Origin of the sequence: Dyella ginsengisoli (assembly GCF_044904665.1) — a bacterium.
GTDB lineage: Bacteria > Pseudomonadota > Gammaproteobacteria > Xanthomonadales > Rhodanobacteraceae > Dyella_A > Dyella_A ginsengisoli.
Genome location: NZ_JADIKM010000001.1, coordinates 448,427 through 561,254, shown reverse-complemented (window position 1 = coordinate 561,254; position 112,828 = coordinate 448,427). Strand labels below are relative to the sequence as shown.

The following is a 112,828-nucleotide window of genomic DNA, read 5'->3' as shown; positions in this document are numbered from 1 at the left end:
GAGGTGATGGTGGCGTCGTCGACCACCAGTTCGGCTTCGCGCATCAGCTGATCGCGGTTCTTCACGTGGCCGGGGAAGCGCACCAGGGTGTGCACCATCCAGAATTCGGTGACGGTAAGCGGGATCTCTTCACCATTCCAGGTGATCCGCATGCGCTCGGATTCGAGCTTGAGCGGACCGTGCTCGATCACCGTCTCGCTGGCCGCCGGCGCCTGCATCGAGGCGATCCGGCGGAACAGGGCGGCGATGCGTGCAGCGAGCTGGTGCAGGCTGGTGTCCTTGCTGAGGTAGTCATCGGCACCCAGCCGCAGGCCGGAAATCACGTCGAAATCCGAATCGCGCGCGGTAAGGAAGATGATCGGCAGCGTCGGCGACTTCGCGCGCAGCTCGCGGCACAGGTCGAAGCCGCCTTCGGGCTCGTCGCCCAGGCCGATGTCGATGATGACCAGCTCCGGCAGGCGCATGGCGAAGGCCGCCGAGGCCTCGTGCCGCGAACCGTAGCCGCGGGTGTCGTAGCCGAAACGGTTCAGCGCCTCGACGTAGTTGGCGCGGATCAGCGGTTCGTCTTCGACGATGGCGATGCTGCGGCCCATGAGAACTCCCCTGTAGGATGCGGTTCGTGATGGTACGCAGCGTGCATGGCGGCGTGCATCATGCGCAAGACGCATCCAGTGGTCTGCCATGCCTTCGCCACAGATCGGGACCGGTTTTGCCGCTTCCGGCCTATTTGCCCGGAGCAGTCACCGGCTGCACGTCACCGACGGTTACGCGACCGACCCACCCCTCCAGAAGGTGGTCGGCATAGCGGTCGAGCTTGACCAGGACCTGATCCACCGGCTGCGCCGTGGGGCAGAGCACGGTGATCGTCTTGTCCTTCAACGGATGCAGTGGCGGTACCTTGCCGCCAGTGATCCCGTCGATACACACCTTCTCGTCGAAACCTTCCTGGCCGGTCAGGTCGGATCGTGCGTGACGATAGTGCCGCTCGGCCCTGCGCGCAGCCGTGGCATCGCCATAGACCGGCATCATCGCCTCGAGCAGATGCCGGGCCTGCGCCTGCTCCTGCACCGAGGCCTGGCTCTCGGCCGAACGGTAGACCGCGAGATAGAAGGGCGTGTCCCGCTCGCTGGCGAGTTGCAGATAGGCCAGCCCCAGCGGGCGGTTGGGCTGACCGGAATCGCCCTTGAAGTAACCGATCCCGAGCAGGAACTGCGCACGCTTGTTGCCCCACCGGGCGGCGTCGTCGAGCATCTCCCTCGCCCTGGCGAACTTCCTCCCGGCCAGATCCCTCACGCCAACGCAGTAGTAGTACTCGCCCGGCACGTAACGCTCCAGACCCTGCGGGCAGTTCGTCCTGGCCACTTCAGCCAGCGGCATCCTGGAGTCCGCAGGCGAACGGCCCGGATCGGCGGCGGATGCCGCCGCCGCGTTGGAAACAAGCCATGCCGCGGACACGGCCAGCGCAAAGACGCAGATTCGACTCGCCATCATCCAGTACCCCTTTCCTTGGGTTTCGCCCTCCAAGGTCACCATGCACCAGGACGCCATTGCCCGCAACTCGCCATGTTTTCAGCATCACCGCATCAGACCGGCCGGTTGAGATGCATCCAGGCCCTTGAGGGAGCACCAACATGAAGAAGCTCGACGCCGCACATGACGACAACGAACTGCAGGGCTTCGAGCCGCTGCGTGTGGTCCTGGCCATCGGTGGGCTCATGCTCGGACTGTTGATGGCCCTGCACTGAGGAGGCCCGTCATGCCCTGTTTCGATCAATGGTTCGACAGCTCCGCCACGTACTGCATGCCACCCCCGGCCGCACAAGGACGCGCGATGGAAAACCACCCGCAGGACCCCGACCCGGATTGGCAGCCGTTGTAGATAGACCGTTTTTCCCCGACCTTAATGGCCGTTCCTTCTCCCCTCCGCGCGAGGGGAGTCTTTTTTCGGGTCGCAAGAAAATTCTGAACGAGCGGGAACCATCCCCGCCGGGCGGGGTTCCAATCTCCTGAGTGGCGTCGCGCCATTGCCGTGGAAACCCGTCGCATGGCGCCTGTACGGTGCAGCGGCGGGGCGGCGCCCACTCTGGTGATCTCCCTGACGCGTCCGACGACGCTTGTCCCGGTGCCACGCGGCGCCGGGACTTCTTTTTGCGCTTTCCGACGACGATCAGCCGATGGCGTGGCGCATGGCGGCGATCGCCGCGGCGTAGTCCGGCGCGTTGAAGATCGCCGAGCCGGCGACGAAGGTGTCGGCCCCGGCCGCGGCGATGGCGCCGATGTTGTCGGCGCTCACGCCACCGTCCACTTCCAGCCGGATCGCACGGCCGCTGTCGTCGATGCGGCGGCGCACCTCGCGCAGCTTGTCCAGCGCCGAAGGAATGAACTTCTGCCCCCCGAAACCGGGATTCACCGACATCAGCAGCACGAAGTCGAGCTTGTCCAGCACGTGGTCGAGCCAGTTCAGCGGCGTGGCCGGATTGAAGACCAGGCCAGCCTGGCAGCCGGCCTCCTTGATCAGGCCGAGGGTGCGGTCGACGTGCTCGCTGGCTTCCGGATGGAAGCTGATGGAGTTGGCGCCGGCCTTGGCGAAATCCGGCACGATGCGGTCTACCGGCTTGACCATCAGATGCACGTCGATGTGCGCGGTGATGCCGTAGTCGCGCAGCGCCTTGAGCACCATCGGGCCCATGGTGAGGTTGGGCACGTAATGGTTGTCCATCACATCGAAGTGCACCCAGTCGCCACCGGCGGCGAGCACCTTGGCGGTGTCCTCGCCGAGCCGGGCGAAATCGGCCGAGAGGATGGACGGAGCGATGATCGGGGACTGCTTGCTCATGGATCGACCTCTGTTGGAGCGCACTGTGTGCGCGACCGGTTGTCGGCGTTGGCGCCATGCAGGCTTTTCGCGCACTTCGGCGCGCTCCAACACGGCTTTTATTTGAAGCCCTTCTCGGCCTTGATGCGCTCGTAGGCCGCGTTGATCTCGCTGGCCCGCGCCTCGGCGCGCTTGCGCATGTCCTCGGGCAGGTCGCCAAGACGGTCGGGGTGATGCTCGGAGATCAGCTTGCGGTAGGCGCGCTTGATCGTGCGCTCGTCCGCGTCGCGCTGTACGCCGAGCACCGCGTAGGGATCGGGGCCGCCGGTGGAGCGGTGCGGCGGTACGTAGCCGCCGCCGTTGCCGGCGCCGCCGCGCGGACCGCTGCCGGCGTTCCAGGCGTAGCCCTTCATCGCCATCAGCGCCATCAGCTCCATGTCGCTCACGCGCATGGCGAAGGCGAGCTGGCGCAGGATCGCCATCTTCTCCGGCGGCGGGTTGCCCTCGGCCAGCACGGTCTCGATCACCACGTCGAGCACCGGGAAGGCATGGTCGCGGCGCAGGCCGACCCAGTCGCGCAGTTCGCCGATGGTCGGCGAGACGTCGAATTCAGCGGTCTTGCCGCGGTTGAAGCTGGCGATCGCCTCCTGCCGCTGGGCGGGCTCCAGGCCCATGCGGGTCATCAGGCGCTCGGCGATGGCGATCTCCGCCTCGGAGACGCGGCCGTCGCTCTTGGCCACCGCGCCGAGCAGCGCGAACAGCGGACGGATGAAGCCGCCGGCCTCCGGCACCGCGCTGCGGCGCTGGCTGTAGCGCATGTTGTCCAGCACGAAGCCGATCAGCGCGCCGACGATGGCGCCCGGCAGGCCGTGGCCGAAGAACAGGCCGACGAGGGCGAACCAGAGGGTGTAGGTGTAGCTCATGGCTGCGACGCCGCCACCGGCGTCTGCGCGCTGTACCACTGGGCCAGCTGGTCGAGCTCGGCGTCGCTGACCGGGCCGATCGCGGCCTTCATCAACGCCACGTCGCGACGACCGTCGCGGTACTGTTTCAGCGCTTCACGCAGGTAGTCGAGTTTCTGCCCGGCGAGGTTGGGCGCGCCGGGAATCTGCGCCCTGCCGCGCTCGCCATGGCAGGCGGCGCAAAGCCCGAGGCGGGCGGGCGGAGCGGGCATCTCGGCCCGAAGGGGCGCAACAGCGGTCAGGCACAACGCCGCGATCAGGACGGTTCGCATCGGCAACACACGGGATGGAAGACGCACCAGTCTACCAGCGCCCCCGCCACCGGCGGCCCGGTCGGGTGTCGCGCCGTTACACTATGCCGCGCCCGCCCTACCCGGAACCGACCCGTGCCCACCACCCTGTCCCAATCGAACCTGCCCGGCCTGGAGCTGATCCACCGCGGCAAGGTGCGCGATGTGTACGCGCTGCCAGGCAACCGTTTGCTGATCGTGGCCACCGATCGCCTGTCCGCGTTTGACGTGGTGCTGCCCGATCCGATCCCCGGCAAGGGCGAGATGCTCACCCAGATCTCCAACTTCTGGTTCGCCAAGACCGCGCACCTGGTGCCCAACCACCTGCTCGACGTGCCGCTGGCCGACGTGCTGCCGCCGGGCACCGACCTGGCGCTGTACGCCAGGCGCGCCGTGGTGACGCGCCGCCTGAAGCCGGTGCCGGTGGAGGCAATCGCCCGCGGCTACCTGATCGGCTCCGGCTGGAAGGACTACCAGGCCACCGGCGCCGTGTGCGGCATCGCGCTGCCGGCGGGACTCCAGCAGGCACAGCAGCTGCCCGAGCCGATCTTCACCCCGTCGACCAAGGCCGCCGTGGGCGACCACGACGAGAACGTCAGCTTCGACGCGGTGGTGAAGCTGGCCGGCCGCGAGCTGGCCGACAAAGTGCGCGACGCCACGCTGGCGATCTACCGCTGGGCCGCCGCGTTTGCCGCCGAGCGCGGCATCATCCTGGCCGACACCAAGCTGGAGTTCGGCACCGACGAGGACGGGACGCTGTACGTGATGGACGAGATGCTCACCCCCGACTCCTCGCGCTACTGGCCGGCCGACCAGTACCGGGTGGGGATCAGCCCGCCCAGCTACGACAAGCAGTTCGTGCGCGACTACCTGGAGTCGATCGGCTGGAACAAGACACCGCCGGGTCCGCGCATTCCGGCCGAGGTGATCGCCGGCACCGAGGCGAAGTACGCCGAGGCGCTGCAGCGGCTGGCCGGCATCACCCTCGCCTGACCCGGCAACCCGCGGAGACAACGCCATGCGCACCATGCAGGACTGGCTGGACAGCTACAGCGCCGATCACCAGAACCCGATCAACCAGCGCCTGCACTGGCTTTGCGTACCGCCGATCGTGTGGAGCGTGATCGCGCTGCTGTGGACCATTCCGGTGCCAGCGCGCTTCCTGCAGCCGGGCGCGTGGGCGGTGCTGGCGATGGTCCTGGCGTTCGCCTGGTACTGGAAGCGCTCGCACCGGCTCGGTGGCGCGCTGCTGCTGGCCTTCGCCGCGCTGGCGCTGCTCACCGGCCTCCTCTTCAACCGGCTCGGCGCGGCCAACCTGCGCTGGTCCGCACTGGCGGTGTTCGTGGTGGCATGGATCGGCCAGTTCGTCGGGCACCAGTTCGAAGGGCGCCGGCCGAGCTTTCTCACCGATCTCTCCTACCTGCTGGTCGGCCCTGCCTGGCTGATGGAAAAGCTGCTGCGCCGACTCGGCTTCAAGGCTTCTGCATGACCACCCTGCTCACCGTGCTCAGCACCCTCCTGTGGTGGGTGCTGTACAGCTCGATCTTCGCCCTGTTCTTTTCGCTGATCGCCTGGCCGCTGCTGCGCTGGAACGAGCGCACCAGCGTGGTGTTCAACCGCGTGTACCTCGCCTGCCTGCTGTGGACCATGGCCGGCATGGCGATGGTGGGCGCGGTGGCCGCGCACGAAGGCCACGTGCGTCCGCCTTACGGCGCGCTGCTGGCCAGCAATGCGCTGCGCGGCGTGCTGGTGGTGGACATGCTGGTCGGCGTGGCGCTGCTGTGGCGGCTGATCCCGCGCGTGGATGCCCGCCGCATCCGCCCCACCAGCGCCTGCCTGGCCGTGGCCGCGGTGATGGCGATTGCCTTCGGCATCGCCACCAGCCTGGCGTGACAACGGCGCGTCGGCTCAGCCGGTCGCCTGCCGCTCCAGCCAGCGCCAGCCGTAGAACGCCGGCACACCCAGCGCGATGATCAGCAGGCTCATGCCCGCGTCGCGCGGCGCGTGGATCGAGGTGGCGATGATCACCCCCAACACCGTCACCACGAACACCAGCGGCAGCACCGGGTAGAACGGCACGCGATAGGGCGAGGGCTCCTGCGCGAGATGGCGGCGATACCAGAACAGCGTGGCGATGCCGAACGCATGCGCCAGCCACTCGCCGACCGTGGTGTAGTCCAGCAGCTGACCGAAGCTGCCCGACAGGGTGAGCACGATCGCCCACGCGCCCAGCGTCGCGAGCGCCACCTGCGGCGCACGGCTGGTGGGATCGATCCGCCCCACCGCGCTGAAGAACATGCCGTCGCTGCCCATGGTCTGCAGCACGCGCGCGCCGCCGGCGATGGCGATGGCGCAGTAGCCGAAGGTGGAGCAGGCGATACCCAGCGCCATGATCGTCGCGCCGCTCGGGCCCAGCAGGTCGCGCAGCAGGTCCGCCGCCGGCGCCGAGCTGGCGGCCAGGCCGGCGTGGCCGAGCCCGGCGAGGTAGGCGAAGTTGACCAGCAGGTAACTGCCCACCACGCCGGCCATGCCCAGCCCGAGCGCGCGTGGCAGCGTGCGCTGCGGATCGCGCACTTCCCCGGCCAGGTCGTTGAGGTAGTGGAATCCGCCGTAGGCGAACAGCACCGGCAGCAGTGCGCCGAGGAAGTCGCCCGGCGACGCCACGTGCACCGGATCGGCCGCGAGCGCGCTGCCGAGATGGCCGCGCGCCAGGATCAGCCCGACCACCACCAGCAGTGCGATGGCCGCCAGCTTGAGCACGGTGAAGATGTTCTGCACCCAGGCGCCGGCGCGGATGCCGAACAGGTTGATGCCCACGATGAAGGCGATCGATCCCACCGCGACCGGCTTGACGAAACCGGGGGGAAAACCCAACGCCGCGCAGAAATAGTCGGCGAAGGTGGTCGCCACCGCCGCCACGCTGCCGGGATAGTTGATCAGCGCCATGGTCCAGCCGAACAGGAACGCCGGCAGCTTGCCGAACGCCTCGCGCAGGTAGACGTAGGTGCCGCCCGCCTGCGGCCGGCGCGCGCCCAGCTCGGCGTAGCAGAGCACCCCGGCCAGCGTGAGCAGGCCGCCGATCGCCCACAGCAGCAGCACCTGCCAGCCGGCCGAGGTGCGTTCGGCCACGGTGGCCGGATTGCGGAAGATGCCGGCACCGATCACGCCGCCGATCACGATCGCGGCGGCGTCCCAGGTGCCTAGGCGGCGAAGATAGGTTGGCGAAGCGGATGCAGTCGTCATGGCGTCGCGGCGTCACTGGCGAGGAAGATCAACCCATAGCGTGACACGACGACCGCCCGCTGTGCCGGCCTCGGCGGCAGTGCATGTGTCGAACCACACACATCGGGACGACGCCGGCAACACTCGAAGCTCGCACGACAAGACGGCGCGACGCACTTCGCCGGTGGCCATGGCCCCTCTCCCGCTTCGTCGGCCGTTTAGAATCGCGCTCTTGTCCCACCGGCCCGCACGATGTCGCCACACCCGATGCCCATGCATGACATGACGCTCTACCGTCCGGGCCCGGCCTGGCTCCGGGCGATTGACGGCCTGGCCGGAGCATCGGCATGAGCAGGCCCGCGGTATCGAGCGCAAACACCTCGTCGGCGCTGATGCGTTGGCTGTCATGGGGCGCGGCCGCGGCGATGCTGTCGGTGGCGGCCTGGCTGATGCACCGCTACCTGTTGCAGATCAGCTGGCGCGCGTTTGCCGCCGCATGGTCGCAGCTACCGGCCAGCCGCATCGCCGGCTCGATCCTGGCGACCGGGGTGAGCTTCGCCATGCTCGCCGTGTTCGAAATGCAGGCTGTCGCGCTGACCGTGCCCGGACGTGTCCCACGGAGCCGCGCGGCTTTCGCCGGCATGGTCGCCAATGCGCTGGCCAATACCCTGGGCTTTCACGCGCTGACCGCGAGCGCGACACGCTTTCGCATCTACCGGGCGAGCGGGCTCAGTGCCGGCGACACCGCCCGCATCGTCGGCGTGGCCGGGCTCGGGGTGGGATTGGGCTTCGCCGTGGTGATCACCGGCGCGCTGTGCTGGGAGCCGGCGATCACCCAGGGCTGGGGGCGCATTCCCGGTTTGGGCCTGCTGGGCGCGCTGGGGACGCTGTTGTTCTGGCTGGGCAGGCAACCGCGTTCGCTGCGGATTTTCCGCTGGACGCTGGTGTTTCCCGATGCCCGTACGGCGGCCCGGCAGATGCTGATCGGCGCGTTGGAGATGAGTGCGGCGATCGCGGCGCTCTACATCCTGCTGCCGGCATCCATCGCACCACCGTTCGTCGACTTCCTGCCGATCTACGTCGGCGCCGTGCTGGCCGGCCTGATCAGCCATGCGCCGGGCGGACTGGGCGTGTTCGAGACGATCATGCTGGCCTCGTTCACCCAGGCCCAGCGCGCGGATCTGCTGGCGGCGATCCTCTGCTACCGCCTCACCTACAGCCTGCTTCCCTTTGTGCTGGGCAGCCTGGCGCTGGGCATCTTCGAAGCACGGCAGCGCTGGCTCGGCCGTGCGGGCAAGGGCGACTCGGCTCAGTTCGACGGTGGATAAAGCTTGATCAGGCGCTGCTGGCGCAGATGATGCCGCGCCAGCGCCAGCGCACCGATCGGCCGGAAGCCGCGCCGGCGGTTGGCCGCACCGAGCTCGAACAACGTTCGCTGCTTGGCGAAGACCATCGCGTAGACCTGCCGCACGCTGTATTTCGGATCCCACGCGTGCACCGCCTCGGAGCCGGCGCCGTTGACTTCCATGATGGTGAAGCGACCCGCACGCAGATCCTGCAACGTCGCGAAGCGTACGTCGAAACGACCGACGTGGAATTCAGGCATGTCGTGCGCAACCGCCTCGATGGCGGCCAGCAGCTCGGGCGTGGCCAGCGCCGAGCCGTCCTCGTAACGGCCACCGACACGGGTCGATCCGATCAGCGAGAGGCGGACCACTTCGCCAGCGGCCGGAACGCGCGCGGGGTCGAAGTCGCACTGGTGTTCGCGCGGGCGGTCGAACGCCCGCCGCAGCCGATCGTCCTCGGCCACCAGCTCGTCCAGCGTGTGGATGCCGTCGCCGATCACCTGGGGATAGTGGCGCAGCAGGATGCTCAGCAGCTGGCCCCCTGCCTGGCCGGGATGGCGGATGTAGAACAGGCCTGCCTCGCCCGGCTCGTCGAGATAGCGCTGCAGCATCAGCGTTTCGCCCGCGGGATAGCGGGCCAGGTAGTCCGCCAGGGCCGATGCATCGTCGAGGCGCCGCACGCCGAACCCGCACCAGCCCAGATCCGGCTTGGCCACCACCGGGAAGGTGAGGCCTGCGGCGGCCATCGCTGCCAACGCGGCCGGGACGGCCAGCGCGCCGCGTGCGGTGAGCAGCACGAACGGCGCGACGCGAGCACGGGCATGCGGGCCCATCGCGGCGAAGTATTCCGACTTGGTATCACCGACCAGGCCGCCGGCCGTGATCGCAGGATTGGCGGCCGAAGGCAGCGTGAGGCTGCGGTAGCGCAAGCCGAGCCACGCCCACTGCAGCACCATCGGCACCAGGTTGAGCCACTTCGGAATGCGCTCGATGGTGCCCGGACGTGGGGCGGCGGCCGGTGGAAGCAGCGGCGGTCCCTGGGTGGCCAACATCGGCTCAGCCATGACTGATCACCTCGTACTGGATCGGCTTGAAGGCAAAATTGTTGGACTGTCCGGCCGAGCACGCGGTGAGGCCGATCAACAGATCCATCTGCGCCTCGAACACGGTGTAGTCGCCGGCGCGGCTCAGTGGAGGTTCCACGGTGATTGCGCCCGTGGCCGGATCCACCGGCACGTTCATGAACACGTTGAAGGCGGTCGGTATCGCATCCGGCTGCACACCGTACGGCGCCAGCGCCGCGGCCAGATTGCCGAAGCAGCCGCGGTGCGGTTTGTCATCGCCGTAGAGGATGCGAAACATCTCGGCCGAGCACGGCGACAGCAGGAAATCGTGGCGCCCCACGGTGTCCTCGCCGATGCGCAGCATCACGCTGGAGCGGTTCGAGTAGATCGGATCGCCGGTGGAAAGGTAGATGCGGCTGGCGTAGTCGATGCTGCGGCCGGACGATATCGCCTCGCCGGTGTCGTGCCGGTTGAACGCCACCAGGTCAGCCACCTGCTCGCCCTGCGGATCGATCACCCGCAGGGACTCGCCCTTGCGCAGCTCGAACGCCACGCCGCTGCGGGGAGGGATGGTCTGGATCATGCGCGATCACCGTGGCCGACGGGAGCAAACGGGCAGACCCAGTCGGCATCCACCCGGCGCCCACTGTACTGGCGCGCCTCCGAGCTGCGCCCGTGCAAGGCGAGCATCGGGTTGGGCGAACCGGCATACGCCACATCGCGCTGCAGAATCGCCGCGCGCAGCTTGTCGTAGCGGCCGTTCGCGCGCAGTTGCTCGAACTGGCTGTGCAGGTTGAACACCAGCACGGGGCACTGGAACCGGCGGGCCGGACGGCTGGCCTCCGGATGCAGACCCACCACGTAGAATGCCTTCCCGCCCACACTCATGCTGAAGCTCGGCGACGCCGGATCGCCACTCACCCGCGGATCCCAACCGTAACGACGGCGATCGATCGCGTGGATCGCCGCCAGGCGCTCCCACAGAGCGCGCTCGAATGCCGGTTCGTCCAGCAATGGCGATGTCGGAAACAGCACCGCGACACTGATGAACGAGGAACCGTCCGCGGGCTCGGACAGCGCCTGCAGGTGGCCGGTGATCGCGAGGTCGTCATCAACGCAGCACAGGTCGCGCGCTCGCACCACGAGCAACTGACCGCGCGAGCGCGATGCCTTGGCGCCAAGGCATGGAAAGGGCGCCGCATCGACGAAAGCCACGAAGGCGGCCTCGACGGCCGCGGGCGCCGACATGGTCTGATCGCTCTGCACAGCACCCACATCCCGGGCTGGCTGTGTTCGCACCTGAACCTGCATGAGTTCTCCGTCGGACGGCCGTGGCAAATCGCATCACCACGCGTACATGACCCTGTCCACCAAACGGTACGGATCTCTGTGACGGCTGGATGTGAAAGCCGATGCCACGAGCTGAATGATCGCTGCCGGCGCATGGCTAGAATGGACGCGTGCTCCCTTCGCATAGCCCTGTGTCCGTCTCCACACGCAAAATCCTCCACATCGACATGGACGCGTTCTACGCGTCGGTCGAGCAGCGCGACAATCCGGCGCTGCGCGGCAAGCCGGTGGTGGTCGCGTGGCGCGGCGCGCGCTCGGTGGTGTGCGCGGCCAGTTACGAGGCGCGCCCGTTCGGCGTGCGCTCGGCAATGCCGGCGGTGCGCGCCGAGCGGTTGTGTCCGCAGGCGATCTTCGTGCCGCCGGACTTCACGCGCTACAAGGCGGTGTCGCGGCAGATCCGCGAGATCTTCGCCCGCCATACCGACCTGATCGAGCCGCTCTCGCTGGACGAGGCCTACCTCGACGTCACCACCACCAAGAGCGGCCTCGGTTCGGCCACCGCCACCGCCGAAGCGATCCGCGCGGCGATCCGCGAGGAAACCGGGCTCACCGCCTCGGCCGGCGTCGCCCCGAACAAGTTCCTCGCCAAGATCGCCTCCGACCACCGCAAGCCCGACGGCCTGTTCGTGGTGCGACCGCATCAGGTGGACGCGTTCCTGCTGCCGCTCAAGGTCGGGCGCCTGCCCGGCGTGGGCAAGGTGATGGAAGCGAAGCTGACCGAGCTCGGCATCACCACCGTGGCGCAACTGCGCACCCTGCCCCTGGCCGAGATGGAGCAGCGCTTCGGCCGCTGGGGTCGCCGGTTGCACGAGCTGTCGCTGGGCATCGACCACCATCCGGTGCAGCCGGAGCGCCCCAGCGTGCAGGTGTCGGCGGAAGACACGTTCGAGCACGACCTGCGGCTGGACGAACTCGAACCGCACATCCGTCGGCTGGCCGAGAAGACCTGGGCCGGCCACCAGCGCGAGGCAGGCCGCGTGGCGCGCACGATCGTGCTCAAGCTCAAGACCGCCGACTTCCAGACGCTGACCCGCAGCCTCACGCCGGCCAGCCGACCGGGTTCGGCGCAGGAACTGGCGGACATCGCCTGCGCGTTGCGCAGCCGCGTGGAGCGTCCGGCCGACAGCCGCTACCGGCTCGTGGGCGTGGGACTGTCCGGCTTCGTCGATGCCGACGAGTACACCGCCCAGACCGATCTGTTCGGGCCGGTACCCGGCGGATGAGCGGGACAACGGGGTCTTCGCCTGGAAACGCTTGCTATTGAATAGCGCGCTATGTATATTTCGCACCCATGACGACCCGCCGCAAAGCCGAAACCACCCCCGCGCCGCTCCGGCTGGACCAGCAGGTGTGCTTCTCGCTGTATTCGGCGCAGCTGGCGATGACCAAGGTCTACCGCAAGCTGCTCGCGGACCTCGAGCTCACCTATCCGCAATACCTGGTGATGCTGGTGCTGTGGGAAGGCGACAGCCTGACCGTCTCGCAGATCGGCGAACGGCTGTTCCTCGACTCGGCCACGCTGACGCCGCTGCTCAAGCGGCTGGAGGCAGCGGGACTGGTGACGCGACAGCGGGCGGTCGAGGACGAACGGCAGGTCGTCATTTCGCTCACTGCCGAGGGTCGCGCGCTGCGCCGCAAGGCAGGGGCGATACCCGAAGCCATTTTCTGCGCCAGCGGCTGCGAGCTGGACGAGTTGCTGGAGCTCAAGTCCCGGCTCGACGGACTACGCGAACGGCTGTCGCAGCATCAGTGAAGCGCCGTCGCATTTTTTTATTATTTACTAAATAGTGCGCTATTTGTTAATGCGCTATTTTAATCAACCAAGCCGATCAACCAAGGAGACACCCATGTCCATCGAAAACGTTCTGTATCGCGCCCATGCCCAAGCCACCGGCGGCCGCGACGGCCGCGCCGTTTCCTCCGACAACGTGCTCGACGTGAAGCTGACCACGCCGAAGGAACTCGGCGGTGCCGGCGGCACCGGCACCAACCCGGAGCAGCTGTTCGCCGCCGGCTACTCGGCGTGCTTTCTCGGCGCGATGAAGTTCGTCGCCGCACAGCAGAAGATCGCCCTGCCCGCCGACACCCGCATCGAGGGCAGCGTCGGCATCGGCCCGATCCCGGCCGGCTTCGGCATCGAGGTGGCGCTGACGATCACCGTGCCGGGAATGGAGCGCGCCGCCGCGGAGGCGCTGGTCGCCAAGGCGCATGAGGTCTGCCCGTACTCGAACGCCACCCGCGGCAACATCGACGTCACCCTCACGGTCGCCTGACCAGCCGCTGCCGCCACGGTCCCGCCGTGGCGGCAGCGCCCTACACTTGCCGGCATGGCAACCGCCGGCACCCGAGAAACTCCCCATCCGCACGACATCGCCCTGCCCGAATCCGGGCAGTGGTGCCTGTACCTGATCGAGTGCACCAACGGCGCCTGGTATGCCGGGATCACCAACTGCCTGGCCGCGCGTTATGCGGCCCACGCCACCGGTCGCGGCGCCCGATACACCCGCGCCAACCCGCCCCGCCGGCTGCTCGGCTGGCGCCCCTACCCCGACCGCGCCAGCGCCTCACGGGCCGAAGCGGCGATCAAAAAGCTCGACAAAGCCGGAAAACTCCCGTTTCTGCTCGCCGAAGCAGACGCCGGGAAAAAATCCTAGAAGCCACTCAAGCCTTTCATTGTCTTGATTTTTATCTTGAAAAGCGCCGGCTTTCTGAACACGTCGAAAAATAAATGAGGCATTGCACGTTGCAGACGTGTACGCTGGCGGGGTAGTGCTTGAGGCCAGAGTTCGGTTGCACTGCGTCATCTTGCGGCGAGTCTGCCTCACTCCACGCCGTATACATCCATGTGTCAAAGGTCAAAGCGTCATGTCAAATCGTCAGAGCGGTACCGTCAAGTGGTTCAACGATGCCAAGGGCTTCGGTTTCATCAGCCCGGAAAGTGGTGACGACCTGTTCGTCCACTTCCGCGCCATCCAGGGCACCGGCTTCAAGTCGCTGCAGGAAGGCCAGAAGGTCACCTTCATCGTGACCAAGGGCCCGAAGGGCCTGCAGGCGGACGAAGTCCAGGCTGCGTAAGCCACTATCCCGGTTCGCCGGGAAGTGAAAAAGCCCGCGCTTGCGCGGGCTTTTTCTTTGTGGAGAGCCGGAGGCGCCGCGAACATCAGCCGCGGCGCCTCGCCGGATCACTTCTTCCGGGGGATGTACAGGTCGGTGATGGTGCCTTCGTAGACTTCGGCCGCCATGCCCACCGACTCACCCAGCGTGGGATGCGGGTGAATGGTCAGGCCGATGTCGGCGGCTTCAGCGCCCATCTCGATCGCCAATGCGATCTCGCTGATCAGGTCGCCCGCGTGCGTGCCGACGATGCCGCCACCAACCACGCGATGGGTCGTCTCGTCGAACAGCAGCTTGGTGAAGCCTTCGGTACGGTCGTTGCCGATGGCGCGGCCGCTGGCCGCCCAGGGAAACTTGCCCACGCCGATCTTCAGGCCCTTTTCCTTGGCCTCGCGCTCGGTGACGCCGACCCACGCGATCTCCGGATCGGTGTAGGCCACGGACGGAATCACCCGCGCATCGAAATGGCTCTTCTGCCCGGCGGCGACCTCGGCGGCAACCTTGCCTTCGTGCGTGGCCTTGTGCGCGAGCATCGGCTGGCCGACCAGGTCACCGATGGCGAAGATGTGCGGCACGTTGGTGCGCATCTGGGTATCGACGTTGATGAAGCCGCGCTCGGTCACCGCCACGCCGGCCTTGTCCGCCCCGATCCTGGCGCCGTTGGGCGCGCGGCCGACCGATACCAGTACGCGGTCGAACACGGTGTCAGTGGGAATGCTGTCACCCTCGTAGCTGACCTCGATGCCCTGCTTGGAGGCCTTGGCCGAAGTCACCTTGGTCTTGAGGTGGATGCCCTTGAGCTTCTTGCCCAGGCGTTGCGCCAGCGGCTTGATCAGGTCGGCATCGGCGCCGGGGATGATCTGGTCCATGAACTCGACCACGGTCACCGCGCTGCCGAGCGCGGAATACACCGTGGCCATCTCCAGGCCGATGATGCCGCCGCCGACCACCAGCAGCTTCTTCGGTACGTCCTTCAGTTCCAGCGCGCGGGTGGAATCGAGCACGCGCTCGTCGTCCCACGGAAACATGCCCAGCTTCACCGACTGCGAGCCGGCAGCGATGATCGCCTGCTCGAAGCGGATCAGCTTCGTACCTTCGGACGTCTGCACTTCCATCTCGTTGGGCGACACGAACGCGCCCGCGCCCTGCACCGTGCGCACCTTGCGTTGCTTGGCCATGCCGGACAGGCCACCGGTGAGCTTGCCGACCACCTTGGACTTGAAGTCGCGCAGCTTGTCGATGTCGATGCTCGGCTTGCCGAAGCTCACGCCGTGGGCAGCCATCGCCTCCGCCTCGTCGATCACCGCAGCCGCGTGCAGCAGCGCCTTGGAGGGAATGCAGCCCACGTTGAGGCAGACGCCGCCGAGCGTGTCGTAGCGCTCGACCAGCACCGTATCCAGGCCGAGGTCGGCGGCGCGGAAGGCCGCCGTGTAGCCGCCCGGACCCGAGCCGAGCACCACCAGCTGACAGGTGACGTCCGCCGTGCGCCCGGACGCGCCGACCGGCTTCGGCGCAGCCGCGGGAACCGATGCTGCCGGGGCCGGCGCAGCAGCAGCGGGAGCGGGCGCAGGAGCCGGCGCAGCGGCGGCCGCCTCCCGGCTTTCCAGCACGGCGATCAGTGCGCCCTCGGACACCTCGTCGCCCACCTTCAGCTTGAGCGAAGTGATGACGCCGGCCGCGGTGGACGGAATCTCCATCGTCGCCTTGTCCGACTCCAGCGTGATCAGGCTCTGGTCCTTGACGACGGTATCGCCTTCCTTGACCAGCACCTCGATCACCGGCACGTTCTCGTGACCGCCGATGTCGGGAACCTTGATTTCGATGCTGCTTGCCATGGGGGAATCCTTGGTTTTCTTGTTCGCGCGGGCGGCCGCTGACACGGGCCACCCTGCCAGTCCCTCGGAGAGGGCGCGGCGTCAGAGCAGCAGGCGGCGGATGTCGCCCAGCTGCTGCGCGAGGAACGCGGCGAAGCGCGCGGCGAGCGCGCCGTCGATCACGCGGTGGTCGTAGGACAGCGACAGCGGCAGCATCAGCCGCGGTGCGAACTCCTTGCCGTTCCACACCGGCTTCATCGCCGCCTTGGAGACGCCGAGGATCGCCACCTCCGGCGCATTGACGATCGGCGTGAACGCCGTGCCGCCGATGCCGCCCAGCGAGGAGATCGAGAAGCAGCCACCGGACATGTCGGCCGGGCCGAGCTTCTTGTCGCGCGCCTTCTTGGAGATCTCGCCCAGCTCGCGGGCCAGGTCGAGCAGGCCCTTCTTGTCGACGTCGCGGATCACCGGCACCACCAGGCCGTCGGGTGTGTCCACCGCAATACCGACGTGGAAGTACTTCTTGAGGATCAGCTTCTCACCGGTCTCGTCGAGCGAGGCGTTGAACTGCGGGAAGGCTTTGAGCGCCGCCACCACCGCCTTCATCTGGAACACCAGCGGGGTGACCTTCAGGTCCTTGTTCTCTTCGCCGAGCTTCTTGCGGAAGGCTTCCAGCTCGGTGATGTCGGCGTCCTCGTGCTGGGTGACGTGCGGGATCATCGCCCAGTTGCGCGCGAGGTTGGCGCCGGAAATCTTCTGGATGCGCGAGAGCGGCTTCTCCTCGATCTCGCCGAACTTGGCGAAGTCGACCTTCGGCCACGGCAGCAGGTTGAGCCCGCCACCGGCCGCAACCGGCCCGCCCTGCACCGGGCGGGCGCCCGAGGCGAGCGCGTGCTTGACGTAGGCGGACACGTCCTCGCGCTGGATGCGGCCGCCGCGGCCCGAACCCTTCACCTGGCTGACGTCCACGCCCAGCTCGCGCGCGAAGGCACGGATCGCCGGGCTGGCGTAGGGCGCATCGCCGGGCATCACGATCTTGGCGTCGAACGGCGGGCGCGTTTGCGGCGGCACGTCGCCTTCGGGCACGTTGCCCGGCAGCACGCCGCCGCGGGCGAGGACCGGTGCCGGCTGGTCCGCAGCCGGCACCGGTGCGGAAGCCGCCGGAGCGGGTGCCACTGCCGGAGCGGCATCAGCGCTTTCGATCAGCGCGATCAGGCTGCCCTCAGCCACCTCGTCACCCACCTTGAGCTTGATCTCCTTGACCACGCCGGCGAATGGCGCGGGCACTTCCATCGTCGCCTTGTCCGATTCCAGCGTGACCAGGCTCTGGTCCTTGCTGACGCTGTCGCCGACCTTCACCAGGATCTCGATCACCGGCACGCTGTCGAAGCCGCCGATGTCCGGCACGCGCGCCTCGCGCACGCCAGCGGGGCCCGCGGCCGGCGCGGCAGCCGGAGCCGGCGCACTCTTCGCCGGCGCCTCGGCCTTGGCCGCTGCAGGTGCAGGTGCAGGGGTAGACGCGGGAGCGGGAGCCGTTGCCGCAGCGGCGCCCTCGGCTTCGATCATCGCGATCACCGTACCTTCGGCCACCTCGTCGCCCAGCGCTACCTTGATCTCCTTCACCACGCCGGCAAACGGCGCCGGCACTTCCATCGTCGCCTTGTCCGACTCCAGCGTGATCAGGCTCTGCTCTTTTTCGACGCGGTCGCCGACCTTGATCAAGATCTCGATCACCGGGACCTTGTCGCCGCCGATATCCGGAACGCGTGCTTCTTTGAGGTCGGCCATGGGGACTCCTGGGAATGGGGGCGGGCCGCGGGGAAAAGGGCCACGGCAAGACTTCCATCATAACCAAGGCGCGCTGGCGGCGGGACTGAAAACGTGTGCAATGACTCCGTTCGTGTACGTATGGCATGACCTTGGGCGCATGCCCGCAAGCGCACAGCCACGTACGCTGGGTTACGCAGGCGCCGCTGTCGCGACGCAGGAGGGACCCCATGCTGGCCATTCGCGATCTGTCCAAGACCTATGCCAACGGCGTGCGCGCCCTGCGCGAGGTCACGCTCGACATCCCGCACGGCATGTTCGGTCTGCTCGGGCCCAATGGCGCGGGCAAGTCCTCGCTGATGCGCACGATCGCCACGCTGCAGGACCCGGACCGCGGCAGTATCACGCTCGATGGCCAGGACCTGCTCGCCGACAAGCCCGCCACGCGGCGCCTGCTCGGCTACCTGCCGCAGGAGTTCGGCGTGTATCCGAAGGTGTCGGCCGAGGCGATGCTGGACCACTTCGCCGTGCTCAAGGGCGTCACCGCCCGCAGCGAACGGCGCGAACTGGTGCATGCCCTGCTGCGCCAGGTGAACCTGTGGGACGTGCGCAAGCGCAAGCTGGGCACGTTCTCCGGCGGCATGCGCCAGCGCTTCGGCATCGCCCAGGCGCTGATCGGCGCGCCGCGGCTGGTGATCGTGGACGAGCCCACCGCCGGCCTCGATCCGGAGGAGCGCAACCGCTTCCTCAACCTGCTGGCGGAGATCGGCGAGCGCACGGTGGTGATCCTGTCCACCCACATCGTGGAGGACGTCACCGACCTGTGTCCGCGCATGGCGATCCTCGCCCAGGGGCAGGTGCTGCTCACCGGCGAGCCGCTGCAGGCGATCGCCAGCCTGGAGGGCCGCGTGTGGAGGCGCACGATCGAGAAGTCCGAACTGGACGGCTACCGCGCCCGCATGACCATTCTCTCCACCCGCCTGATGGCCGGTCGCACGCAGATCCACGTGCTGGCCGACAGCTCGCCGGGCGAGGGCTTCGTGGCCGTCGCGCCCGACCTGGAAGACGTGTACTTCGGCCGCCTGCGGGCGCAGGCCACCGCCCGGGCCGCCTGACCGTACCGCCACGCCTTCACCCAGGAGCGCGCCCATGTTCTTCGAGATCTTCCGCTTCGAGTGGCGCCAGCAGCTGCGCTCGCCGCTGTTCTGGATCGTCGCGGCGGTGTTTGGCGCGATGGCCTTCACCCTCACCAGTACCGACGCCGTGGCGCTCGGCGGCGCCACCGGAAACGTCTGGCGCAACGCGCCGATGGTGACGGTGAAGCTGATGGCGGTGCTCACCGTGTTCAGCATCTTCCTGGTGGCGATGTTCGTCGCCGGCGCGGCCCTGCGCGACTTCGATCTGCGCACCGCCGAGCTGATGTTCACCACCCCCGTGACGCGGCGCGCGTATCTGGGCGGGCGCTTCGCCGCCAGCTACCTGGCCTGCCTGGCGATCCTCGCGGTGTGCGCACTGGGGCTGGCCGCCGGGGGCCTGATGCCGTGGCTGGATGCGGCGCGGATGGGACCGCCGCGCGTGGCCGGCTATCTGTGGTCGCTGGCGGTGATGGTGATGCCGTCGATGCTGTTCATCGCCGGGCTGCTGTTTCTCATCGCCACCACCACGCGCTCGCTGCTGGCCACCTACGTGGGCGTAGTCGTGTACTTCGTGCTGCAGGTGATCACCGGCGCGCTGACCCGCGATGTCGACAACCACTGGCTGGCGGCGCTGCTCGATCCGTTCGGCGGGCGCACGCTGGCGATCGTCACGCGCTACTGGTCGGCCGACCAGCTCAACCACGTGCTGCCGCCGCTGAGCGGCATCCTGCTGTTCAACCGCGCGCTGTGGGGCGGCGTGGGGCTGGTGCTGTTCATGGTGGCGTTCGCGCTGTTCCGGCCCGACCGCGAGGGCCTGTCGCTGCCGCAGCGCAAGGCGCGCCCCGAGCCGCCGCTGCTGCGACCGGTGTCGGCCGATGCGGTCACCGCAGCGCTCGCCACCGGCTGGCGCGCCACACTGATCCAGTTGCGCGCGCAGTGGGCGTTCGACACGCGCGCGGTGCTCACCGGCGTGCCGTTCCTGGTGATGCTGATCCTGGCGCTGGTCAACGTGGTGGCGATCCTGGCGCTGTCGGGCCAGCTCTACGGCACCGCCACCTACCCGGTCACCCACCGCATGGTGGAAACGGTGGAAGGCGGCTTCCAGGTGATGCTCTACATCATCCTCACTTTCTACGCCGGCGAGCTGGTGTGGCGCGAACGCGCCGCCGGCGTGGCCGCGGTGAGCGACGCCTTTCCCACCCCCGACGGCGTGCCGCTGGTGGCCAAGCTGCTGGCGCTGTTCACCGTGGTGGGCGTGTTCCTCATCACCGGCAGCGTCGTGGCGATCGGCTGGCAGCTTGCGCACGGCTATACCCATCTGGAGCCGGGCCTTTACCTGGCCATGCTGGCGCTGGACGCGCTGCCGTACCTGCTGCTCGCCGCGCTGGCGGTGTTCTTCCAGGTGCTGGCGAACAACCGCTTCCTCGGCTACCTGCTGACCATCGTGTGGCTGGTGGCCAGCCTGATCGGCTTCGGCCTGCTCGGGTGGGAGCATCACCTGTACAACGTCGGCACGGCGCCGGCGACGCCATATTCCGATCTCAACGGCTTCGGCCATTTCCTGCCGGCCGCGCTCTGGCTCGACGCTTACTGGGCGCTGCTGGCGGTGGCGATGATGGTGGTGGCGGCGCTGTTCTGGGTGCGCGGCAGCGTGCAGGGCTGGCGCGAGCGCAAGTGCGAGGCGCGGGCCCGCTTCACCGCACCGATGCGGCTGGCGCTGATCCTCGCGCTTGCCGGCTTCGCGCTGTGCGGTGGCTGGATCTTCTACAACACCAACGTGCTCAACACGTACCGCACCGGCGACGACGCCAACCGCCAGCGCGCCGACTACGAGAAGCAGTACGCCCGTTACGCCGGCCTGGCGCAGCCGCGCATCACCGCCGTGCAGGCCGACGTGGACATCGACCCGGCGCGCCGCCGCCTGCACCTGGTGGCGCACATGACCCTGGTGAACCGGCACGACGCGCCGATCCGCGAGCTGCATGTCAACACCGATACCGACTTCACCACCACGCTGGCGTTCGCCCCGCACGAAGCGGTGAAGCTGGACGACCGCCTCGGTTACGCGATCTACCGGCTGAAGACGCCGCTGGCACCCGGCGCCTCGATGTCGTTCGACGCCACTCTCGACTACGCGCGGAAAGGCTTCACCAACGCGCCGCAGGGCCAGTTCCTCGCCCACAACGGCACGTTCTTCAACAGCACCGTGCTGCCGCGCTTCGGCTACCAGCCGGACAACCAGCTCACCGACCGCAACACCCGCCGCAAGCTCGGCCTGAAGGAAGACGTGCCGCGCATGCCGCGCCTGGGCGACGAGGCGGCGCGCGCCAACACCTACATCAGCAATGACTCGGACTGGATCCACTTCGACACCACCATCACCACCGCCGACGACCAGATCGCGATGGCGCCGGGGTACCTGCAGGCCGAAACGCATGCCGACGGCAAGCGCACGTTCCACTACGTGATGGACCGGCCGATGCTGGACTTCTTCTCGTGGATCTCCGGCCGTTACGCGGTCAAGAAGGATCGCTGGCACGACATCGCGCTGGAGGTCTACTACAACCCCGCGCACGCCTGGAACGTGGACGACATGCTGCAGGGCGCGAAGGATGCGCTGGCCTACTACGAGGCGCAGTTCTCGCCCTACCAGTTCCGCCAGCTGCGCATCCTGGAATTTCCCAACTACGCCAGCTTCGCGCAGTCGTTCGCCAACACCATTCCGTTCTCCGAATCGGTGGGCTTCATCGCCGACCTGCGCGACCCGTCGAAGATCGACTACGCCTACTACGTCACCGCCCACGAAGTGGCGCACCAGTGGTGGGCGCACCAGGTGATCGGCGCCAACATGCAGGGCTCCACCCTGCTCAGCGAGTCGCTGGCGCAGTACTCGGCGCTGATGGTGATGAAGCACCGGTACGGCGCCGACCAGATGCGCCGCTTCCTCAAGTACGAGCTGGACAACTACCTGGCCAGCCGTGCCGGCGAGCCGGTGCGCGAGGAGCCGCTGGGCAAGGTGGAGAAAAACCAGACCTACATCCACTACCAGAAGGCGTCGCTGGTGTTCTACGCGCTGCAGGACTACGTGGGCGAGGACACCGTCAATGCCGTGCTGCGGCAGTTCCTGCACGACAAGGCGTTCCAGGCGCCTCCGTACACCACCTCGCAGGAATTCGTCGACGCCCTCCGGCGCGGCGTCGATCCGAAGTGGCACGGTCTGATCGACGACCTGTTCTGGAAGATCACCTTCTTCGACAACCGCATCACCGACGCCACCGCAACGAAACTGGCCGACGGCCGCTACCGGGTGACCCTGACCGTGCACACCGGCAAGAGCTACGTCGACGACGCCGGCAAGGAAACCGAAGCCGCGCCGGACATCCCGGTCGACATCGGCGTGTTTGCCGCTTCATCGCGCAAGGGCGTGGATGGCAAGCCGCTGTACCTGCAGAAGCGCCTGCTGCCGAAGGGCGACAGCACTGTCACCGTGGTGGTGGACGGCAGGCCGGCCGAGGCCGGCATCGATCCATACAACGAGCTGATCGACCGGATCTCCTCGGACAACCGCCGGGCGGTGAGTCTGCCGTGAGTGCAGGCGCCCCCGGGCGGCCCGGGCCATGCCGCCTCAGCTCTGCCTTTCGGCCGAGGCCGGCAGGCTGCCCTGGATCACGGTGAGTTCGCGCTGCGGGAACGGGATGGTGATGCCGGCCGCATCGAACGCCTCCTTGATCGCACGCAGCAGATCGGTCTGGGCGGCCCAGAAATCGTCCGGCGTGGACCAGGCGCGGATCACCAGATCCACCGAGCTCTCGCCCAGCGCGGTGGTCCACACGCCCGGCGCGGGATCTTTCAGGATGCGCGGGTCGGCGGCAAACAACCGCTCGATCTCGGCCATCGCCGCACCGATGTCGTCCTTGTAGCCGATGCCCACGGTGAGCTCGAAGCGGCGGGTGCCGCGCCGGTTGAAGTTGATGATCGCATCGCTGCCGACCTTGGCGTTGGGCAGCACCGCCTCGCGGCCGTCCGGCATCACCAGCTGGGTATGCATCAGGTTGATCGCGTCGACCGTGCCCATCGTGCCACCGACCTCGACAAAATCCCCGACGCGGAACGGACGGAACAGCGCCAGCAGCACGCCCCAGGCGAGGTTGCTCAGCGACCCCTGCAGCGACAGGCCGATCGCCAGCCCGCCGGCGCCCAGCGCGGCGACCAGTGGCGCCGACGGCACGCCCAGCACCTGCAGCGCGGTGACCACCAGCAGCGCGATCAGCACGCCGTACAGCAAATTGCGCAGGAAGGTGGCGAGGGTGACGTCGAAGTTGGCCCGGCCGAACGCGCGCTGCGCCACGTTGGCAAACCGCCGCGCCACCCAGATGCCGAGCAGCAGCACCGCCAGCGCACCGGCCAGGCGCAGGCCCAGCTGCACGGCCTGGTCGACGTAGCGGGACAGATCCTGCTGCGAGAGGGGAATCGCGGCGCTGGCCGCGAGGGCGCTGGCAACTGCATCGCGCATGGCGTGGTCTCCTTGAGCCGAAACCCCCGAGCCTAGGCGGGCGCGTCGCGGAAACCAAGTCGGCGCTCTCGCGATGCGTGCCGGTGCGCCCATGAAAACGCCGCCGCGTCGGGACGTGGCGGCGTGGCATGCGCGGGCCGGATCAGCGCGTGGCGAGTTTGTCCTTGGCCAGTTTCGGATCCGCATCGGGGGCGCGCTCGTGGCCGATCAAGCGCAGCGGCGAGCCGTCCGGCAGGCGGAATTCCAGCTGCTGCTGCAGCTGATCCAGGGCAGCGAGCCGGGGACACAGCGCCCGGGCACGCACCTCAAGCCGGTCGGCACGCGCGTCCACTTCCCGGTCGATGGTTTTCTCCAGCGAGTCGGCACGCGCTTCGAGCGCCGCGATGCGGGTCTGGTCGCCGCTAAGCGCCGCTTTCACCGCGCCAGCAGTCACCGTGCTGACCAGCTCGGACACGGCGCCTTCCACGCTGTCGCCCAGGGCGTCCTGCATGTCGTGCCGGCCCCACACGCCGCTGCCCAGGCCGGCATCGATGCGCGACAGCGCCTGGGCGTGATTGCGGTTGAGGCGCGCGAGCAGCCGCGCACGCTCGTCGCCATCTTCGGCGAAGGTGGTGGCGACGGTGGTAAGGGCGGAGAAGCCGATATCCAGCCCCTCGCGCGCAATGCCCGCCACTTCCGGCAGCAAGGACCGCACCGTGCCCTCGTAGTCGCGCAGGCGAGCGGCATCGGCCGCGTGCACCGTGACGGCGCGACCATCCACGCGCAGCTGGCCGTCGTGCATGAACACCTTGGCGGGCGTGCCATCGTCGCGGCTGAAAGCGATGCCAGCGTCGTTCACGCGCACGTCGTAGTCGGTGGTGAAGCTGCACCGGTCGCCGTGGATGTGCAGATCGTGCGCCTGGGCCTGGGCGCCAAAGGCGACGCCGACGGCCAGCGTCAGCAGCGAGAGTGTCTTGCGCATGTGCGTATCCCCGTGGTGACGGCCAGCCCCGGGCTGGCCTGCAGCGTCACGATGCGCCGTCGACCGCGCCCGACCATGGGCCAGGCGTCATGCCGTGCCATCAGTCATCCGGATCGTTCGTCATGCGGACGGAAGTCCGCGGCGGTATTCAGCGGGCCGCAGTCGCGAGACTGTGCATGTCCAGATGTACCGCCTGCATGCGCCCGGCCAGCCGTCCAAGCTCGGTCGCCGCCTCGGTGGGCGCCGCCTCCAGCACCTGCTCGAATTGTGCAAGCAAGGCTGCCTCGCGACGAGCCAGCAAGCGGATCCACTGGCTGTCGCTCAAGGTCATGCTGCGCACCCACCACGTGGCCGAGCGCCACGGCGCTGGAGCATTCCAGCGGCCACGGGTGGCGGGGCGCCCGCCCAGCGCGGCCAGCTGCATCTGCAGATCGAGGATCAGCAATTCCAGCGCGGCGGCGTTTTCCTGCAGCACCACGCGCAGCCCGGGCTCCACCACCTGCCGCGCCGCCTGCTGGCACAGGCGCTGCAAGTCGATGCTGCGGCGGATCAGGGCGTTGTACAGGGGCTGCGATGCCAGCGACACGGCGCGTGGCCTCTCGATGGCGGAGGAATATCGCCATGCTGGCGCCGGGCCGCTTACCCCCGGGTTAACCCGGGGGCTTCCGGCGCATCGCGCTTTAGCTGCGGTTCGCTTTCGGGCAAATCAGCGACCGTCCACCGAGAGCAGGTCCAGCGGCCGACCTGCAGCATCGCGTACGCCCTGCTGCAGGTCGGCGAGCCGGCGGATCGAGGGGCACAGCGCGTCCACCGCGGGCGCCAGCGCCTGCATGCGCCGCTCCAGCCGCGGACGCAGCGCGGTGGCGAGATCCGCGGCCTGGTCGCGCAGGCGCGCCGCCGTGTCCAGATCGCCGCTCATCGCCGCCTGCAGCGCCTGCTGGCCCAGATCGCCAGCGACGATCGGCGTGAGGTCGGCGGCGATCCGGTTGCCCAGTTGCTGGGCGGCGGCGCCCTGCCAGTCGCGCGTGCTCTGGCTGGCATCGATGCGCTGGCGCAGCTCGGCAGCATCGGCCGCGAGGCGCTGGTCCAGCTCGCTGCGCGAGGCGGCGCCGAGTCCCATGCCGGCGGCTTCCTGATGCAAAGCCTGCACGGCCAGATCCACCCCGCGTCGACCCACCGCGCGCACCTTCGGCACCAACCCACGCAGCTCGCGTTCGAACAGCGCGAGACGATCCTCGTCCTCGGCATTCAGCCGCACGGACGCGCCGTCGGCCACGAGACTGCCGTGGCTCAACACCAGCTGCCGCGGCGCCGGCGAGGGCCGGTCGAACACCAGCCGGTCCGGCTGCACGGTGACGTCGAAACTGCTGCTGGCGTGGCAGCGCGTGGCGAGCTGCTGGGCGTGCAGCGGGGCAGCAAGCAACCAAGCTGCGGACACGGCGATCAACGGAACCAGACGCATGGGCGACTCACTTCAAGGCAGTCGCCCACGGATACAGGCGCGCGTGCCAATCCCGGCTGAATCCGCGCCGATGGGTTTGCGCACCCGGAGTTCGCTCAAGCCCCGCCGAGCGGAGTGATCAGATGCAGGGCATCCCGAGCCGAATACAGGTACAGCCCGTCGTCGGGCAGCGCATCGGCGCTGTCGGTCAGCATGCCGGTGCGGTCAAACCACGGCACCGCCTCGTGCGGGCCGGGGATGTAGACGTGCCATTGGCCGACGCCGCTGCGCACCGGCTCGCCGAACTTGTGCAGGTGGTAGGACACCGGCGCGCGCACGTAGCGATCCACCGGCGCGGCGCCCGGGGCGAGTGGCTCGAAGGTCCAGTCGCGCGCCGCGCCGATCGCCGACTGGCCAGCATCGAACGCATCTCCTTCATCTGGCGATCGGTGCCGGCGATGCCCAGGTTGACCTGCTCGGCCATCACGTCCTCGACCTTTCCGGCAGGATCGATCTTGAGGACGAGGTAGACGTCGCCGCTGACCCTCGCCCGGATCGCCGCCGGGGGATAACGCGGCGGCACCGTCTTGATGCGCTCCCGGCCGAACGCCTCGCCGTCGCTGCCGAAGTGCACGCCGCGGATCGCCAGCGTGTAGTCCTTGCCACCTTGCGGCGTGGCCACCACGCGCAGATTCATCGTCGCCTGGGCCATCACGGGCTGGCCATCCTTCAGCACCGGCTGGAAGCGCCAGCGCGGCACGTTGCTACCGATCAGGTGGGCCACAGGCGCTGGCAGCTGGTCGGCGTGATCCAGCGTGAAGCCGTGCACGCTGCCATCGGGCGCCACCACGATCCGGCCGGTGACCAGCATGCTGGCTTCGGCGCGCTTCGCGGCCGCGAACGCCCCCTCGGCGTGGGCCGTGCTTCCAGAAAAGGCCGGGCCGACCAGCGCACCCAGCATCACACCGCGCAACCACCATCGCTTCATCACGCCAACCTCCGTGTGGACATTGGCGCGAGTCTAGCTCCGGCGATGGCGCAATTTCAGCGACGCTGGCGGAACTGCGCGCGCACCGCCGGCTGCCCGAGGCGCCAAACCAGCCAGATCAACATCACGATCGCAGTGGCATCGAAGGCGAGCGAGAGGTGAACGCGGCGCGACTCCTGCGCGACCAGCGCGGCGGCGCCGGCCACTGCGTGCGGCTGGCCGTGCCAGCCCAGCCACTGGCGATAGAGCAGCACGCCGCTCACCAGCAGGCCCGCGGCGAGCAGGCCGAGCGCTACGCGCAGCACCGGTCGCGCCCAGCCCTGGCGCAGGATGCCGCCGGCGCAGAACACCACCAGCATCGCCGCGGCAAGGAAGTAGGCCGCGTCCCAGGCCAGCATGGCGTGCAACGTGGCGCGTCCCTCCGCGTCCACCGGCGCCACCTGCAGCACCGACCACACGCGCTGCGCGTGCACGCCGTACTGCATGGCGCCGAACGCAGCCAGCAGCAGGATCACCCACAGCCCGAGCCGCCACGACGCGAAGCCCGGTCGCGGCGATGCGGCGTCCGCCACGCTCAGGATCCTGCCTTGAGCGCGGCGAGATCGCCCAGCACCTGGGCCGAATTCTTCTCCGGGTCGACGTCCTCGTAGACCTTGGCCACCTTGCCCTGCGGATCGATCAGGAAGGTTGTGCGGCGCGCGTAGTGAAAGCCCACCGTCGAGGCGAGCACGCCGTAGGCCTTGGACACCTTGTGCTCGCTGTCGGCCAGCAGGGGGAACGGCACGCGGTACTTCTCGGCGAACTTCGCGTGCGACTCGACGTCGTCCAGGCTCACTCCGATCACCTCGGCGCCGGCCTGGCGCAGCTTGGCGATGTCATCGCGAAAGGTGCACACCTCGGTGGTGCAGCCGGGCGTGAAATCCTTCGGGTAGAAGTACATCACCAGCCAGTGGCCGCGGTAATCGGCCGGCGTGCGCCAGTGGCCGTTCTGATCCTGCAGGCGGAAATCCGGCGCGGCCTGGCCGGGCTGTGGCGTGGCGGCGAACACAGTCGAGACCGGCCCGAACAGCAGCGAGAGCGAGAGCACGAACAACAGGGAAAGGCGACGCATCGAGGCATCTCCGGATCGTGGTGTGAGTCGCCGGAGTGTAGCGCCGCCAACGCACAAGGGCGCCGCGCGGGCGCCCTTGGCGAATTGCCGCACCGACATGTGCCGGCAGGGCCCGACTTACTCGCGGGTGATGGTGAACTTGCCCACCGAGATGCCCAGGTTCACACCCTCGCCGGTGCCGGCGAGCGCCAGCGAGGTGGTGCCCTTGGTCAGCACCTGGGCGCTGCTGCTCTTGACGATGCCGGCCTCGGCGCCAGCCTGGGCGTAGTCACCGAACACGTCGTCGATGCTGTGCACCTTGCTGATCTCGCCCTTGCCGTGGTCGATGTGGTACTTGCCGGCGGTGAGGCCACCGCCGACCACGGTGATCTTCACGCGCGAGGACTGTCCGTTGTCGCAGGTCACCATGCCGCTGCCTTCGGCGTGCTTGTACAGAATCGACCAGCCGGACAGGCTGTACGTCAGGTCGCACTTGACGGTGGCCTCGGCCGCATGAGCACCGGTGGCGCCCATCGCGCCGGCCGTGGCCAGCAGAAGGGCGGCGAGAGCGTGATTGCGCTTGATCATGGTGAACTCCTTGTGGATATGCATTTCGTGCCGGTCAATGCCGGGCCACGGTGACGACCGGATGGGCCGCACGGGGTCCGTGGTGGAGCGCAGCATCGACACGGATGCGTGAGGACTTCGTGCAGCACGGGCGAGGATTCAGTGAGTTCGCAGCCCGGGCCGGCCGGTCGCGGACGCCCGTTCACATTCGACCGCCTTGGGGACCATCATCGTGGACGTCACTTCCCGCCAGAGGATGTCGCCGTGTCACCCACTCCGCTGACCTCGCGCGTACGCACCGCCCTGCGGATGACGTGGGAGGTACTGCAGCGCACCGCGCACGGCTTTGCGCACGATGAACTGAGCACGCGCGCGGCGGCGCTCGCCTTCTACTCGGCGCTGTCGTTCGCCCCGCTGCTGGTACTGCTGCTGTGGGTGGTGACGTCGCTGGAGCCAGCCTGGCAGCGCGAGCTGGTCGCATCGCTGCAGCGCCTGGTGGGACCGCGCGCCGCCGATGCGGTCACCCTGGTGCTGGACAACGCGCGCGAGCGCCCCGGCGTGGGCAGCTGGGCCGGGCTGTTCGGGCTGGGCGTGACGCTGGTCGGCGCCTCGGCAGTGTTCGCCCAGCTGCAGGGCGCGATCAACCGCGTGTGGAACCTGGCGCCGCACCCGGGCGGCGCCATCGTCGACTGGCTGCGCGCACGCATGATGGCGCTGGGCCTGCTGCTGTCGCTGGCCTTCCTGATGGTGATCTCGTTCGCCGCCAGCGCGCTGATCGCGGTGTTCGTGCGCGGCGATACGCTGGCCTGGCAGGTGCTGGAGGCGTTGATCAGCCTGGCGCTTTTCACCGCCGTGTTCGCGGCGATCTTCAAGGTGCTGCCCGACGCGGCAATCGCCTGGCCCGACGCGATCGTCGGCGCCGCGCTGACCGCCGTGCTGTTCGCGGCGGGCAAGTTCGTGATCGGCCTGTATCTCGCCCGCAGCAACGTTGGCGGCGCCTACGGCTCGGCCGGCGGCGTGGTGGTGCTGCTTGTATGGGTCTACTACTCCGCACTGATCCTGCTGCTCGGCGCGGAGCTGACGCAGTCGGTGGCGGAGGTGCTCGGCCGACCGATCGTGCCGCGCGCCCACGCGGTGGTCCGGCGGCGCGGACCGGACACGGCGTGAACACGCACGGTGCACCGCGGCCTCACGCGCCGACGAAAACACTTGCGGACCGGTTTCCCGACATGCCCGGAGGTCGCCATGCGTTCCTTTCATCGACTCCTGCTTCCCGCCCTTGTCGCAGCCGCCCTGTTTGGCGGCAGCACTACCACACAGGCGCAGGAGCGCAGCCGTCACCAGGTGTGCGAAGACGTGCGCGTGGCCAACACCGCCAAGGACCAGCACCAGATCGCCGGCACCGCGATCGGCGCCGTGGCCGGCGGCCTGCTCGGCCATCAGGTGGGCGGCGGCAAAGGCAAGACGCTCGCCACGATCGGCGGCGCGGTAGCCGGCGGCTACGCCGGCAAGAAGGTGCAGGAGCATCATCAGGAAAAAGACGCTGGCACCCACATCGAGCGTCGCTGCCACTGGGTCGACGACTGACATCCTGGCAGGGACGGGCGCGGCGACGCCATCGCTTTCGCGGCCTGCGTGGCATGATCCCCCTCAGGTCATGGCAGGACGCGGAGGTGCCCCGATGTTCAAGTATTCACTGGTGGGCTACGACGGCTCGGACACGTCCAGGCGCGGGTTCGAGCTGGCCATGTCGCTGGCGCGCCTGAGCCACGGTCGTGTGCGGGTGGTGTCGGTGCTGCAGGTGACCGAGGGCGGCGCCGATGCGTGCGCGCTGATGATGGCCGACTCCGGCACGCGGCGCGCGCAGGAGCTGCTCGACGAATTGAAGACGATGGAGCCGGACGCCGAGGCGCTGGTGGATATCGAGCTGGCGCACGGCAGCCCCGGCGACGTGCTGATCAACCAGGTGGCCCAGCACGATTGCGACCACATCGTGATCGGCCATACCGAGCGCGGCGCGCTGGCGCGCTGGCTGCTGGGCTCGGTGTCGGGCGACGTGCTCGCCCGCGCCCACGTGCCGGTGACGGTGGTGCGCTAGGCACCACCGCCTTTATTCCCGCAGGAAATTACGCGGCGTCGCGCAGCGAGGCCATGTCGATCACGAAGCGGTACTTCACGTCGCTCTTGAGCATGCGCTCGTAGGCCTCGTTGATGTCCTGCATGCGGATCTGCTCGATGTCCGAGACGATGCCGTGCTCGGCACAGAAATCCAGCATCTCCTGCGTCTCGGCGATGCCGCCGATCAGCGAACCAGCCAGCGCGCGGCGGCCGAAGATCAGCGAACCGGCGGCCACCGTGGGCGGCGCATCGGGCACACCGACCAGGGTCATGGTGCCGTCGCGCTTGAGCATCTGCAGGTAGACATTGAGATCGTGCGGCGCCGAGACGGTGTCGAGGATGAAATCGAAGCTGCCGGCATGCTGCGTCATCTGCTCCGGATCGTTCGACAGCACCACCTCGTCGGCACCCAGGCGCAGCGCGTCCTCGCGCTTGGACGGCGAGGTGGTGAACTGCACCACCTGCGCGCCGAACGCGTGGGCGAATTTCAGCGCCATGTGGCCCAGGCCGCCGAGGCCGATCACGCCGACCTTGCTGCCCTTGCCCACCTTCCAGTGCTTGAGCGGCGAATAGGTAGTGATGCCGGCACACAGCAGCGGCGCCACGGCGGCGAGGTCAAGCTTGTCAGACACGCGCAGCACGAAGGCCTCGTCCACCACGATGTGGGTGGAGTAGCCGCCCTGGGTCGGCGTGCCGTCGACGCGGTCCTTGCTGGCGTAGGTGAAGGTGGCGCCCTTGAGGCAGAACTGCTCCAGGTCTTCCTGGCAGTTGGCGCACTCGCGGCACGAATCGACCATGCAGCCGACGCCGGCCAGGTCGCCTTGCTTGAACTTGGTCACCGCCTTGCCGGTGCGCAGGACGCGGCCGACGATCTCGTGGCCGGGAACGATCGGGTACTCACCGGCGCCCCACTCGTCGCGCACGGTGTGCAGGTCGGAGTGGCATACGCCGCAGTAGAGGATCTCGATCACCACGTCAGTGTCGCGCGGCTCGCGACGTTCGAAGCGATAGGGCGCCAGCGGAGCGCTGGCAGCGGGGGCGGCATAGCTGAAAGTAGGAATCATGGAAGCTCCGTCGATGGGGGAAGCGCTCCCCGACGCATGCGGTCAGGGCAACCTCCACGGATGGGGTCGGCCGCGGTTAATTCCAATGCACGGACGACGCCGTATGCTTGTGTCATTGATCTGTCACGTCGCCCGCCCTCCGCCGCGTGCGCATGCCCCCGACAAGGAATCCCCCGTTGAGCTACGACAGCCACACGCTGCCCTGGACGCTGGAAAGCATCGACTTCGCCCGCATCGACAAGGCACGCATCCGCCACAACGAGGATCTGTTCTTCCTGCTGTGCAGCTCGTCCTTCGTCGAGAGCGGCTCGGACCTTTACACGCACAACCTGGTCAACCACTTCGCCGGCGACGAGGCGCTGCAGACCTGGCTCAGCCAGCACTGGGAGCACGAGGAGCTGCAGCATGGCCGCGCCCTGGCCACCTACGTGCGCACTGTGTGGCCGGAGTTCGACTGGGAGGCCGGCTTCAAGGCGTTCTGGAACGAGTACGGCGCGGTGTGCACCGCCGAGCAGCTGGAGCCCTCACGCGGGCTGGAGCTGGCCGCGCGCTGCGTGGTCGAGACCGGCACGGCCAGCCTCTACCGCGCGCTCAACGAGATCACCGACGAGCCGGTGCTCAAGCAGCTCACCAACCACATCAAGAGCGACGAAGTGCGCCACTACAAGCACTTCTACCAGCACTACCGGCTATACCGCGACCGCGAGGGCTTTGGCCGCACCAAGGTGCTGCGCGCGATCCTGCGCCGGGTCAACGAGATCAAGAGCGAGGACAGCGACATCGCGCTGCGCCACGTGTTCAACCAGTGCTATCCCGGCGGCAGCGACGCGCAGTTCCGGCAGATCAGCAACCGCGCGCAGGGCCTGCTGCGGCGGAACATCCCGGCCGAGATGACGGTGAAGATGCTGCTCAAGCCGCTGGACCTGCCAATGCGCGTGCAGAACGCGCTGGAAAAGCCGCTGGCGAAAATCGCCGAGAAACTGTTCCTGCACTGAGCGCGCTGCGCGCCCCGCTCAGCCGTCCGGCTTCGACGCCGCCTCGCGCGGCTTCTCCTCGATGGTGCGGCGCTGTTCCTGCGCCGCCTTGAGCTGCTTGACGTTCACCGGGCGGATGGCGGTGATGAAACAGGGAAAATCGCGCCGGCCGGTGAGCACCTTGTCGAAGCCCACGCTCACCTCGTGGAAGTTCGAGGTGAGCCCGATCGCGTTGGTGTACTCCAGGTCGATGCAGCCGCCCACGGTTAGCAGCCAGGCCTCGTTGGGCCGCGTGTAGACCGCCAGCAGGTCCTTGCCCAGCGGCTCCCACGACCACAGGTTGCCGAAGAAGCGGAAGCTGTGCTGGTTCGGGCCGGCGGCGGCCTCGTAGTCGGCACGCCGCTGCGCCTCGCGCTCGGCGCGGGGCACGCTGGAACACGCGGCCAGCGCGGCCGCCAGGGTGAGGTATCCGATCACACGTCGCAGAACCATGCTCGCTCTCCTCTCGCCAGTGAAGCGCCGGGCAAACGTGCCCGCCTATTTCTTCGCCTTGGGCAGCGGCAGCCACTTGGCCGGATCGAAACCGCCCACTTCGTACACCAGCTCCTGGGTCTGGCCGCCGTCCTTGCGGGTGACGGTGAGGCTGATCTTCTGCGCCTTCTTCAACAGCGCGATGAACGCCTTGTCGTCGCTGATCATCAGCGCCGGCTCGCCGCTGGGCGGCGCGAACGCCTTGATGCCCATCGCCTTGCCATCGACCACCGCCGGCAGCGTGCAGGTGCCCTTGCAGACGAAGCCCTTGCCGCTGCCGAACAGGAAGGCGTTCTGGCCCCACTGCGTGTGTCGGCGCAGCACCAGGCGCACTTTCTCGGCGTCGACCGGCTGGCTGTTGAAGATCACCGCGGTGGACTGCGTGCCGCCGGCCATCGGCGACACCTGGTACAGCCACAGGCCGGCGAGGCGGTTCTTCTCGGCGTTCTCGTGGTAGCGCTTGCTGATCTCCGGCAGGCTCTGCTGCACCTCTTTCGCCGCGGCGCTGCCGGGGTAGTCGTGCACGATCTTCTCGCCGAAGGTGGTGGCCATCTCGTCGTTGTGGATGCGCACCAGTTGGCGATAGGTGTCCAGGTCCTGCGCGGCGGCCGCATCGCCCGCGGCCGCCTGTGCCGCCGGCTTCGCCGCACCGTGCGATTCGCCCCCCTGCTGCGAGCAGCCGGCGGCGAGCAGGGCGAGGCCCAGGACGGGCGCGAGGGAACGGGCGAAGGCGGGCGACATGGCGAACATCCACGGCAGGAAACAGGCGCCTAGAGTGGAACGAGCCGCGGCGACGACGCAACCGCCGCGCCGACGATGTCGCAGCTCCCGCTGCGAACGCGCTTCGCTTGGCCCGCGCGCAACGGCGGCAGGATAATCGGCATTCACGCAAGGACTTCCGATGTCAGCCTCCCCCTCGCCCCACGCCGACGCGCTGTTCCGGCATCGCGCCTTCGCCGCGTTCTGGTTTGCCCGCATCGCCTCGGGCTTCGGCTTCCAGATGCTGTCGGTGGCGGTGGGCTGGCAGATCTACGCGATCACCGGCCGCGCGCTCGACCTGGGCCTGATCGGCCTGGCGCAGTTCATCCCCTCGGTGCTGCTGGCGCTGCCTGCCGGCCACGTGGCGGACCAGTTCGAGCGCCGCCGCATCGTGCTGCTCGGCCAGGTGGTGGAGTGGGTGGCGATCGCGCTGCTGGCCGCGCTCACGCTGATGCACGACATCCACGAGGTCGGCATCCTCGCGCTGGTGTTCGTGATCGGGGTGGCCAAGGCGTTCGAATTCCCGGCGATGCAGTCGATGCTGCCGGCGCTGGTGCCCGCGGCGATCCTGCCGCGCGCGATGGCGGTGAACGCCTCGGCCGGGCAGGCGGCGATGATCATGGGGCCGGCGCTGGGTGGCTTTCTGTACGTGGCAGGACCGGGCGTGGTGTACGTAATCGCCGGCGCGCTGTACCTCGCCTCGTTGGTGCTGATGGCGAAGCTGCGCTACGAGAGCGCGCCGCCGCGGCGCGAGCCGGCCACGCTGAAGACCGTGTTCGCCGGCGTGCACTTCATCCGCCAGCGGCCGGACGTGCTGGGCGTGATCTCGCTCGATCTTTTCGCGGTGCTGCTCGGCGGCGCCACCGCGCTGCTGCCGATCTTCGCCAAGGACATCCTGCACACCGGCCCGTGGGGTCTGGGTCTGCTGCGCGCGGCACCGGCGGTGGGGGCGCTGCTGATGTCGCTGTGGCTGGCGCGCCACACCATGCAGCGGCGTGTGGGCATGACCATGTTCGCCTCGGTAGCAGGTTTCGGCGTGGCCACGCTGGTGTTCGCCGTGTCGACTTCGCTGTGGCTGTCGATGGCGGCGCTGTTCGCACTGGGCGCGTTCGACATGGTGAGCATGGTGATCCGCGGCGCGCTGGTGCAGCTGGATACGCCTGACGACATGCGCGGCCGGGTGAGCGCGGTGAACGCGATCTTCATCAACACCTCCAACCAGCTGGGCGAATTCGAGTCCGGCCTGCTCGCCGCGTGGGTGGGCGCGGTGCCGGCCACGCTGATCGGCGGCGTCGGCACGCTCGTGGTGGTGGGCCTGTGGATGGCGATGTTTCCCACCCTGCGCCGACGCCAGCGGCTGCACGACGAGCCCGAGCCGGCGACCGAAGCGGCCGTCGAGACGCTGTGACCCTGCCCTGCGGCAGTGGCAGGCGCGGCGATCGGACCGCTAGCATCGGCGGATGACCACATACTCTCCGCTCCGTGCTCTCCGCCAACTGGCCGCCGCGCTCGTCCTGGCCGCCATGTCCTCTCCCCTGCTGGCCACCGACGGCCCGCGCATCGAGGTGAGCTTTGCCGCCACCGCGCACGCCCAGCCGATCACCGGCCGCGTGTACGTGGCGGTGAGCCGCGACGACAAGGCGCCGCCGGTCGAGCAGGCCGACATCACCGGCGTGCCGCTGTTCGGGCACGACGTCAGCGCGCTCGCCCCTGGCCAGGTCGCCACCATCGACGCCGGCGACAACGGCGCCCCGCTCGCCAGCCTGCGCGACCTGCCCGCGGGCGACTACTGGATGCAGCCGTTCGTCAACGTCTACACCGAGTTCAAGCGCGCCGACGGCCACACGCTGTGGATGCACATGGACCAGTGGGAAGGCCAGGACTGGAAGCACTCACCGGGCAACCTCTACGGCAAGCCGGTGAAGGTGCACTACGACCCGGCCGCCGCCACGCCGATCCACCTGGTGGCCGACCAGGTGATCGCGCCGATCCCGTTCCCGAAGGACAGCGCGTACGTCAAGCGTTTCCGCATCCAGAGCAAGCTGCTGACGAAGTTCTGGGGCCACCCGATCTACCTCGGCGCCACCGTGCTGCTGCCCGAGGGCTACGACCAGCACCCGGACGTGCGCTACCCGGTGGTCTACGACCAGGGGCACTTCTCCACCGACGCGCCGTTCGGCTTCGAGAACGACAAGTCGAAGCTGCGCGCGTTCTGGCTGGATACCACGAAGAAGCCGCGGGTGATCCTGGTGACGCTGCAGCATCCCTCGCCGTATTACGACGACTCCTACGCGGTGAACTCGCCCAACGAGGGCCCGTTCGACGACGCCATCCACCAGGAGCTGTACCCGGAGATCGCGCGCCGCTTCCGCACCATCGAGCAGCCATGGGCGCGCATCCTCACCGGCGGTTCCACCGGCGGCTGGATCGCGGTGGCGCAGCAACTGTTCCACCCGCGTTACTACGGCGGCAGCTTCGCGATGTGCCCGGACTCGCTGGATTTCCGCCACCACCAGGTGGTGAACATCTACGACGACGCCAACGCGTACACCGTCGACAAGGGCTGGGTGAAGGTGGAGCGCGTGGACACGCGCCAGCCAGACGGCAACGTCGACGCCATGATGAAGGACGAGAACCACTACGAGCTGGCGGTGGGCGACCACTCGCGCTCCGGCGGCCAGTGGGACATCTGGGAAGCGGCCTGGGGCCCGATCGGTGCGGATGGCTATCCGCAGCGCATCTGGGACAAGCGCAGCGGCGCCATCGATCACAATGTAGCCGAGTATTGGAAGCGGCACTTCGACCTGCGTTACATGCTCGAGAAGAACTGGGCCACGCTGGGGCCGCTGGTCACCGACAAGCTGCACATCTACGTGGGCGACGCGGACACCTACAACCTCAACATGGGCGTGCGCGCGATGGACGCGTTCCTCAAGACCGCGACGAACCCGCGCTTCGAGGGTTCGATCACCTACCAGCCGATGGCGCCGCATTGCTGGGGGCCGCCCGGCGAGGAGCTCTACGGCACCATGACCCGCTTCATGCAGGCGCATGCACCCAAGGGCGACGCCGCCTGGATCTACTGAAGCGGCATCACCTTCGCCGTGGCGGCCGTTGGGCTGCCGACGGCGATCCGCAGGCAGCGGGCAGGAATGCCATCGCTGCCATCGAAGCGACGCCACGCCCGGGCACGGAACGTCCGCCAGGCCATTTCCGGACCCAAACCATGTCACGACACGCCCATCCACGCCTCCGTCTCGCGCTGGCGCTCGCCGCCGCGCTCGCCACCCAGGTCGCCAGCGCGGTGGTGAATCCGCACGCGCGCACCTGGGCCAACCCGATGGACGTGGACTACCGCTACAACTTCGAGCAGATGAACCAGGGCATCTCGTACCGCACCGGCGCGGACCCGGCGGTGGTGCGTTACGGCGATGCGTACTACCTGTTCCAGACACTCGCTGACGGCTACTGGCACTCCACCGACCTGGTCCACTGGGATTTCGTCAAACCCGACAAGTGGCCGTTCGACAGCGAAGTGGCGCCGGCCACGCTCGTCGCCGACGGCAAGTTGTTCCTGCTGCGTTCGACCACCGATCAGGAACCGCTGCTGTACTCCACCGATCCCGCGCACGGCCGCTGGAAATTCTGGACCCGGCTGATGCCGCCGCTGCCGAACGCGGTGACCTCGTCCACCGAATACAAGATCAAGCCCGGCCAGCTGCCGCCGGGGCCGTGGGATCCGGGCCTGTTCCAGGATCACGACGGCAAGGTCTACCTGTACTGGGGCTCGTCCAACGTCTACCCGATGTACGGCCAGCAGATCGACCTCAAGCTCGGCGACGAGACGCAAGGCGAAGGCAAGCGGCTGGCCTACGTGGGCGAGACGACAACCTTGCTGCGGCTGCACCCGGACCAGCACGGCTGGGAACGCTTCGGCCGCGACCACCGCGACGAGGCCACCCTGCCCTTCATGGAAGGCGCCTGGATGAACCGCCACGGCGACCGCTACTACCTGCAGTACGCCGCGCCGGGCACCGAGTACAACGCCTACGCCACCGGCGTATACGTCAGCGAGCATCCGCTGGGGCCGTTCACCTATGCGCCGTACAATCCGGTCGGCTACAAGCCGGGCGGCTTCGTCGAGGGCGCCGGCCACGGCTCCACCTTCGAGGACGCCCATGGCAACGTGTGGAACACCGGCACCAACTGGATCGGCCTGAACTGGAACTTCGAGCGGCGCATCGATCTCTACCCGGCCGGCTTCCACGACGACGGCCAGATGTGGGTCGATACCCGCTTCGGCGACTTCCCGCAGCGTATGCCCGACCACCAGCTCAAGCCCGGAGAGAGCACCTTCACGGGCTGGATGCTGCTGTCCTGGCACAAGCACGCGACCGCTTCCTCCGAGGTGTCCGGGCACGGTCCGGATCAGGTCACCGACGAAAATCCGCGCACTTTCTGGCTGGCCGCCGCCAACACGCCCGGACAGACGCTGACGCTGGATCTGGGCGGTCCGCGCACGGTCAATGCGATCCAGGTGAACTACGCCGACTACCAGTCCGAGCGCTACGGCGATGCCCCCGATCTGATCACCCAGTTCGTGCTTGAGGGCTCGACCGACGGCAGCCACTGGCAGACCCTCGCCGACCTTTCGCACGAGACGCGCGACCACGCCAATGCGTACGTCGAGCTCGACGCGCCCGCACGCCTCCGCTACGTGCGCTACGTCCACCGGCACGTGGGCGCGGAGCACCTGGCGATCTCGGACCTGCGCGTATTCGGACACCAGGACGGCCAGCCGCCGCCGGCGCCTGAGCTGCTCTCGGCCACCCGCGACAAGGACACCCGCAACGCCACCATCCGCTGGAAGCCGGTGCCCGGCGCGGTTGGCTACAACGTGCGCTGGGGCCTCAGCGCCGATCGCCTGCACGAGACCTACCAGCGTTTCGCCGACCAGCCCACCACGCTGCAGCTGCGCGCGCTGACCAAGGGTGTGCGCTACGTGGTGGCGGTGGAGGCGTTCGACGAGCGCGGGGTGTCCACGCTGTCACGCACGATCACGCTGGAGCCGTGAAGGCACCCGCGCGACGCGCGCCGAGCGAAGGCGGGCGAGGTTGCGGCAGCCGTCGCGATCCGCTCTGATGTCCCGATGATCACCCTTCACCACCTCAACAACTCGCGCTCGCAGCGCATCCTCTGGCTGCTGGAAGAACTGGGCGTTCCCTACGAGATCAAGCGCTACCAGCGCGACGCGAAAACCATGCTGGCGCCGCCGGAGCTGCGCGCGGTCCATCCGCTGGGCAAGTCGCCGCTGATCACCGACGGCGAGCTGACCGTGGCCGAGTCCGGCGCCATCGTCGAATACCTCGCCGACCGCTATGGCGAAGGCCGCCTGCTAGCCCCACACGGCACGCCCGAGCGCCTGCGTCAGAACTACTGGCTGCACTACGCCGAAGGCTCGGCGATGCCGCCGCTGCTGCTCAAGCTGGTATTCCAGCGGGTGGCCAGCAGCCCGGCACCGTTCTTCGTCAGGCCGGTGATGAAAGGCATTGCGACCAAGGTGCAGGACAGCTTCGTCGACCCGCAGATCGCGCTGCATCTGGATTATCTGGAAGGCGAACTGGGCAAGGCCGGCTGGTTCGGTGGCGATGCATTCAGCGCCGCCGACATCCAGATGAGCTTTCCGCTGGAGGCCGCCGCTTCGCGCGGTGGACTTGCCGCAGCGAGCCGGCCCCGGCTTGCCGCGTTCCTCGAACGCATCCACGCCCGCCCGGCCTACCAGCGTGCGCTCGCCGCGGGTGGGGAATACCGGCTGGCCTGAACCGCGCGGGGTGTCGACGCTGCTGTCACGCGTGGCGGTGCACCGTAGCAATCCCGTTATCTGCAGACGGCTCGAAATCCGGGCCGCGCCACCCGAGGAGTCCACTGCCATGAGCCGTAGCCGTGATATCGAACGCAGCCTGCACGAGACCACCGAGCGCGTGGGCGACCGCGTGCGCCAGGCCGCCAACGGCGCCGCAGGCACCGCCCATGACCTGATCGAACGCGGCCGCCGCGCCACCAGCCGCTTCGGCAGGCACGGCGACAGCTACCGCCGCCAGCTCACGCGCGCCGCGGAAGACTTCGCCGACGAGGCGAACTACCAGTACCGCCGCCTGCGCCGCCAGGTGAACCGCCATCCGGCCGCCACGGTCGCCATCGTGGCCGGCACCATCGGCGCGTTCCTCCTGCTGCGCAAGGCCTTCGGCGGCCGCGACGAGGACTGATCGCCTGCGGTTCCCAGGCAGCAAAAAGCCCGCCTTCCGGCGGGCTTTTTGCTGGTGCGTGACGCCGAACGATCAGACGGTCAACGGGTTCGGCTTCTCCGGATCGAGCTTGTACTCCTTGATCGCGCGGGCCACGTCCTTGGCATTGACCAGGCCGTCCTTCGCCAGCGAGGCGAGTGCGGCGTGGGCGATCCAGTAGCGGTCCACCTCGAAGAAATCGCGCAGGTGAACCCGGGTATCCGAACGGCCGAAGCCGTCGGTGCCCAGCACGGTGTAGCGCCGGCCCTCGGGGATGAACGCGCGGATCTGGTCGGCGAACTCGCGCACGTAGTCGGTGGCGGCGACCACCGGACCGGCGCGGTCCTGCAGCAGGCCGGTGACGTAGGGCACGCGCTGCTCGGCTTCCGGATGCAGGCGGTTCCAGCGCTCGGCGTCGAAGCCGTCGCGACGCAGCTCGATGAAGCTGGGGCACGACCAGACGTCGGCGCACACGCCGAAGTCCTTCTCCAGCAGCTCGGCCGCAGCGATCACCTCACGCAGGATCGTGCCCGAGCCCAGCAGCTGCACGCACGGTGCCTTCGACTTCGCCTTGCCCTTGCCGTTGCCCACCGCGCCACCGTCGCGGAACAGGTACATGCCCTTGATGATGCCTTCCTCGCACCTGGCCGGCATGTCCGGGTGCTGGTAGTTCTCGTTCATCACGGTCAGGTAGTAATAGATGTCTTCCTGTTCCTGCATCATGCGGCGGGTGCCGTCCTGCAGGATCACCGCCACCTCGTAGGAGAAGGTAGGGTCGTACGACTTCACGTTGGGGATCGCGCCGGACATCAGGTGCGAATGGCCGTCCTCATGCTGCAGGCCTTCGCCGTTGAGCGTGGTGCGACCGGCGGTGCCGCCGATCAGGAAGCCGCGCGCGCGCATGTCGCCCGCCGCCCAGCACATGTCGCCGATGCGCTGGAAGCCGAACATCGAGTAGTAGATGAAGAACGGCAGCATCGCCACGTTGGAGATGCTGTAGCTGGTCGCCGCGGCCATCCACGCGCCCATGCCGCCGGCCTCGCTGATGCCTTCCTGCAGCACCTGGCCCTTCTGGTCTTCGCGGTAATACAGCAGCTGGTCGGCATCCTGCGGGCGGTACTTCTGGCCGAACGGCGCGTAGATGCCGATCTGCCGGAACATGCCTTCCATGCCGAAAGTGCGGGCCTCGTCGGCGACGATCGGCACCACGCGCTCGCCCAGCTGCTTGTCGCGCAGCAGCAGATTCATGCCGCGCACCAGCGCCATGGTGGTGGAGATCTCGCGCTCGCCGGTGCCCTTGGTGATCTGCTCGAAGGCCGACAGGTCCGGCGCCTTGAGCTTGGTGTCGGCCTTGCGGCGCCGCTGCGGCAGCGCGCCGCCCAGCGCACGGCGGCGCTCGAGCATGTACTGCACTTCCGGCGAGTCCTTGCCGGGGTGGTAGTACGGCACGTCGGCCAGCTTGTCGTCCGGCACCGGGATGTTGAAGCGGTCGCGGAAGTGGCGCACCGCATCGGCATCGAGCTTCTTCTGCTGGTGGGTGGGGTTCTGCGATTCGCCCGCCGCGCCCATGCCGTAGCCCTTGACCGTCTTGGCCAGGATCACCGTGGGCATGCCCTTGGTGTTCACCGCCGAGTGGTAGGCGGCATACACCTTGTGCGGATCGTGGCCACCGCGGTTGAGGCGCCAGATGTCGTCGTCGGACAGGTTGGCGACCAGCTGCGCGGTCTCCGGATACTTGTTGAAGAAATGCTCGCGCGTGTACTTGCCGCCGAACGCCTTGCACGCCTGGTACTCGCCGTCGACGGTTTCCATCATCAGCTTGCGCAGCGTGCCGGAGGTGTCGCGGGCCAGGAGCGGATCCCAGTAGCTGCCCCAGACCACCTTGATTGCGTTCCAGCCGGCGCCGCGGAACACGCCCTCCAGCTCCTGGATGATCTTGCCGTTGCCGCGCACCGGGCCGTCCAGGCGCTGCAGGTTGCAGTTGATCACGAAGATCAGGTTGTCCAGCCCTTCACGGCCGGCCAGCGAGATCGCGCCCAGGCTCTCCGGCTCGTCGGTCTCGCCGTCGCCGAGGAAGCACCAGATCTTGCGGTCGCTCTTGGGGATCAGGCCGCGGTGCTCCAGGTACTTCCAGAACTGCGCCTGGTAGATCGCCTGGATCGGGCCCAGACCCATCGACACCGTCGGCACCTGCCAGTAGTCCGGCATCAGCCACGGATGCGGGTAGGACGACAGACCGCGGCCCTTGCCCACCACTTCCATGCGGAACAGGTCCATCTGCTCCTCGGCGATGCGCCCTTCAAGGAACGAGCGCGCGTACACGCCCGGGCTGGAATGGCCCTGGTGGAACACCAGGTCGCCCGGGTGATCGGCGCTGGGCGCGCGCCAGAAATGGTTGAAGCCCACGTCGTACAGCGTGGCCGACGAGGCGAAACTGGCGATGTGGCCACCGAGCTCACCGGGCTTGCGGTTGGCGCGCACCACCATCGCCATCGCGTTCCAGCGGATCAGCGTGCGGATGCGCCATTCCATGGTGGCGTCGCCCGGGCACTTGGCCTCGTTCGGCGGCGCGATGGTGTTGACGTACTCGGTGGTCGGATCGAACGGCAGGTAGCCGCCGGCGCGCCGCGTCGAGTCGACCATCTTCTCCAGCAGGTAATGCGCGCGCTCGGTGCCGTCATGGCTGATCACCGCATTGAGCGATTCGATCCACTCCCGGGTTTCGGTGGGGTCGATGTCCTGGTGGAGGATGTCGTCGAGCTGATCCATGGAGGTCTCCGCGGCGCCGGGGAGGCGCGCCTGAAAAGGGGGATGCATCGCCGGGGTGCGGTGCAGCAATGTTCGAGTTTAGCGGCCGTGCGCGGCGGCCGCCAAATGGACGTCCATGCGCGAGCGCATGGCGCCGGTACGCCGTCCCTGGCAGCGCGGACCGGCCGCGCCGCCGCGCCGATCAGCCGCGCCGCTCGCCCTGGGCGGCACGAATCTGAGCATCCACGGCCGCCACCGCGGTCATGTTGACCACGCGGCGGGCGGTGGACGCCGGGGTGAGGATGTGCGCGGCCTTGTCCACGCCCATCAGGATCGGGCCGATCGCCACGCCGTCGGTCATCACCCGCACCATGTTGTAGGTGATGTTGGCGGCATCCAGGTTCGGCATCACGAAGAGGTTGGCGCGACCGCTCAGCGTGGTGTGCGGGAACATGCGCTGGCGCAGCGCCTCGTCCCACGCGGTGTCGGCCTGCATCTCACCGTCCACTTCCAGCTTCGGATAGCGCGCCTTGAGGATCTGGTAGACCTTGCGCATCTTCGCCGCGCTGGCGTTCTCGTGGCTGCCGTAGTTGGAGTGCGACAGCAGCGCCACCTTTGGCTCGATGCCGAACAGCTTGAGGCGGTAGCTGGCCTGCAGCGTGGCCTCGGCGATCTGCTCGGCACTCGGATCGACCTGCACATGGGTGTCGACGAAGAACCAGGCGCCGCGATCGTTGATCACCGCGGTCATCGCCGAGGTGCACTGCACGCCCGGGTCGAGGTCGAACACGCTGCGCAGATAGCCGAGCTTCTTGTGGAAGCGCCCGACCAGTCCGCAGATCAGCGCGTCCGCCTCGCCGCGCTCGACCATCAGCGCGGCGATCAGGGTGGAGCGCGAACGCAGCAGGTTCTTCGCCGCCGCCGGCGACACGCCGCGCCGCTCGGTCAGCGCGTGGTACTGCTGCCAGTAGTCGTTGAAGCGCGGATCGTCGTTGATGTTGGTGAGCTCGAAATCCACGCCCTCGCGCAGGCGCAGGCCCAGGCGCTGGATGCGGGTGTGGATCACGTCCGGGCGGCCGATCAGGATCGGGAACGCGAGGCGCTCGTCGACCACCGTCTGCACCGCGCGCAGCACCACCTCTTCCTCGCCCTCGGCGTAGGCCACGCGCTTGCGGTCGGCGCGCGCGCGCTCGTACACCGGCTTCATGATCAGGCTGGTGCGGTAGATGAACTGGCCGAGCTTCTCGCGGTAGGCGTCCATGTCGGCGATCGGCCGCATCGCCACGCCCGAATCCATCGCCGCCTGCGCCACCGCGGGCGCCAGCATCACCAGCAGGCGCGGGTCGAACGGACGCGGGATCAGGTACTCCGCACCGAACGAGGGGATGTCCTCGCCGTAGGCGGCGCCGAGATCGGCCGCCTCCTCGCGCGCCAGCTGCGCGATGGCGCGCACGCAGGCCAGCTTCATCGCCTCGTTGATGCCGGTAGCGCCCACGTCCAGCGCACCGCGGAAGATGTACGGGAAGCACAGCGCGTTGTTGACCTGGTTCGGGTAGTCCGAGCGGCCGGTGGCGATGATGCAGTCCGGGCGCACCGCCTTGGCGTCGGCCGGGGAGATCTCCGGGTTCGGATTGGCCAGCGCCAGGATCACCGGCTTGTCGGCCATCGCCGCGACCATCTCCGGCTTGAGGATGCCGCCGGCGGACAGGCCCAGGAACACGTCCGCACCGGCCACGATCTCGGCCAGCGTGCGCTTGTCGGTGTCGCGCGCGTAGCGCGCCTTGTCCGGGTCCAGGTGGTCGCGACCGGTGTAGATCACGCCCTCGCGGTCGTAGGCGAGGATGTTCTCGGGCTTGAGGCCCAGCGCCACCAGCATGTCCAGGCAGGCGATGCCGGCCGCACCGGCGCCGGCGGTGGCGAGCTTGACGTCCTCGATCTTCTTGCCGACCACTTCGAGCGCATTGAGCACGGCGGCGCCGACGATGATCGCGGTGCCGTGCTGGTCGTCGTGGAACACCGGGATCTTCATCCGCTCGCGCAGCTTGCGCTCGACGATGAAGCACTCCGGCGCCTTGATGTCCTCGAGGTTGATGCCGCCGAAGGTCGGCTCCATCGCGGCGATGATGTCGACCAGCTTGTCCGGATCGCGCTCGTTCAACTCGATGTCGAACACGTCGATGCCGGCGAACTTCTGGAACAGCACGCCCTTGCCTTCCATCACCGGCTTGCCGGCCAGCGGACCGATGTCGCCCAGGCCCAGCACCGCGGTGCCGTTGGTGATCACCGCCACCAGGTTGCCGCGTGCGGTCAGCTCGCTGGCGGCGTTCGGATCGTCCACGATGGCCTCGCAGGCGTAGGCCACGCCGGGCGAGTAGGCCAGCGCCAGGTCGCGCTGGGTGACCATCGGCTTGGTGGCGGTGACCTTGATTTTGCCGGGCGGGCACAGCCGGTGGTATTCGAGCGCGGCGTGCTTGAGTTCCTCGGGGGGATTGGACATGGGGCGAGTCGATGATCCGGGTGCGAAGACGCCAAATGGTAGCACCGCGACCCGCTCCACCCGCTGTGCAACGCCGCACTTTGGCGGCCCTTCACAGGCCCAGCGACAGCTCCTCGGCCTGCACCCGCCCCATGTGGATGCGGTTGGCGAACAGCGAGAACGCCAGCTTGCCGGCCAGCCCGTGCACGTGCTGCATCCACGGCGGCAGCCAGCGCGGCGGAACGATCGCGCCGGAGGCGAAATGCGGCTCCAGCGCGATCACGTCGTGCAGCGCCAGCTTGCCGGCGAACAGGTGGCGCAGCAGGTCCATGCGCCGCTGTTTCAGCGCCCATCGGAAAAACGTGTGCACGGCCAGCAGGCCGGCGAGATACACGTTGTCCTTGGCAAACACGGCGCCGCCGGTCAGCGGCACGCCGCGGAACACGCGCTGCGCCGAGTGGAAGCTGTCGGCCACGCTCTGCCCGCGTTCGAGGAAGAAGCGGTACACCTCGACGAAGTCGGCTCCGCGCAGCGCCATGTCGATCGCCAGGATGCGCAGGCTGATGCGCTTGAGGCGGGAGATGTCGATCGCGCCGGACATCAGCTCGGCGAACACGGCCAGCCCCTCCTGCGTGGCGGTGACCCGCGGCGAGGTGCGGGCCAGCGAGGCCAGCAGCGGCTGCGCGCGGCCGTTGAGCGCGGTGAGCGAATGCACGAAGGCTTCATGCGCCAGCAACTGGTGGCGGTCGTAATCGCTGAAGGCGGTGCCGCCGCGCAGGCGGATGCGGGTGGCGCCGGCGGCGGCCTTGGCGGTGAGCTCGGGGTCGACCTCCACCGAAATCATGCCGGGGCCGAAGAACGCGTCCAGCGTCTGCGCCAGATCGGCGCGCAGGGTCTCGGCCGGGATGTCGGCGGTGACGTCGTCGGCCAGCAGATCGGCGCCCAGCTCGTCGGCCAGCTCGACGAAGTAGCGTGCCGCGTCCAAGTTGCTCTTGCTGCTGCCGGGAATCAGGTCGCCGGGATGGCCATACAGCACGATCGATGGCGCGGTGACGCCCGCCGTGCCCACCGCCTCCAGCATCTCCGCGGCGATGCGCCACGACTCGGCGGTGCGGCACAGGTAGTCGCCGAGCGGATCGTCGTGCCCAGCCTCGCGCTCGATCGCCGCCAGCTCGGCGCGCGCGGCGGCGAGGTCCGGCGGCGTATAGCGCACCTCGGGCAGGCTGAGCCGGCCAGCCATGTAGGCATCGATCATCCGCCGCTCCAGCGAGGCCGGCCACGCCACGGTGGGCAGGATGCGGATCGGCCGCACCGCGGCGAGCAGGCGCTGGTCGAGGGCAGCGTAGCGGCTCAGGTCGCCGGTGACCGATGCATCCATCGCGCTAGCGGCCTCGCGACTTTCGCGCGAGCGCGGCGACCAGGATGGGCATGACCGAGGCGGGCAGGATCACGGCGTTTGGCGACGCGCGATCGGCGATCACCCGCGAGGCTCCAGTAACAAGGATCGTCATGCCAATCAGCCGTGGATGCGTTGGTGGGCGACTGGACAGCATGGTGGTGTCGCTCAGTCCCGCTCACGCTGGCCGCGATGGCCATGCGGGCGATCGATCGGGCGACCGCCGCGCTGCCGGCGCAGGCGGGCCTCCAGCGTGGCCGCCTGGTCCTCGCGCTCGTCGCGCAGCTTGAGGTAGTTGCGCCAGCGCTCGGGGGCGAGGTCGCCGCTGTCCAGCGCCCGCTGCACGGCACAGCCGGGCTCGCTGCCGTGGCCGCAGTCGGCGAAGCGGCAGGTTTCGGCCAGCGCCTCGATGTCCGCGAACAGGTCGAGATCCTCCTCGCCGGTGAGCTTGAGCTCGCGCATCCCCGGCGTGTCGATCAGGCAGCCGCCGGTGGGCAGCTGCAGCAGCGCGCGGTGGGTAGTGGTGTGGCGGCCGCGGCTGTCGTGGGCACGCACCGCGGCGGTGGCCAGCTTGTCGGTGCCGAGCAGCGTGTTGGTGAGGGTGGACTTGCCCGCACCGGACGATCCCACCAGCACCGCGCTGTCGCCCGGCTTGAGGTAGGGCGCCAGCAACCCGGCGCTGTCGCGGCTCTTGCCGTTGAGGGCATGGATCGGCGTGGTGGCCGGCAGGCGCGCGCGCAGCTCGGCCAGGCGAGCGGCGGCATCGTCGAGCAGGTCGAGCTTGCTCAGCAGCACCACCGGCTGGGCGCCGGAATCCTCAACCAGGGTGAGATAGCGCTCGATGCGCGCGGCGTTGAAGTCGCCATCCAGCCCGGTGAGCACCAGCACGTAGTCGATATTGGTGGCGATGATCTGCCGCTCATAGCGCTCGCCCGCCGCCGCGCGCGACAGCACCGTGCGACGTTCCAGCACGCGCTGGATGTGCGGCGGCGCGCCCGGCTCGAACTCGACGAAGTCGCCCACCGCCGGGCGCTCAGAGGGATCCAGGCCGCGCTTGAGGAAATGGCCCGCCGGCTGCGCGCCGAACAGGTGCTCGCCGTCGTGCAGCTCGTAGCCGGCCCGGTGCTGAGCTACCACGCGGGCGAGCCGCAGGCCATCGGCAGGCAGCTCATTGCCGCGCCAGCCGATGCGGCGCAAGCGTTCGATGATCAGGGCATCGCTCATGGTCTGGCGATTATGCCCTGCCCCGCGGCCGGCCGATATGACGCCCGGATTCGGCTCCACCGGCGCCGTCGACGCTGCTAGCATCGGGTGACCGCCGGCGGCAAGCGCTGGTGCAGCAAAGCGAAGGAACACCTCGTTGGCCCCGATCAAACCCAGTACGCACCTGGCGAACGTGCGCTATGACATCCGCGGTGCTTTGACGCGGCGCGCGCGCGACCTGGAGGCCGAAGGCCGTCCGATCATCAAGCTCAACATCGGCAACCCCGCCCGCTACGGCTTCGACACGCCGGCGCACCTGCGCGAGGCGATCGCCGCGCACCTGGGCGACAGCGAGGGTTACGGCCACGAGCAGGGGCTGGAAGAGGCCCGCGCCGCCATCGCCGAGCAGCAGCGCGCCCGCGGTGCGCGCGGCGTGGAGGTCGAACGCATCTTCATCGGCAACGGCGTGAGCGAGCTGATCGACATCAGCCTGCGCGCCCTGCTGCAGACCGGCGACGAGGTGCTGCTGCCCAGCCCGGACTATCCGCTGTGGAGCGCCGCCACCATCCTCAACGGCGGCACGCCGCGCTATTACCGCTGCCTGCCGGAGAACGGCCACCTGCCCGACCCGGCCGAGATCGAGGCGCTGGTCACGCCGCGCACCCGGGCGCTGGTGCTGATCAATCCAAACAACCCCACCGGCGCAGTCTATCCGCGCGAGCTGCTCGAGCAGTTGGTGGCGATCGCCGCGCGGCATCGCCTGCTGCTGCTGTGCGACGAGATCTACGACGAGATCCTCTACGACGACGCGGTGTTCCAGCCACTGGCGGAAGTGGCCGGCGAGGTGCCGTGCGTGAGCTTCGGCGGGCTGTCCAAGGTGCACCGCGCCTGCGGCTACCGCATCGGCTGGATGAGTCTGTCCGGCGATCCCGCGCGCACCGCTGAATACCGCGACGCGTTGCAGCTGCTCGCTGCGCTGCGCCTGTGCGCCAACGCCACCGCACAGTGGGCGGTGCTGCCGGCACTGCAAAGTGCGCCGACGATCCACGCGCTCACCGCGCCGGGCGGTCGGCTGCACGAGGCCCGCCGGGCGGTGATCGAAGGCGTCGCCGCCAGCGATTATCTGCAGCTGGTCGCCCCCGAGGGTGCGCTGTATGCGTTCCCGGCCGTGCGCGCCGATCGCCTGCCGGTGTTCGACGACAGCGACTTCGCCCTGCGCCTGCTCGAGCGCGAGTCGGTGCTGATGGTGCCGGGCACCAGCTTCAATGTGCCGTCCAGCCGCCAGTTCCGGCTCACCCTGCTGCCGCCGCCGCACGACTTGCGCGAGGTGTTCGTGCGGATCGAACGCGCGCTGGCACAGATGGCCGCCGAGCAGCCGGCGCCGCGCATGGCAGTAGCCGGCTGAGCGCGCCCCCCATGAGCACACCGACTCGGGCGGCGGACCCGCTGCGCCACCTCGCCCTGGGCGACTCCTACACCATCGGCGAAGGCGTGCCGGAAGACGCCCGCTGGCCGATGCAGCTGGCACGGCAGCTGATGGCGGAAGGGACGGCGCTGGCGCCGCCGCGCATCGTCGCCACCACCGGCTGGACCACCGACGAGCTCGCCGCCGCCATGGACGAAGCGCAGCAGGCGCCGGCGTACGACCTGGTGACCCTGCTGATCGGCGTGAACAACCAGTACCGCGGCCGTGGCGCGGATGACTACATCGGGGAGTTTCGCCAGTTGCTGGCGCGCGCGGTGGCGCTGGCCGGCGACCGCCCCGAGCGCGTGGTGGTGGTATCGATTCCCGACTGGGGCGTCACCCGCTTCGCCCGCGAGCACGGGCACGATGCCGCACCGATCGGCGCGGCGCTGGACCGCTTCAACGCGCTGGCGCGCGCGGCGGCCGAAGCGACCGGCGCCGCCTTCGTCGACATCACCGACCTGTCGCGCGAGCACCCCGACGAACTGGCCGAGGACGGCCTGCACCCCGACGCCCGGCAGTACGCGCGCTGGGCCGAGCGGATCGCACCGACCGCGCGCCGCGCCCTGCGCTGAGGCGGCGGCAACCGCACTGCAACCTTGCCGCCATCGCGCGGTGATGCACCACGCCGACACTGGTGCCCCGGATCACACCGGGAACCGACGCCATGGCCACCTTCCGCTGCCGCAGCGCCTTCATCTCCGACGTCCACCTGGGCACGCCCGACTGCAAGGCACGCTACCTGCTCGACTTCCTGCGCCAGCTGCGCTGCGAGCGGCTGTACCTGGTGGGCGACATCATCGATCTCGAAGCGCTGGGCAAGCGCATGTGGTGGCATGCCGACCACGCCGCGGTGATTGCCGAGGTGCTCGACATGGCCCGCCGCGGCGTCGAGGTCACCTACATCCCCGGCAACCACGACGCGGCGCTGCGCGGCCTGGCCGGACAGGATTTCGGCGGCGTGCGGATCGCGCTGGATGCCGTGCACGAAGGCGCCGATGGGCGCCGCTACCGGGTCAGCCACGGCGACGAGTTCGACCCGGAACAGGTCGGCCGCGGCTGGATGCTGCAACTGGGCGAGGCGATGCACCGCTTCATCTGCTGGAGCAACCGCCGCGTCAACGCGTGGCGCCGGCGCATGGACATGCCCTACCTGCCGTTGTCGATCATCGTGAAGTCGCACGTGGGCAAGGCGCTGGCCTATATCCGCGCCTACGAGCAGCGCGTGGCCGACGACGCCCGCGAGCGCGGCTTCGACGGCCACATCTGCGGCCACATCCACTTTGGCCAGGTGCGCGACGTCGACGGCGTGCTCTACCTCAACGACGGCGACTGGGTGGAACACTGCACCGCGCTGGTGGAAGACCACACCGGCGCGATGGAGCTGATCCACTGGAGCGAACAGCCCACCGCGCTGGGCCGCGCCAGCCGCGAGCTGGTGCTGCCCTCGCCGGCCGCCGCGCTGGCACTGGCGCCGCTGGCCCGACGCCGGCGCGATCTGGGCGAACTGCGCCCTGCGGCCTGAGGCCGCGGCTGCGGCGAGATGCCCGGCGCGCTTGAACTCCATCCCGGCCGCCAGCACATGGGAGGGGGCGTATCATTGCCCTCTTTGCCGGAGCCCCGCATGTCCCTCGATCCCGCCACCCGCGAACGCATCCAGTCCCTGCTCAGCGCACACCGCGTGGTGCTGTTCATGAAGGGCAACCGCCAGCAGCCGATGTGCGGCTTCTCCGCCGCCGCCACCAACACCTTGAACGAACTGCTGCCGGACTACCACACGGTCAACGTGCTGGAAGACCCGGAGATCCGCGAAGGCATCAAGATCTACGGCGAGTGGCCCACCATCCCGCAGCTGTACGTGGACGGCGAGCTGGTCGGCGGCTCGGACATCATTCGCCAGATGTACACCAGCGGCGAGTTGCACACGCTGTTCGGCGCCGCCGCGCCGGACCGCACGCCGCCGGAAATCACCATCACCGACAAGGCCGCCGAGATGATCCGCCAGGGCACCGCCAGCGCGACGGGCGTGGCGATCCACCTGGAAATCGGCCCGGACTACAGCGCCGGCTTCCAGCTCGCGCCGGCCGGCGACCACGACATCGTGGCCGAATCCAACGGTCTGACCATCCATTTCGACCCGGCCAGCGCCCAGCGCGCCAAGGGCATCGTGATCGACTGGGTCTCCACCGTGCAGGGCGAGGGCCTCAGCCTGAAGTTTCCCGGTGCGCAGGAGATCAAGTCGCTGACCGTGCAGGAGCTGCAGCAGCGCCTTGCCGCCGGCGACCTCACCCTGATCGACGTGCGCCCGGCCAGCGGCCGCGCCCAGGCCGCGCCGCTGGCGCAGGCCCGCGTACTGGAAGACGAAGGCTACGATGCCCTCGCCGCTCTGCCGAAGGACACCCCGATCGCCTTCATCTGCCACCACGGCATGTCCAGCCGCGGCGTCGCCGAGCGCTTCGCCGCGCACGGTTTCAGCCAGGTGTTCAACGTCGAAGGCGGCATGGACGCCTGGGCCGCCGAGATCGACTCGGGCGTGCCGCGCTACTGAGCCGTTGCGCTTGCTTCAGGACTCATAACCCCAACGCTGCAGCCACGGTTGCAGCGTCGGCATCGCCTCTTCGAATGCAGCGGCGAAGCGCTTCCAGCGGTACGCGGCCTTCCGGTTGAGCGGCTGCACTACCTGCGCATAGCTCGGCGTACTGATGTAACCCTTCGCCTGCGCGTGCTGGTGATAGCGCAGCATGGGCTGCGCGTCGGGCAGATCAAGGAACCTGGCCAACTCAGTCGTTGTACCTTCGAAGTCGTCCAGCAAGTCCTCGTATCGCACGGTCAGGCACGCGGGCGAGAGGATGCCGGTCGTATGCATCCAGCCCTGCATCGCGTTGGCATAGGCCGTCGCGATGCTGGGCAGGTCACGGCACAGATACTGGAACACCGGCGAGCGGAAGTTCTGCATGTAGCAGCTCAGCAGCACGTCGCAGGGATGTCGCAGGGCAAGGATGTAGCGCGCATTGGGAAATAGCGCAGCCATCATCGGCAGCCGCAGGATATTGAGCGGGTTCTTGTCCACCAGTCGCACGCCCGGAGCCAGCGCCACCTGCGTGGCTACCCGCTCGAAGTAGCGCGCGCGCAGGCGATCAAGATCTCGGGCATCGAGTCTGGCCAGCCCATCGGGATAGATCAGACCGTTATCGCGCTGCATGTCGTCGATGGCGTCCTGGATGAAGGTGCGCTCATCCATCGAAACAAGCGCCGGATGGGCATCCAGCATCTGCTCCAGAAGCGTGGTGCCGGATCGCGGAAACCCGACCACGAATACCGGCGATGCGTTGGCCGCCGGTGCTCCCTGCGACAGCGGCATCCAACCCTCGGGAAGATCAGCGAGTGCCAGCGTGAGCGGTTCCGGCGGCGCTTCCACGAATGCGGGCATCGCACGCTCGAGCATGGACACCTGGCATGCGTGCGCGGCACCCAGTGTGGCCAACGCCTCGAACTCCCGTCCGCGCTGGTCGACCAGCAGGCGCCCCAGATCGAAGCCCACGCGGGCACGGACAGCATCTCCCAACGGCGACGCCAGCAAGGCCTGGTAGCTGTCCACGGCCGCATCCACATGCCGGTCGCGCGCGGCCACCGCAGCCATCGACTGGAGAATTTCCTGCCTCGTCACCGGATCGCCTGCGGCAGCCGGCGCCGGCAAAGTCGCCAGCAGCTCACGAGCCGCATCGACCCGGTTAAGGCGTTCATGCAAGCCCGCGAGCAAGGCGGTGGCGCGGTCGCGCCATGCAGGATCGCGCCGAGCCCGCTCCCACTGCTGGCTGGCGAGGTCGGTATCGCCTATCTGCGCCGCAAGATTGCCCACCTCCAGACAGAGATCGGGCGGAAGCTGCTCCAGCGGCAGCCGGTCCAGGCAGTGGCGAACCTGGTCGTCCTCGCACAGTTCCGCCTGGCAGCGTGCGAGGAACACCAGTGGAACGGGCCATCCGGGCGCGGTCCGCACGGCGGCGGCGAGCCGATCCCGGGCATCGAACAACCGGGCGTCATCCAGCGCCAGCAATCCGGCGTCAAGCAGCAGCTCGGGATTGCCTGGCGAGAGCGCGAGCGCTCTGGCGTAATGGACCTCTGCCTCGGCGCGTCGACCAAGCTGGCGCTCCACGGCAGCGAGATTCTGCAGATGCGCCGGGTCCGATGGCTCCAGCGTCGTCAGACGCACATATGCCTCAACCGCCGTTTCGAGCTTGCCGGACTCGCGCCGTGCGGTGGCCAGCGCAAACAGCGCGAGTACAGACGCCGGATCAACCTGCACTCGACCATGCGCAGCGTGTTCCAGGTCGCTCCAGCGCTCTTGCTGAAGCAAGGCGATCAGGGTGGCATCGTCCGCAACGGTCATTCGGAAAACCTTGGTTCCAGCCAAAAAAAAGCCGCGCGATGCAAGGCATCGCGCGGCCATGTTGCCTTACATCTTGTCGAACTTAGAACTTCACCGTCAGGCGGGTCCAGTAGTAGCGACCCACGGTGTCGTACGTACGCTCGTCGGTGTTGCCGTTGAAGCCGTACTGCCACAGGATCGGCGGCTGACGGTCGAAGGCGTTGTCCACACCCACGTCGATGCGCGCATTCCAGGGCTTGAACTGATAGCCGAACTGGATGTTGGTCATCGCGTATGCACCGGCATGGAAGCTCTGCACGGCGGTGTTCGGATCGCTCGCCTTGGCCACCGTGTTGTAGCCAGCCGGGGTGGAGACGGTATCGCCGAAGCGCACGCCGCCCACATAGCGGGTACGGATCGCCGCATCGAAGTCACCAAGGTTCCACAGCAGGCCGACCATGCCACGCAGACGCGAGTAGTTGCCGTCGCCACCGGTGGCCGACGAGGTGTAGGTGCCGGCGTAGTTGTACTGGCTGCTGATGTCGCCAGCGATCGCTTCGCGGTTGTAGGTCTTCAGGTAGGTCGTGTCCAGCGTCAGCATGAAGTTGCCGAAGCTGAATTCCGGCAGCTTGTACTTCACGCCGACGTCCAGGCCCGACACCGTGACGCGACCGACGTTCTGCGAGGTGTTGTTGACGGTCTCGATGTCGCCGGTCTGCGCGTTGCGGGTCTGCAGATCACAGTAGCGCCCGAACTTGTAGCACTGGTCGATGATCGTCTGGGTACCCAGCGAACCGATCGTGTCGTTCAGATAGATGCGCCACAGGTCGGCCGAGACCGACAGGCCCTGGACGTAATGCGGGTCATACACCACACCCCAGGAGATCGACTTGCCCTGCTCCGGCTTCAGGCTGCTGTTGCTGCCGTAGAGCGCGCGGGTCTGCGCAGTGCCCTGCACGAAGCCAGCCGGGGCGCCGGCGCAGGCGGGGTTGCTGGCGCTGTAGCCGGCACCCGAGCACGGATCCTTGTAGGTGTCAGCGCTGGGAGTGACGCCGCCGAACAGGTCGCCGATGGTCGGTGCGCGGAACACCTGGTCGACCGTGCCGCGGACCAGCACGTCGTCGATCGGGCGGTACTCGATGCCAAAACGCGAGTTGGTGGTCGAACCGGCCGAGGAGTACTTCGAATAACGCGAGCCGAGCGTCACGTTGAGGGACTTGGCAAACGGCATGTCGGCCAGCACCGGCACGAACAACTCACCGTAGAGTTCCTTGACGTTGATCGAGCCGGCCTGGGCCGAGCGGCAGGCGTCCTGGCTGGTCTGGCAGCTGCCGAGGTTCGGATCGGTGATCAGCGAGACGAAGTCCGGGGTCAGCGAGGAGGTGTCCTTGCGGTACTCGGCACCGACCGAAGCGCTCACTGCGCCAGCGGGCAGATTGAACAGCTCGCCGTTGGCCGTCGCGTAGGCGGTCTTTTCAGACGCATAGCTCTGGGCGCTCGGAGTCACCCGCAGACCGGCGAGGGCGGCCGCAGACTGCGCCGGATCGAACAGATTGACCGGCGTGCAGTTGGCGATCGGATTGGTGGCCGTGCCGCAAGCCGGGTTGCCGTTGGCATCAATGTACGACGGACCGACCGCAGCGGCGAGTCCGGACTTGAAGTAATAACCGCTGAAGCTGCCCTTCTGGGTGGTGCGCGCCCACACCACGCCGGCGTCCCACTGCCAGCTGGACTGACCGAAGTTGCCGCGGAAGCCGAGGTTCATCTGGTCGGCCTGCGTGCGGTACTGACCGATGCGGTTGCCGCCGATCACGTCACGCCAGCCGCCGCTGGAAACATCCACACCGAACGGGTTGTAGATGCTGTCCTTGGACAGGATCACGCCGGAGTCGGCACCGAAGATCAGCGGCAGCGGGGCCAGCTGATAGTTGGAGCGGGTCTTCTGCGTGAAGCCGGTGAAGTAGGCCTGCACGCTGTCGGTGAGCTGGTAATTGCCCGTCGTGAAGATGCCGCCGCGCTCGGCCGGGGTCATCTCGATGTTGTAGGGGGCATAGTTGAAGGTGTCGTTGCCGGCACCCGAACCCTGGTAGCAACGGAAATCACTGCCCGCCGCGCCGTTGGTGCCGTCGATGCGGGTCACCGAGACGTTGGCGCTGGTGCCGGCGCAGCTCAGGCCGCTGGCTGCAGCCACGGTGCGCGGAATGACGTAGCGGCCGTTGGGGATGAACGACGAACCCAGCGGGAAGATGCTACCGAAATAGTTGTACAGCGCCGGGTTCGAGAACTTGCGGTTGCCGGCGCTGACGGCGTCCTGCTTGTTGTAGTTGACGCCGACAGTGATGCCGCCCTTGTCGCTGGTCTGGCCGAAGACCGCCGAGAAACCGCGACGCTTGCCGTCGCCACCGTGGCCGGACACGCCGTAATCGACGCTGACCTGCGCGCCCTGATAATCCTTGCGGGTGATGAAGTTGACCACGCCGCCGATGGCGTCGGAGCCGTACACCGCCGAAGCACCGTCCTTCAGCACATCGACGCGCTCGATCATCGCCAGCGGGATCGAGTTCAGATCCTGATAGGCGACGCGGTGGCCATCCAGCAGGAGCAGCGTGCGCTGCGAGCCAAGGCCGCGCAGGGACACCGTGGAGGCGCCGTCGCCGCCGCCGTTGTTCACCGCCGGGTTGGTCGCTGCGCCGGCGATTTCCGGCAGCTGCTGCACCAGGTCACCCAGGGTGAGCTTGCCCGCGCGCTCGATCTGCGCCCGGTCGATGGTCACCACCGGACTGGAGGTTTCCAGGTCCACGCGACGAATGCGCGAGCCGGTGACCGTGATGGTCTCCAGTTTGGTGGCATTTTTTTGATCTGCCGAGGTGCTCTGTGTCGAGTCCTGGGCAAACGCAGGGCTGGCTATGCCTGCGGCCAGAACGGCGCTGAGCGACAGTGCCGCGCGGACCGAGGTGGTCAGCTTTTTGGTGCCGAAATTCATGTAAAAACCCTCCCGAAGAGTTGCGTTGAAAGCGAACAAGTGCCTGCCAGTACCTAGTGTTTTTGTGACTTTTGGCACATACCTTTATCACGTTTTTCTCACACAAGGTCAACGGCACTTTAATGCGACGGTGAATTCGTCCTGAAATCAACGCTTTGTTCGGTCAGCTCTCGGCCGCGACACCCTACGGGCGCACCATTGCTCGTTCACGCTCGCGAAGGCTTCAGGCCTCCGCGGACGGGACCGGAGTCGAGCGAGGACCCAGGACGTCAACAGGCGCTGTGTCGCGGGTAGCCGAACCTCACGGCTGAGCTACTCGATCTCTTCCTCGAAGCGCAGGTGCTTCACGCTGCGGCCGTGGCGACGCACCAGCTTGAGGGCTTCCACGCCGATGCGGATGTGACGCTCGACGAACTGGCCGGTGACCTGGCGGTCGCTGGCTTCGGTCTTCACGCCTTCCGGAATCATCGGCTGGTCCGACACCAGCAGCAGCGCGCCGCACGGAATGCGGTTGGCGAAGCCGGCCGAGAAGATCGTGGCCGTTTCCATGTCCACCGCCATGCAGCGGGTACGGCGCAGGTAGTCCTTGAACGCCTCGTCGTGCTCCCACACGCGGCGGTTGGTGGTGTACACCGTGCCGGTCCAGTAGTCGTAGCCGAGGTCGCGGATCATCGTGGACACGCCGCGCTGCAGCTGGAACGCCGGCAGCGCCGGCACCTCCGGCAGCAGGTAGTCGTTGGAGGTGCCTTCGCCGCGGATCGCCGCGATCGGCAGCACCAGATCACCGATCTGATTCTTCTTCTTCAGGCCGCCGCACTTGCCCAGGAACAGCGCGGCCTTGGGCCCGATCGCACTGAGCAGGTCCATCACGGTGGCCGCGTTGGGGCTGCCCATGCCGAAGTTGATCAGGGTGATGCCGTCGGCGGTGGCGTTGGGCATTGGGCGGTCGCGGCCCTGCACTTCCACCCCGTGCCACTGCGCGAACAACTCCACGTAGTGGCCGAAATTGGTCAGCAGGATGTGCTGGCCGAACTGCTCCAGCGGCGTGCCGGTGTAACGCGGCAGCCAGTTGGAGACGATCTCTTGCTTGCTTTTCATGGGACCTCTGCGGGTCGGCGAGATGGATCCATCCCGCATTACCGGCGACGCCACGCCGGCACGATGCCAAAGTCGGTACGCCATTCTAGGGGCGCCGTTGGCGCTGCCGCCAGAACCGTATGCGGCGGCGATGTCGCCGCCCCAAGCGGGCGGCCTCAAGGTTCGCGCAGCAGGGGTCGATAGCCCCTCATCGGGCACCGCCAAAATGCTGCTTTGCGGCGTGGATCACGGCGGGGAAGCCCGTGTTATGTTCGGCGCGCCTTCTGGAGGGGTGACACGTTATGCGTATGGGCCTGGCCATTGATGCTTCCTGCGACCTGCCGCAGGCGTTCATCGAGGAGCACGATATCGCGGTGATGCCGATCGCCGTGAACATCGACAAGGACGTGTTCAAGGACAACCGCGATCCGGCGGAAATCCAGCGATTCTTCGACCTGAAGATGGGCAGCCGCAGCCATTCCGCCTCCACCGAGCCGTGCTCGGTGGAGGACGTGCAGAAGCTGTTCCTGGAAAAGCTCGTCCTGGAAAAGGACTGCGTGTTCTGTCTCACCATCACCGCCACGCGCAGCCCGATCAACGACCACGTGATCAAGGCCAGCTTCGCAGTGCTCAAGCACTACCGCGACGTGCGTGACCAGACCACCATGCCCGGCCCGTTCCTGATGCGCGTGATCGACACGCGCTCGGTGTTCGCCGGCTCGGCCCCGGCCATCGTCGAAGCCACGCGTCTGTTCAAGACCGGCCAGACGCCGGCGGCGATCCGCGAGCGGCTGACCTATATCGCCAACAACTCTTACGGCTACATGCTGCCGCGCGACCTGTATTACCTGCGCGCCCGCGCCAAGACCAAGGGCGATCGCAGCGTGGGCCTGTTCAGCGCGGTGATGGGTTCGGCGCTGGACATCAAGCCGCTGCTGCGCGCCTACCGCGGCGAGACCGGCCCGGTGGGCAAGGTGCGCGGCTTCGAGCACGGCGTGGAAGTGCTGTTCGACTACGTGATCAAGCGCGTGCATGCCGGCCTGCTGGTGCCGGCGGTGTGCCTGAGCTACGGCGGCGACCTGGCCGATGTGCCGAAGCTGCCCGGTTACGACGCGCTCAAGGCCGCCTGCGACGAATGCAAGGTCGACCTGATGCTGGCACCGATGAGCATCACCGGCATGGTCAACGTGGGCGAGGGTGCGCTCACCGTCGGTTTTGCCGCGGAAGAGCACGTGGCCGAGTTCTGAGCGATCATCGGCCGGTCCTCACGGGATTCGCCCATGACCGCGCTGCACTCCCTGCTCTCCGGTTGCCTGCTGCTTGCCGTCATCGCGCCGGCAGCGGCAGGGACCGTGTACAAGTGCACCGGCGCGGGGGGCGCCGTCACCTATCAGGACGCGCCCTGCCCACGCACTCAGCAACAGCAGGCGATCCACCTCGTCGATACGCAGCCCACACAGCCGGCACCACAACCACAGGAAGCGGCGCCGGACGCCGCAGCACCCGCTCCGCCCCCGTCCGCGCAGCCCGCTCCCAGCACCCCGTTGCCCGTGCTGTACAGCTGCCAGCGCGCCACCGACGGCAAGATCTACCTCAGCCGCAACGGCGATCCGCAGCCTTATCAGGCACCGTTCGGGGTGCTCGGCGCCGTGCAGGCGCCGCTCGCCTCGGTGTACGGCCCGGGCGGCGGAGGCGGCGCTTCGGCGCCCGAGCTCAACCGGGGCAAGGTGACCAGCGGCCTGGTCGCCAACAACTACGTGTGGGTGCAGGACGTCTGTCGCGAACTTGGCCCCGAGGAAACCTGCGACGCGCTGCAGGACGAGTACGACGACAACGAGCACAAGCTCAAGCAGGCGTTCAAGAGCGAACGCGCACCGTTCGAGCAGCGCGAGGCCGAGCTGCAGGCGCAGCTCGCCAACTGCGGCCGCTGAGCGCGCTGCACAGAACGTGCGCAAAGTGATGCAAGTGACCGCGCGGCGGCCACTTGGCGCAATCACCCACAGGCTTGTCCACAGGCCATCCCCAGTTGCGCTGGATAACTCCACGAGTGCCTGGCCAAGCCGGCATCAAACCGGTGAAAGCCCTTGAGTATTGCGGATTTGCGGCATCGCTCCACAGACTTGTCCGGAAGCTGTCCACAGACGTTGTGGACAACCCGCGCCGCTCAGAATCCGTAGCTGATGAAGCCGCCGTCTACCGCCAGCACCTGGCCGGTGATGTAGCTGGCCGCTGGCAGGCACAGGAACGCGATCGCCGCGGCCACTTCCTCCGGCTCGCCGATCCGGCGCAGCGGCGTGTGGTCGAGCACCTCGTCCAGATAATCCGGATCGGCCAGGGCGCCGTCGGTGCGCTGCGTGCGGATGTACCACGGCGCCACCGCGTTCACGCGGATGCCGTCCACCGCCCACTCGGCGGCGAGGTTGCGGGTGAGCTGGTGCAGCGCCGCCTTGCTCATGCCATACGGCGAGCCGGTGCGCACGTGGGTGATGCCCGACACGGAGCCGACGTTCACGATCGCCGCGTGGGCGTGCTGCACCAGCTGCGGATGCGCCAGCCGGCACATCTCGAAGGCGGAGAACAGGTTCTGTTCGAAGATCGCGCGGTAGTCGTCTTGGGCGTAATCGAGCGTGGCCATCGGCTGGTTGCCGCCGGCGTTGTTGACCAGCAGCGAGAGCGGCGCGCCCAGGTCGGCGATCCAGTCGAACACCGCCAGCCGCTCCTCCGGTTCGGCGAGGTCGGCGCCGAAGGCCAGCACCTCGATGCCGGGAAAATCGTCGGCCAGTTCGGTGCGCACCTGCTCCAGGTAATCCTCGTCGCGCGCCACCAGCAGCAGATCGGCGCCCAGCCCCGCCAGCTCGCGCGCGGCGGCGTAGCCGATGCCCTTGCTGGCGCCGGTCACCAGCGCGGTGTGACCCTGCAGTTGCCATGCATCGATGCGTGTATTCATGCGTCGAGCTTAGAACGGCCGCACAGTTGCGAGCCAGCCACCTTGCTCCGACGGGCCGCGCGGCGGGACACTCGTGCCCTCGCCCGCACCGGATCTTTCGCCATGTCGCCACGCGCGCCGCTTTCCCTGCTCGCCGCCGCCCTGCTGCTTGCCGGCTGCTCGGGCAAGCCACCCGCCCCGCAGGCCGAGGCCAAGCCTGAGCATGTGGCCACGCCGTGGGACGACATGAAGAAGGACGAGCAGCGTGCCAAGGACGTGCAGAAGACCGTCGACCAGCAGGCCGCCGAACAGCGCAAGCAGATCGAAGCGGCCGAGCAGTAAATCCCCCCGGCAACGCGGCGCCTACTAATCCGGAGCGCCGACGCCGGCCGTCAGCAGCGGGAGCCGGTGGTGACCGAGACGGATCCGGCGCCGTGAGCGATACGGCGTTCGCTGATCCTCAGCGCGGTGCGCAGAAGCAGTAGGCGTAGACGTTGGGGCGACCGGCCCGCGCATTGCGTAGCAGCTGCAGTTCCGGCATCGCCCGCGGCAGCTCGGCCATCCAGCTCGGCAGATGGAGGCCGTAGCTCTGCGCGATGCGCACCGTGGCGCTCTGGTTGAGGCCGACCATGAACTGCTCGAAGCCGCCCAGCGGCTGCTCCACGTAACGCACCGGGTAACCCTTGGCCAACTTCGCCTGCTGCGCGGCATAGGCGATGGCGGCGTCGAGGCCGCCGAGCTGGTCGACCAGCCCGCGATCCAGCGCCTGCTGGCCGGTCCACACGCGGCCCTGGGCGATCGCGTCGATCGCGTCGTAGTCCTTGCCGCGCGCCCTGGCCACGCCGCCGACGAAGTCGTGGTAGCCCTTGTCGATGATCGCCTGGATCACCTGGCCCACCCGCGGATCGAGCGGCCGGGTGATGTCGAACGCGCCGGCCATCGGCCCGGTGGCCACACCGTCGCTCTGCACGCCGAGCTTGGCCAGCGTGTCGGGGATCGAGTAGTACATGCCGAAGATGCCGATCGAGCCGGTGATGGTGTTCGGCTCGGCGAAGATGCGATCGGCGTTCATCGAGATCCAGTAGCCACCGCTGGCCGCCACGTCGCCCATCGAGACGATCACCGGGATGCCGGCCTTGCGGGTCAGCTCCACCTCGCGGCGGATCTGCTCGGCGGCATACACCTCACCGCCGGGCGAGTTCACCCGCAGTACCAGCGCCTTGGTCTTCTTGTCCTCGCGCGCGGCGCGGATCAGTGCGGCGGTGGACTGCCCACCGATCTCGCCCTGCGGCTGCTTGCCGCCGGCGATCTCGCCCTCGGCCACCACCACGGCCACGCCGGGCTTGAACAGGGTGTCGGTGTCGTCCGGCAGCTGCGCCACGTAACCGGACAGATCCACCGCGCGGAAGCCGCGACCCTGCTTGCCCGCCGGCACGCCCTCGCGGCGCATCATCGTCTCGACGTCAGCCTCGGTGGCGAGCCCGTCGACCAGATGCTCGTCCAGCGAGAGCTGCGCGAGGTTGCCGTGGGTCCGGCCGATGTTGTCCGGCAGCTGGTCGATATCGCTGCGCAGCGTGGCCGGGTCCAGCTTGCGGCGCTTGGCCACGCTGGCCAGGTAGTTGTCCCACAGGCCGCCCATCCAGTAGCTGTCGGCCTCCTTCGATTCGGGCGAGGCGTGATCGAGGATGTACGGCTCGGCCGCGCTCTTGAACTGGCCCACGCGGAACAGGTGCACCTGCACGCCGAGCTTGTCCAGCAGGTCCTTGTAGAACAGCCGGTAGTTGGCCAGCCCGGTGATCATCACGCCACCCTGCGGATCGACCAGCAGGCGGTCGGCGTGGGAGGCGAGGTAATACTGGCCCTGGTCGTAGTTCACGCCCCAGGCGATCACCGGCTTGCCGGCGGCGCGGAAGCGATCCAGCGCGGCACCCACCTCGCGCAGCGCGGCGAAGCCGCCGGCCTGCAGCTGGTCGGGCAGCAGCAGGATGCGGGTGATGTGCTTGTCGGTGGCGGCTGCATCGATCGCGCGCACCAGGTCGCGCACCTGTACTTCCTTCGGCTCGTTGCCGGACAGCCCCGACACCACCCGCTGCAGCGGCGCGATGCTGTACTGCTCCACCAGCCGCCCCTCGGGTTTGATCACCAGCACCGAGTCGGGCTGCAGCCCCAGCCCTGCATGGCGTCCGGCGAACACCCCGACCATCGCCAGCAGCACGATGAACAGCAGGCCGAAGAACACCGTATTGAGGATGACCAGCCGCAGCACGTTGAGCCCGCGTCCGAGGACGCGGAGAAAGGCCCAGAAGCCGTTGGGGCGCGAAGCGGTCATGCAGCCATCCTGTGCGGAAGGGGGAGGTTACGGATCGATCGGCAGCGTACCGGCTTGCACCGGCGCGGTCATGTGTGGGTCGTCAGGCTGCGTCGTCCTGTCCCAGCGCTGGCGCCAGGCGCTGCGCCAGAACCGGGTGAACAGCATCACCGCCGACACGCTCAGGCCCGCGATCAGGCCCATCCACATGCCGCGCGCGCCCAGTCCCTGGTGGAAGGCGAGCCACCAGCCGGTCGGCATGCCGACCACCCAGTACGCGAAAAGGGTGATCGCCATCGGCACGCGGGTGTCCTTCAGGCCGCGCAGCGCGCCGTTGGAGGCCACCTGGATGCCGTCGGAAAACTGGAACACGCCGGCCAGCAACAACAGCTGCGCGGCCAGATCCACCACCTTGGCCTGGTTGGTATACAGGCCGGCGATCCAGTGCGGCGCGCCGAACATCACCGCCGCCGATACCAGCTGGGTGACCAGGCTGAGCCCGATGCCGCAGAAGCCGGCGTAGCGCACGCCCCGCGCATCGCCGCGACCGACCGCGTTGCCCACCCGCACGGTGATCGCCATCGCCAGCCCCAGCGGGATCATGAAGAACAGCGAGGCGACGTTGAGCGCCACCTGGTGACTGGCCACCACTTCGTCGCCGAGCCGGCTGATGCCAAGCGCTACCGCGACGAACAGGCCGGCCTCGGCCAGCAGGCTGACCGCCATCGGCGCGCCCACGTGCAGCAGTTCGCCGATGCGCCGCCAGTCCGGACCCTCCAGATGGTCCAGCAATCCCAACCCGCGATAGTTGCGGTGGCGCATCACGTAGATCGCGAAGGCGATCAGCTCCAGCCACAGCACCAGCGCCGTCGCCATGCCGCAGCCGCGGGCACCCTGCGGCGGCAGACCGAGCTTGCCGTACATGAACACGTAGCCCAGCGGCACCAGCAGCACCAGGCCACCGAGGCTGAAGAACATCGACGGGCGCGTCAGCGAGAGGCCTTCGGACAGCCCGCGCAGGGCGAAGTAGCAGGTCAGCGCCGGCGCACCCCAGCTGATCGCGTGCAGGAACGCGCTCACGTCCTCGCGCAGGTCCGGCGCCACGCCGATCCACGCGAACAGCGGGCTGGCGTGACGCGCGGCGAACCACAGCACCACGCCGGTGATCAGCGCCAGCCACAGCGCCTGGCGGAACACCGCGCCGATCGCATGGCGGCGGCCGGCGCCGTCCAGCTGCGCCACCGACGGCGGCACCGCCATCATCAAGCCGATGCCGGTGACGATCGCCAGCGACCACACGTTCGTGCCCACCGCCACCGCGCCGAGCACGTGGGTGCTGTAGTGGCCCGACAGTAGCGCGTCGATGACGTTGGAGCCGATCGCCGCCAGCTGGGCGGCGACCAGCGGCAGGGCGAGGCGCACGGTGGCGCCGAGCTCGTGCGCGACCCGGGCGCGATCGGGACGGAAGGGGTTCATGGCAGAAACGGTCGACAGGGCCGGGCATTCTAGCCGAGCCGTTCGGCACGGCTGATCGCGACGCACGCTTGTGACACCATCTGCCGCTTCCAGGGGAAGGGATCGATCGATGAACGAGCTGGACCAGGTCGGCGCGGTGCGCTGCGCCAACTGCGGCACGCCGATGCAGGGCGAGTTCTGTCACCACTGCGGGCAGTCGATCCACAGCGTGCTCAAGCCCGTGCACCACATGGTGGAAGACACCCTGGACATGGTGCTGCACGTGGACGGCCGCATCCTTCACACGCTGCCGCCGCTCCTGCTCAAGCCGGGTTTCCTGACGCTGGAATACTTCTCCGGTCGGCGGGTGCGCTACATCGCGCCGTTCCGGCTGATGTTCGTGCTGTGCCTGCTGGCCTTCGCGGTGTGCCATCTCGCGATCGACGCAGACGACGTGCCCCGCAACGCCGTGGTGCTGTCGACACCGTTCGACCACGCCGACACTCCCGCGGCCGTGCAGCGAGCGCTGGACGCCGAGCTGGCCAAGGTGGATTCGGCACGCGCGGCCCCCGGCACGAACCCGGTGGCCATTGCCGCTGCGGCAGCCGCCCAGGCACGGCTGCGCACCGAAGCGGCAAACCGGCTCGCCGAACTGGCGAAAGCGAACAGCACCGCGGACACCGGCAAGGCCTCCCGTGCCGATACCGCTGGCAACGACGCCGATGCCGATGCCACCGATCCACTCAACTCCGCCTGGGATGCCAGGGCCTATCCGGTCCATTTGCGCTGGCTGCCGGCATTCGCCAACCGCCGCCTTACCCAGGCGCTGGAACACATGCATTCCAACATCGACGCGCTGGCCTCCGGCGGGGAAGCCGGCACCCTGGCAAGGGAACGCATCACCGCGCAGCTGTTCGCCTCGCTGCCGCAGGCGCTGTTCCTGATGCTGCCGCTGTTCGCCCTGCTGCTGAAGCTGTTCTACGTGTTCAAGCGGCGGCTCTACGTGGAGCACATGATCGTCGCCCTGCACAGCCACGCCTTCCTGTTCCTGGCGCTGCTGCTGGGCGTGGGCCTGTTGCTGCTGGAGGGTTGGCTGGCCGGGCTGGCCGGCTGGGCCGCACGTCCGGTGCGGCTGCTGGAGTGGGCGCTGGTGATCTGGGCACCCACCTACCTGCTGCTGATGCAGAAGCGCATCTATCGCCAGGGCTGGACGATGACCATCGTGAAATATCTTGCGGTGGGCTGGTGCTACATCTGGCTGCTCTCCACGGCCTTACTGTTCGGCGCCGTGCTGAGCCTCTCACACTGAGACGTGCATCACACTTTTCGGCCGGCCAAACGCTAGGCGCTCAGATCGGCGAAGGGGTTTTGCACAGCGTCACCGGAGTGTCAACCGGGTCACCGGGCCTGTTGCAGACGTGTGAAGCCCAGCTGACCAAAATTTGCAAGTCGTTGATTAAAAATGTTATTTGATCATGGCTAAAACTTGCCCATACCGTCGGGAAGGGCGTCACGTCGGGCCTGGAGAGGCCCCTTCCCCGCCGCATCCACAGAGTTATCCACAGCAGCTGTGGATAAGGGCAAAAAGGGCCGGAGAGACGTCACTTACCCCCCTTTTCTAGAGTCCGGTACAGCAAGAAAGTCCAAAGGCTCGCAGCGCCGCAGGGCCGACGGAAAGATGCGGCGGAGCGGGCCGCGCCCGTGCATGGCGCCTCCCCCCGTTACACTGGCCTCCCCATGAGGTAGCCATGCCCACCGTCGTCCGCGTCGCCCTGCCGGTGCCCCTGCCCACCCTGTTCGATTACCTGCCGCCCACCGAGGGCGAGCTGCAGGCAGGGAGCCGCGTGCGGGTGCCGTTCGGACGTGGCAGCAAGGTGGGCATCGTGGTCGATCCCTCGGCCACGTCGAGCGTGGCCGAGGGCAGGCTCAAACCGGTGACCGAGGTGCTCGATCCGGCCCCGCTGCTGGATGGCGAACTGATGCAGACTCTGGCTTGGGCCGCCGACTACTGGCTGGCTGCGCCGGGCGAGGCCTATGCCAACGCGCTGCCGCTGGCGCTGCGCGAGCCGCGCCCGTGGCCAGACACGCGCGAGGAGTACTGGCAACTCACCACAGCCGGCCGCAGCGCGCTGGACGCAGGCAGCCGGCGCGGCGCCAGTCAGCTGCTGCTGCAGCTGCTGGCCGATGGTCCTCAGCGCGCCGACACCCTGGCCGAGCGCCTGCCGGCCTGGCGCGCGGCCGCGCGCCGGCTCGCCCCGGCCGGACTGATCGAACGCCACACGGCCGCGGCCGTGGCCATGCCTGTCGGCGCACCGTTGCCGCTCAGCGTCGAACAACAGCAGGCGGTCGCCGCGATCGCGGCCGAGCGCGGGCGTTTCCAGCCATTCCTGCTGGACGGCGTCACCGGCAGCGGCAAGACCGAGGTCTATCTGGCGCTGATCGAGCAGGCGCTGGCCGAGGGCAAGCAGAGCCTGCTGCTGGTGCCGGAGATCGGCCTGGCGCCGCAGACCCTGCGCCGGCTGCGTGACCGCCTCGGCGTGGCGGTGGAGGTGCTGCACTCGAACCTCGCCGAGGGCGAGCGCGCGCGCGCCTGGCTGCGTGCGCGCAGCGGCGAGGCGCGGGTGATCGTGGGCACCCGCTCGGCGGTGTTCACGCCGCTGCCGCATGCCGGCCTGATCGTGATCGATGAAGAGCACGACGCGGCGTACAAGCAGCAGGAGGGCTTCCGCTATCACGCGCGCGATCTCGCGCTGGTGCGCGCGCGTGCGCTGGGTGTGCCGATCGTGCTGGGCAGCGCCACGCCATCGCTGGAGTCACTGGCCAACGTGGCGGCCGGGCGCTACCGCGCGCTGGCCCTGCGCGCACGTCCCGCCGCCGCGCACGCGCCGCAGGTGCAGATCGTCGACGTGCGCTCGCAGCACCTCGATCACGGCCTGTCCCCCGCGCTGCAGGCCGCGGTGCGCGACACGGTGGCGCGCGGCGAGCAGGTGCTGGTGTTCCGGAACCGCCGCGGCTATGCGCCCGTGCTGCTGTGCCACGCCTGCGGCTGGCATGCCGACTGCCCGCGCTGCGAGCGGCCGCTGACCCTGCACGCGGGACAGCGCCAGCTGCGCTGCCATCACTGCGATTACCGCAGCAAGGTGCCGGCGGCATGTCCCGCCTGCGGCGCCGGCGCGCTGTGGCCGCAGGGCCAGGGCACCGAGCGGCTGGAAGAGGCGCTTGTCGCGCTGTTCCCCGAGGTGCCCGTGCTGCGCATCGACCGCGAGACGACCCGCCGCCGCGACGCCTTCGAACACCTGCTGGACGGCTTGCGCACCGATGCTCCGGCGATCCTGGTCGGCACCCAGATGCTGGCCAAGGGCCACGACCTGCCCAACCTCACCCTGGTCGCCATCGTGGGCGTGGACGAGGGCCTGCACAGCATCGACTTCCGCGCCGGCGAGCGGCTGGCGCAGCTGGTGGTGCAGGTGGCCGGACGCGCCGGGCGCGCGGCCAAGCCCGGACGCGTGCTGCTGCAGACCCATCACCCCGATCATCCGCTGCTGCGCAGCCTGTTGGCCCACGGCTACGGCGCCGCCGCCAGGGCGCTGCTGGCCGAACGCGAGCAGGTCGCGCTGCCGCCGTTCAGCCATCAGATCCTGCTGCGCGCGGATGCGCACGAGCGCGCCGCGGTCGACGCCTTCCTTGCCGCCGCCGCGGCTGCGCTGCCGGCCGACCATGCGCTGCAACTGGCCGGCCCGATGCCTGCGCCGATGGCGCTGCGCGCCGGTCGCCACCGCGGACAACTGCTGTTGGAAGCGTCCAGCCGCGCCCAGCTGCATGCGGTGGCGCGCCCGTGGCAACGCAGGCTCGGCCAGCTGCCGACCGCGCGACGCGTGCGCTGGTCGCTCGACGTGGATCCGATCGACCTGTACTGAACCGCGGTGCGCTCACGGGATCCCCACCCCCTCCTCGTATACTTGGCGGCTGATATTCAGGAGTTCCCCATGGCATCGCAGCTCGAACAACTTCGCCAGTACACCACCGTGGTCGCCGACACCGGCGACATCGAGGCGATCGCCCGCTACAAGCCGGTCGACGCCACCACCAATCCCTCCCTCCTGCTCAAGGCCGCCGGCATTCCCGCCTACGCGCCGCTGCTGGACGAGGCGGTGGCGTGGGCGAAGTCGCGCGGTCACGACCGCGTGCAGCAGCTCGTCGACGCCGGCGACCACCTCGCCGTGGCGGTAGGCCGCAAGATCCTCGACCTGGTGCCGGGCCGGGTGTCGACCGAGGTCGATGCGCGACTGTCCTTCGACACCGACGCCACCATCGCCAAGGCCGAACGCCTGATCGGCCTGTACGAGGACGCGGGCGTGGCGCGCGAGCGCATCCTGATCAAGATCGCCTCCACCTGGGCCGGCATCCGCGCCGCCGAGCAACTGGAGCGCCGCGGCATCCAGTGCAACCTCACGTTGCTGTTTTCGTTCGAGCAGGCGGTGGCCTGCGCCGAGGCGGGCGTGTACCTGATCTCGCCGTTCGTGGGGCGCATCATGGACTGGTACGTGGCCAACACCGACGCGAAATCGTTCGAGCCTGAGGAGGATCCGGGCGTGCAGTCGGTGCGCCGCATCTACGACTGGTACAAGCGCCACGATTTCGAGACGGTGGTGATGGGGGCGAGCTTCCGCAACGCCGGCCAGATCCGCGCCCTGGCGGGCTGCGACCGCCTCACCATCAGCCCGGACCTGCTGGAAAAGCTCGATGCCAGCCACGACCCGCTGCCGCGTGCACTGGAGAATGCGGACGCCCGCGCGCCGCGCCCGGAGCCGATCAGCGAGCCGGCCTTCCGCTGGGGCCACAACCAGGACGCGATGGCGACTGACAAGCTGGCCGATGGCATCCGCAAGTTCGCCGCCGACCAGGTGAAGCTGGAAAAGCTGCTGGCTGCGAAGCTCTAGCGAGAAACGCCAGGCGCCAATAAAAACGGCCCCTCGCGGGGCCGTTTTTGCTTGCTGCTGATGACGAGACGATCAGGCTGCGGCGGCGAACAATCCGCGCATCTTCTTCATCGCGTTGGCCTCGACCTGGCGGATACGCTCGGCCGACACGCCGTACTCGTCGGCCAGATCCTGCAGCGTGGCCTTGTCGTCGTTGAGCCAGCGGCGCTGGATGATGTCGCGCGAGCGGTCGTCCAGCTTTTCCAGTGCGGCCGACAGCGTTTCCAGCTGGTTGTCGCTCTGGTCGGCATCGGACACCGAGTCGTACGGATCGGCACCATCGTCCACCAGGAACGCAGCCGGCGCGGGCTTGGCATCTTCATCCGCATCGACGGGGGCCTCGAAGCCGACGTCACGGCCGGACAGGCGCGATTCCATCTCGCGCACGGTCGCCTCCGGCACGCCCAGATCCTTCGCCACCGTGCGCACTTCCTCGGCATTCATCCAGCCCAGGCGCTTCTTGCTCTTGCGCAGGTTGAAGAACAGCTTGCGCTGCGCCTTGGTGGTGGCGACCTTCACGATGCGCCAGTTCTTGAGGATGAACTCGTGCATCTCGGCACGGATCCAGTGCACGGCAAAGCTCACCAGGCGCACGCCCTGATCCGGGTCGAAACGCTTGACCGCCTTCATCAGGCCGATGTTGCCTTCCTGGATCAGATCACCCAGCTGCAGGCCGTAGCCCGAATAGCCGCGGGCCACATGCACCACGAAACGCAGGTGCGACATCACCAGCTTCTTGGCTGAGGACAGGTCGTTGTCTTCGAGGTAGCGGCGCGACAGCGCCTGCTCCTCTTCCTGGCTGAGCACCGGAATGCGGTGCACCGCCGAGATATAGGCATCCAGACTACCAACGAGGCTGGGTACCGGAATGTTGGCGGTGACCAAGGCCTGGGACATGGGCGGAACCTCCTGAATGGGGAGCAGCTTAGCACTCGGGTACTTGGAGTGCTAAAGCCGACACAAAGTTCCGGCGCGGCAGATGGTCGCCGCGTCGACTTATTGAACCAAATGGTACAGAAAAGCCGGCGGGAAGTCCAGTCGGCAGGGAGGACTCACCATTCTCCGCGGCGGACATTCACCCACCGTGAAGCCGGTTCACCCCGCCAGCGCCGCCCGCGGCGGCAGCGACCAGTCGATCGGTGCCATTCCGGCCCGCTGCAGCCAGGCATTGGCGGCCGAAAAGTGCCCGCAGCCAATGAAGCCGCGATGGGCCGAGAGCGGCGAGGGATGCACGGCAGTGAGCACGTGATGGCGCTGCGTGTCGATCAGCCGCCCCTTGCGCTGGGCGTAGCTGCCCCAGAGCAGGAACACGATGCCCTCGCGCTCGCGGTTGAGCGCCTCGATCGCCGCGTCGGTGAAGCCTTCCCAGCCCTTGCCCTGGTGCGAGCCGGCCTGGCCGCGTTCCACCGTCAGCACCGCGTTGAGCAGCAGCACGCCGCGGTCGGCCCAAGGCGTGAGGCAGCCGTGGTCGGGCCGGGGGATGCCCAAGTCGCGGGTGATTTCCTTGAAGATGTTGTCCAGCGAGGGCGGCACCGGCACCCCCGGGCGCACCGAGAAGCACAGGCCGTGCGCCTGGCCCGGCCCGTGGTACGGGTCCTGGCCGAGGATCACCACCCGCACCGCGTCGAACGGCGTGTGGTCGAACGCGGCGAAGATCTCCGGCCCCGGCGGATAGATCTCCTTGCCCGCCCGCTTTTCCGCGCGCAGGAAGTCGGCCAGCGCGCGCATCTCAGGCCGCTCCAGATAGTCGCCGATGCGGGCCTTCCAGCCCGGTTCCAGCCGGACGCGCTCGCCGCTCATGCCGGCGGCGGCTGGTTGAGCGAGCGCAGGTGCTGCGACACGCGCAGCTGGAACAGCAGCTTGGTGATCAGCAGATGCTCCTCCACCGGCTTCTCGACCAGGTCGTTGGCGCCGGCCCTGAGCAGGGCCGCCTGGTTGGCCGGGTTCTCGTCGCCGGTCATCACCAGCACCGGCAGCCGCCCCTTGCCGTAGCCGAAGTCGGTGCGGATGCGTTCGAGCAGATCGCCGCCGGTCAGCTCGCCCTTCAGGCTGACGTCGGTCAGCACCACGTCCGCCCCCACCCAGCCGAGCTCGCGATCGGCCTCCAGCAGTGCCAGCGCGTCTTCCACGCTGACCACGTGGCGCACGGTGAGGCCGATCTTCTCCATCATGCGTCGGGTCGCCAGCGCCACCACGCGGCTGTCCTCGACGTAGAGCACGGTGCCGGAGGCGGTTTCCTGCGGGCTCACGTAGCCGCGGATGAAGGCACCCAGCGCGGGGAAGCCCAGCGACTTGTCGAAGTAGTCGGTGACGTGCTCGCCCAGCGCGCGCCGGTGCAGGCGGTCGTCCACGTCGCCGGAGACCACCACGATGGGCACGTAGGCCTGCGGTGCCGATTCGCGCACGTAACGCGCCAGCTCCAGTCCGTCCATGTCCGGCAGGCGCAGCGCCACAGTGATGAAATCGAACGCGCCGGACTGCAGCTCGCGCTGCGCCTCCTCGCCGGTGGCGCAACCGACCACCTGGGCCGCCGGCAGCTCGCTGGCCAGCACGCGCGTGATCAGCTGGCGCACCACCTTCGAGCCATCAACCACCAGCACGCGCGGCGCCTCGCCCACGCTGCGGCCGCTGATGCTGCCGCTCATGGCTTCAATTTCCGCATGGCGCCTGCCGCCAAGGTCCGCACGTCGATCACTGCCTCTCCCGCCCCGGTCCCCGGCGCTTTGCCGGAGCCGTCGATCTTGCTACGTCGCACGCCACCGTGCCTGCGATCACCATCACCAATGCGCGGATGCAGTGCATCAGACCGTCGTCCGCCGCAGCTGCCACGCGCTGACCAGCCGCGCGCCCAGCCAGCCGAGCACCGCCGCGGCGAGCGGCGTGGACAGCAGCAGCCACAGCGGCAGCGCGCCGAGTTCGAGCTGGCCGGCATAGGCCGCGTTGAGCTGCTCTACCGGCGCTACCAGCGACAGCTCGATCGCCACTGCCAGCAGCGACGCAAGCACGCCGCCGAACAGCCCGTACCAGATGCCCGCGTAGAGATAGGGCCGACGCACGAACGGACGACTCGCTCCGATCAGCATCAGCACGCCGATCTCCTCCACCCGGCTGGCGATGTCTACCCGCACCGTGTTGCCGACCACCAGCAGGGCGGCCAGCGAAAGCAGCAGCGCCAGCACCGCGACGATGCGGTTGCCCAGCCCGAGCAGCGCGTCCAGTCGCTGCCGCCAGCTGCCGCTGTCCTGCACCATGTCCACGCCGTGCAGGTCGCGCAGCTGGGTCACCAGATCCTGCACCGCGCCGGCATCGAGCGCGTCCTTCGGCTGCACGTCGAGCACGTAGGGCAGCGGGTTGTCGTCCAGCGCGTGCACCGCGCCGCTGAAACCCTGCATCGCGGCCAGCTCGTCCATGCCCTGCTGCGGCGTCTTCACCGTCACCGCGGCCACATCGGCGCGCTCGCGCACGCTGCTCGCCATCAGCTGGGCCGCGGACCCACTTTGCCCCGGCTGCAGGAACACGCTGATCGCCTGCCGCTGGCCGAGCGCATCGCCCATGCGCTGCACGTTGCCGAGCAGCAGGTAGAACGCCAGCGGCAGCGCCAGCGCCAAGCCGATCACGGCCACCGTCATCAAGGTGCCGAACGGTCGCGCCAGCAGGCGGCGCAGGCTGGCCGCCGCGCTCCAGCGATGGTGTTCGCTCCAGCTGGCGACCCGGCGCGATTCGCTGCGACGGCTGCCGCGCTGGGCTGTCGCGGCATCGTCCGCGGCGGACTGTTCGGGGCGCTTGCTCACAGCACCTCCTGCGCGGCGACGTCCGCCACCAGGCGGCCGTGATCGAGCACGATTACGCGCTTGCGCATGCGCTTGATCAGCGGCAGGTCGTGGCTGGCCACCAGCACGGTGGTGCCAACCTGCTGGAACTCGGCGAACAGGCCCATGATTTCCACCGCCAGCTGCGGATCGAGGTTGCCGGTCGGTTCGTCGGCGATCAGCAGGCTCGGTCGCGCCACGATGGCGCGGGCAATGCCCACGCGCTGCTGCTCGCCGGTGGACAAGGTATCGGGCAGCTGCCGCTCGTAGGCCAGCAGGCCGACTTTCTCCAGCGCCGCGCGCACGCGCTTGGCGCGTTCGGCCGGGGCCAGCGCGCCGATCACCAGCGGCAGCTCGACATTGGCGAACACGCTGCGATCCATCAGCAGCCGATGATCCTGGAAGACCATGCCGATGCGCCGACGCAAGCCGGGAATACCGCGCCGGCCGACCTTCGACAGATTGAGCTCGTTGAGATGGATCTGGCCGTGCGACGGCCGCTCGATCAGCGCCAGCAGCTTGAGCAATGTGCTCTTGCCGGCACCGGAGTGGCCGGTGACGAAGGCCATCTCGCCGTCGCCCACTTCGAACGACAGCTGCGAGATCGCCTCGTGGCCACCGTCATAGCGCTTGCTTACCTGATCAAAGCGGATCACCGCGTTCCCCGACGTTGCCGTCCCATCCAGCGGCAAGGATACGGGATGCGCGCAGCAAGGTGAGCCCCCGCGCCGCGCGCGGGGTCCACCCTCGACAAACGCTCAGCGGCCGGTGAAAAGACGCGTGAGGCGACGGAAGAAGCCGGGCTTCTTCGGCGCGGCCGCCTCGGCCGGCATGCCGGACTGCACCGCCACCTGACGCGACGGCCGCGTGCCGGCAGCATCGCTGGACGGACGGCGCTCGCGCGGCGGACGACGCTCGCCGCGCGGAGCATTGTTCTCCGCCGCCGGCCGGCTGGTGCCCGCTGCACCCGCTTCGGCCGGAGCCGCCTCGCCATCGCGGCGATTGCGGCCGCGACCGCCGCGGCGGCGACGCTTGCGCGGCGCACCACTGGCGTCGGCGGGAGCGTCGTCCGGCGCGGTGGCCGGATTCGGCACGGCGACCTCGGCCACTGTCGCCTCGGCGACCGCGGCCCGCGGCGGGCGCGCCTCGGCAGAACGCGGCGGACGCGGACCGCGCCCTTCACGCTTGCCGTCGCGGCTGCCGCTGCGGCTGCCGCGCGCGCCCTTGTCGCCCTCGCGCGGCTCGACGCGGTCGCCGAACGCGGCGCTGTCGGCCGCGGCATCCGCGACGAATTGCGCGTCGATCGCCTTCGGCTTGGGCATCACCAGCAACTCCGGATCGACCGAGGCGACCGGAATCTTCTGTCCGATGTAGGTCTCGATGTCCGGCAGGCTCATCGCGTACAGGTCGCAGGCGAAGCTGATCGCATCGCCCTCGGCACCCAGTCGCGCGGTGCGGCCGATGCGGTGGACGTAGTCCTCGGCGTCCTGCGGCAGGTCGTAGTTGAAGACGTGGCTGACCGCGGGAATGTGCAGGCCGCGGGCGGCCACGTCGGTGCACACCAGCATGTCGAGCTGGCCTTCCTGGAAACGCTGCAGCAGCTTCTGACGCTTGAGCTGCGGCACGTCGCCGGACAGCGCGCCCACGCGGTAACCCTGGCGCTTCACGCGCTCGGTGATGCGCTCGGCGGCGGCCTTGGTGTTGACGAAGATGATGCTGCGCTCGGCCTGGGTACGCTCAAGGAGGTTGAGCAGCAGCGGCATCTTCTCTTCCTTGGCGGGGAAGTAGACGACCTGGCGCACGCGGTCGGCGGTGACGTTGTCGGTCTCCACCACCAGCTTCTCGGCTTCGTGCATGTGCTCATAGGCCAGCTCCAGCACGCGGTGGCTCAGCGTGGCCGAGAACAGCAGCACCTGGCGCTGCTCGCGCGCCGGCAGGCGGCGGAAGATGAAGCGCACGTCCTTGATGAAGCCGAGGTCGAACATGCGGTCCGCCTCGTCGATCACCATCACCTCGACGCTGTTGAGCCCGAACACGTTCTGCTTGTAGTAGTCGAGCAGGCGACCGGGCGTGGCGATGATGATGTCGCAGCCGTCCTTGAGCTGCTGGCGCTGTTTGTCGTAGTCGACGCCGCCGTAGATCAGCGCCGTGCGCAGGCCGGTGTGGCGGCCGATCGACTGGGCATCCTTGTCGATCTGGATCGCCAGCTCGCGGGTCGGCGCGATCACCAGCGCACGCGGGTCGGAATCCTTGCGGTCGGCGGCGGCCGGCTGGGTCAGCAGGCGGTTCATCAGCGCCACCAGGAAGGCGCAGGTCTTGCCGGTGCCCGTCTGGGCCTGGCCGGCCACGTCGCGCCCGGCCAGGGCGACCGGCAGGGTCAGCTCCTGGATCGGCGTGCAGCGGGTGAAGCCGGCGTCGTCCAGGCCCTGCTTGAGCAGCGGGTGCAGATCGAAGTTGGCAAAGAAGGTATCGGTGAGAACGGTTTCGGACATGGGAGGCCAGTTTCGCTGCGGGCGGCGCAAGGCGGCTCGCCCGGTCCCGCCGCCGCGTGGCCTTGGGACAGGTGGGTGGATGCGGCGCGAGGAGGAGGCGTGGGCGCCGCACCGGCCGGTGAGGCTGGCGCGGCCGCCGACACGAATCGTGACGAGCGCCGGAGTGGAACGGCCCGAACCGGCGGTTCCGCTGGCATAGGCAAGGCGTCTGGCGGCAGTGCAACCGCGCAATGGGCTTGCCTATGTCAACGGAACCACCCGCTGGCCGGGCCCTTGAATCGCTTGAATCGCGCCCCGAGTTAGGCTGGAATGCACGGGCGCCGCAACGGCGATCGCGCTTCCCCAAGTCCGGAACGACCCGCGCTTCATGGGCACCCCAGTGTAGCCGATGCCGGCCGCGCGGTCGCCCTCATCCCACCGCCTACCCTCGGAGAACCCCGGTGAGCGACCTCATTACCCACGTAAGCGATGCTGCGTTCGAGCAGGAAGTACTCAAGTCCGACACCCCCGTGCTGCTGGACTTCTGGGCCGAATGGTGCGGCCCGTGCAAGGCCATCGCGCCGGTGCTCGACGAGCTGGCCAAGCAGTACGAAGGCAAGCTGCGCGTGGTCAAGATCAACATCGACCAGAACCAGCAGACCCCGCGCACCTACGGCGTGCGTGGCATCCCCACCCTGATGATGTTCAAGAACGGCAAGGTCGAGGCGACCCAGATCGGCGCCGTCGGCAAGGGCCAGCTGACCCAGATGATCGACAAGGCGCTCTGACGCGCCCTGCCCACCCGCCGCCGCGCTTTACGGCGCCGCGCGGCGGGTGCTAGATTCCAGCCTGTTCGGAACAGTCCTGTTCCGCCGCGCGTTCTGCGCAACGTGTCCTCCCTCCCTCCTGTACCAACGGCGCCCCCACGAGGTTTGCCCGTGTCCGATATCGAAAGCAAAGAACCCAACGACGCCTCGGGCGCCGACTCCCGGCCTGCGGGCGAACCGCGTCAGCGCGCGCCACGCAAGGCGGCTGCGCCGAAAGCGGAGAAGCCGTCCGCCGAGGCAGCGTCGACGCCAAACGAAGCACCGCGTCCGGCCCCGGCACCGCAGCAGGGCAGCCTGCCGGTGGATCGCGGCAACGAGCGCCCGCCGGCCGAGCGCCCCGCACCTGCCGCCGACGGCAACACCCGCCCGGCCTCCGAGGCGCGCGAGGCGAATCCGCCCGCGCCCGGCGGCCAGTCCGGCAATGCCAACCCACCGGCGCAGGGCGGTGGCCAGAGCGGCCAGGGCAATCCTGGCGGACCGAACCAGGGGGGCCAGGGTGGCGGCAACGGCGAGGCGCGTCGCAACGATCGCAATGACCGCAACGACCGCGGCCGGCGTCGTCGCCACGAGCGCGGCCAGCGCGGCACTCCCGGCAACGGTGGCGGCCAGCGCAACCCCAACGGCCTGCCGATGGACGATGACGAGACCGGTGACGTCGGCAGCAATGATCGCCTGATCAACCTCACCGAACTCAAGCGCATGAAGGCGCCGCAGCTGCTGGCCTTCGCCGAGTCGCTGGGCATCCAGGAAGGCGTGGCGCGCCAGCGCAAGCAGGACGTGATCTTCAACATCCTCAAGGCGCACGCCCGCTCCGGCGGCGGCATCTGGGCCGAGGGCGTGCTGGAGATCCTGCAGGACGGCTTCGGCTTCCTGCGCTCGGCCGACGAGAGCTATCTGGCCGGCCCCGACGACATCTACGTCAGCCCCAGCCAGATCCGCCGTTTCAACCTGCGTACCGGCGACTACATCACCGGGCGCGTGCGCCATCCGAAGGAAGGCGAGCGCTACTTCGCCATGCTGCGCGTCGACGATATCAACGGCGATCCGCCGGAAGCGTCGAAGAACAAGATGCTGTTCGAGAACCTCACCCCGCTGTTCCCGCGCAAGGCGTTCAAGCTCGAGCGCGGCAACGGTTCGAGCGAGGACATCACCGGCCGCATCCTCGACCTGGTGGCGCCGATCGGCCGCGGCCAGCGCGGCCTGATCGTCTCCCAGCCCAAGTCGGGCAAGACGATGATGCTGCAGAACATCGCCCAGGCGATCACCTACAACCATCCCGACGCGCACCTGATCATGCTGCTGATCGACGAGCGTCCGGAGGAAGTGACCGAGATCGCCCGCACCGTTCGCGCCGAGGTGATCAGCTCCACCTTCGACGAACCGGCCGTGCGCCACGTGCAGGTGGCCGAGATGGTGATCGAGCGGGCCAAGCGCCTGGTCGAGCACAAGAAAGACGTGGTGATCCTGCTCGACTCGATCACCCGCTTGGCCCGTGCCTACAACACCGTGGTGCCCAGCTCCGGCAAGGTGCTCACCGGCGGTGTCGACGCCAATGCGCTGCAACGTCCTAAGCGCTTCTTCGGCGCCGCGCGCAACGTCGAGGAAGGCGGCAGCCTGACCATCATCGCCACCGCGCTGACCGACACCGGCTCCAAGATGGACGAGGTGATCTACGAGGAGTTCAAGGGCACCGGCAACATGGAAGTGCACCTGTCCCGCCGCATTTCGGAGAAGCGCGTCTACCCGGCCATCGACATCAACCGCTCCGGCACCCGCCGCGAGGACCTGCTGATCGACCCGGACCTGCTGGCCAAGATCTGGATCCTGCGCAAGCTGCTGCACCCGATGGACGAGCTGGCCGCGATGGAGTTCATGCTGGACAAGATGAAGAGCACCAAGTCCAACGACGAGTTCTTCAACTCGATGAAGCGCTGAATCCAGGCGCCAAGTCGATGCAGGAAAAGCCGGCCGCTGGCCGGCTTTTTCTTGGGCGCAGTGCCGGCATGCGAACCGGCGCGAAGGGCTGCGACAACGGGTGCCGGCCCCACGTCATTCGGCATGTGCAGCGCTCCTGAACTCTCGCGTACAATTATTTGTCGCGCACGCCCTTGGGGCGCGGCTCGTCGTCCCCATAATCGCCGCTCCCACCGAACAAGGCCTGCACCGTGTCCATCCCCAGTGCCGTCAAGAGCACCCCGATCGCGGGTCGCCAGCAGCTTGTCGATTACCTCGCCGCCGGCGAAAAGCCGCGCGAGGCGTGGCGCATCGGCACCGAGCACGAGAAGTTCGGCTTCCGCACCGACGATCTGCGCCCCCCTACCTTCGAGGGCGAGCGCGGCATCAAGGTGCTGCTGGAAACGCTGGCCGCCCGCTACGGCTGGGAGGTGGCGCGCGAGGGCGAAAACCCCGTGGCGCTGTCGCGCGACAAGGCATCCATCACGCTGGAGCCGGCCGGCCAGCTGGAGCTGTCGGGCGCGCCGCTGGAAACCATCCACCAGACCTGCAGCGAGGTGAACGCCCACCTCGCCGAGGTGCGCTCGATCGCCGACGGCATGGGCCTGGGCTTCCTCGGCATGGGCTTCCAGCCGAAGTGGTCGCGCGAGCAGATGCCGTGGATGCCCAAGGGCCGCTACAAGATCATGCGCGAGTACATGCCCAAGGTCGGCGCGCTCGGCCTGGACATGATGACCCGCACCTGCACCGTGCAGGTCAACCTGGATTTCTCCAGCGAAGCGGACATGATCAGGAAGTTCCGCGTGAGCCTGGCGCTGCAGCCGATCGCCACCGCGCTGTTCGCCGACTCGCCGTTCACCGAGGGCAAGCCCAACGGCTACCAGTCCTACCGCTCGCATATCTGGACCGACACCGACGCCGATCGCACCGGCATGCTCGACTTCGTGTTCGAGGACGGCTTCGGCTACGAGCGCTACGTCGACTACATCCTCGATGTGCCGATGTACTTCAGCTACCAGGACGGCAAGTACATCGACCTGGCCGGGCAGGACTTCAAGCGCTTCATGGCCGGCGAGCTGGCCGCCCTGCCGGGCACCCGCGCCACCATGAAGGACTGGGCCGACCACCTCACCACCGCCTTCCCCGAGGTGCGCCTGAAGCAGTACCTGGAGATGCGCGGCGCCGACGGTGGCCCATGGGGCCGGCTGTGCGCGCTGCCCGCGCTGTGGGTGGGCCTGCTGTACGACGACGAGGCGCTCGATGCCGCGTGGAACCTGGTCAAGGACTTCACCCTCGCCGAGCGCCACGCCCTGCGCGACGGCGTGCCCAAGCATGCGCTGAAGCTGCCGTTCCGCGGCGGCACCGTGCGCGACCTGGCGCGCGAGGCGGTGAAGATCGCCGCGCACGGCCTGAAGCGGCGCGCCCGCCTCAACGCCGGCGGCGCGGACGAGAGCATCTTCCTGCAGCCGCTGATCGAGATCGTCGAGGCGAACCAGACCCCGGCCGAGCGCAAGCTGGAGCTGTTCCACGGCGCCTGGGGCGGCAGCGTCGACCCGGTATTCCGCGAGTTCGCCTACTGACTTGTAGGAGCCCGCTCGCGAGCGAGCTTTTGCTCCTGATGCGCATCCAGAGCGAAAGGCATCGCTGGCGAGCAGGCTCCTGCGGTCTGCGGGCAATCGACGTCAGGGACGCATGAAAAAGGCCGGCTTGCGCCGGCCTTTTTCGTACACGCACACGACGCGATTACTTCGCCTTCGGCGCGTCCTTGAGGCCGCGGTCGATCAGCATCGGCTCCACGCTGGGCGCCTTGCCGCGCCAGGTCTCGTAGAGCTTCTGCAGGTCTTCGGTATTGCCGCGCGACAGCACCATGGCGCGGAAGCGGTCGCCGTTGGCGCGGGTCAGGCCGCCATGCTCCTTGAACCACTCGAAGCCGTCGTCGGCCAGCATCTCGGTCCACAGGTAGGCGTAGTAGCCCGCGGCGTAGCCGTTGCCCCAGATGTGCTGGAAGTAGCTGGAACGGTAGCGCGGCGGCACGTAGCTGAGGTCGATCTTGTCGTCCTTGAGCGTCTTGGCCTCGAACGCGTCGGCGTCCTGCTTGGGCGCGTCGGCGCCCAGCGAATGCCAGCCCATGTCCAGCAGCGCCGCCGAGACCAGCTCGGTCATGTCGTAGCCCTTGTTGAAGGTGCCGGCCTTCTTGATCTTGTCCACCAGCGCCTGCGGCATCGGCGCGCCGGTCTGGTAGTGCTTGGCGTAGTGCGCGAACACCTTCGGATCGGTCGCCCAGTGCTCGTTGAACTGCGACGGGAACTCGACGAAATCACGCGCGGTGCTGGTGCCCGACAGCGTGGGGTACTGCTCGTCGGCGAACAGGCCGTGCAGCGCGTGGCCGAACTCGTGGAACATGGTGATCACGTCGTCGAACGACAGCAGCGCGGGCTGGCCGGCGGCCGGCTTGGTGAAGTTGGCCACGTTGTAGACCACCGGCTTGGTGCCCAGCAGCTTCGACTGGTCGACGAAGTTGCTCATCCACGCGCCGCCGCCCTTGTTGTCGCGCTTGAAGTAGTCGCAATAGAACAGCGCCATCGACTTGCCGTCCTTGTCGAACACCTCGAACACGCGCACGTCCGGCTGGTAGACGGGGAGATCCTTGCGCTCCTTGAAGGTGAGCCCGTAGAGCTGGTTGGCAGCGTAGAACACGCCGTTCTGCAGCACGTTGTCCAGCTCGAAGTACGGCTTGATCTGGTTCTCGTCCAGGTCGTACTTGGCCTTGCGTACCTGCTCGGCATAATGCTGCCAGTCCCAGGCCTCGACCTTGAAGCCGCCCTTCTGCGCGTCGATCACGTCCTGGATGTCCTTCGCTTCGCGCTCGGCGCGGGCGGTGACCGCGGGCACCAGGTTCTGCATGAAGGTGATCGCCGTCTGCGGCGTCTTGGCCATCTGGTCTTCCAGCTTCCACGCGGCATAGTTCGGGAAACCCAGCAGCTTGGCCTGTTCGGCGCGGATCTGCGCGATGCGCTCGATGATGGCGCGGGTGTCGTTGGCGCCGCCGTGCTCGGCACGGTCCCACGACGCCTTGAACAGCGCCTCACGGGTGGCGCGATCCTCCAGCCCCTGCAGCGCGGGCTGCTGGGTGGTGTTCTGCAGGCTGATGACGTACTTGCCGTCGAGCTTGCGCTCCTTGGCGGCGGCCGCGGCGGCGGCGATGTCGCCGTCGGAGAGGCCGGCCAGCTTGGCCTTGTCGTCCACCACCAGCGCGCCGTCCTTGGTGGCGGCGAGCAGGGTGTTGGTGAACTTGGTGCTGAGCGTCGACTCTTCCTTGTTGAGGTCCTTCAGCTTCGCCTTGTCGGCGTCGGACAGCTTGGCGCCGTGGTGCACGAAGTCGCGGTAGACCACCTCGACCAGGCGCAGCGATTCGGGATCGAGCTTGAGCGACGCGCGCTGGTTGTAGACCGACTCCACCCGCGCGAACAGCTTGCTGTTGAGGTAGATCGCATCCTCGTGGGCAGCCAGCTTGGGCGCCTCGTCTTCCTGCACCTTCTGCAGGGTGTCGTCGGTGTTGGCGCCGGTGACGCCCTCGAACACCGCCATCACGCGCTTGAGCAGCGCGCCGGACTTCTCCATCGCCACGAAGGTGTTGTCGAAGGTGGCCGGCGCGGCGCTGTTGGCGATGGCCTCGATCTCGGCCAGATGCTGGCGCATGCCCTCTTCGATCGCCGGCTGGTAGTCGGCGTCGGTGATCTTGTCGAACGGCGGCGCCTGGTAGTCCAGCGTGCTGGCCCTGGCGAACGGGTTGGCGTCGTTGAACGGCGCGACGGCGGCCGTGCTGACGGCCTTGGCCGGGGCGGTGCCAGCCGGCGCGGGCGCGGCCGGCGCGGCGGACTTGGCCGGCTCGTTGCCGTGCTGCGAACAGGCGGCGAGGGCGATGCTGGTGGCCATGACGAGGGTGCGGAGTCGGAGCATGCGGGGTTCCCCTTGGAAGCGCGCGCCCGACGACCGGACGCTTGAATGCGACAGCCCTCGACTGTACCGATTCCGGGGCGACGCTTCCAAGCCGCAGCGCGCCAAACTCAGGCCGCGCGCATGTCCCGCAGCGTCCAGTGACTGCCGATCAGCAGGTTGAGGCGGTGGCGCACCACGCTCATCGGCAGCGAAGTGACCAGGTCGACGTCCACGCGCTGCATGTCGTCCACCGTGGCGCGCGCCTCGGCGGCGGCGTCGGTGACGCCGAGCGCAGGGTCGACTTCATCGGGCTCCTCCTGCATGGCGCGCCAGCGCTCGAACAGTTGCGGACTGCGCAGCGCCTCGGTCAGCGCCGCAGCGAAGTCGTTCGGGCCGGCGCCGTCGTAGCTCAGCGGCTCCACCGGCCCGCGCGCGCGGGCTAGGTCATCGATGGCGAGGTAGTAGTGGTTGCGTTGCGGCATGGGCCTCTCCATGGGGAAAACTTCGGGGCGCGCATCAAAGCATCGACGACCGACACGGCGCGTGAAGGCCAGGTCCGTGGCAGATCAGGCCATCGCCGCCAGCGCGGCGGCGAGGTGCCGCGCGGCGCGCTGAGGGGGTTCGCCGTGCGGCAGTACGCCCAGGCAGGGTGCCGGCAGCAGCTCGCGCAACGTGGCGAGGTTCTCTTCCACCGCCGCCATCGCCGGATCGATGCGGTTGCCGATCCAGCCGAGCAGTTCGCAACCGTCCGCCGCAATCGCCCGCGCGCTGAGCAGCGCGTGGTTGAGGCAGCCCAGCCGCAGGCCAACCACCAGGATCACCGGCAGCTTCCACGCCTGGGCCAGGGCGGACGCCATCAAGTCGGGAGCCAGCGGCACCAGCCAGCCGCCGACGCCCTCGACCACCACCGGCGCATGGCGCGCGCGCAGCCGCTCGAAGGCCTCGGTAAGCGGCGGCAGCGTCACCGTCACGCCATCGCGCGCGGCCGCCAGGTGGGGCGACAGCGGTGCACGCAGGCTGACCGGGTTGATCGTGGCGTACGGCACGCCTGTCGGACCGGCCGCCTGCAAGGCCAGTGCGTCCTCGTTGCGCAGACCGTCGGGCGTCTCCTCGCAGCCGCTGGCCACCGGCTTCATGCCCACCGCATCCTGCCCTGCCGCGCGCAGCGCATGCAGCAGCGCGCACGAGGCATGGGTCTTGCCGATGCCGGTGTCGGTGCCGGCAATGAACACGCGGTCGAAGCGGGTCATCAAGCTTGTCCTGGGGCCATGGGGGTGTGCATGGTCGCCACCGGATGCCGGTCGGGCAAGCCCGTCGCGCCTTTAGCAAGAAATTAGGAAACGCGGAGCAAGGATTTAGCAAACGCACGCCGACGGGCTTCCTAGAATGCCGGGACCCCACTCCCGCAGGAATACCCATGCATCCCACCGACACCGCGGCCGGCCAGGCGGCCGCTCCCCGCTACAACATGTACGGCTTCATCCACAAAGCTCTGCGCGCCTTCATGGGCGACACGCTGACACGAATCGGCCGCATGGATCCGGACGATGCCGTCGACCTCGAAGGCGGCCTCGACCAGCTGCGCGAACTGCTCGACCTGTGCCGTCGCCACCTGGAGCACGAGAACCGCTTCGTGCACCCGGCACTGGAAGCACGCGCCCCCGGCTCGAGCGCCTTGGTCGCTGCCGAACACGTCCATCACGAGGCCGACATCGATGCCCTCGACGAGCTGGCCGATGCGCTGGTGCTGGCACCTGCAGGCGCGGCCCGCGCGGCAGCGGCGCACCGCCTGTACCGGCAGCTCGCCGTGTTCGTCGGCATCAACTTCGAGCACATGGACTACGAGGAAAGCGAGCACAACGCCGCGCTGTGGACGCACTACAGCGATGCCGAGCTGCTCGGGATCGAAGCGGAGCTGCATGCGGCACTGTCGCCGCCGGAGCGCGCGCAGGGCCTGCGCCTGATGCTCCGTGCGCTCGACCACGCCGAGCGGCTGAGGCTGCTCGGCGGCATGCGCGCCCACGCGCCGGCGCCCGCCTTCGAAGGCGCGCTGGCGCTGGCGCGCAGCCTGCTCGCCGAGCGCGACTGGCAGAAGCTCGAGCGCGCGCTGCAGCCGGTGGCCGCGGCGGCCTGATCAGCCGCCGCGCTCGTTCGGCATCTCCACCAGCTGCAGCGGGCGCCGCACGCACAGGCGCAGGCGCCCGCGACCGGCCTTCTCGATGCGGATGCACGCGTCGCGTTCGGCCAGTCGTCGGGTCAGCAGGATCAGCCGGGCTTCCAGGTTGTCGCTGAGTTCGGGCAGCCGGATCCGCGGATCCAGCCGCAGCTCGCGATTGGCGAACATGGTGCGGCCGTGGTCGGCGTGGTCGCGCAGCAGGGTCCACAGGATCGCGCCGGCCACGCCCTTGATCAGGTAGTCCTCGCCCACGAACACGCTGTCGGTGCCGGGGTGGTGGCGGATCACCACCGGCGCGCCATCCGGCGGCGGCAGCGCCGGCTCGACCGGCAGCGGCTCGGCGGTCGTGTCGGCGCGCAGGGCGCAGATCGCCATGCCGAGCTGGCTACCCAGCGTGACCAGCGCGTCCTCGTCGTCGTAGCCGAAACGCAGGTCCCGCGGACTCTCTACGTACAGCACGCCGGACAGCCGGCCGCCGCCGACGATCGGCACTGCCAGCTGGCTGCGCGACTCGGGCAGCCCCGGCAGCGGGATCGCGGTTTCCAGGCGATCGGCCAGCCCGCCCTGGGCGGCCGCCTCGCGCACGGCGCGGCCGTAGGCGTATTCGGCGGTCATGTGGGCGATGCGGATCGGCGTGCGTTCGCGCGCGGCCACGCCGATCACTCCATCACCCATGGCGATCTCCGAGCCGACGCCGGACTCGCCGTAGCCGCAGCTGGCCACGGTGAACAGCTTCTGCCCACTGCCGTCGAGCAGCAGCACCATCGCGTGATGGATATCGAAGTCCTGCCGCAAACCGGTCAGCACCGCCTCCAGCGCGCCATCGAGATCGACCGCATCGGCCAGCCGCAGGGCGGTGGCTCGCGTCGCTTCCAGCAGGTTGCGCCGCAGCGGCGGTGAAGGCACCGGTGGGCCCGGCACCGGCTCGATCGCCTCGACCCGGTAGACATCCGAACCCTTGAGCTGGAACACGCCGCTCATGCCGGTGTGCGAGGCGATGCCGGCGAGCTTGGCGCGCATCCGCTCGAACAGCGGCCCGGCCGACTCGGTGCGCAGGTAGCGCAGGGTCAGGCGGTACATCACCGCGCTCTGCGGATGCATCAGCAGCAACCGCGCCTGCGGATTGGCCAGGATGTTCTGCCGGGTCTTGTTGAAGAACTGGAACGACAGCGCGAGGTGGCGCGGATCGATGTACTCGACCTGCGACAGGTAGGCGACGTTCGGCGTACCGTCGGGCGCGCAGGTGGCCATCACGCCCGGCAGGCTGCCATCCAGGCAGTCGCGGATCGCATCCAGTCCCGGCGTCATGGCGCCATCTCCAGCGCGCGGCCCGCGTCCGGGCCCGGCGTCTGCACGAACGCCGACGACGGCGAGAACTCGATCGCCACCAGCTCGCCCACCGCGGCCAGCAGCGCACGCACGCGCGCTTCCGGCACGCCGATCAGGGCGAGCTCGGCGACCATCGCGTCGCGGTAGCGCGCAGCCAGTGCGAGGTCCTGCGCCGACGCAGCAAGGATTCGCGCATCCTCGCCCTTCACCTGCACCGAACGGTGCGTGCTGGGCCGGGTGAATACCACCGCCACCCGCCGGTTGTCGCGGATGTCTTCCAGCAGCTCGACCGCCTGGCAGGCGACCACCAGTACCGCCAGGCGACAGCCACCGGGGTCCACCCGGCACCCCTGCGCGCGCACCAGCGCCGGCCGGTGCTCGGCATTGCGGGTGGCGGCGATGATCGACGTCGCGCCCTGGATGAACCCGGCGAGCTCGTCATCGATGCGGGTGGCAGCAGGCACGGCAGTCCTCGTCCAGCGGGGCGGAAACGACGGGCGGGTGGAGTCCCGGCGCATAATAAGCGCTCCGCCCGGACGGACCATCCATGTTCCACATTGCTTCCTCCTCCCATGCCAGCAAGCGCGAGCTGTACGCCGAGCTGGCCGGACTCGCGCAGGGCCTGCTCGCCGGCGAGCGCGACCTCATCGCCAACGCCGCCAACTTCAGCGCGCTGCTGTTCCACAGCCTGCCCGATCTCAACTGGGCCGGCTTCTACTTCTACGACGGCACCGAGCTGGTGGTCGGCCCGTTCCAGGGCAAGCCGGCGTGCATCCGCATCGCGCTGGGGCGCGGCGTGTGCGGCACCGCCGCGCAGACGCGGCAGACCCAGCTGGTGATCGACGTGCACGCGTTCGACGGTCACATCGCCTGCGACGCGGCGTCCAATTCCGAGATCGTGGTGCCGCTGGTGAAGGCCGACGGCTCGCTGCTTGGCGTGTGGGACGTGGACAGCCCGCTCACCGGCCGTTTCGACGACGAGGATCGCGCCGGCATGGAAGCGCTGTGCGCGGTGTTCATGCAGGCGGTCGACGCGGCCTGAATCGCCGCTTTCGCGCAGCGGCATAGTGTCGCAAGGATTCTTGCGAATCAGCCTTCGCGCGGCTGGCGCAGCAGTTCGAGCACGCGCGCACGCGCCTCGTCGACGCCGGTCGGGGCGCTGGAGGAAAAGCCCTGCACGGTGGCCTGGCGTTCCTCCGCGGCGAACTGCCGGCGCATCGCCGCCACCGTCTGCATCGCCTGGCTGCGCGAGAGCTTGTCCGCCTTGGTCAGCAGCAGGTGGCAGGGCAGCGCGGTGGCGAAACAGAAGTCCAGCATCATCCGGTCGAATTCCTTCAATGGATGGCGGATATCCGCGATCAGCACCACGCCGCGCAGGCTGCGGCGCTGGTGCAGATAGGCGTCGATCTCGGTCTTCCAGTGCGCGCGCAGGTCCTCCGGCACCTTGGCATAGCCGTAGCCGGGCAGGTCGATCAGGCGCGCGTCGAACGGCGCCTCGCCCGCGACCGGCGGCAGCGGCGGCAGCGAGAACGCCACCATCTGCTGGGTGCGACCGGGCGTCTTGGAGGTACGCGCCAGCCCGCGATGACCGGTGAGCGCGTTCAGCGCGCTGGACTTGCCGGCGTTGGAGCGGCCGGCGAACGCCACCTCGGCGCCCTGGTCGGCGGGCAGCTGGCTGATACGGTGGGCAGCGAGCACGAACTGCGCGCCCTGGAGCGGATTGGGAGACATGGGAATGGTTTGACCGGTCAGGGTGGCACGGCGATAATTCTGCGGTTTCTGCCCAAGGCAAGCCGCGCGGCGGCTTTACGGCAGCATTTGCAGTCTTTCAGGAGACAAGTGTATGAGTTTTCGGCCCGCCGATTTTCGGCACGCTGTGCTTGGGGCGGCTGTCGCCCTCACCTTCGCGCTGTCCGCCGGCGCGGTGATGGCCCAGGACGCCAAGCCCGCTGCTGCTTCCAGCGCGGCGCCGGCAGCGGCGGCCAGCGCGGCGGCGCCAGCGGCGGCGGCCGAAGCGGCGACCGCCGCGGTCAAGCCGGGTGACGCCACCGCCGGCCAGGGCAAGGCCGCCGTGTGCGGCGCGTGCCACGGCATCGACGGCAACTCGGCCGATCCGCAGTACCCGAAGCTCGCCGGCCAGCACGAGTCGTACATCGCGCGCCAGCTCACCAGCTTCAAGGGCGGCAAGCGCCAGAACCCGATCATGCTCGGCATGGCCACCCCGCTCTCCGAGCAGGACATGCACGACATCGGCGCCTACTTCGCCACCAAGCAGTCGCGCCCCGGCGTGGCTGACGCGGCGCTGGTCGAGCTGGGCCAGAAGCTCTACCGCGAAGGCGACGTGGAGCGCGGCATCCCGGCCTGCATGGCCTGCCACCTCGTCGACGGCCGCGGCAACCCGGGCGCGATGTATCCACAGCTCGGCGGCCAGCACGCGCAGTACGTGGAGGCCACGCTGAAGTCGTGGCACGACGGCACCGTGTGGGGCGACGACGCCCACGCGCAGATCATGCCGGCGATCGCCAAGAAGCTCGAGCCCAAGGACATCACCGCGCTGGCCAGCTACATCGAAGGCCTGCATGCGGCCGACAGCGGCGACGCCGCGGCTGCCGCGCCCTGATCGACGAGCACACGCCGACCTCCGGGTCGGCGTTGTCGTTTTACCCCCTGCGTCCGTTGTCTTTCCGCTGTCGAATCGAAGGAACCTCTCCATGCTGAAGCGTCTGCCGATCCTCTGTTTCGCCCTGCTCACGCTCGCCGCGTGCAGCCACGACAGCAACAGCCCGGCGCCGGCCGCTTCCGCTCCCTCCTCTTCCGCCAGCGCACCCGTCCAGGCGCCGGCAGCCGCCACGCCGGGCCCGGCTGCAGCGGGCACCGCCGCGGCAGCTAGCACGGCCGCGCCGAGCAGCGCACCGGCCGCCACCAGCACCGCCGCATCGACCGCCCCGGCCACCCCGGCCGACGTCCCGGCGTTCGTCGAGGACCCGAAGTGGGTCGAAGGCAAGAACTACTTCCGCATCGAGCCGGCGCAGCCGAAGGTCAGCAACACCGACAAGGTCGAAGTGGCCGAGGTCTTCTCCTACGCCTGCCCCTCGTGCAACAACTTCCATCCGATGGTCGACCAGTTGGCGAAGAGCCTGCCGTCGTATGCGGTGATGGCCTACCTGCCGGTGTCGTTCATCCCGCAGGAGAACTTCCCCATGTTCCAGCGCGCCTATCTCACCGCGCAGGCGCTGGGCGTGGCCGAGAAGGCCAACGGCGCCATGTATGACGCGGTGTGGAAGAGCAAGGAGCTGAGCTCCGAGCGCGCCGACGGCCAGGGCCTGAAGCCGATGTCCGACCTGCCCAAGATCGAGGACGCCGCCAAGGTCTATGCGAAGTTCGGCGTCGATCCGAAGGAGTTCGTGGCGGTGGCCAACTCCTTCAGCATCAACACCCAGGCCAAGCGCGCCGACCAGTTGGTGAAGGCGTACGGCGTGGAAGGCACGCCGACCATCGTGATCGACGGCAAGTACCGCATCGACGGCCCCAGCGCGGGCGGCTACGCGCAGATGGTGGAGCTGGCCAAATACCTCGCGGCGAAGGAAGCGGCCGGCAAGTAAGCGTCCGCCGTGGCACCTTTGCCGCTCGCCGTGGTCTTGCGTTCCTGCCGTCCCTTGCACCGGAGTCGATCCATGCTGAAGCACCTGTCCCGCCTGCGCCTGTTCGCCCTGCTCGGCGGGTTGCTGCTCGCTACCGCCTGCACCGCCGGTGCCGGCGCCGATCCGGCCGCCCCGTACACCGAGGGCAGCGAGTACGTCACCCTGCCCGGCCCGGCCCAGCGCTACAGCCCCGAAGGCAAGGTGGAAGTGGTCGAGGTGTTTTCCTACGGCTGCATCCACTGCGCGCATTTCGCGCCCACCGCCGAGAAGCTGCGCGCCGCGCTACCCAAGGGCGTGGTGTTCAAGCTGGTGCCGGCGCCGTTCAGCGCCGAGTGGCTGCCGTTCGCCCGCGCCTACTACGCGGCGAAAAAGCTCGGCGTGGTCGACCGCACCCACCTGGAGCTGTTCAAGGAGAAGTTCGAGCAGAACTATCCGCTCAACACGCTCGACGATCTGGCCGACTTCTATGCGCGCCAGGGCGTGAACCGCGCCGAGTTCATGCGCATCGCCACCTCCGACGAGGTCACCGCGCAGATGAAGAGCGACCTGGCGCTGATCCAGAAGTGGGGCGTCACCGGCACGCCGACCATCGTGGTGGACGGCAAGTACCGCAGCGGCGAAGTGCACACGTTCGACCAGCTCTCCGCGATGACCCAATGGCTGGTCAAGCGCGAGCTGGCCGGCAAGTAAGGCCCGCGATGCAGTGGCTGTCGCGGCGTTCACGCGCCGCGCGGCATGCTTGGCGCTTCCGTTTTGCCGACCTTGCCACCTGAGTCCATGAGCCGCGCTGTCCCTGCCCCTGCAGTCGTTCCCGAGCGCCGCCTGCGGCTGCTCAGCTGCAACATCCTGGCCGGCGGCAGCGTGCAGCGCTACCACGAGTACGTCACTCGCAGCCTGCACGGCGTGCTGCCCGGGCGCAGCAAGATGGACAACCTAGACCGCCTCGCCGAACTGCTGCCGCAGTTCGACGTGGTCGGCCTGCAAGAAGCCGATGCCGGCAGCCTGCGTTCGGGATTCCTCAACCAGACGCGCTACCTCGCCGAAACCGCCGGCATGCCGTTCTGGAGCCACCAGCCGAACCGTCCGATGGCGCGACTGGCGCATTCGGCCAACGGCCTGATCAGCCGGCTCGAACCGCACAGCGTGCTGGACTACCCGCTGCCCAGCCGCATTCCCGGACGCGGCGCGATGCTGGCGCGCTTCGGCGAGGGCGACGACGCGCTGGCGGTGATGATCGCCCACCTCTCGCTCAGCGCCCCTGCGCGCGCCAAGCAGCTGGCCTTCATCGGCGAAGTGCTGGCGGATTTTCCGCATGCCGTGCTGATGGGCGACCTCAACACCGAGGCGCACAGCAGCGAGATGCGCCACCTGTTTGCCAAGTGCCGGCTGCAGCCGCCCGATCAGGCCACGCCGACCTTTCCCAGCTGGAAGCCGCGACGCGCGCTGGACCACATCCTCACTTCGGCCGATATCCAGCTGGACAAGGTGTGGACGCTGCCGCAGGCGTTTTCCGACCACCTGCCGCTTGCCGCCGAGATCCGCATGCCCGCCCATATCGCCCCGCGCCTGCACAAGGTGCATCGTCGATGAGCGCCCCTCGCCGTCGCTGGTCGCCGATGCTGCTTGCAGGGAGCGGACTGCTCGCCGTCGGCGCGCTGGCCGCGCTGCTGCGCTACCAGCTCGTCGAGCCGCCCGCACTGGGCGAACGCTGCGCCGCGGCCGGCATGATCGACGGCTGGTGCACGCTGCGCAGCTGGGTGGTCGCCGGCTTCCTCGGCAACGCCTTCGGCTACGCCGCGCTGGCCGCAGGCGGGCTCGCGCTGCTGCGCCAGCGCGCCTGGACGGCGTGGCTGGCCGCCGCACTCGGCGCGTTCGCGCTGGAGCTGTACTGCTACCAGTCCGGCGCGCTGGCGCTACTGGTCGGCGCGGTGCTGCTGGTGCGCGGAGCGCCGCGACGGCAGCAGCACGGCGAGGCCGGGCAGCGCATTCAGACCCAGCCATAGCCAGGCCACCAGGCTGATGCCCAGCTCCTGCGTCAGCACGATCGCTGCCAGCAGCGACACTGCGACAGCAAGAAATGCTTCTTCGCGCCGACGTGCTCCGACCGGTTCGACCCCGGCCAGCGCCACCAGCGCATAACCCACCGCCGGCAGCGCGAACAGGCCCAGCGGAAAGTCGCGGTAGCGCCCGTCGAACACCAGCAGCAGGCCGTAGTAGGCCAGCACGAACAGCCAACCGAACCGCCAGCGCCGCGACGGCGGCGCGACGGTCACTCCCTGCACCACCGCTGCCAGCGTGCGCGCCAGCATCAGCGCGGTGACCAGCGCGGCGGCACAGGCAGCGCCGCTGAGCAGCCATTCCCACAGCGGGCCGCAGGCGTACAGCATCTGGCGCACCTGCCACGCCAGCGCCGCGCCGCTGGAGATGCCGGCCAGCATCAGCGCCAGAGCGGCACGACGACCGCGCGGTCGCCCCACCACCATGAACAGCACGCCGCCCAGCGCGGCAGCCAGCCAGCCCAGCCACCAGCTCGGCACTTCCGTCACCGGACCCTGCATCGGGAATTTCGGCCGCGCCTGCGCGTCGAAGATGCCCCAGTAGCCGCCCACCGTGCCCTCCTGCGCCCGTTTCCAGCCCTGGTCGAACGCCTCGATCACGTTGTAGGGCATCTGCACGGTGGCGGCGTAGCGCAGAAATTCGCGCAGGTAGCGAGCCTCGTTCACCACACTCGCCGTGGCGCCCTGACGCGGTCGCCCGGCGCTGGGCCAGCCGGTCTCGCCGATCATCACCGGCTTGCCGGGAAAGGCGGCGCGCACGCGCGCATAGACGTCGGCCACGTGCTGCACCGCGCGTGCGGGCGGCACCGGATCGTCCTCCCAGTACGGCAGCACGTGCACGGTGATGTAGTCGACCGACCCGGCCAGTTCCGGGTGGCGCAGCCAGAACTCCCACACGTCCGCGTAGGTGATCGGCACCGCCGGCGGCAGCACGGCGCGTGCCTGGCGCAGGTAGCCGGCCAGTGCCGCGGACGACTGCTCGCCGCGCAGCAACACCTCGTTGCCCACGATCACGCCGCGCAGCACCTCCGGATGCGCCCGCGCGGTCGCCGCGGCCAGCGCAATCTCGCGCGCGTTCGCCGCCGCATCGCGACCGATCCACACGCCCATCAGCACCTTCATGCCGTAGCGTCCGGCGATCGCCGGCACGACATCCAGTCCCTGGCCCTGCGAATAGGTGCGCACGCAGTCGAAGCGGCGCGACAGCGCCTGCAGGTCGGCGTCGATCTGCTGCGGCGAGATGAAGGTGGCCGGGTCGTACGGCGTCTGCCCCTCGCGGCGATACGGCGCGTAGGAGACGCAGGCGATGCGTGCCGATGGCGCGTCGGGCAAATCCACCGGCCGCCCCACCGACCACCACCAGGCCAACCCGGCGAGCGCGGCGAGCAGCAGCCCCAGCCATGCCGGCCAGTGCGATCGCGTGGAGGGCGTGGACGCAGGCGTCATGACGTTCCCGGGGATGGCAAGCGCGCCAGTCTATCAGCGCGCTGCACGGCGTCATCGCGGGCGCCGGGGCATCGTGCCGGGGCGGCCGTTCAAGGGCCGTCCGTTACACTCATCGCCCAAGCAAGTCAGGAGGCACGATGCCCGTTTTCCGCTCCTCCCCCCGCCGCCTTCCGTTCCCGCTCACGCGCTGTCTCGCCGGCATGGCGGTCGTCGTGCTGGCGCTGGTGCGCAGTACGTCAGCCACCGCAGCCGCAGCCCCGACCGACGCCCAGCGCGCGGCGTTCAAGCAGGCCTATGCCACCGCGCAGCAGCAGGGCGGCGACGCCTGGCGCGCGCAGGCGCAGGGACTGCGCGACTACGTGCTCTATCCCTACCTCGAAGCGGCCGCGCTCGAACACGACCTGGCCACGCTCGACCTCGCCCGCGTACAGGACTACCTCACCCGCTACCCGGCGATGATCCCCGCCGACGACCTGCGCCGCGCCTTCCTCGGCGAGCTGGCGCGGCGGCAGGACTGGACCGACTTCCTCCCGCTCTACCAGGACGGCCTCGGCGACGCGCTCACCTGCGACGCGCTGCAGGCGCGCATGGCGCAGGGCCAGTCGCTGGACTTCGATCGCGACCTCGCCGCGCTGTGGCAGAAGCCCGCGCTGCCGGGTGCGTGCGATCCGGTGCTCGACGCCGCGCACGATGCCGGCCTGCTCACGCCGACACGGCTGTGGGCGCGCATCGATCGCGCCGTGGCGGCCGGTGCCGGCGGCACCGTCGCCGCGCTGGCCAGCTGGCTGCCCGCGCGCGATGCGGAGACGGCGCAGCGCCTCGCGCTGGCGCTGCGCGATCCGGCCGAAGCCGTGGCGCAGGCGGCGCACTGGCCGGATACGCCGCGCCACCGCCACGCCGCGGCGCTCGCACTGCAGCGGCTGGCGCGGCGCGACTCCAGCCGTGCCGATCAGGCCTGGCTCACGCTACGCAAGCGCTTCCACTTCAGCGACGAGCAGCGCAACGACGTGCTCAACGCGCTGGCGCTGTTCCACGCCACCGATTTCGACGACCACGCCCTGCAGCGGCTGGCCGAGCTGCCGGCCGCGGCGCAGACCGACGCCACGCGCGAGTGGCGCGTGCGCGTGGCACTGGCCGAGCAGAACTGGCGCGCCGTGCTTGGCGCGATCGATGCGCTCAGCCCCGAGCAGCAGCGTGACGGCGAATGGCGCTACTTCCGCGCGCGTGCGCTGGCCGAACTGGGCAAGCCGGCACAGGCGCAGCAGCAGTACACGGCGCTGGCCAGCGAGCCGACCTTCTTCGGCTTCCTCGCCGCCGATCGCTCCGACGCACCTTACGCGCTGTGTCCCTGGACGCTCGACGAAGACGACGCGCGCGCCCGCTCGCTGCTGGCCGACATCGGCATGCAGCGGGCGTTCGAGCTGTTTGCGGTTGACCTGCCGCGCGACGCGCGACGCGAATGGGCGCGCGCCCTGCGCGGCAGCGACGAGACGACCCGCCGCCAAGCCGCCCTGCTCGCCTACCAGCGCGGCTGGTACGACCGCGCGGTGTTCACCTTCTCCAGCGGCGACGCGCTGCGCCTTTACGAGCAGCGCTTTCCGCTGGCCAGCCAGGACGGCGTGGTGCCGCAGGCGCAGCAGGCCGGCATCGATCCATCCTGGGCATACGCGATCGCCCGCGCCGAGAGCGCGTGGATGAGCGACGCGCACTCCGGTGCCGACGCGCGCGGCCTGATGCAGCTGATCCCGGCCACCGGCGCCCAGGTGGCGCGCAGCTACGGCCTGCCGTGGAACGGCGGCGATTCACTGTACGACCCGGTGGTGAACGTGCAGCTGGGCACGCGCTACCTCGCGCAGATGGCGCAGCGCTACAACGGAGCGCCGTGGCTGGCCAGCGCGGCCTACAACGCCGGGCCGATCAAGCTGGACCAGTGGCTGGCCGCGCGCGGCACGCTGCCGCCGGACGTCTTTACCGCCACCATCCCGTACAAGGAAACGCGCGAATACGTGGCGCGTGTGATGGCCTTCAGCGTGATCTACGACTGGCGTCTGTCCGGCAGCGCCGTGCCGGTGGACCAGCGCCTCACGCCGATCGGCACGACCTACGTGCCGCCCGCCGCCGGTGCCGTGCGCAAACCGGTGAGCTGCCCGGCGGACGTCGGCACGGAGCCGGCTGCGTCCGGCTCCGTCGCCGCGCCGACGGCGGCATCCTCCTCCTCTGACTCCTGACCTCGCGAGATCGACGCCCCATGACTCCACTGCGCCTCGTCATCCTCGGCGGCACCGGCTTCGTCGGCGGCCACCTGCTCAACCGCCTCGCCCGCGACGGCCACCAGCTCACCGTGCTCACCCGCAACCGCGAGAAGCACCGCGCGATCGGCGTGATCCCCGGCGTGCGCCTGCACAGCACCGACGTGCACGATCCGGTGCAGCTGCGCGCGGCGTTCGAAGGCGCCGACGCGGTGATCAACCTCGTCGGCATCCTCAACAATGCCGGCCGCGAAACGTTCCAGCGCGTGCACGTGGAGCTGACCCGACAGGTGATCGAGGCCTGCAAGGCCGCCGACGTGCCGCGCCTGCACCAGATGAGCTCGCTCAAGGCCGGCCAGGGCCTGAGCCAGTACCTCAAGACGCGCGGCGAGGCGGAGGGGCTGGTGCGCCAGTCCGGGCTGGGCTGGACGCTGTACCAGCCCAGCGTGATCTTCGGCGACGGCGACGGCCTGGTCGGGCGCTTCGCCAGGATCCTCAAGCTGACGCCGGTGCTGCCGCTGGCGCGGACCCAGTCGAGGCTCGCGCCCACCTTCGTCGGCGACGTGGTCGAGGCGATCGCGCGCTGCGTGGCCGACGACAAGCTCTCGCTCGACCGCAGCTTCGAGCTGTACGGTCCGCAGGTGCTGACGCTGGGCGAGATCGTCACCGCGATCCGAGACGCCGCCGGCCTGCGCACGCGCATCCTGCCGCTACCCGATGCGCTGGGCCGGCTGCAGGCGCAGTTCGCCGAGCTGCTGCCGGGCAAGCCGTTCTCGCTGGACAACTTCCGCTCGCTGCGCACCGACTCGGTGGGCAAGGTCGACGGCTACGCCGCGCTGGGTATCGTGCCGCAGCCGTTCACGCCGTGGCTGGAGCGGCTGATCCACGGCCTGCCGCGCCAGCGCCGACTGGATCACGCGCGCACATTGCGCCGCTGACCAAGGCGGCGTTGCGATCGATTCCTCCGGGATTGCGATCAGGGTTCGAACGGCTTCGAGCCGTCATTCCCGGGCACGGGAATGACGGCTCATGTTCCTGATCAGTCGCGCCGCGGCTGCATCAATGCGCCGCGGCCTCCGCGGCGTCCTTGCCGGTACGGGCCACGGCGGGCTCGGCCAGTAGCTCGCCCAGTTTCAGATACACGCCGTTGGTCCAGCCGAAGCCGATCACGTTGTCGGTGTAGCCGGCCGTGATGCGCACGTCCGCGTTGCCGCTGACCATGTTGTATTTCTCGCGGATGGTGCCGTCGGCGGCGAGGCTGCGGTCGACGGTGCCGGTGAATTTGCCGGCGAGGCGCCGCGCGTCGTCATGGAAGCCGTAGTCGTCCAGCCCCCGCACCGCCAGCCAGTTGGTCGGCGCCCAGCCGAACGGTTCATCCCACTGCGCGCCGCTGGCGTCGCCGCTCATCGCCAGGCCGCCCTTGCGCTCGAACAGCGCCAGGTGATCGCGCACGGCCTTGGCCTGCGCGGGCGTGGCGAGGCCGGCCCACAGCGGATAGAAGGTGGTGAGGTACGGCTCGTCGGAAGGCTTGCCGGTGGTGGTGTCGTAGTCCATGAACAGGCCGCGATCGGCCCGCCACAGGTATTTGTTGATGGCGGCCTTGCGAGCCTCGGCCAGCTTGGCCCACTGCGCCGCCTCGTCGGGCTTGCCCAGCCGCAGCGCGAAATCGTGCAGGTCGCGCTCGTAGCGGTACAGCAGGCTGTTGAGGCCCACCGCCGCGTAATGGTGGGTCGCGGCGCCGTACGGGCCGAAGTGGAAGTTGGTGTCGAAGCCGGATTCGCGCATGGCGCGGTCGCCGGCGTAGTAGTCGGCGCTGAGCCGGTAGCCATCGGCCCAGGCATCGGCGCAGACGCGTGACGCGGCGAGGTCGCAGCTGGCGGTCTTCAGCCGCGCCGCCTCGGCGGCATCGGGATGCTCGCTGGCCTTCACCAGATAGCCGCGGTTCTTTGCCGGATGCTTGAGCAGATAGCCGATCACGCCCTTGAGGTAATCGGCGTTGCGATGCTCCAGTACCGGGCCGGTGCCCAGGTCCATGTAGCGGGCCAGGCCGGTGTCGCCGGCGCGATGCGCGGCGCTGGTCCAGATCGCGTGATCCTTCACCGCCAGCGGATAGGCCGCGCGCAGCCACGCTGCAGCCGCATCCGCATCGGGAAAGCTGGCGCGGTCGTCCAGCACCGCGCGCATCATCGCGGTGAGGAACGGCGGCTGCGAACGGCTGAAGTAGTAGGTGCGGTTGGCGTTGAGCACGCCGCCGTAGTGGTCGATCTCGTAGAGGAAGTTCTCCACCATGCCGCGCGCCAGCGCCGCGCGGTGATCGGCCACCAGCCCGAGCACGATGAAGTAGCTGTCCCAGCCGTACATCTCGTTGAACATGCCGCCGGGCACCACATACGGATGCGGCAGGTAGAGCAGGCCCTGCGTCGGCAGCGTGCGCGCGTCGATCTGGCCGAGCGCGGTGACCGGCTGCGGCAGCCGGCGCACGTCCACCTTGCAGCGCTGCTGCGTGGCGGCGAGCGCGGTCGGCATCGGCACGTCGGCGGGCAGGTAGAGCACCGGCTCGGTGGCCACCTTCGGATCGACCAGCGAGGCGCAGTCGTCGGTAGCGCGGGTGAGCGTGCTCCACGCATGGTCGATGTAGGCGCGGGTGCGGGCCGGATCGGGCGCGTGGGTCGCGGCGGCGCCGGCGAAGGCGGCTGCGAACAGCGTGACGGCAAGGACGGAACGGAGCGGACGGATCATCGCAAGAAACCTTCGATGGCGGCGACGGACCCGTTCGAGCATAGCGCCCGTGCAGCGCGCCCGCCGTGGCAGAGGCGTGAAAGGCGCGCATGGCAGAATGGCGGCATGCACAGCTACCTCGTCGGCGGCGCCGTCCGCGATCACCTGCTCGGTCGTCCCGTGGTCGACCGCGATCACGTGGTGGTCGGCGCGCGGCCGGAGGAGCTGCTGGCGCTGGGCTATCGCCCGGTGGGCAAGGATTTCCCGGTGTTCCTGCATCCGCAGACCGGCGAGGAATACGCGCTGGCGCGCACCGAGCGCAAGACCGGTCGCGGCTACCACGGCTTCGCCTTCCACGCCGAGCCCTCGGTGACGCTGGAGGAGGATCTGGCGCGGCGCGACCTCACCATCAACGCCATCGCGCAGGACGAGGCCGGCGCGCTGGTCGATCCCTACGGCGGCGTGCGCGATCTCGAGGCGCGCGTGCTGCGCCACGTGTCGCCGGCCTTTGTCGAGGATCCGGTGCGCCTGCTGCGTGTGGCCCGTTTCGCCGCGCGCTTCGCGCCGCTGGGCTTCAGCGTGGCGCCGGAGACAATGGCACTGATGCAGCAGATGGTGGTCGACGGCGAGGTGGATCACCTGGTGCCCGAGCGCGTGTGGGCGGAGACGCGCAAGGCGCTGGCCGAGATGCAGCCGTCGGCGTTCCTGCGCGTGCTGCGCCAGAGCGGTGCGCTGTCTGTGCTGTTTCCCGAGATCGACGCGCTGTACGGCGTGCCGCAGCGTGCCGAGTTTCATCCGGAAATCGACACCGGCATCCACATGGAGCTGGTGCTGGATGCGGCCGCCGCGATTGCGCCGGGCGACGACCTGGTGGGCTACTGCGCGCTGTGCCACGACCTCGGCAAGGCGCTGACGCCGACTGACGCGCTGCCGCGCCACATCGGCCACGAGCATGCCGGCGTGCCGCGCGTTCGCGCGCTGTCGGCGCGGCTGAAGGTGCCCACCGAGCATGCGGCGCTGGCCGAACTGGTGTGCCGCGAACACCTCAACGCGCACCGCGCGCTGGAGCTCAAGCCGGCCACCGTGCTCAAGCTGCTCACCGCGCTGGACGCGCTGCGCCGGCCGGCGCGGCTGGACACGTTCCTCGCCGCCTGCTGGGCCGACAAGCGCGGCCGGCTGGGCCACGCCGAGGACGACTACCCGCCGGCCGACTATCTGCGCCAGGCCTGCGCCGCGGCCGTGGCGGTGCAGGCTGCGCCGTTCATCGCCGACGGACTGCAGGGCCCCGCGGTCGGCGCCGCGATGGAGGCGGCCCGCGTCAAAGCGATTGCTGACGTGAAACTCGCTAGCATCTAGCCCTTTCCCGCGGCGCTGCCTTTGGCTGCCGCGCCACGATCTGCCGGAGTTGCCCGTGTCCCTGAGCTTCCGTTCGCCCTCGCCGCTGCGCCAGCGGTTGCGTCCCCTCGGCTGGCTGGCTGCCGCCTATCTGCTGATCGGCGTGGTCACCCGGATCGCGCTGTTGGTGATGACCGGTCGCGGTGTGTCGCCCAACCCGCTCAACTACCTCTACGCCTTCGGCGTCGGCGCGATATCGGACCTGCTCACCTTCGTCTACGTGGCCTGGCCGCTGGTGCTGTTCCTGTGGATCGTGCCGACCGACCGGCCGGCGGTGCGCAGCCCCGGCCGCTGGCTGGCGTGGATCGGCGCGCTGCTGGCCGGCTTCGCGCTGTGCTGGGGCGTGCTGCACCTGATCTGGAAGGCCAGCCTGCACGAGGTGTGGCCGCTGGCGATCGTGGTGATCTACCTGCTGCCGCTGCCCGCGCTGGCGTACAACCGCAGCAGCGGCCGCGGCTACCTGTACGGCCTGTGCCTGGCGCTGCTGTTCGGCCTGCTGTTCGTGGCGGCGTCGGAGCTGGTGTTCTGGCAGGAGTTCGGCGTGCGCTTCAACTTCATCGCGGTGGACTACCTCGTCTACACCACCGAGGTGATCGGCAACATCCGCGAGTCGTATCCGATCGGCACTTGGCTGGCGCTGCTGGCGGCGGTGGCGGTGATCGTGCTGTGGGCCACCCGCCGGCGCGTGCACCAGCGCGATGCCGGCACCCGCTTCGCCCAGCGCAGCGCGCTGGCCGCGGTGTGGCTGGTGCTGAGCGTGGCGGTGACCGCCGGCATCACCGCCGACATGAAGGACCGCACGTCCAACAACTACGTCAACGAGCTGGCCGGCAACGGCATCTTCCAGTTCTTCGCCGCGTTCCGCTCCAGCCACCTCGACTACGCCAAGTTCTACCGCACCCTGCCGGAAACCGAGGCCTACACCCGCGTGCGCGAGCTGTTGAAGACGCCCGAGGCGACCTACCTCAACAACAACCCGCATGACCTCACCCGCGCCATCCGCAATCCCGGCCCGGAGCAGCACCTCAACGTGGTGCTGATCAGCGTGGAAAGCCTCTCGGCCGACTACCTGGGCGTGTTCGGCAACAAGGAAGGCCTCACGCCGCAGCTGGACGCGCTGTCCAACAACAGCCTGTTCTTCGAGAACGTCTACGCCAACGGCACACGCACGGTGCGCGGGCTCGAGGCGCTGTCGCTGTCGGTGCCGCCGACGCCGGGCGACTCGGTGATCAAGATGAAGAACAACGAGAACCTGTTCTCGCTTGCGGACATCTTCAACGATCGCGGCTATGTGTCGGAGTTCGTCTACGGTGGCTACGGCTACTTCGACAACATGAACTACTTCTTCAGCCACAACGGCTACCTGGCGGTGGATCGCAAGGACTTCCCCAAGAACGCCACGATCCACCACGAGAACGTGTGGGGCGTTTCCGACGAAGACCTGTTCACCATGGCGCTGGCGCAGATGGACCAGGTGCATGCGCAGGGCAAGCCGTTCTTCCTGCACATCATGACCACCTCCAACCACCGGCCGTACACCTTCCCGGACGGGCGGGTGGACTTCCCGCAGGGTTCACGCGCGGGCGCGGTGGCGTACACCGACTGGTCGATCGGCGACTTCCTCAAGCGCGCCAAGGACAAGCCGTACTTCAACGACACCGTATTCGTGATCACCGCCGACCACGACGCCGCCAGCGCGGGCAAGTCGAGCATCCCGATCAACCGCTACCACATCCCACTGTGGATCTACGCGCCGGCGCACATCGCGCCGCGCAAGGTCGAGCGCCTCACCGCGCAGATCGACATCCCGCCGACCCTGCTCGGCCTGCTGCACTTCAGCTACCGCAGCCGTTTCTTCGGCTACGACGTGTTCCAGCTCGAACCCGGCCGCGAGCGTGCGTTCCCGGCCACCTACGAGAAGCTCGGCTACCTGCGCCACAACGTGCTCACCGCACTGGAGCCGGGCCGCAAGATGGAGCAGCTGATCCCCGACTTCGAGACGGGCGACGCCAAGCCCGCCGCGCCGGTGAACAACGCGCTGGTGAACGATGCCATCGCCTATTACCAGGTGGCCGCGAACCTGTTCAAGCACGGCGAGCTGGCGCGCCGGCCGGAGGACGCCACGCCGGTCAGCCCCGCCGAGCCGATGCCGGCACCGGCCGCCAGCAGTGCAACGCCCGCGCCGGCCACCTCAGCTGCTGCGGCGACGCCCTAACCACGCCTCGCCGCTCGCCAGTACGCGGGCGAGCGGCGTGCGCAGCAGCAGCCCGGCCAGCGCGATGCCGACCGCGTCGGCAAGCACATCGAACGGATCGGCATCGCGCGGTGGATCGAGCCACTGCGCGAACTCGATGAACACTCCGAAGGCGAGGCAGACCAGCGCCGCGCCGATGCGGCTGCGGCGATCGGCGTAGACGTTGCCCCACCAGCCCATCAGGCAGGTGAAGGCGAACGCGTGCAGCAGCTTGTCGCCGTCCGGCACGGCAAGCGTGATGCCCGGGTCCGGGCGCAACGCCATCCACAGCGTCCACGCCATCACCAGCGCGCCCAGCGCCACCCAGGTGCAATGGAATTGCAGGCGGTCGGGAGCGGCGATCACAGGCGTGCGGCGTGGTCGCCGTCGGTGAGGTCCGCGGGCAGCGGCAGCGGATCGAGCCCGCGGGCGAACAGCATGGCCTGGAAGCGCTCGCCCATCTGCTCGGGCAGGGTGAGCCGCTTCACCTGCTGGGCGAGGCGATAGCGCGCCGCCTCGTCCGGTGCGTTCGCGTAGGCCGCCTCGAACGCCTGCGGCAGGCCGGCACCGAGCAGGAACGCGGACTGCGGCAGGTAGCTCGCGAGGGCAAAGCCGGCGCGCACACCGGCCTTGGCCAGTGCGCTGAAATCCACCGAAGCGGTGAGGTCGTTGAGGCCGGGCAGGTACAGCGGATCGGCGTGGCTGCGGTGGCGGTAGTGCGCCATCAGCGTGCCGTCGCGACGCTCGGGCAGATAGAACTCGCGGCGGGTGTAGCCGTAGTCGACGAACAGCATCAGCCCGGCCTCCAGCGTGCCGGCGATCGCCTGCAGCCAGGCCGCCAGCTGCGGCAGCAGCTCGGAGCGGTAACCGTCCTCGAACGGCGCACCGAGCTCGCTTTCAAGCTGGCGCACGGCAGTGACGAGCGCGGCGTCGGCGGGGCGATCCTCGCGCACCAGGCGACCGTTCTCGCCCAGGCCCACGCACTCTTCCCGCACCTCGCCGGCGCGGATCGCGAAGCGGGTGGCGGGCAGCGCATCGATCACCTCGTTGGCGAACAGCACGCCCCGCCATGGATCCGTCGGTGGCCGGTCGAGCCAGTGCACGCGCGCGGCGACGTCGGGCGGGAGCGTGGCGGTCAGGCGGCTGCGCTGGCGCTCGCGCAGGTCGGCGCTGGGTTCGAGGATGGCGTAGCGGCGCGGCAGGGTATCGGCCTCGTGCATGGCGCGCAGCGCGGCTTCGGCGAAGGCGCCACTGCCCGCGCCAAGCTCGAGGAACTCGGCCGCCTCGCCCAGCTGCGCGAGTGTTCCTCGCACCGCGTGCACCACGCAGCGCGCGAACAGCTCGCCGAGTTCGGGCGCGGTGATGAAATCGCCGGCCTCGCCGAACTTGGTCGCGCCGGCGCTGTAGTAGCCCAGCCCGGGCGCGTAGAGGCAGCGCTCCATGTACTGCGCGAACGGCATCGGCCCGTGCGCGGCGATGTGCTCGCGCAGCTGTGCGAGCAGGCGATCGGAGTGCGCGCGTTCGTCGGCGGACGGTTCGGGAAGTCGGTTGTGCATGCGTGCGTCGCTCGGGGAGAACGCGCGCAAGGATAGCGGCTCGGGCGGGCAGCGCCGTGCGCCGTTGCTGACCGGATGGCGACGTAACGCGGGCGGTCGTGCGTACGGATGCCGCATAGGTGCTTGACCGCGTCACGACGACCGAGGGAGGGGAGAGCCCATCGTCGTGACGCGGCAAGCGGGGGGATCAGAAATCCTTCTGCACGGTGAGGTACACGCCGCGACGCGGGCCGAACTGCGGTGCGCCCACGCCGATGCCGCTGCCGTCGCGGATCTGGTAGGTGCGGTCGAGCGCGTTGATCAGCGCCAGCTGCGTGTGCAGCGTGCCGGTGGTCTCGAACTGGAAGTCGTGCGAAAGGCTCAGGTTGAGCTGGAAGTAGGCCGGCAGCGAGGCGCCGTTCGGCACGCTGCCGTCCTTGCGCAGGCCGCTGCCGAACAGGTAGTCGGCGCCCACGCGGGTGCCCGCGTCGAGCGCGTAGCTGACGCCGCCGGACGAGGAGTACGCCTGGTCGTGGTCGAGGAAGATCCAGTGGTTGGCCACGTAGGCCAGGTCGTCCGCCGCGAAGTTGTACTGGCTGGTGATCACCCGGTTGCCGATCGCCCGGCTGGCCGAGAGGTTGAAGTAGGCACTGAGCGGACCATTGGCGTAATTGGCGGTGAACTCCACGCCCTTGATGCGGCCGCGGGCGTAGTTGAAGGTGGAATACACCAGCGCGGCGCCGAACTGGCCCTCGTCCTGCAGGCGCTGCACCTTGCGGTAATAGGCGTCCACGCCCAGCGTGAGGTTCGGCCCCACGTTCTGCGAGACGCCCACGTCGAAGTAGTCGCTGCGTTCGGCCAGCGGCGTGTTGTTGCCGTTGTCCGGCAGCGCGTTGGTGGTGCCGTCGAACTTGGCGATATTGGAGGTGGTGATCGCCTCGGTCGCTGGCGGCGTGAAGTAGCGCGAGTAGCCGGCGTGCAGCACGGTGGAGTCGGTGGCCTGGTAGACCGCGCCCAGGCGCGGGCTGAGCTGGCTCTCGGTGCGGAACGCCTTGTACTCATCGCCGCGCAGGCCATAGTTCACGGTGAGCTTGTCGCCGATGCTCCATTCGTCCTGCACGTAGGCCGACCAGGTCTTGGCGGTCAGCCGGTTGCCGTCGAGGATGTGGATCGGCGTGGTGCTGGCCTGGCTGCCGTCGGCGTTCGCCGGGAACACATACGCATTGTTGCTGCTGGGCGCGCGTTCGAAGCTGCCGTAGACGCCGTAGCGCAGGGTGTGGCGATCGCCCAGCGGGGTGGCGAAATCGGCCTGCAGCGTGCTGGCGCGGTTGCTGCGATCGATGGTCGAGGCGACGCCGTTGAACATCAGGTCGCCGATCAGGTCCGGCGTGAATTCGAGGCTGGAATAGCGCTGGCCGAGCGACACCTGGTAGTCGGTACCGGCCGCCTTGCCCTGCAGCGAGAGCACGCCGAAGCGGGTGGTCTCACGCTGGCGCTCATCGAGCAGGGCCGAGTTGAAGTCCGCCGTGTCCAGATATCCGAAGCTGGGCTGCTGGCCGGGATTGTTGGGAATCTGGAAGCGGCTGTTGGCGGCGCCGAACAGGAAGCTCAGGCGCGTGTCGTTGTCGATCAGGTAGGAGATGTCGCCGAACGCCTTGACCTGGTTGGTGTGGTCGTGGATCGGCTTGCGGCTGGCGGTCGGATTCTCCACCCCGACGTCGCTCTCCAGATAATTGGCGGTGAGGAACCAGCTCCAGCGATCGGTGCTGCCCCAGATCGAGGCATTGGGGTTGAGCGTGCCGAACGAGCCGCCGGTGATGCCCACGCTGCCGCCGTTGCCGAGCTGGTGGCCGTTGCGGGTGGTGATGTCCACCACGGCCGCGGTACGCAGGCCGTACTGCGCCGGCAGCGCGCCGTCGAGCAGCTTGATGGTGTTGATGGTGCGGGTGTCCAGCGTCTGGCCGAAGCCGGAGATCGACTCGGGGATGATCACGCCGTTGATGCGGTACTGCAGGTTGGCGTGGTCGCCGCGCACGTGCAGGCCGCCGTAGGAGTCCTGCACCACGCCCGGCGCCTGCAGCAGCACCTGGTTCACCGGCGTGGCGTCACCCAGCGGCAGCTGCGCGATGGCCTTCTGGTCGATTACGTACTGGCTCGAACCCGTGTCGGGCGACAACGCGTTGCGCGCCTGGTCGAGCGCCGCGGAAACCGAGACCGCGCCCAGATTCTTGACGGGCCTGGCGTGCTGCGCGGCGTCTGTATCGGCCGGCGGCGCGCCGTCGGCCGGCACTTGGGTGGCGGCAAGCGTCGGCATGGCAACGAAGGCCAGCGCGAGACTGGCAGCGAGCAGGTTTGGCTTCATCGGGTAATCCGGTGCGTGGGGGAGGTGTCGTGATTGCTATGTTATAACATTACTAACAACGACGGACCGGCGTCGTAGGCCGGAAGTCACGACCGCTCGGGGACACTGGCCAGCCCCACGTCCTTGAGGCGGCCTTCACGCCCGGCACCTAGACTCGAATGCCCTCCCCGCACCGGTCCGAGCCCATGGCTTCCTCGCGCAAGACGTCCTCCACCTCGACCGGCAGCCCCCAGGTTCCGGCGGTGATCGCGCCGGTGGATCACAGCCGGGTCACCCAGGCAATTCTCGATTTCGTCAGCCAGATCCCGCCGAGCAAGGTGGGCAGCAGCGTCGACCCGCATGCCGAGGCGCGCCAGCTCGGCCAGCGCGCGGCGCAGCGTGCGGCGCTTACCGCCGGATCGCTGGCGCTGCCGCCGGGCCCGCTGGGCTGGCTCACCGTGCTGCCGGAGCTGATTGCGATCTGGCGCATCCAGGCGCAGATGGTCAGCGACATCGCCGCCGCCTACGGCAGGCAAGCCACGCTGGGGCGCGAGCAGATGCTGTGGTGTCTGTTCCGCCACACCGCGGCGCAGGCGTTCCGCGACCTGGTGGTGCGCATGGGCGACCGGCTGCTGTTCCGGCGCGTGTCGTACGCGGTGGTGGAGCGCATCGCCAAGCAGGTCGGTGTGAAGATCGGCCAGCGCGCCGCGGGCAAGGGCCTGGCGCGCTGGCTGCCGGTGGTCGGTGCGCTGGGCGTGGGCGCGTATGCGTACTACGACACCGGGCAGGTGGCGGCGACCGCGATCGAACTGTTCAGCAGCGAGGTGGTGCACGAAGCCGAGGCCACGCCCACCGCGCCTGCCGTGGAAAACAAACCTGCCAGGACCGTGCGCAAGGCGGCCGGCGCGGCCATCGACAAGGCGGTGGCCAGGACCGTGCGCGGCGTGGCGAAGGCGGTCAACGAGGCCGGCGAACGCAAGGCCGCGCGCAAGCGCAAGACGCCACCTTCGAACGCCTGACGGTCGCCCACGCTGCCGCACCCCGATGACCTGTCATCGATGTTGCGGCAAGCTGCGCTGTCGTCCCACCTTCGGAACCGCCCATGAGCCCGTCGCATCCGCGCCCCGTCGTCCTGATCACCGGAGCCGGCCGCCGCGTGGGTGCGGTGATCGCCCGCACCCTGCACGGGGCGGGCTACGACCTCGCCCTGCATTACCGCCACTCGGCCGACGCCGCCCAGGCCCTCGCCGAGGAGCTGGAGCAGCAGCGCGCGGACAGCACGACCCTGGTGCACGGCGAGCTGGCCGAACTCGACGCGCTGCCGGTACTGGTGGGCAACGTGCTCGCCCGCTACGGCCGGCTCGATGCGCTGGTCAACAACGCCTCGGCGTTCTATCCCACGCCGGTGGGCAGTGCCACGCCCGCGCAATGGGACGAGCTGTTCGCCTCCAACGCGCAGGCGCCGTTCTTCCTCGCGCAGGCGGCCACGCCCGCGCTGCGGCAGGCCGGGGGGGCCATCGTGAACCTGGTGGACATCTACGCCGAGCGGCCGCTGGCCAACCATCCGATCTACTGCATGGCCAAGGCCGCACTGCTGGCGATGACCCGCGCGCTGGCGCTGGATCTGGGCCCGCAGGTGCGGGTCAACGCGGTGGCGCCCGGTGCGGTGATGTGGCCCAGCGAGGGCAAGGCCTACGACGACAAGCAGGCGATGCTCGAACGCACGCCGCTCAAGCGCGCCGGCACCCCCGAGGACGTCGCCAGCGCCGTGCTGTGGCTGCTGCGCGACGCCCCCTTCGTGACCGGCCAGGTGATCCGCATCGACGGCGGGCGCACGCTGTCGGTGTGACGCTCAGCTCTTGCTGCGGAACGCCTGTTCCAGCAGGCCCGGCGGGAAACCGGTGCCGGCCTCGCCTTCCTCCGCATAGCGATACAGCGCCGCGGCGTAGATGCCCTGCAGCGAGGACTGCACCAGCGCCAGCGCGATGAACCCCAGCACCACGATGCCGATCGCCGCCACCACCGCGGTGATCGAGTGCGTCGCGAACGCGCCGCCCACCAGCACGGCCGACGCCAGCACGAACACGAAGCCGATCACCCCGAACACCACGCTGAGCCCGGCGTTGCCGATCAGGTTTTCGCCCCAGGTGCGGCGCAGCAGTTCCACCGAACGCTGCACCGCCTCCACCGGGCCGACACCTTCGCCGGCCAGCACCGGCACCACCAGGAACGTGGCCACCGTCCACGCCAGCCCGATCAGGCCCACGATGAAGCGGCCGATCAGTCCCAGTCGCTCCTGCACCATGCGCAGCAGCAAGCCCACGGTGGCGGCGATCAGCGCGTAACCGAGAATGGCGCCGAAGCGCGAACCGGCCAGCGCCAGCCCCTCGCTCACGCTAGCCGCCTCGCCGCGCAGGCGCTTGAGCGCCACGCCGGCCAGCGCGGTGTTGAAAAAGAAGATCACGAAGTACTGCACGAGGTAGAAGAAGAACAGCAGCGTCCACGACGCCGTAGACAGCCCGTGCTGGTAGTGCACGCCCAGCCGCTCACCCTCGATCGTCATGCTGGCCACCGGGATCAGGAAGCTGGCCATCACCACCAGGCTGCAGATGCCCGACAGCAGCGGAAATACCAACAGCGACTTGTCCGACCGCAACACCCCGGCGCTGGCCTTCATCAGTTCCCAGCTGCGCGCAAACTTGCCCATGGTTTCCCCCTCCCCTTGTGGAGCCGCCATGGTGGCGCAGCGCGGCCGCGCGGGGAAGATCAGCCGGGGACTGGCTCCAGCCAGGACTCGACCGTCATCGGCGCCGTATCCGCCGGGAACGCGGCCCACAGCTCGGCCATGGTGCGGCCGGTGACCGGATGGGCGAACTGCGGCGCGATGTCGGCGATCGGCCGCAGCACGAAGGCGTGCTTCAGTTCGTCGCGCGGAATCTGCAGGTGGCCCGGGCCCTCGGTGACCAGGCGGTCGTAGAACACGATGTCCAGGTCCAGCGTGCGATCGGAAAACCGCGGCACGTCGCGACGGCGGCCGTGGCGATCTTCCAGCGCGTGCAGCCAGTCGTTGAGATCCTGCGGCGACAGGTCGGTATCCAGGCCGACCGCGAGGTTCACGAAGTCCGCGCCGTCGAAACCCACCGACCGGGTGCGGTACGCCGGCGACACCGCCAGCGCACCGAAGCGCGCGCGCAGCTCGTCCAGTGCGGCGATCAGATGGCGCCGCGGCTCGACGTTGGAGCCGAGGCTCAGGTAGACACGGGCCATGGATCAGTCTCAGGCAAGGGCGGGTAGCGGATGATCGCCGCCCCGCAGCGCCGCGCCCAGCCCCACGCGCAGGTCGTTCCCCGTCGGCGGCTGGTACAGCGCCAGCCCGAACTCGGGCAGCAGCGCGTAGAGGTGATCGAAGATGTCGCTCTGGATGCCTTCGTAGGCAGCCCAGTCGGTGGTGTTGGTGAAGCAGTACAGCTCCAGCGGGATGCCCTGCGCGTGGCTTTCCAGCTGCCGCACCATGCAGGTCATCTGGTGATGGATCCGCGGGTGCTCGCTCAAGTAAGCGGTGACGTAGGCGCGGAAGCTGCCCAGGTTGGTCAGCCGGCGCCGGTTCACCGCCTGCTCGCCGGCCTCACCCAGGCTGCGGTTCCACTCGGCCAGCTCGGTGTGCTTGGCGCCGAGGTAGTCGCGCAGCAGGCGGAAGCGGCCCAGCCGCTCCAGTCCTTCGGCGTCGAGGAAATGCACGGTGGCCGCGTCGATCAGCAGCGCGCGCTTGATCCGCCGCCCGCCCGACTCGGCCATGCCGCGCCAGTTCTGGTAGCTCTCGGAAATCAGCTTCCAGGTGGGGATGGTGACGATGGTGCGGTCGAAGTTGCGCACCTTCACCGTGTACAGCGTGATGTCGATGACGTCGCCGTCGGCGCCCGCACCAGGCATGGTGATCCAGTCGCCGACGCGCAGCATGTCGTTGGAGGCGAGCTGGATGCCGGCAACGAAACCCAGGATGGTGTCCTTGAACACCAGGATCAGCACCGCCGACATCGCGCCCAAGCCCGACAGCAGCAGGCCGATCTTCTTGTCGGTCACGGTACCGATGATCACCAGCACGCCGACGATGAACAGCAGCAGCTTGCCCAGCTGCACCACGCCCTTGATCGGCCGCTGCGCACTGCCCGGCGTGGCGCGGTACATGGTTTCCATGGCGGTGAGCGCGGCGCTCAGCGCCATCACCAGGAACAGCACCATCAGGCCCAGCGCCAGGTTGCCCACGAGGCGCGTCACCTCGGGCGGCAGGTCCGGCACCAGCGACACGCCGAACTGCACCACGACCGCGGGCACCAGCCGCGCGATCCAGCGGAACACGCCCGCGCGGAACAGCTCGTCGTCCCACTTCCACACTGTGCGCACAGCCATCGCCCGCACTACGCGGAACAGGATCAGCCGCGCCAGCAGGCCGACCAGCCACGCCACCAACAGCAAGGCGACGGCGGCCATGGCGCTGTGCATAACGGGCGTGCGGGCCCAGTCGGGCAGGGAATCCAAGACGAAGGGTCTCCTCGTGCAGGCCGCGCCGGGCCCAGGGGCGCATGGCGCAGCGGCAGTCGTGGGCAAGCGCGCGAGGCTCGGCCTCAGCGCGCGCGGTAGCCTTGCATGCTAACAGGCCGCCCTACTGCGGCCGGACGCCCCGCTCGATCCGCACGCCGACCGACTTCGCCCCGCGCACCGCGCCGGGCTTGGACAGCTTCAGCCGCACCCAGCTCACGCCGAACTCCTCGCGGATGATCGCCGCGCAGCGCTCGGCCAGCGTTTCCACCAGGCCAAAGCTGGACTCGCCCACATAGGCGATCAGCCGCTTGGACACGTCCTTGTAGTTGAGCGTGTCGGCGATGTTGTCGGTGGCCGCGGGGCGCGTGTTGTCGAACGCCATCTCGATGTCGAACGACAACGTCTGACGCACCCGCCGCTCCCAGTCATAGATGCCGATGACGGTGTCGATGCGCAGGTCTTCGATAAAGACGATATCCATCGCGCTAGCGTCGGGCACCGCGCGCGGCGGCGCAAGCGGCCCGCTGCCGCAGGAGACGAAGAGCGGTGAGCGAGAAGTGAGTGGAGAGGAGTGAGGAGTGAGGAGTGAGAGGGAGCAGAGGGTCGTCCAGCACTGCCTTCCCTCACTTCTCACTCCTCTCCACTCGCTACTGCCTTAAGGCTTTCCAGATCCCAGCGCGGGAACACCTGTACAGTGGCGTCCTGATGCTGGCCGTGGGCCAGCCGGATCGCGCCGGCCAGCGCGATCATCGCGCCGTTGTCGGTGCAGAAATCCAGTCGCGGGAAGTAGGTGCGGAAGCCGTCCTTGTCGCCCGCGGCAGCCAGCTCGGCGCGCAGGCGGCGGTTGGCGCCCACGCCGCCGGCGATCACCAGCCGCGTGGCGCCACTGGCCTCCAGCGCGCGGCGGCACTTGATCACCAGCGTGTCGACGATCGCCTCCTCGAACGCGCGGGCGATATCGGCGCGGGTCTGCTCGCTCTGGTCGCTGGCCTGCCAGGCCAGCAACACCTGGGTCTTCAGGCCGGAGAAGCTGAAATCCAGGCCGGGGCGATCGGTCATCGGGCGGGAGAAGCGGAACGCGCCCGGTCGTCCCTGCCCGGCCAGCGCCGCCAGCGCCGGGCCACCCGGATACGGCAGGCCCATCAGCTTGGCGGTCTTGTCGAAGGCTTCGCCGGCGGCGTCGTCCAGCGTGTCGCCGAGAATGCGGTAGTCGCCGATCGCCGCCACTTCCACCAGCATCGAGTGGCCGCCGGACACCAGCAGCGCCACGAACGGCGGCTTCGGCGGATCGGCTTCCAGCAGCGGGGCCAGCAGGTGGCCCTCCATGTGGTGTACGCCGATCGCCGGTACGCCCAGTGCCCAGGCCATCGCCCGCGCGGCCGAGGCGCCCACCAGCAGGGCGCCGGCCAGGCCGGGGCCGGCGGTGTAGGCCACCCCGCCCAGGTCCTGCGGGGTCAGTCCCGCCGCGGCCAGGGTCTCGCGCACCAGCGGCAGCAGCTTGCGCACGTGGTCGCGGCTGGCCAGCTCCGGCACCACGCCGCCGTAGTCGGCATGCAGCTTGATCTGGCTGTACAGGGTATGGGCCAGCAGGCCCTCGCCGGGCGCGTCCGGCTGCCAGCGCAGCAGGGCCACGCCGGTCTCGTCGCAGGAGGTCTCGATGCCGAGCACCGGGCCGGTGACGGCGGTTGCCGCGGCCACCTTTGAAAATTCTGTGGTACCCACGTTATACTTCGCGGCTCGCCCGATCAGACGGGCAGATTACCACCCGGAGATTCCATGCCCAACGTTAAAGTTCGCGAGAACGAGCCGTTCGAGCTTGCTCTGCGCCGTTTCAAGCGTACCTGCGAGAAGGCCGGTGTGCTTGCCGAAACCCGCAAGCGCGAGTTCTATGAAAAGCCGACCCAGGAGCGCAAGCGCAAGCGCGCCGCCGCGGTGAAGCGTCACCTGCGCCGTCTGTCGCGCGACACGACGCGCCGCACCCGGCTGTACTGAGTCAGGCGCGTCCGCCCACGTGCGGATGCCCGGATCGCGGCGCTCCGCGTCGATCACGATCCCTCGGCAGCTGGCGCGTTGATCCGCCGCCACTGCGCTACGCTTCAAACACTGGCCGACGCTGCTCCGCGCAGCGCCGGCCTTGTGCGTTTGTGCCTTTCCCATCGCCGCACCACGGAGCCCACCGCCATGTCGACCAAACTCCAGCTCACCGAAGACATGAAGACCGCCATGCGCGGCGGCGACAAGCACAAGCTCGGGGTGATCCGGCTGATGCTCGCCGCGGTCAAGCAGCGCGAAGTGGACGAGCGCGTGGAGCTGGACGATGCCCAGGTGCTGGCCGTGCTGGAAAAGATGCTCAAGCAGCGCAAGGACTCGATCAGCCAGTACGTTGCCGCCGGCCGCGAGGACCTGGCCGAGGTCGAGCGCGCCGAGATCACCGTGATCGAGGCCTACCTGCCCAGCAAGCTGTCCGAGGCCGAACTGGATGCGCTGATCGAGGCCGCCATCGCCGAGACCGGCGCCAGCTCGGCCCGCGACATGGGCAAGGTGGTCGGCGTGGTGAAGGCGAAAGCTGCCGGCCGCGCCGACATGGGCGTGGCCTCGGCCCGCATCAAGGCCCGCCT

The 112,828-nt window shown here is 68.8% G+C and carries 103 protein-coding genes (2 of these 103 cut by a window edge); 48 read left to right on the top strand and 55 right to left on the bottom strand.

Annotated elements, in window-relative coordinates; genetic code table 11:
* The 5 genes from pdsR to ISP17_RS02555 form a co-directional block, all read right to left on the bottom strand.
* Positions 1–593: the 5' portion of a proteobacterial dedicated sortase system response regulator gene (pdsR, locus tag ISP17_RS02575; RefSeq protein ID WP_404629954.1), read on the bottom strand. Its footprint begins 97 nt before the window's first position; 593 of the gene's 690 nt are visible here — the first part of the coding sequence; the start codon lies at positions 591–593; the stop codon falls past the left edge of the window.
* Between the two features lie 130 nt (positions 594–723).
* A complete protein-coding gene (locus tag ISP17_RS02570) occupies positions 724–1,533 on the bottom strand; it encodes an SEL1-like repeat protein (RefSeq protein ID WP_404629953.1) in 810 nt (269 codons plus the stop codon).
* 634 nt (positions 1,534–2,167) lie between these two features.
* Positions 2,168–2,836: a ribulose-phosphate 3-epimerase gene (gene rpe / locus ISP17_RS02565; RefSeq protein ID WP_404629952.1), complete on the bottom strand. Its 669-nt coding sequence runs from the start codon at positions 2,834–2,836 to the stop codon at positions 2,168–2,170.
* A 98-nt stretch (positions 2,837–2,934) separates the two neighbouring features.
* Positions 2,935–3,738 carry a co-chaperone DjlA gene (gene djlA, locus ISP17_RS02560; protein WP_404629951.1) on the bottom strand — a complete coding sequence of 268 codons (804 nt, stop codon included), beginning with the start codon at positions 3,736–3,738 and terminating at the stop codon, positions 2,935–2,937.
* Positions 3,735–4,049, bottom strand: a complete 315-nt coding sequence (locus tag ISP17_RS02555; protein WP_404629950.1) for a c-type cytochrome — start codon at positions 4,047–4,049, stop codon at positions 3,735–3,737. The genes djlA and ISP17_RS02555 overlap by 4 nt, the downstream gene beginning before the upstream one ends.
* 114 nt (positions 4,050–4,163) lie before the next feature.
* On the opposite strand from ISP17_RS02555, the gene ISP17_RS02550 reads away from it, so the two are divergent.
* From ISP17_RS02550 to ISP17_RS02540, 3 genes are read left to right on the top strand one after another with little or no spacing between them, the layout of a single operon-like run.
* Positions 4,164–5,060 carry a phosphoribosylaminoimidazolesuccinocarboxamide synthase gene (locus tag ISP17_RS02550; RefSeq protein WP_404629949.1) on the top strand — a complete coding sequence of 299 codons (897 nt, stop codon included), beginning with the start codon at positions 4,164–4,166 and terminating at the stop codon, positions 5,058–5,060.
* 25 nt (positions 5,061–5,085) lie between these two features.
* Positions 5,086–5,556, top strand: a complete 471-nt coding sequence (locus tag ISP17_RS02545; RefSeq protein ID WP_404629948.1) for an Mpo1 family 2-hydroxy fatty acid dioxygenase — start codon at positions 5,086–5,088, stop codon at positions 5,554–5,556.
* Positions 5,553–5,960: a hypothetical protein gene (locus ISP17_RS02540; protein WP_404629947.1), complete on the top strand. Its 408-nt coding sequence runs from the start codon at positions 5,553–5,555 to the stop codon at positions 5,958–5,960. The genes ISP17_RS02545 and ISP17_RS02540 overlap by 4 nt, the downstream gene beginning before the upstream one ends.
* Before the next feature lie 15 nt (positions 5,961–5,975).
* Here the strand turns inward: ISP17_RS02540 and ISP17_RS02535 are convergent, their stop codons facing one another.
* On the bottom strand, positions 5,976–7,310 hold the full coding sequence (locus tag ISP17_RS02535) for an APC family permease (RefSeq protein WP_404629946.1): 1,335 nt from the start codon (positions 7,308–7,310) through the stop codon (positions 5,976–5,978).
* Positions 7,311–7,636: 326 nt separating this feature from the next.
* Here ISP17_RS02535 and ISP17_RS02530 point away from each other — a divergent pair, with 326 nt between their 5' ends.
* Complete coding sequence (locus ISP17_RS02530; protein WP_404629945.1) at positions 7,637–8,617, top strand: putative bifunctional lysylphosphatidylglycerol flippase/synthetase; 981 nt, start codon at positions 7,637–7,639, stop codon at positions 8,615–8,617.
* Here the strand turns inward: ISP17_RS02530 and ISP17_RS02525 are convergent.
* From ISP17_RS02525 to gntA, 3 genes are read right to left on the bottom strand one after another with little or no spacing between them, the layout of a single operon-like run.
* Positions 8,599–9,699 carry an ATP-grasp domain-containing protein gene (locus ISP17_RS02525; protein ID WP_404629944.1) on the bottom strand — a complete coding sequence of 367 codons (1,101 nt, stop codon included), beginning with the start codon at positions 9,697–9,699 and terminating at the stop codon, positions 8,599–8,601. The genes ISP17_RS02530 and ISP17_RS02525 overlap by 19 nt on opposite strands.
* On the bottom strand, positions 9,692–10,282 hold the full coding sequence (locus ISP17_RS02520; protein WP_404629943.1) for a DUF1989 domain-containing protein: 591 nt from the start codon (positions 10,280–10,282) through the stop codon (positions 9,692–9,694). Before ISP17_RS02520 ends, ISP17_RS02525 begins: the two co-directional genes overlap by 8 nt.
* Positions 10,279–11,010: a guanitoxin biosynthesis heme-dependent pre-guanitoxin N-hydroxylase GntA gene (gntA, locus tag ISP17_RS02515; protein WP_404629942.1), complete on the bottom strand. Its 732-nt coding sequence runs from the start codon at positions 11,008–11,010 to the stop codon at positions 10,279–10,281. The genes ISP17_RS02520 and gntA overlap by 4 nt, the downstream gene beginning before the upstream one ends.
* Positions 11,011–11,180: 170 nt before the next feature.
* Here gntA and dinB point away from each other — a divergent pair, with 170 nt between their 5' ends.
* The 5 genes from dinB to ISP17_RS02490 all read left to right on the top strand — a co-directional run bounded on the left by dinB (position 11,181) and on the right by ISP17_RS02490 (position 14,124).
* Positions 11,181–12,272, top strand: coding sequence for a DNA polymerase IV (gene dinB, locus ISP17_RS02510; protein WP_404629941.1), 1,092 nt, complete (start codon positions 11,181–11,183; stop codon positions 12,270–12,272).
* A 68-nt stretch (positions 12,273–12,340) separates the two neighbouring features.
* Positions 12,341–12,802 carry a MarR family winged helix-turn-helix transcriptional regulator gene (locus ISP17_RS02505; RefSeq protein ID WP_404629940.1) on the top strand — a complete coding sequence of 154 codons (462 nt, stop codon included), beginning with the start codon at positions 12,341–12,343 and terminating at the stop codon, positions 12,800–12,802.
* A 94-nt stretch (positions 12,803–12,896) separates the two neighbouring features.
* The gene (locus tag ISP17_RS02500; protein WP_404629939.1) at positions 12,897–13,322 is read left to right on the top strand and encodes an organic hydroperoxide resistance protein; all 426 of its coding nucleotides are present in this window, start codon (positions 12,897–12,899) and stop codon (positions 13,320–13,322) included.
* 54 nt (positions 13,323–13,376) lie between these two features.
* Positions 13,377–13,703, top strand: a complete 327-nt coding sequence (locus tag ISP17_RS02495; RefSeq protein WP_404629938.1) for a GIY-YIG nuclease family protein — start codon at positions 13,377–13,379, stop codon at positions 13,701–13,703.
* A gap of 211 nt (positions 13,704–13,914) precedes the next feature.
* Positions 13,915–14,124 (top strand): cold-shock protein, encoded by a 210-nt coding sequence (locus ISP17_RS02490; RefSeq protein WP_404629937.1) that lies wholly within the window; start codon positions 13,915–13,917, stop codon positions 14,122–14,124.
* Between the two features lie 107 nt (positions 14,125–14,231).
* Here ISP17_RS02490 and lpdA read toward each other — a convergent pair whose 3' ends face one another.
* Both lpdA and aceF read right to left on the bottom strand, forming a co-directional pair.
* Positions 14,232–15,998 carry a dihydrolipoyl dehydrogenase gene (gene lpdA, locus ISP17_RS02485; RefSeq protein WP_404629936.1) on the bottom strand — a complete coding sequence of 589 codons (1,767 nt, stop codon included), beginning with the start codon at positions 15,996–15,998 and terminating at the stop codon, positions 14,232–14,234.
* An 81-nt stretch (positions 15,999–16,079) separates the two neighbouring features.
* Positions 16,080–17,765 carry a dihydrolipoyllysine-residue acetyltransferase gene (aceF, locus tag ISP17_RS02480; RefSeq protein ID WP_404629935.1) on the bottom strand — a complete coding sequence of 562 codons (1,686 nt, stop codon included), beginning with the start codon at positions 17,763–17,765 and terminating at the stop codon, positions 16,080–16,082.
* A 209-nt stretch (positions 17,766–17,974) separates the two neighbouring features.
* Between aceF and ISP17_RS02475 the strand changes: the two genes are divergently transcribed.
* Together ISP17_RS02475 and ISP17_RS02470 are read left to right on the top strand one after the other, a co-directional pair.
* The gene (locus tag ISP17_RS02475; RefSeq protein ID WP_404629934.1) at positions 17,975–18,859 is read left to right on the top strand and encodes an ABC transporter ATP-binding protein; all 885 of its coding nucleotides are present in this window, start codon (positions 17,975–17,977) and stop codon (positions 18,857–18,859) included.
* Between the two features lie 34 nt (positions 18,860–18,893).
* The gene (locus ISP17_RS02470) at positions 18,894–22,469 is read left to right on the top strand and encodes an ABC transporter permease/M1 family aminopeptidase (protein ID WP_404629933.1); all 3,576 of its coding nucleotides are present in this window, start codon (positions 18,894–18,896) and stop codon (positions 22,467–22,469) included.
* A gap of 36 nt (positions 22,470–22,505) precedes the next feature.
* Here ISP17_RS02470 and ISP17_RS02465 read toward each other — a convergent pair whose 3' ends face one another.
* The 8 genes from ISP17_RS02465 to ISP17_RS02430 form a co-directional block, all read right to left on the bottom strand.
* Positions 22,506–23,393, bottom strand: coding sequence for a mechanosensitive ion channel family protein (locus ISP17_RS02465; protein WP_404629932.1), 888 nt, complete (start codon positions 23,391–23,393; stop codon positions 22,506–22,508).
* A gap of 142 nt (positions 23,394–23,535) precedes the next feature.
* Entirely contained in the window at positions 23,536–24,354 is an 819-nt protein-coding gene (locus ISP17_RS02460) for a DUF2884 family protein (protein ID WP_404629931.1), read from the bottom strand.
* Between the two features lie 148 nt (positions 24,355–24,502).
* The gene (locus tag ISP17_RS02455) at positions 24,503–24,940 is read right to left on the bottom strand and encodes a ferritin family protein (RefSeq protein ID WP_404629930.1); all 438 of its coding nucleotides are present in this window, start codon (positions 24,938–24,940) and stop codon (positions 24,503–24,505) included.
* Positions 24,941–25,060: 120 nt separating this feature from the next.
* Positions 25,061–25,816, bottom strand: a complete 756-nt coding sequence (locus tag ISP17_RS02450) for a DUF2884 family protein (protein ID WP_404629929.1) — start codon at positions 25,814–25,816, stop codon at positions 25,061–25,063.
* Between the two features lie 187 nt (positions 25,817–26,003).
* Complete coding sequence (locus ISP17_RS02445) at positions 26,004–26,756, bottom strand: energy transducer TonB (protein ID WP_404629928.1); 753 nt, start codon at positions 26,754–26,756, stop codon at positions 26,004–26,006.
* A gap of 83 nt (positions 26,757–26,839) precedes the next feature.
* Positions 26,840–27,355, bottom strand: coding sequence for a hypothetical protein (locus ISP17_RS02440; protein ID WP_404629927.1), 516 nt, complete (start codon positions 27,353–27,355; stop codon positions 26,840–26,842).
* Between the two features lie 2 nt (positions 27,356–27,357).
* A complete protein-coding gene (locus tag ISP17_RS02435; protein ID WP_404629926.1) occupies positions 27,358–27,894 on the bottom strand; it encodes a peroxiredoxin in 537 nt (178 codons plus the stop codon).
* Between the two features lie 117 nt (positions 27,895–28,011).
* Complete coding sequence (locus ISP17_RS02430; protein ID WP_404629925.1) at positions 28,012–28,461, bottom strand: hypothetical protein; 450 nt, start codon at positions 28,459–28,461, stop codon at positions 28,012–28,014.
* A gap of 243 nt (positions 28,462–28,704) precedes the next feature.
* Here ISP17_RS02430 and ISP17_RS02425 point away from each other — a divergent pair, with 243 nt between their 5' ends.
* From ISP17_RS02425 to ISP17_RS02415, 3 genes are all read left to right on the top strand, one after another.
* The gene (locus tag ISP17_RS02425; protein WP_404629924.1) at positions 28,705–29,607 is read left to right on the top strand and encodes a YihY/virulence factor BrkB family protein; all 903 of its coding nucleotides are present in this window, start codon (positions 28,705–28,707) and stop codon (positions 29,605–29,607) included.
* Positions 29,608–29,685: 78 nt separating this feature from the next.
* The gene (locus ISP17_RS02420; RefSeq protein ID WP_404629923.1) at positions 29,686–30,027 is read left to right on the top strand and encodes a glycine zipper 2TM domain-containing protein; all 342 of its coding nucleotides are present in this window, start codon (positions 29,686–29,688) and stop codon (positions 30,025–30,027) included.
* A 94-nt stretch (positions 30,028–30,121) separates the two neighbouring features.
* Positions 30,122–30,538, top strand: coding sequence for a universal stress protein (locus ISP17_RS02415; protein WP_404629922.1), 417 nt, complete (start codon positions 30,122–30,124; stop codon positions 30,536–30,538).
* Between the two features lie 28 nt (positions 30,539–30,566).
* Here the strand turns inward: ISP17_RS02415 and ISP17_RS02410 are convergent, their stop codons facing one another.
* Entirely contained in the window at positions 30,567–31,622 is a 1,056-nt protein-coding gene (locus tag ISP17_RS02410) for an NAD(P)-dependent alcohol dehydrogenase (protein ID WP_404629921.1), read from the bottom strand.
* Positions 31,623–31,798: 176 nt separating this feature from the next.
* On the opposite strand from ISP17_RS02410, the gene ISP17_RS02405 reads away from it, so the two are divergent.
* On the top strand, positions 31,799–32,617 hold the full coding sequence (locus ISP17_RS02405) for a ferritin-like domain-containing protein (RefSeq protein ID WP_404629920.1): 819 nt from the start codon (positions 31,799–31,801) through the stop codon (positions 32,615–32,617).
* 18 nt (positions 32,618–32,635) lie between these two features.
* On the opposite strand, the gene ISP17_RS02400 is transcribed toward ISP17_RS02405, so the two are convergent.
* Both ISP17_RS02400 and ISP17_RS02395 read right to left on the bottom strand, forming a co-directional pair.
* Entirely contained in the window at positions 32,636–33,088 is a 453-nt protein-coding gene (locus ISP17_RS02400; protein ID WP_404629919.1) for a DUF6491 family protein, read from the bottom strand.
* Positions 33,089–33,133: 45 nt separating this feature from the next.
* The gene (locus ISP17_RS02395; protein ID WP_404629918.1) at positions 33,134–33,868 is read right to left on the bottom strand and encodes a hypothetical protein; all 735 of its coding nucleotides are present in this window, start codon (positions 33,866–33,868) and stop codon (positions 33,134–33,136) included.
* A gap of 160 nt (positions 33,869–34,028) precedes the next feature.
* Between ISP17_RS02395 and ISP17_RS02390 the strand changes: the two genes are divergently transcribed.
* The 5 genes from ISP17_RS02390 to ISP17_RS02370 all read left to right on the top strand — a co-directional run bounded on the left by ISP17_RS02390 (position 34,029) and on the right by ISP17_RS02370 (position 40,152).
* Positions 34,029–35,294, top strand: coding sequence for an MFS transporter (locus tag ISP17_RS02390; protein ID WP_404629917.1), 1,266 nt, complete (start codon positions 34,029–34,031; stop codon positions 35,292–35,294).
* A 115-nt stretch (positions 35,295–35,409) separates the two neighbouring features.
* On the top strand, positions 35,410–36,972 hold the full coding sequence (locus tag ISP17_RS02385) for an alpha/beta hydrolase-fold protein (protein ID WP_404629916.1): 1,563 nt from the start codon (positions 35,410–35,412) through the stop codon (positions 36,970–36,972).
* 140 nt (positions 36,973–37,112) lie between these two features.
* Positions 37,113–38,960: a family 43 glycosylhydrolase gene (locus ISP17_RS02380; protein ID WP_404629915.1), complete on the top strand. Its 1,848-nt coding sequence runs from the start codon at positions 37,113–37,115 to the stop codon at positions 38,958–38,960.
* A gap of 75 nt (positions 38,961–39,035) precedes the next feature.
* Positions 39,036–39,707 carry a glutathione S-transferase family protein gene (locus ISP17_RS02375; protein WP_404629914.1) on the top strand — a complete coding sequence of 224 codons (672 nt, stop codon included), beginning with the start codon at positions 39,036–39,038 and terminating at the stop codon, positions 39,705–39,707.
* A gap of 109 nt (positions 39,708–39,816) precedes the next feature.
* A complete protein-coding gene (locus tag ISP17_RS02370; RefSeq protein WP_404629913.1) occupies positions 39,817–40,152 on the top strand; it encodes a hypothetical protein in 336 nt (111 codons plus the stop codon).
* Positions 40,153–40,224: 72 nt separating this feature from the next.
* On the opposite strand, the gene aceE is transcribed toward ISP17_RS02370, so the two are convergent.
* The 5 genes from aceE to rsgA form a co-directional block, all read right to left on the bottom strand.
* Positions 40,225–42,939, bottom strand: coding sequence for a pyruvate dehydrogenase (acetyl-transferring), homodimeric type (gene aceE, locus ISP17_RS02365; RefSeq protein ID WP_404629912.1), 2,715 nt, complete (start codon positions 42,937–42,939; stop codon positions 40,225–40,227).
* A 181-nt stretch (positions 42,940–43,120) separates the two neighbouring features.
* On the bottom strand, positions 43,121–45,415 hold the full coding sequence (locus ISP17_RS02360; RefSeq protein WP_404629911.1) for an NADP-dependent malic enzyme: 2,295 nt from the start codon (positions 45,413–45,415) through the stop codon (positions 43,121–43,123).
* Between the two features lie 91 nt (positions 45,416–45,506).
* Complete coding sequence (locus tag ISP17_RS02355) at positions 45,507–46,772, bottom strand: flavohemoglobin expression-modulating QEGLA motif protein (RefSeq protein ID WP_404629910.1); 1,266 nt, start codon at positions 46,770–46,772, stop codon at positions 45,507–45,509.
* Between the two features lie 4 nt (positions 46,773–46,776).
* On the bottom strand, positions 46,777–46,905 hold the full coding sequence (locus tag ISP17_RS02350) for a hypothetical protein (protein ID WP_404629909.1): 129 nt from the start codon (positions 46,903–46,905) through the stop codon (positions 46,777–46,779).
* Positions 46,906–46,958: 53 nt separating this feature from the next.
* Positions 46,959–48,014 carry a ribosome small subunit-dependent GTPase A gene (gene rsgA / locus ISP17_RS02345; protein WP_404629908.1) on the bottom strand — a complete coding sequence of 352 codons (1,056 nt, stop codon included), beginning with the start codon at positions 48,012–48,014 and terminating at the stop codon, positions 46,959–46,961.
* A gap of 136 nt (positions 48,015–48,150) precedes the next feature.
* Here rsgA and ISP17_RS02340 point away from each other — a divergent pair, with 136 nt between their 5' ends.
* From ISP17_RS02340 to grxD, 4 genes are all read left to right on the top strand, one after another.
* Complete coding sequence (locus ISP17_RS02340) at positions 48,151–49,398, top strand: aminotransferase class I/II-fold pyridoxal phosphate-dependent enzyme (protein ID WP_404629907.1); 1,248 nt, start codon at positions 48,151–48,153, stop codon at positions 49,396–49,398.
* A gap of 11 nt (positions 49,399–49,409) precedes the next feature.
* Entirely contained in the window at positions 49,410–50,033 is a 624-nt protein-coding gene (locus ISP17_RS02335) for an SGNH/GDSL hydrolase family protein (protein WP_404629906.1), read from the top strand.
* A 92-nt stretch (positions 50,034–50,125) separates the two neighbouring features.
* On the top strand, positions 50,126–50,983 hold the full coding sequence (locus tag ISP17_RS02330; protein ID WP_404629905.1) for a UDP-2,3-diacylglucosamine diphosphatase: 858 nt from the start codon (positions 50,126–50,128) through the stop codon (positions 50,981–50,983).
* A 99-nt stretch (positions 50,984–51,082) separates the two neighbouring features.
* On the top strand, positions 51,083–52,006 hold the full coding sequence (gene grxD, locus ISP17_RS02325) for a Grx4 family monothiol glutaredoxin (RefSeq protein WP_404629904.1): 924 nt from the start codon (positions 51,083–51,085) through the stop codon (positions 52,004–52,006).
* A 15-nt stretch (positions 52,007–52,021) separates the two neighbouring features.
* Here grxD and ISP17_RS02320 read toward each other — a convergent pair whose 3' ends face one another.
* From ISP17_RS02320 to ISP17_RS02310, 3 genes are all read right to left on the bottom strand, one after another.
* Positions 52,022–53,845 carry a tetratricopeptide repeat-containing sulfotransferase family protein gene (locus ISP17_RS02320; RefSeq protein ID WP_404629903.1) on the bottom strand — a complete coding sequence of 608 codons (1,824 nt, stop codon included), beginning with the start codon at positions 53,843–53,845 and terminating at the stop codon, positions 52,022–52,024.
* 82 nt (positions 53,846–53,927) lie between these two features.
* On the bottom strand, positions 53,928–56,807 hold the full coding sequence (locus tag ISP17_RS02315; RefSeq protein WP_404629902.1) for a TonB-dependent receptor plug domain-containing protein: 2,880 nt from the start codon (positions 56,805–56,807) through the stop codon (positions 53,928–53,930).
* A 312-nt stretch (positions 56,808–57,119) separates the two neighbouring features.
* Positions 57,120–57,905 carry an AMP nucleosidase gene (locus tag ISP17_RS02310; protein ID WP_404629901.1) on the bottom strand — a complete coding sequence of 262 codons (786 nt, stop codon included), beginning with the start codon at positions 57,903–57,905 and terminating at the stop codon, positions 57,120–57,122.
* Positions 57,906–58,186: 281 nt separating this feature from the next.
* On the opposite strand from ISP17_RS02310, the gene ISP17_RS02305 reads away from it, so the two are divergent.
* Positions 58,187–59,131: a DegV family protein gene (locus tag ISP17_RS02305; RefSeq protein WP_404629900.1), complete on the top strand. Its 945-nt coding sequence runs from the start codon at positions 58,187–58,189 to the stop codon at positions 59,129–59,131.
* A gap of 33 nt (positions 59,132–59,164) precedes the next feature.
* Positions 59,165–59,815 carry a DUF4124 domain-containing protein gene (locus tag ISP17_RS02300; protein WP_404629899.1) on the top strand — a complete coding sequence of 217 codons (651 nt, stop codon included), beginning with the start codon at positions 59,165–59,167 and terminating at the stop codon, positions 59,813–59,815.
* 233 nt (positions 59,816–60,048) lie between these two features.
* Here the strand turns inward: ISP17_RS02300 and ISP17_RS02295 are convergent, their stop codons facing one another.
* Positions 60,049–60,831, bottom strand: a complete 783-nt coding sequence (locus ISP17_RS02295) for an SDR family oxidoreductase (protein WP_404629898.1) — start codon at positions 60,829–60,831, stop codon at positions 60,049–60,051.
* 102 nt (positions 60,832–60,933) lie between these two features.
* On the opposite strand from ISP17_RS02295, the gene ISP17_RS02290 reads away from it, so the two are divergent.
* Entirely contained in the window at positions 60,934–61,152 is a 219-nt protein-coding gene (locus ISP17_RS02290; protein ID WP_404629897.1) for a hypothetical protein, read from the top strand.
* Between the two features lie 118 nt (positions 61,153–61,270).
* Here the strand turns inward: ISP17_RS02290 and sppA are convergent, their stop codons facing one another.
* Both sppA and ISP17_RS02280 read right to left on the bottom strand, forming a co-directional pair.
* Complete coding sequence (sppA, locus tag ISP17_RS02285) at positions 61,271–63,139, bottom strand: signal peptide peptidase SppA (protein WP_404629896.1); 1,869 nt, start codon at positions 63,137–63,139, stop codon at positions 61,271–61,273.
* A 27-nt stretch (positions 63,140–63,166) separates the two neighbouring features.
* Positions 63,167–64,594, bottom strand: a complete 1,428-nt coding sequence (locus tag ISP17_RS02280) for an MATE family efflux transporter (protein WP_404629895.1) — start codon at positions 64,592–64,594, stop codon at positions 63,167–63,169.
* Between the two features lie 109 nt (positions 64,595–64,703).
* Between ISP17_RS02280 and ISP17_RS02275 the strand changes: the two genes are divergently transcribed.
* The 3 genes from ISP17_RS02275 (at position 64,704) to tal (ending at position 69,513) form a co-directional block, all read left to right on the top strand.
* Positions 64,704–65,882 (top strand): DUF3667 domain-containing protein, encoded by a 1,179-nt coding sequence (locus ISP17_RS02275; RefSeq protein WP_404629894.1) that lies wholly within the window; start codon positions 64,704–64,706, stop codon positions 65,880–65,882.
* Between the two features lie 439 nt (positions 65,883–66,321).
* Positions 66,322–68,490: a primosomal protein N' gene (locus ISP17_RS02270; RefSeq protein ID WP_404629893.1), complete on the top strand. Its 2,169-nt coding sequence runs from the start codon at positions 66,322–66,324 to the stop codon at positions 68,488–68,490.
* A gap of 69 nt (positions 68,491–68,559) precedes the next feature.
* Complete coding sequence (tal, locus tag ISP17_RS02265) at positions 68,560–69,513, top strand: transaldolase (protein WP_404629892.1); 954 nt, start codon at positions 68,560–68,562, stop codon at positions 69,511–69,513.
* 72 nt (positions 69,514–69,585) lie between these two features.
* Here tal and rpoH read toward each other — a convergent pair whose 3' ends face one another.
* The 6 genes from rpoH to ISP17_RS02235 form a co-directional block, all read right to left on the bottom strand.
* A complete protein-coding gene (gene rpoH, locus ISP17_RS02260; protein WP_404629891.1) occupies positions 69,586–70,449 on the bottom strand; it encodes an RNA polymerase sigma factor RpoH in 864 nt (287 codons plus the stop codon).
* Positions 70,450–70,647: 198 nt separating this feature from the next.
* Positions 70,648–71,352 carry a uracil-DNA glycosylase gene (ung, locus tag ISP17_RS02255; RefSeq protein WP_404629890.1) on the bottom strand — a complete coding sequence of 235 codons (705 nt, stop codon included), beginning with the start codon at positions 71,350–71,352 and terminating at the stop codon, positions 70,648–70,650.
* Entirely contained in the window at positions 71,349–72,197 is an 849-nt protein-coding gene (locus ISP17_RS02250; RefSeq protein ID WP_404629889.1) for a response regulator, read from the bottom strand. The genes ung and ISP17_RS02250 overlap by 4 nt, the downstream gene beginning before the upstream one ends.
* Positions 72,198–72,353: 156 nt before the next feature.
* The gene (ftsX, locus tag ISP17_RS02245) at positions 72,354–73,343 is read right to left on the bottom strand and encodes a permease-like cell division protein FtsX (RefSeq protein ID WP_404629888.1); all 990 of its coding nucleotides are present in this window, start codon (positions 73,341–73,343) and stop codon (positions 72,354–72,356) included.
* Positions 73,340–74,017, bottom strand: a complete 678-nt coding sequence (gene ftsE / locus ISP17_RS02240) for a cell division ATP-binding protein FtsE (RefSeq protein ID WP_404629887.1) — start codon at positions 74,015–74,017, stop codon at positions 73,340–73,342. The genes ftsX and ftsE overlap by 4 nt, the downstream gene beginning before the upstream one ends.
* A gap of 102 nt (positions 74,018–74,119) precedes the next feature.
* Positions 74,120–75,853: a DEAD/DEAH box helicase gene (locus tag ISP17_RS02235; protein ID WP_404629886.1), complete on the bottom strand. Its 1,734-nt coding sequence runs from the start codon at positions 75,851–75,853 to the stop codon at positions 74,120–74,122.
* 440 nt (positions 75,854–76,293) lie between these two features.
* On the opposite strand from ISP17_RS02235, the gene trxA reads away from it, so the two are divergent.
* The 3 genes from trxA to ISP17_RS02220 all read left to right on the top strand — a co-directional run bounded on the left by trxA (position 76,294) and on the right by ISP17_RS02220 (position 80,192).
* A complete protein-coding gene (gene trxA, locus ISP17_RS02230; protein ID WP_404629885.1) occupies positions 76,294–76,620 on the top strand; it encodes a thioredoxin TrxA in 327 nt (108 codons plus the stop codon).
* A 150-nt stretch (positions 76,621–76,770) separates the two neighbouring features.
* Entirely contained in the window at positions 76,771–78,594 is a 1,824-nt protein-coding gene (gene rho, locus ISP17_RS02225; protein ID WP_404629884.1) for a transcription termination factor Rho, read from the top strand.
* Positions 78,595–78,824: 230 nt separating this feature from the next.
* Positions 78,825–80,192 (top strand): glutamate--cysteine ligase, encoded by a 1,368-nt coding sequence (locus ISP17_RS02220; protein ID WP_404629883.1) that lies wholly within the window; start codon positions 78,825–78,827, stop codon positions 80,190–80,192.
* Positions 80,193–80,355: 163 nt separating this feature from the next.
* On the opposite strand, the gene dcp is transcribed toward ISP17_RS02220, so the two are convergent.
* The 3 genes from dcp to bioD form a co-directional block, all read right to left on the bottom strand.
* Positions 80,356–82,572, bottom strand: a complete 2,217-nt coding sequence (gene dcp / locus ISP17_RS02215) for a peptidyl-dipeptidase Dcp (RefSeq protein ID WP_404629882.1) — start codon at positions 82,570–82,572, stop codon at positions 80,356–80,358.
* A 107-nt stretch (positions 82,573–82,679) separates the two neighbouring features.
* Positions 82,680–83,033, bottom strand: coding sequence for a hypothetical protein (locus ISP17_RS02210; RefSeq protein WP_404629881.1), 354 nt, complete (start codon positions 83,031–83,033; stop codon positions 82,680–82,682).
* Between the two features lie 84 nt (positions 83,034–83,117).
* Positions 83,118–83,801, bottom strand: coding sequence for a dethiobiotin synthase (gene bioD, locus ISP17_RS02205; protein ID WP_404629880.1), 684 nt, complete (start codon positions 83,799–83,801; stop codon positions 83,118–83,120).
* Positions 83,802–83,968: 167 nt separating this feature from the next.
* Here bioD and ISP17_RS02200 point away from each other — a divergent pair, with 167 nt between their 5' ends.
* Positions 83,969–84,685 (top strand): hemerythrin domain-containing protein, encoded by a 717-nt coding sequence (locus ISP17_RS02200; RefSeq protein ID WP_404629879.1) that lies wholly within the window; start codon positions 83,969–83,971, stop codon positions 84,683–84,685.
* Here the strand turns inward: ISP17_RS02200 and ISP17_RS02195 are convergent, their stop codons facing one another.
* Both ISP17_RS02195 and ISP17_RS02190 read right to left on the bottom strand, forming a co-directional pair.
* Positions 84,686–86,035, bottom strand: a complete 1,350-nt coding sequence (locus ISP17_RS02195; RefSeq protein ID WP_404629878.1) for a GAF domain-containing protein — start codon at positions 86,033–86,035, stop codon at positions 84,686–84,688.
* The gene (locus ISP17_RS02190) at positions 86,032–86,520 is read right to left on the bottom strand and encodes a hypothetical protein (protein ID WP_404629877.1); all 489 of its coding nucleotides are present in this window, start codon (positions 86,518–86,520) and stop codon (positions 86,032–86,034) included. Before ISP17_RS02190 ends, ISP17_RS02195 begins: the two co-directional genes overlap by 4 nt.
* Before the next feature lie 83 nt (positions 86,521–86,603).
* Between ISP17_RS02190 and ISP17_RS02185 the strand changes: the two genes are divergently transcribed.
* Entirely contained in the window at positions 86,604–87,098 is a 495-nt protein-coding gene (locus ISP17_RS02185; RefSeq protein ID WP_404629876.1) for a GAF domain-containing protein, read from the top strand.
* A gap of 47 nt (positions 87,099–87,145) precedes the next feature.
* On the opposite strand, the gene yihA is transcribed toward ISP17_RS02185, so the two are convergent.
* Positions 87,146–87,787: a ribosome biogenesis GTP-binding protein YihA/YsxC gene (gene yihA, locus ISP17_RS02180; protein ID WP_404629875.1), complete on the bottom strand. Its 642-nt coding sequence runs from the start codon at positions 87,785–87,787 to the stop codon at positions 87,146–87,148.
* Between the two features lie 112 nt (positions 87,788–87,899).
* Here yihA and ISP17_RS02175 point away from each other — a divergent pair, with 112 nt between their 5' ends.
* From ISP17_RS02175 to ISP17_RS02155, 5 genes are all read left to right on the top strand, one after another.
* Positions 87,900–88,676 carry a c-type cytochrome gene (locus ISP17_RS02175; protein ID WP_404629874.1) on the top strand — a complete coding sequence of 259 codons (777 nt, stop codon included), beginning with the start codon at positions 87,900–87,902 and terminating at the stop codon, positions 88,674–88,676.
* A 91-nt stretch (positions 88,677–88,767) separates the two neighbouring features.
* Positions 88,768–89,658, top strand: coding sequence for a thiol:disulfide interchange protein DsbA/DsbL (locus tag ISP17_RS02170; protein ID WP_404629873.1), 891 nt, complete (start codon positions 88,768–88,770; stop codon positions 89,656–89,658).
* Positions 89,659–89,730: 72 nt separating this feature from the next.
* Entirely contained in the window at positions 89,731–90,387 is a 657-nt protein-coding gene (locus ISP17_RS02165; RefSeq protein ID WP_404629872.1) for a thiol:disulfide interchange protein DsbA/DsbL, read from the top strand.
* An 87-nt stretch (positions 90,388–90,474) separates the two neighbouring features.
* Positions 90,475–91,287: an endonuclease/exonuclease/phosphatase family protein gene (locus ISP17_RS02160; RefSeq protein ID WP_404629871.1), complete on the top strand. Its 813-nt coding sequence runs from the start codon at positions 90,475–90,477 to the stop codon at positions 91,285–91,287.
* A complete protein-coding gene (locus ISP17_RS02155) occupies positions 91,284–91,700 on the top strand; it encodes a hypothetical protein (RefSeq protein ID WP_404629870.1) in 417 nt (138 codons plus the stop codon). The genes ISP17_RS02160 and ISP17_RS02155 overlap by 4 nt, the downstream gene beginning before the upstream one ends.
* Here the strand turns inward: ISP17_RS02155 and ISP17_RS02150 are convergent.
* A complete protein-coding gene (locus tag ISP17_RS02150; RefSeq protein ID WP_404629869.1) occupies positions 91,611–93,200 on the bottom strand; it encodes a glycoside hydrolase family 17 protein in 1,590 nt (529 codons plus the stop codon). The genes ISP17_RS02155 and ISP17_RS02150 overlap by 90 nt on opposite strands.
* A 137-nt stretch (positions 93,201–93,337) precedes the next feature.
* Between ISP17_RS02150 and ISP17_RS02145 the strand changes: the two genes are divergently transcribed.
* Together ISP17_RS02145 and ISP17_RS02140 are read left to right on the top strand one after the other, a co-directional pair.
* Complete coding sequence (locus ISP17_RS02145; RefSeq protein ID WP_404629868.1) at positions 93,338–95,428, top strand: transglycosylase SLT domain-containing protein; 2,091 nt, start codon at positions 93,338–93,340, stop codon at positions 95,426–95,428.
* Between the two features lie 20 nt (positions 95,429–95,448).
* Positions 95,449–96,387 carry a complex I NDUFA9 subunit family protein gene (locus ISP17_RS02140; protein ID WP_404629867.1) on the top strand — a complete coding sequence of 313 codons (939 nt, stop codon included), beginning with the start codon at positions 95,449–95,451 and terminating at the stop codon, positions 96,385–96,387.
* A gap of 121 nt (positions 96,388–96,508) precedes the next feature.
* Here the strand turns inward: ISP17_RS02140 and ISP17_RS02135 are convergent, their stop codons facing one another.
* Entirely contained in the window at positions 96,509–98,188 is a 1,680-nt protein-coding gene (locus ISP17_RS02135) for a trehalase family glycosidase (RefSeq protein WP_404629866.1), read from the bottom strand.
* A gap of 105 nt (positions 98,189–98,293) precedes the next feature.
* On the opposite strand from ISP17_RS02135, the gene ISP17_RS02130 reads away from it, so the two are divergent.
* On the top strand, positions 98,294–99,523 hold the full coding sequence (locus ISP17_RS02130) for a multifunctional CCA addition/repair protein (RefSeq protein WP_404629865.1): 1,230 nt from the start codon (positions 98,294–98,296) through the stop codon (positions 99,521–99,523).
* Between the two features lie 55 nt (positions 99,524–99,578).
* Entirely contained in the window at positions 99,579–101,777 is a 2,199-nt protein-coding gene (locus ISP17_RS02125) for an LTA synthase family protein (RefSeq protein ID WP_404629864.1), read from the top strand.
* Here ISP17_RS02125 and ISP17_RS02120 read toward each other — a convergent pair.
* From ISP17_RS02120 to ISP17_RS02110, 3 genes are all read right to left on the bottom strand, one after another.
* On the bottom strand, positions 101,754–102,161 hold the full coding sequence (locus ISP17_RS02120; protein WP_404629863.1) for a VanZ family protein: 408 nt from the start codon (positions 102,159–102,161) through the stop codon (positions 101,754–101,756). The two genes, ISP17_RS02125 and ISP17_RS02120, sit on opposite strands and share 24 nt — an antisense overlap.
* Entirely contained in the window at positions 102,158–103,351 is a 1,194-nt protein-coding gene (locus ISP17_RS02115) for a class I SAM-dependent methyltransferase (protein ID WP_404629862.1), read from the bottom strand. The genes ISP17_RS02120 and ISP17_RS02115 overlap by 4 nt, the downstream gene beginning before the upstream one ends.
* Before the next feature lie 187 nt (positions 103,352–103,538).
* Positions 103,539–105,692 carry a TonB-dependent receptor gene (locus ISP17_RS02110; RefSeq protein WP_404629861.1) on the bottom strand — a complete coding sequence of 718 codons (2,154 nt, stop codon included), beginning with the start codon at positions 105,690–105,692 and terminating at the stop codon, positions 103,539–103,541.
* A 185-nt stretch (positions 105,693–105,877) separates the two neighbouring features.
* On the opposite strand from ISP17_RS02110, the gene ISP17_RS02105 reads away from it, so the two are divergent.
* The gene (locus ISP17_RS02105; protein WP_404629860.1) at positions 105,878–106,690 is read left to right on the top strand and encodes a hypothetical protein; all 813 of its coding nucleotides are present in this window, start codon (positions 105,878–105,880) and stop codon (positions 106,688–106,690) included.
* Between the two features lie 83 nt (positions 106,691–106,773).
* A complete protein-coding gene (locus tag ISP17_RS02100; protein WP_404629859.1) occupies positions 106,774–107,520 on the top strand; it encodes a pteridine reductase in 747 nt (248 codons plus the stop codon).
* A 3-nt stretch (positions 107,521–107,523) separates the two neighbouring features.
* On the opposite strand, the gene ISP17_RS02095 is transcribed toward ISP17_RS02100, so the two are convergent.
* The 5 genes from ISP17_RS02095 to tsaD form a co-directional block, all read right to left on the bottom strand.
* A complete protein-coding gene (locus ISP17_RS02095) occupies positions 107,524–108,378 on the bottom strand; it encodes a DUF6159 family protein (protein ID WP_404629858.1) in 855 nt (284 codons plus the stop codon).
* A 59-nt stretch (positions 108,379–108,437) separates the two neighbouring features.
* Complete coding sequence (folK, locus tag ISP17_RS02090; protein WP_404629857.1) at positions 108,438–108,938, bottom strand: 2-amino-4-hydroxy-6-hydroxymethyldihydropteridine diphosphokinase; 501 nt, start codon at positions 108,936–108,938, stop codon at positions 108,438–108,440.
* Positions 108,939–108,947: 9 nt separating this feature from the next.
* Positions 108,948–110,207: a mechanosensitive ion channel family protein gene (locus tag ISP17_RS02085; RefSeq protein ID WP_404629856.1), complete on the bottom strand. Its 1,260-nt coding sequence runs from the start codon at positions 110,205–110,207 to the stop codon at positions 108,948–108,950.
* A 124-nt stretch (positions 110,208–110,331) separates the two neighbouring features.
* Complete coding sequence (gene folB / locus ISP17_RS02080; protein WP_404629855.1) at positions 110,332–110,691, bottom strand: dihydroneopterin aldolase; 360 nt, start codon at positions 110,689–110,691, stop codon at positions 110,332–110,334.
* Positions 110,692–110,840: 149 nt separating this feature from the next.
* Positions 110,841–111,932 (bottom strand): tRNA (adenosine(37)-N6)-threonylcarbamoyltransferase complex transferase subunit TsaD, encoded by a 1,092-nt coding sequence (gene tsaD, locus ISP17_RS02075; RefSeq protein ID WP_404629854.1) that lies wholly within the window; start codon positions 111,930–111,932, stop codon positions 110,841–110,843.
* A gap of 54 nt (positions 111,933–111,986) precedes the next feature.
* Between tsaD and rpsU the strand changes: the two genes are divergently transcribed.
* Positions 111,987–112,202: a 30S ribosomal protein S21 gene (gene rpsU, locus ISP17_RS02070; RefSeq protein ID WP_017463750.1), complete on the top strand. Its 216-nt coding sequence runs from the start codon at positions 111,987–111,989 to the stop codon at positions 112,200–112,202.
* Between the two features lie 189 nt (positions 112,203–112,391).
* Positions 112,392–112,828, top strand: the 5' portion of a protein-coding gene (locus tag ISP17_RS02065) for a GatB/YqeY domain-containing protein (protein WP_404629853.1). The gene runs 10 nt beyond the window's last position; the window shows 437 of its 447 coding nt (coding positions 1–437); its start codon is at positions 112,392–112,394; its stop codon lies off the right edge, out of view.

What these genes read in the sequence shown, in the direction of transcription:
- ISP17_RS02170 (WP_404629873.1), top strand. Translation starts at nt 88,768, where the DNA reads ATGCTGAAGCGTCTGCCGATCCTCTGTTTCGCCCTGCTCACGCTCGCC.
- ISP17_RS02165 (WP_404629872.1), top strand. Translation starts at nt 89,731, where the DNA reads ATGCTGAAGCACCTGTCCCGCCTGCGCCTGTTCGCCCTGCTCGGCGGG.
- ISP17_RS02450 (WP_404629929.1), bottom strand. Translation starts at nt 25,816, where the DNA reads ATGCGTCTGGTTCCGTTGATCGCCGTGTCCGCAGCTTGGTTGCTTGCT.
- bioD (WP_404629880.1), bottom strand. Translation starts at nt 83,801, where the DNA reads ATGACCCGCTTCGACCGCGTGTTCATTGCCGGCACCGACACCGGCATC.
- ISP17_RS02185 (WP_404629876.1), top strand. Translation starts at nt 86,604, where the DNA reads ATGTTCCACATTGCTTCCTCCTCCCATGCCAGCAAGCGCGAGCTGTAC.
- ISP17_RS02435 (WP_404629926.1), bottom strand. Translation starts at nt 27,894, where the DNA reads ATGCGTCGCCTTTCCCTGTTGTTCGTGCTCTCGCTCTCGCTGCTGTTC.
- ISP17_RS02155 (WP_404629870.1), top strand. Translation starts at nt 91,284, where the DNA reads ATGAGCGCCCCTCGCCGTCGCTGGTCGCCGATGCTGCTTGCAGGGAGC.
- ISP17_RS02530 (WP_404629945.1), top strand. Translation starts at nt 7,637, where the DNA reads ATGAGCAGGCCCGCGGTATCGAGCGCAAACACCTCGTCGGCGCTGATG.
- ISP17_RS02520 (WP_404629943.1), bottom strand. Translation starts at nt 10,282, where the DNA reads ATGATCCAGACCATCCCTCCCCGCAGCGGCGTGGCGTTCGAGCTGCGC.
- ISP17_RS02320 (WP_404629903.1), bottom strand. Translation starts at nt 53,845, where the DNA reads ATGACCGTTGCGGACGATGCCACCCTGATCGCCTTGCTTCAGCAAGAG.
- ISP17_RS02570 (WP_404629953.1), bottom strand. Translation starts at nt 1,533, where the DNA reads ATGGTGACCTTGGAGGGCGAAACCCAAGGAAAGGGGTACTGGATGATG.
- grxD (WP_404629904.1), top strand. Translation starts at nt 51,083, where the DNA reads ATGTCCCTCGATCCCGCCACCCGCGAACGCATCCAGTCCCTGCTCAGC.
- ISP17_RS02395 (WP_404629918.1), bottom strand. Translation starts at nt 33,868, where the DNA reads ATGTCGCCCGCCTTCGCCCGTTCCCTCGCGCCCGTCCTGGGCCTCGCC.
- ISP17_RS02140 (WP_404629867.1), top strand. Translation starts at nt 95,449, where the DNA reads ATGACTCCACTGCGCCTCGTCATCCTCGGCGGCACCGGCTTCGTCGGC.
- folK (WP_404629857.1), bottom strand. Translation starts at nt 108,938, where the DNA reads ATGGCCCGTGTCTACCTGAGCCTCGGCTCCAACGTCGAGCCGCGGCGC.
- ISP17_RS02235 (WP_404629886.1), bottom strand. Translation starts at nt 75,853, where the DNA reads ATGTCCGAAACCGTTCTCACCGATACCTTCTTTGCCAACTTCGATCTG.
- ISP17_RS02535 (WP_404629946.1), bottom strand. Translation starts at nt 7,310, where the DNA reads ATGACGACTGCATCCGCTTCGCCAACCTATCTTCGCCGCCTAGGCACC.
- aceF (WP_404629935.1), bottom strand. Translation starts at nt 17,765, where the DNA reads ATGGCCGACCTCAAAGAAGCACGCGTTCCGGATATCGGCGGCGACAAG.
- ISP17_RS02335 (WP_404629906.1), top strand. Translation starts at nt 49,410, where the DNA reads ATGAGCACACCGACTCGGGCGGCGGACCCGCTGCGCCACCTCGCCCTG.
- ISP17_RS02540 (WP_404629947.1), top strand. Translation starts at nt 5,553, where the DNA reads ATGACCACCCTGCTCACCGTGCTCAGCACCCTCCTGTGGTGGGTGCTG.
- folB (WP_404629855.1), bottom strand. Translation starts at nt 110,691, where the DNA reads ATGGATATCGTCTTTATCGAAGACCTGCGCATCGACACCGTCATCGGC.
- ISP17_RS02390 (WP_404629917.1), top strand. Translation starts at nt 34,029, where the DNA reads ATGTCAGCCTCCCCCTCGCCCCACGCCGACGCGCTGTTCCGGCATCGC.
- ISP17_RS02415 (WP_404629922.1), top strand. Translation starts at nt 30,122, where the DNA reads ATGTTCAAGTATTCACTGGTGGGCTACGACGGCTCGGACACGTCCAGG.
- ISP17_RS02250 (WP_404629889.1), bottom strand. Translation starts at nt 72,197, where the DNA reads ATGAGCGGCAGCATCAGCGGCCGCAGCGTGGGCGAGGCGCCGCGCGTG.
- ISP17_RS02545 (WP_404629948.1), top strand. Translation starts at nt 5,086, where the DNA reads ATGCGCACCATGCAGGACTGGCTGGACAGCTACAGCGCCGATCACCAG.
- ISP17_RS02475 (WP_404629934.1), top strand. Translation starts at nt 17,975, where the DNA reads ATGCTGGCCATTCGCGATCTGTCCAAGACCTATGCCAACGGCGTGCGC.
- ISP17_RS02490 (WP_404629937.1), top strand. Translation starts at nt 13,915, where the DNA reads ATGTCAAATCGTCAGAGCGGTACCGTCAAGTGGTTCAACGATGCCAAG.
- ISP17_RS02100 (WP_404629859.1), top strand. Translation starts at nt 106,774, where the DNA reads ATGAGCCCGTCGCATCCGCGCCCCGTCGTCCTGATCACCGGAGCCGGC.
- yihA (WP_404629875.1), bottom strand. Translation starts at nt 87,787, where the DNA reads ATGTCTCCCAATCCGCTCCAGGGCGCGCAGTTCGTGCTCGCTGCCCAC.
- ISP17_RS02270 (WP_404629893.1), top strand. Translation starts at nt 66,322, where the DNA reads ATGCCCACCGTCGTCCGCGTCGCCCTGCCGGTGCCCCTGCCCACCCTG.
- ISP17_RS02400 (WP_404629919.1), bottom strand. Translation starts at nt 33,088, where the DNA reads ATGGTTCTGCGACGTGTGATCGGATACCTCACCCTGGCGGCCGCGCTG.
- gntA (WP_404629942.1), bottom strand. Translation starts at nt 11,010, where the DNA reads ATGCAGGTTCAGGTGCGAACACAGCCAGCCCGGGATGTGGGTGCTGTG.
- djlA (WP_404629951.1), bottom strand. Translation starts at nt 3,738, where the DNA reads ATGAGCTACACCTACACCCTCTGGTTCGCCCTCGTCGGCCTGTTCTTC.
- ISP17_RS02130 (WP_404629865.1), top strand. Translation starts at nt 98,294, where the DNA reads ATGCACAGCTACCTCGTCGGCGGCGCCGTCCGCGATCACCTGCTCGGT.
- ISP17_RS02555 (WP_404629950.1), bottom strand. Translation starts at nt 4,049, where the DNA reads ATGCGAACCGTCCTGATCGCGGCGTTGTGCCTGACCGCTGTTGCGCCC.
- sppA (WP_404629896.1), bottom strand. Translation starts at nt 63,139, where the DNA reads ATGACCGCTTCGCGCCCCAACGGCTTCTGGGCCTTTCTCCGCGTCCTC.
- ISP17_RS02500 (WP_404629939.1), top strand. Translation starts at nt 12,897, where the DNA reads ATGTCCATCGAAAACGTTCTGTATCGCGCCCATGCCCAAGCCACCGGC.
- ISP17_RS02210 (WP_404629881.1), bottom strand. Translation starts at nt 83,033, where the DNA reads ATGCCGCAACGCAACCACTACTACCTCGCCATCGATGACCTAGCCCGC.
- ISP17_RS02135 (WP_404629866.1), bottom strand. Translation starts at nt 98,188, where the DNA reads ATGATCCGTCCGCTCCGTTCCGTCCTTGCCGTCACGCTGTTCGCAGCC.
- ISP17_RS02380 (WP_404629915.1), top strand. Translation starts at nt 37,113, where the DNA reads ATGTCACGACACGCCCATCCACGCCTCCGTCTCGCGCTGGCGCTCGCC.
- ISP17_RS02115 (WP_404629862.1), bottom strand. Translation starts at nt 103,351, where the DNA reads ATGCACAACCGACTTCCCGAACCGTCCGCCGACGAACGCGCGCACTCC.
- rpoH (WP_404629891.1), bottom strand. Translation starts at nt 70,449, where the DNA reads ATGTCCCAGGCCTTGGTCACCGCCAACATTCCGGTACCCAGCCTCGTT.
- ISP17_RS02375 (WP_404629914.1), top strand. Translation starts at nt 39,036, where the DNA reads ATGATCACCCTTCACCACCTCAACAACTCGCGCTCGCAGCGCATCCTC.
- ISP17_RS02410 (WP_404629921.1), bottom strand. Translation starts at nt 31,622, where the DNA reads ATGATTCCTACTTTCAGCTATGCCGCCCCCGCTGCCAGCGCTCCGCTG.
- ISP17_RS02465 (WP_404629932.1), bottom strand. Translation starts at nt 23,393, where the DNA reads ATGCGCGATGCAGTTGCCAGCGCCCTCGCGGCCAGCGCCGCGATTCCC.
- rpe (WP_404629952.1), bottom strand. Translation starts at nt 2,836, where the DNA reads ATGAGCAAGCAGTCCCCGATCATCGCTCCGTCCATCCTCTCGGCCGAT.
- ISP17_RS02385 (WP_404629916.1), top strand. Translation starts at nt 35,410, where the DNA reads ATGTCCTCTCCCCTGCTGGCCACCGACGGCCCGCGCATCGAGGTGAGC.
- ISP17_RS02470 (WP_404629933.1), top strand. Translation starts at nt 18,894, where the DNA reads ATGTTCTTCGAGATCTTCCGCTTCGAGTGGCGCCAGCAGCTGCGCTCG.
- ISP17_RS02290 (WP_404629897.1), top strand. Translation starts at nt 60,934, where the DNA reads ATGTCGCCACGCGCGCCGCTTTCCCTGCTCGCCGCCGCCCTGCTGCTT.
- ISP17_RS02305 (WP_404629900.1), top strand. Translation starts at nt 58,187, where the DNA reads ATGCGTATGGGCCTGGCCATTGATGCTTCCTGCGACCTGCCGCAGGCG.
- ISP17_RS02360 (WP_404629911.1), bottom strand. Translation starts at nt 45,415, where the DNA reads ATGTCCAATCCCCCCGAGGAACTCAAGCACGCCGCGCTCGAATACCAC.
- tal (WP_404629892.1), top strand. Translation starts at nt 68,560, where the DNA reads ATGGCATCGCAGCTCGAACAACTTCGCCAGTACACCACCGTGGTCGCC.
- rsgA (WP_404629908.1), bottom strand. Translation starts at nt 48,014, where the DNA reads ATGAGCGATGCCCTGATCATCGAACGCTTGCGCCGCATCGGCTGGCGC.
- ISP17_RS02160 (WP_404629871.1), top strand. Translation starts at nt 90,475, where the DNA reads ATGAGCCGCGCTGTCCCTGCCCCTGCAGTCGTTCCCGAGCGCCGCCTG.
- lpdA (WP_404629936.1), bottom strand. Translation starts at nt 15,998, where the DNA reads ATGGCAAGCAGCATCGAAATCAAGGTTCCCGACATCGGCGGTCACGAG.
- ISP17_RS02300 (WP_404629899.1), top strand. Translation starts at nt 59,165, where the DNA reads ATGACCGCGCTGCACTCCCTGCTCTCCGGTTGCCTGCTGCTTGCCGTC.
- ISP17_RS02175 (WP_404629874.1), top strand. Translation starts at nt 87,900, where the DNA reads ATGAGTTTTCGGCCCGCCGATTTTCGGCACGCTGTGCTTGGGGCGGCT.
- aceE (WP_404629912.1), bottom strand. Translation starts at nt 42,939, where the DNA reads ATGGATCAGCTCGACGACATCCTCCACCAGGACATCGACCCCACCGAA.
- ISP17_RS02430 (WP_404629925.1), bottom strand. Translation starts at nt 28,461, where the DNA reads ATGATCAAGCGCAATCACGCTCTCGCCGCCCTTCTGCTGGCCACGGCC.
- dcp (WP_404629882.1), bottom strand. Translation starts at nt 82,572, where the DNA reads ATGCTCCGACTCCGCACCCTCGTCATGGCCACCAGCATCGCCCTCGCC.
- ISP17_RS02525 (WP_404629944.1), bottom strand. Translation starts at nt 9,699, where the DNA reads ATGGCTGAGCCGATGTTGGCCACCCAGGGACCGCCGCTGCTTCCACCG.
- ISP17_RS02420 (WP_404629923.1), top strand. Translation starts at nt 29,686, where the DNA reads ATGCGTTCCTTTCATCGACTCCTGCTTCCCGCCCTTGTCGCAGCCGCC.
- ISP17_RS02200 (WP_404629879.1), top strand. Translation starts at nt 83,969, where the DNA reads ATGCATCCCACCGACACCGCGGCCGGCCAGGCGGCCGCTCCCCGCTAC.
- ISP17_RS02110 (WP_404629861.1), bottom strand. Translation starts at nt 105,692, where the DNA reads ATGAAGCCAAACCTGCTCGCTGCCAGTCTCGCGCTGGCCTTCGTTGCC.
- ung (WP_404629890.1), bottom strand. Translation starts at nt 71,352, where the DNA reads ATGAGCGGCGAGCGCGTCCGGCTGGAACCGGGCTGGAAGGCCCGCATC.
- ISP17_RS02310 (WP_404629901.1), bottom strand. Translation starts at nt 57,905, where the DNA reads ATGAAAAGCAAGCAAGAGATCGTCTCCAACTGGCTGCCGCGTTACACC.
- ISP17_RS02195 (WP_404629878.1), bottom strand. Translation starts at nt 86,035, where the DNA reads ATGACGCCGGGACTGGATGCGATCCGCGACTGCCTGGATGGCAGCCTG.
- ISP17_RS02280 (WP_404629895.1), bottom strand. Translation starts at nt 64,594, where the DNA reads ATGAACCCCTTCCGTCCCGATCGCGCCCGGGTCGCGCACGAGCTCGGC.
- rpsU (WP_017463750.1), top strand. Translation starts at nt 111,987, where the DNA reads ATGCCCAACGTTAAAGTTCGCGAGAACGAGCCGTTCGAGCTTGCTCTG.
- ISP17_RS02315 (WP_404629902.1), bottom strand. Translation starts at nt 56,807, where the DNA reads ATGAATTTCGGCACCAAAAAGCTGACCACCTCGGTCCGCGCGGCACTG.
- ISP17_RS02105 (WP_404629860.1), top strand. Translation starts at nt 105,878, where the DNA reads ATGGCTTCCTCGCGCAAGACGTCCTCCACCTCGACCGGCAGCCCCCAG.
- ISP17_RS02505 (WP_404629940.1), top strand. Translation starts at nt 12,341, where the DNA reads ATGACGACCCGCCGCAAAGCCGAAACCACCCCCGCGCCGCTCCGGCTG.
- ISP17_RS02350 (WP_404629909.1), bottom strand. Translation starts at nt 46,905, where the DNA reads ATGACGATCCTTGTTACTGGAGCCTCGCGGGTGATCGCCGATCGCGCG.
- ISP17_RS02095 (WP_404629858.1), bottom strand. Translation starts at nt 108,378, where the DNA reads ATGGGCAAGTTTGCGCGCAGCTGGGAACTGATGAAGGCCAGCGCCGGG.
- ISP17_RS02275 (WP_404629894.1), top strand. Translation starts at nt 64,704, where the DNA reads ATGAACGAGCTGGACCAGGTCGGCGCGGTGCGCTGCGCCAACTGCGGC.
- ISP17_RS02145 (WP_404629868.1), top strand. Translation starts at nt 93,338, where the DNA reads ATGCCCGTTTTCCGCTCCTCCCCCCGCCGCCTTCCGTTCCCGCTCACG.
- ISP17_RS02460 (WP_404629931.1), bottom strand. Translation starts at nt 24,354, where the DNA reads ATGCGCAAGACACTCTCGCTGCTGACGCTGGCCGTCGGCGTCGCCTTT.
- ISP17_RS02495 (WP_404629938.1), top strand. Translation starts at nt 13,377, where the DNA reads ATGGCAACCGCCGGCACCCGAGAAACTCCCCATCCGCACGACATCGCC.
- ISP17_RS02330 (WP_404629905.1), top strand. Translation starts at nt 50,126, where the DNA reads ATGGCCACCTTCCGCTGCCGCAGCGCCTTCATCTCCGACGTCCACCTG.
- ISP17_RS02150 (WP_404629869.1), bottom strand. Translation starts at nt 93,200, where the DNA reads ATGACGCCTGCGTCCACGCCCTCCACGCGATCGCACTGGCCGGCATGG.
- ISP17_RS02445 (WP_404629928.1), bottom strand. Translation starts at nt 26,756, where the DNA reads ATGCTGGGTGCGCTGGTCGGCCCGGCCTTTTCTGGAAGCACGGCCCAC.
- ISP17_RS02295 (WP_404629898.1), bottom strand. Translation starts at nt 60,831, where the DNA reads ATGAATACACGCATCGATGCATGGCAACTGCAGGGTCACACCGCGCTG.
- ISP17_RS02370 (WP_404629913.1), top strand. Translation starts at nt 39,817, where the DNA reads ATGAGCCGTAGCCGTGATATCGAACGCAGCCTGCACGAGACCACCGAG.
- ISP17_RS02355 (WP_404629910.1), bottom strand. Translation starts at nt 46,772, where the DNA reads ATGGATGCATCGGTCACCGGCGACCTGAGCCGCTACGCTGCCCTCGAC.